At 27.4% G+C, this 115,343-nt stretch carries 120 protein-coding genes, 5 tRNA genes, 1 rRNA gene and 1 pseudogene; 41 read left to right on the forward strand and 86 right to left on the reverse strand.

Translation table 11 applies throughout. The features are described from left to right. Positions 1–73, reverse strand: a tRNA-Ile gene (locus tag H0H47_RS01685). A 113-nt stretch (positions 74–186) separates the two neighbouring features. After that, positions 187–1,726, reverse strand: a 16S ribosomal RNA gene (locus H0H47_RS01690). A 208-nt stretch (positions 1,727–1,934) separates the two neighbouring features. Between H0H47_RS01690 and queA the strand changes: the two genes are divergently transcribed. The 4 genes from queA to H0H47_RS01705 are packed head-to-tail and all read left to right on the forward strand — an operon-like array spanning position 1,935 to position 6,118. After that, a complete protein-coding gene (gene queA / locus H0H47_RS01695; RefSeq protein ID WP_185865774.1) occupies positions 1,935–2,978 on the forward strand; it encodes a tRNA preQ1(34) S-adenosylmethionine ribosyltransferase-isomerase QueA in 1,044 nt (347 codons plus the stop codon). Positions 2,979–3,018: 40 nt separating this feature from the next. Beyond that, complete coding sequence (locus H0H47_RS01700; RefSeq protein WP_185865775.1) at positions 3,019–3,996, forward strand: polyprenyl synthetase family protein; 978 nt, start codon at positions 3,019–3,021, stop codon at positions 3,994–3,996. 11 nt (positions 3,997–4,007) lie between these two features. Continuing rightward, a complete protein-coding gene (locus H0H47_RS03220) occupies positions 4,008–4,196 on the forward strand; it encodes a toprim domain-containing protein (protein ID WP_394366922.1) in 189 nt (62 codons plus the stop codon). A gap of 38 nt (positions 4,197–4,234) precedes the next feature. Next, positions 4,235–6,118: a type IA DNA topoisomerase gene (locus tag H0H47_RS01705; RefSeq protein WP_394366932.1), complete on the forward strand. Its 1,884-nt coding sequence runs from the start codon at positions 4,235–4,237 to the stop codon at positions 6,116–6,118. 16 nt (positions 6,119–6,134) lie between these two features. Here H0H47_RS01705 and H0H47_RS01710 read toward each other — a convergent pair whose 3' ends face one another. Continuing rightward, positions 6,135–6,557: a hypothetical protein gene (locus tag H0H47_RS01710; protein ID WP_185865776.1), complete on the reverse strand. Its 423-nt coding sequence runs from the start codon at positions 6,555–6,557 to the stop codon at positions 6,135–6,137. Positions 6,558–6,828: 271 nt separating this feature from the next. Between H0H47_RS01710 and rsmI the strand changes: the two genes are divergently transcribed. Then, complete coding sequence (gene rsmI, locus H0H47_RS01715) at positions 6,829–7,494, forward strand: 16S rRNA (cytidine(1402)-2'-O)-methyltransferase (protein WP_185865777.1); 666 nt, start codon at positions 6,829–6,831, stop codon at positions 7,492–7,494. On the opposite strand, the gene H0H47_RS01720 is transcribed toward rsmI, so the two are convergent. After that, a complete protein-coding gene (locus H0H47_RS01720; protein WP_185865778.1) occupies positions 7,491–8,483 on the reverse strand; it encodes an aspartate-semialdehyde dehydrogenase in 993 nt (330 codons plus the stop codon). The two genes, rsmI and H0H47_RS01720, sit on opposite strands and share 4 nt — an antisense overlap. Before the next feature lie 65 nt (positions 8,484–8,548). Here H0H47_RS01720 and gmk point away from each other — a divergent pair, with 65 nt between their 5' ends. Beyond that, complete coding sequence (gene gmk / locus H0H47_RS01725) at positions 8,549–9,121, forward strand: guanylate kinase (RefSeq protein ID WP_185865779.1); 573 nt, start codon at positions 8,549–8,551, stop codon at positions 9,119–9,121. A gap of 6 nt (positions 9,122–9,127) precedes the next feature. On the opposite strand, the gene H0H47_RS01730 is transcribed toward gmk, so the two are convergent. The 3 genes from H0H47_RS01730 to H0H47_RS01740 form a co-directional block, all read right to left on the reverse strand. After that, positions 9,128–9,202 (reverse strand) — tRNA-Pro (locus tag H0H47_RS01730). 5 nt (positions 9,203–9,207) lie between these two features. Next, positions 9,208–9,282, reverse strand: a tRNA-Asn gene (locus tag H0H47_RS01735). Beyond that, the gene (locus tag H0H47_RS01740) at positions 9,273–9,719 is read right to left on the reverse strand and encodes an RpiB/LacA/LacB family sugar-phosphate isomerase (protein ID WP_185865780.1); all 447 of its coding nucleotides are present in this window, start codon (positions 9,717–9,719) and stop codon (positions 9,273–9,275) included. Before H0H47_RS01740 ends, H0H47_RS01735 begins: the two co-directional genes overlap by 10 nt. 90 nt (positions 9,720–9,809) lie before the next feature. Between H0H47_RS01740 and H0H47_RS01745 the strand changes: the two genes are divergently transcribed. The 5 genes from H0H47_RS01745 (at position 9,810) to H0H47_RS01765 (ending at position 13,015) form a co-directional block, all read left to right on the forward strand. Further along, a complete protein-coding gene (locus tag H0H47_RS01745) occupies positions 9,810–11,030 on the forward strand; it encodes a phosphoglycerate kinase (RefSeq protein ID WP_185865781.1) in 1,221 nt (406 codons plus the stop codon). A 56-nt stretch (positions 11,031–11,086) separates the two neighbouring features. Next, on the forward strand, positions 11,087–11,710 hold the full coding sequence (locus H0H47_RS01750; RefSeq protein ID WP_238785075.1) for a superoxide dismutase: 624 nt from the start codon (positions 11,087–11,089) through the stop codon (positions 11,708–11,710). Next, the gene (gene folB, locus H0H47_RS01755; protein ID WP_185865782.1) at positions 11,703–12,059 is read left to right on the forward strand and encodes a dihydroneopterin aldolase; all 357 of its coding nucleotides are present in this window, start codon (positions 11,703–11,705) and stop codon (positions 12,057–12,059) included. The genes H0H47_RS01750 and folB overlap by 8 nt, the downstream gene beginning before the upstream one ends. A gap of 15 nt (positions 12,060–12,074) precedes the next feature. After that, a tRNA-Cys gene (locus tag H0H47_RS01760) sits at positions 12,075–12,145 on the forward strand. Positions 12,146–12,262: 117 nt separating this feature from the next. Then, positions 12,263–13,015 carry a uroporphyrinogen-III synthase gene (locus tag H0H47_RS01765; RefSeq protein WP_185865783.1) on the forward strand — a complete coding sequence of 251 codons (753 nt, stop codon included), beginning with the start codon at positions 12,263–12,265 and terminating at the stop codon, positions 13,013–13,015. Between the two features lie 121 nt (positions 13,016–13,136). On the opposite strand, the gene glmS is transcribed toward H0H47_RS01765, so the two are convergent. Next, on the reverse strand, positions 13,137–14,987 hold the full coding sequence (gene glmS / locus H0H47_RS01770; RefSeq protein ID WP_185865784.1) for a glutamine--fructose-6-phosphate transaminase (isomerizing): 1,851 nt from the start codon (positions 14,985–14,987) through the stop codon (positions 13,137–13,139). A 40-nt stretch (positions 14,988–15,027) separates the two neighbouring features. Further along, a complete protein-coding gene (locus H0H47_RS01775; RefSeq protein ID WP_185865785.1) occupies positions 15,028–15,846 on the reverse strand; it encodes a glycogen/starch synthase in 819 nt (272 codons plus the stop codon). Positions 15,847–16,015: 169 nt separating this feature from the next. Here H0H47_RS01775 and rnr point away from each other — a divergent pair, with 169 nt between their 5' ends. Continuing rightward, positions 16,016–18,001, forward strand: coding sequence for a ribonuclease R (gene rnr, locus H0H47_RS01780; protein ID WP_185865786.1), 1,986 nt, complete (start codon positions 16,016–16,018; stop codon positions 17,999–18,001). Between the two features lie 20 nt (positions 18,002–18,021). Here the strand turns inward: rnr and coaD are convergent, their stop codons facing one another. Then, positions 18,022–18,504: a pantetheine-phosphate adenylyltransferase gene (gene coaD, locus H0H47_RS01785; protein ID WP_185865787.1), complete on the reverse strand. Its 483-nt coding sequence runs from the start codon at positions 18,502–18,504 to the stop codon at positions 18,022–18,024. Between the two features lie 69 nt (positions 18,505–18,573). On the opposite strand from coaD, the gene H0H47_RS01790 reads away from it, so the two are divergent. The 3 genes from H0H47_RS01790 to H0H47_RS01800 are packed head-to-tail and all read left to right on the forward strand — an operon-like array spanning position 18,574 to position 22,924. Further along, positions 18,574–19,641 (forward strand): PSP1 domain-containing protein, encoded by a 1,068-nt coding sequence (locus tag H0H47_RS01790; RefSeq protein WP_185865788.1) that lies wholly within the window; start codon positions 18,574–18,576, stop codon positions 19,639–19,641. 38 nt (positions 19,642–19,679) lie between these two features. After that, complete coding sequence (locus H0H47_RS01795; protein ID WP_185865789.1) at positions 19,680–21,974, forward strand: transglycosylase domain-containing protein; 2,295 nt, start codon at positions 19,680–19,682, stop codon at positions 21,972–21,974. Then, entirely contained in the window at positions 21,971–22,924 is a 954-nt protein-coding gene (locus H0H47_RS01800) for an NAD(P)-dependent oxidoreductase (protein WP_185865790.1), read from the forward strand. Before H0H47_RS01795 ends, H0H47_RS01800 begins: the two co-directional genes overlap by 4 nt. Here the strand turns inward: H0H47_RS01800 and H0H47_RS03150 are convergent. The 9 genes from H0H47_RS03150 to H0H47_RS01845 are packed head-to-tail and all read right to left on the reverse strand — an operon-like array spanning position 22,921 to position 33,314. After that, entirely contained in the window at positions 22,921–24,393 is a 1,473-nt protein-coding gene (locus tag H0H47_RS03150; protein ID WP_185865791.1) for a TSUP family transporter, read from the reverse strand. The two genes, H0H47_RS01800 and H0H47_RS03150, sit on opposite strands and share 4 nt — an antisense overlap. Before the next feature lie 6 nt (positions 24,394–24,399). Then, on the reverse strand, positions 24,400–26,073 hold the full coding sequence (locus tag H0H47_RS01810; RefSeq protein WP_185865792.1) for an NADPH-dependent assimilatory sulfite reductase hemoprotein subunit: 1,674 nt from the start codon (positions 26,071–26,073) through the stop codon (positions 24,400–24,402). 31 nt (positions 26,074–26,104) lie between these two features. After that, positions 26,105–27,808, reverse strand: a complete 1,704-nt coding sequence (locus H0H47_RS01815; RefSeq protein ID WP_238785076.1) for a diflavin oxidoreductase — start codon at positions 27,806–27,808, stop codon at positions 26,105–26,107. Between the two features lie 9 nt (positions 27,809–27,817). Further along, positions 27,818–28,609, reverse strand: coding sequence for a uroporphyrinogen-III C-methyltransferase (gene cobA / locus H0H47_RS01820; protein WP_185865794.1), 792 nt, complete (start codon positions 28,607–28,609; stop codon positions 27,818–27,820). Further along, positions 28,606–29,517, reverse strand: coding sequence for a cysteine synthase A (gene cysK, locus H0H47_RS01825; RefSeq protein ID WP_185865795.1), 912 nt, complete (start codon positions 29,515–29,517; stop codon positions 28,606–28,608). Before cysK ends, cobA begins: the two co-directional genes overlap by 4 nt. A 17-nt stretch (positions 29,518–29,534) precedes the next feature. Beyond that, on the reverse strand, positions 29,535–30,359 hold the full coding sequence (locus H0H47_RS01830; protein ID WP_185865796.1) for a serine O-acetyltransferase: 825 nt from the start codon (positions 30,357–30,359) through the stop codon (positions 29,535–29,537). Positions 30,360–30,373: 14 nt separating this feature from the next. Then, positions 30,374–31,627, reverse strand: a complete 1,254-nt coding sequence (locus H0H47_RS01835) for a sulfate adenylyltransferase subunit 1 (protein WP_185865797.1) — start codon at positions 31,625–31,627, stop codon at positions 30,374–30,376. Between the two features lie 10 nt (positions 31,628–31,637). Continuing rightward, positions 31,638–32,546, reverse strand: coding sequence for a sulfate adenylyltransferase subunit CysD (cysD, locus tag H0H47_RS01840; RefSeq protein WP_185865798.1), 909 nt, complete (start codon positions 32,544–32,546; stop codon positions 31,638–31,640). 33 nt (positions 32,547–32,579) lie between these two features. Next, positions 32,580–33,314: a phosphoadenylyl-sulfate reductase gene (locus tag H0H47_RS01845; RefSeq protein ID WP_185865799.1), complete on the reverse strand. Its 735-nt coding sequence runs from the start codon at positions 33,312–33,314 to the stop codon at positions 32,580–32,582. A 154-nt stretch (positions 33,315–33,468) separates the two neighbouring features. Between H0H47_RS01845 and H0H47_RS01850 the strand changes: the two genes are divergently transcribed. Then, positions 33,469–34,698 carry an NADP-dependent isocitrate dehydrogenase gene (locus H0H47_RS01850; protein ID WP_185865800.1) on the forward strand — a complete coding sequence of 410 codons (1,230 nt, stop codon included), beginning with the start codon at positions 33,469–33,471 and terminating at the stop codon, positions 34,696–34,698. Here the strand turns inward: H0H47_RS01850 and H0H47_RS01855 are convergent. The 5 genes from H0H47_RS01855 to menB all read right to left on the reverse strand — a co-directional run bounded on the left by H0H47_RS01855 (position 34,669) and on the right by menB (position 39,309). Beyond that, positions 34,669–35,754, reverse strand: coding sequence for an AMP-binding protein (locus H0H47_RS01855; RefSeq protein WP_185865801.1), 1,086 nt, complete (start codon positions 35,752–35,754; stop codon positions 34,669–34,671). The genes H0H47_RS01850 and H0H47_RS01855 overlap by 30 nt on opposite strands. 4 nt (positions 35,755–35,758) lie before the next feature. Then, the gene (locus H0H47_RS01860) at positions 35,759–36,769 is read right to left on the reverse strand and encodes an enolase C-terminal domain-like protein (RefSeq protein ID WP_238785077.1); all 1,011 of its coding nucleotides are present in this window, start codon (positions 36,767–36,769) and stop codon (positions 35,759–35,761) included. 106 nt (positions 36,770–36,875) lie between these two features. Further along, the gene (locus H0H47_RS01865) at positions 36,876–37,571 is read right to left on the reverse strand and encodes a metal-dependent hydrolase (protein ID WP_185865802.1); all 696 of its coding nucleotides are present in this window, start codon (positions 37,569–37,571) and stop codon (positions 36,876–36,878) included. A gap of 5 nt (positions 37,572–37,576) precedes the next feature. Next, on the reverse strand, positions 37,577–38,482 hold the full coding sequence (menA, locus tag H0H47_RS01870; protein WP_185865803.1) for a 1,4-dihydroxy-2-naphthoate octaprenyltransferase: 906 nt from the start codon (positions 38,480–38,482) through the stop codon (positions 37,577–37,579). Beyond that, positions 38,479–39,309 carry a 1,4-dihydroxy-2-naphthoyl-CoA synthase gene (menB, locus tag H0H47_RS01875; RefSeq protein WP_185865804.1) on the reverse strand — a complete coding sequence of 277 codons (831 nt, stop codon included), beginning with the start codon at positions 39,307–39,309 and terminating at the stop codon, positions 38,479–38,481. Before menB ends, menA begins: the two co-directional genes overlap by 4 nt. 63 nt (positions 39,310–39,372) lie before the next feature. Here menB and H0H47_RS01880 point away from each other — a divergent pair, with 63 nt between their 5' ends. After that, entirely contained in the window at positions 39,373–39,786 is a 414-nt protein-coding gene (locus H0H47_RS01880; protein ID WP_185865805.1) for a hypothetical protein, read from the forward strand. Here H0H47_RS01880 and nhaD read toward each other — a convergent pair. From nhaD to rplM, 39 genes are all read right to left on the reverse strand, one after another. Beyond that, complete coding sequence (gene nhaD / locus H0H47_RS01885; RefSeq protein WP_185865806.1) at positions 39,757–41,022, reverse strand: sodium:proton antiporter NhaD; 1,266 nt, start codon at positions 41,020–41,022, stop codon at positions 39,757–39,759. The two genes, H0H47_RS01880 and nhaD, sit on opposite strands and share 30 nt — an antisense overlap. Positions 41,023–41,052: 30 nt before the next feature. Next, complete coding sequence (gene eno, locus H0H47_RS01890; protein WP_185865807.1) at positions 41,053–42,339, reverse strand: phosphopyruvate hydratase; 1,287 nt, start codon at positions 42,337–42,339, stop codon at positions 41,053–41,055. 3 nt (positions 42,340–42,342) lie between these two features. Continuing rightward, a complete protein-coding gene (gene rplQ / locus H0H47_RS01895; RefSeq protein ID WP_185865808.1) occupies positions 42,343–42,783 on the reverse strand; it encodes a 50S ribosomal protein L17 in 441 nt (146 codons plus the stop codon). A gap of 6 nt (positions 42,784–42,789) precedes the next feature. Continuing rightward, on the reverse strand, positions 42,790–43,791 hold the full coding sequence (locus H0H47_RS01900) for a DNA-directed RNA polymerase subunit alpha (RefSeq protein WP_185865809.1): 1,002 nt from the start codon (positions 43,789–43,791) through the stop codon (positions 42,790–42,792). A 24-nt stretch (positions 43,792–43,815) separates the two neighbouring features. Continuing rightward, a complete protein-coding gene (gene rpsD, locus H0H47_RS01905) occupies positions 43,816–44,424 on the reverse strand; it encodes a 30S ribosomal protein S4 (protein WP_185865810.1) in 609 nt (202 codons plus the stop codon). 16 nt (positions 44,425–44,440) lie between these two features. Beyond that, positions 44,441–44,827, reverse strand: coding sequence for a 30S ribosomal protein S11 (gene rpsK, locus H0H47_RS01910; RefSeq protein WP_185865811.1), 387 nt, complete (start codon positions 44,825–44,827; stop codon positions 44,441–44,443). 12 nt (positions 44,828–44,839) lie between these two features. Beyond that, positions 44,840–45,220, reverse strand: coding sequence for a 30S ribosomal protein S13 (gene rpsM, locus H0H47_RS01915; RefSeq protein ID WP_185865812.1), 381 nt, complete (start codon positions 45,218–45,220; stop codon positions 44,840–44,842). A gap of 6 nt (positions 45,221–45,226) precedes the next feature. Then, positions 45,227–45,343: a 50S ribosomal protein L36 gene (rpmJ, locus tag H0H47_RS01920; protein ID WP_012840794.1), complete on the reverse strand. Its 117-nt coding sequence runs from the start codon at positions 45,341–45,343 to the stop codon at positions 45,227–45,229. A gap of 23 nt (positions 45,344–45,366) precedes the next feature. Continuing rightward, entirely contained in the window at positions 45,367–45,582 is a 216-nt protein-coding gene (gene infA / locus H0H47_RS01925; RefSeq protein ID WP_185865813.1) for a translation initiation factor IF-1, read from the reverse strand. Between the two features lie 48 nt (positions 45,583–45,630). Continuing rightward, on the reverse strand, positions 45,631–47,022 hold the full coding sequence (gene secY / locus H0H47_RS01930; protein ID WP_185865814.1) for a preprotein translocase subunit SecY: 1,392 nt from the start codon (positions 47,020–47,022) through the stop codon (positions 45,631–45,633). A gap of 9 nt (positions 47,023–47,031) precedes the next feature. After that, positions 47,032–47,481: a 50S ribosomal protein L15 gene (gene rplO / locus H0H47_RS01935; RefSeq protein ID WP_185866308.1), complete on the reverse strand. Its 450-nt coding sequence runs from the start codon at positions 47,479–47,481 to the stop codon at positions 47,032–47,034. Positions 47,482–47,491: 10 nt separating this feature from the next. Then, complete coding sequence (gene rpsE / locus H0H47_RS01940) at positions 47,492–48,004, reverse strand: 30S ribosomal protein S5 (protein WP_185865815.1); 513 nt, start codon at positions 48,002–48,004, stop codon at positions 47,492–47,494. 18 nt (positions 48,005–48,022) lie between these two features. Beyond that, positions 48,023–48,346, reverse strand: a complete 324-nt coding sequence (gene rplR / locus H0H47_RS01945) for a 50S ribosomal protein L18 (protein ID WP_185865816.1) — start codon at positions 48,344–48,346, stop codon at positions 48,023–48,025. A gap of 13 nt (positions 48,347–48,359) precedes the next feature. Continuing rightward, positions 48,360–48,905 (reverse strand): 50S ribosomal protein L6, encoded by a 546-nt coding sequence (rplF, locus tag H0H47_RS01950; protein ID WP_185865817.1) that lies wholly within the window; start codon positions 48,903–48,905, stop codon positions 48,360–48,362. Between the two features lie 15 nt (positions 48,906–48,920). After that, on the reverse strand, positions 48,921–49,310 hold the full coding sequence (gene rpsH / locus H0H47_RS01955; RefSeq protein WP_317168682.1) for a 30S ribosomal protein S8: 390 nt from the start codon (positions 49,308–49,310) through the stop codon (positions 48,921–48,923). 13 nt (positions 49,311–49,323) lie between these two features. Continuing rightward, positions 49,324–49,593, reverse strand: coding sequence for a 30S ribosomal protein S14 (gene rpsN / locus H0H47_RS01960; protein WP_185865819.1), 270 nt, complete (start codon positions 49,591–49,593; stop codon positions 49,324–49,326). 2 nt (positions 49,594–49,595) lie between these two features. Next, on the reverse strand, positions 49,596–50,147 hold the full coding sequence (gene rplE, locus H0H47_RS01965) for a 50S ribosomal protein L5 (protein WP_185865820.1): 552 nt from the start codon (positions 50,145–50,147) through the stop codon (positions 49,596–49,598). After that, positions 50,144–50,374 (reverse strand): 50S ribosomal protein L24, encoded by a 231-nt coding sequence (gene rplX / locus H0H47_RS01970; RefSeq protein WP_185865821.1) that lies wholly within the window; start codon positions 50,372–50,374, stop codon positions 50,144–50,146. Before rplX ends, rplE begins: the two co-directional genes overlap by 4 nt. A gap of 6 nt (positions 50,375–50,380) precedes the next feature. Continuing rightward, entirely contained in the window at positions 50,381–50,752 is a 372-nt protein-coding gene (gene rplN / locus H0H47_RS01975) for a 50S ribosomal protein L14 (protein WP_185865822.1), read from the reverse strand. Between the two features lie 7 nt (positions 50,753–50,759). Next, positions 50,760–51,038, reverse strand: coding sequence for a 30S ribosomal protein S17 (gene rpsQ, locus H0H47_RS01980; protein ID WP_185865823.1), 279 nt, complete (start codon positions 51,036–51,038; stop codon positions 50,760–50,762). Beyond that, positions 51,022–51,222 (reverse strand): 50S ribosomal protein L29, encoded by a 201-nt coding sequence (gene rpmC / locus H0H47_RS01985; RefSeq protein WP_185865824.1) that lies wholly within the window; start codon positions 51,220–51,222, stop codon positions 51,022–51,024. The genes rpsQ and rpmC overlap by 17 nt, the downstream gene beginning before the upstream one ends. Continuing rightward, positions 51,219–51,638: a 50S ribosomal protein L16 gene (gene rplP / locus H0H47_RS01990; protein ID WP_185865825.1), complete on the reverse strand. Its 420-nt coding sequence runs from the start codon at positions 51,636–51,638 to the stop codon at positions 51,219–51,221. Before rplP ends, rpmC begins: the two co-directional genes overlap by 4 nt. Before the next feature lie 14 nt (positions 51,639–51,652). Continuing rightward, positions 51,653–52,351 (reverse strand): 30S ribosomal protein S3, encoded by a 699-nt coding sequence (rpsC, locus tag H0H47_RS01995; RefSeq protein ID WP_185865826.1) that lies wholly within the window; start codon positions 52,349–52,351, stop codon positions 51,653–51,655. A gap of 3 nt (positions 52,352–52,354) precedes the next feature. Beyond that, positions 52,355–52,726 carry a large ribosomal subunit protein uL22 gene (locus H0H47_RS02000; RefSeq protein WP_185865827.1) on the reverse strand — a complete coding sequence of 124 codons (372 nt, stop codon included), beginning with the start codon at positions 52,724–52,726 and terminating at the stop codon, positions 52,355–52,357. Between the two features lie 7 nt (positions 52,727–52,733). Continuing rightward, positions 52,734–53,018 (reverse strand): 30S ribosomal protein S19, encoded by a 285-nt coding sequence (gene rpsS / locus H0H47_RS02005; protein WP_185865828.1) that lies wholly within the window; start codon positions 53,016–53,018, stop codon positions 52,734–52,736. 9 nt (positions 53,019–53,027) lie between these two features. Beyond that, positions 53,028–53,852, reverse strand: a complete 825-nt coding sequence (gene rplB, locus H0H47_RS02010; protein ID WP_185865829.1) for a 50S ribosomal protein L2 — start codon at positions 53,850–53,852, stop codon at positions 53,028–53,030. Beyond that, positions 53,852–54,136: a 50S ribosomal protein L23 gene (gene rplW / locus H0H47_RS02015; RefSeq protein WP_185865830.1), complete on the reverse strand. Its 285-nt coding sequence runs from the start codon at positions 54,134–54,136 to the stop codon at positions 53,852–53,854. The genes rplB and rplW overlap by 1 nt, the downstream gene beginning before the upstream one ends. Positions 54,137–54,147: 11 nt before the next feature. Further along, positions 54,148–54,777 (reverse strand): 50S ribosomal protein L4, encoded by a 630-nt coding sequence (gene rplD, locus H0H47_RS02020; RefSeq protein ID WP_185865831.1) that lies wholly within the window; start codon positions 54,775–54,777, stop codon positions 54,148–54,150. Next, on the reverse strand, positions 54,768–55,400 hold the full coding sequence (gene rplC / locus H0H47_RS02025; RefSeq protein ID WP_185865832.1) for a 50S ribosomal protein L3: 633 nt from the start codon (positions 55,398–55,400) through the stop codon (positions 54,768–54,770). Before rplC ends, rplD begins: the two co-directional genes overlap by 10 nt. Before the next feature lie 3 nt (positions 55,401–55,403). Next, positions 55,404–55,709: a 30S ribosomal protein S10 gene (rpsJ, locus tag H0H47_RS02030; protein WP_012840772.1), complete on the reverse strand. Its 306-nt coding sequence runs from the start codon at positions 55,707–55,709 to the stop codon at positions 55,404–55,406. Between the two features lie 5 nt (positions 55,710–55,714). Beyond that, positions 55,715–57,820: an elongation factor G gene (gene fusA, locus H0H47_RS02035; RefSeq protein WP_185865833.1), complete on the reverse strand. Its 2,106-nt coding sequence runs from the start codon at positions 57,818–57,820 to the stop codon at positions 55,715–55,717. 9 nt (positions 57,821–57,829) lie between these two features. Further along, a complete protein-coding gene (gene rpsG / locus H0H47_RS02040) occupies positions 57,830–58,306 on the reverse strand; it encodes a 30S ribosomal protein S7 (protein WP_185865834.1) in 477 nt (158 codons plus the stop codon). Positions 58,307–58,310: 4 nt separating this feature from the next. Next, complete coding sequence (gene rpsL, locus H0H47_RS02045) at positions 58,311–58,688, reverse strand: 30S ribosomal protein S12 (RefSeq protein ID WP_185865835.1); 378 nt, start codon at positions 58,686–58,688, stop codon at positions 58,311–58,313. A gap of 66 nt (positions 58,689–58,754) precedes the next feature. Beyond that, a complete protein-coding gene (map, locus tag H0H47_RS02050) occupies positions 58,755–59,582 on the reverse strand; it encodes a type I methionyl aminopeptidase (RefSeq protein ID WP_185865836.1) in 828 nt (275 codons plus the stop codon). 7 nt (positions 59,583–59,589) lie between these two features. Next, positions 59,590–61,131 (reverse strand): 2,3-bisphosphoglycerate-independent phosphoglycerate mutase, encoded by a 1,542-nt coding sequence (gene gpmI / locus H0H47_RS02055; protein ID WP_185865837.1) that lies wholly within the window; start codon positions 61,129–61,131, stop codon positions 59,590–59,592. 16 nt (positions 61,132–61,147) lie between these two features. Next, a complete protein-coding gene (gene tsf / locus H0H47_RS02060) occupies positions 61,148–61,969 on the reverse strand; it encodes a translation elongation factor Ts (protein ID WP_185865838.1) in 822 nt (273 codons plus the stop codon). Beyond that, on the reverse strand, positions 61,966–62,691 hold the full coding sequence (gene rpsB, locus H0H47_RS02065) for a 30S ribosomal protein S2 (RefSeq protein ID WP_185865839.1): 726 nt from the start codon (positions 62,689–62,691) through the stop codon (positions 61,966–61,968). Before rpsB ends, tsf begins: the two co-directional genes overlap by 4 nt. A 33-nt stretch (positions 62,692–62,724) precedes the next feature. Further along, the gene (gene rpsI, locus H0H47_RS02070; RefSeq protein WP_185865840.1) at positions 62,725–63,102 is read right to left on the reverse strand and encodes a 30S ribosomal protein S9; all 378 of its coding nucleotides are present in this window, start codon (positions 63,100–63,102) and stop codon (positions 62,725–62,727) included. Between the two features lie 6 nt (positions 63,103–63,108). Beyond that, on the reverse strand, positions 63,109–63,555 hold the full coding sequence (gene rplM / locus H0H47_RS02075) for a 50S ribosomal protein L13 (RefSeq protein ID WP_185865841.1): 447 nt from the start codon (positions 63,553–63,555) through the stop codon (positions 63,109–63,111). A 196-nt stretch (positions 63,556–63,751) separates the two neighbouring features. On the opposite strand from rplM, the gene dnaK reads away from it, so the two are divergent. Continuing rightward, positions 63,752–65,647: a molecular chaperone DnaK gene (gene dnaK, locus H0H47_RS02080; RefSeq protein WP_185865842.1), complete on the forward strand. Its 1,896-nt coding sequence runs from the start codon at positions 63,752–63,754 to the stop codon at positions 65,645–65,647. Positions 65,648–65,668: 21 nt separating this feature from the next. Here dnaK and H0H47_RS02085 read toward each other — a convergent pair whose 3' ends face one another. The 4 genes from H0H47_RS02085 to rsfS are packed head-to-tail and all read right to left on the reverse strand — an operon-like array spanning position 65,669 to position 69,530. Then, on the reverse strand, positions 65,669–66,337 hold the full coding sequence (locus tag H0H47_RS02085) for a phosphatidylserine decarboxylase family protein (RefSeq protein WP_185865843.1): 669 nt from the start codon (positions 66,335–66,337) through the stop codon (positions 65,669–65,671). 13 nt (positions 66,338–66,350) lie between these two features. Continuing rightward, the gene (locus H0H47_RS02090; protein ID WP_185865844.1) at positions 66,351–67,169 is read right to left on the reverse strand and encodes a phosphatidate cytidylyltransferase; all 819 of its coding nucleotides are present in this window, start codon (positions 67,167–67,169) and stop codon (positions 66,351–66,353) included. 35 nt (positions 67,170–67,204) lie between these two features. Further along, on the reverse strand, positions 67,205–69,163 hold the full coding sequence (ftsH, locus tag H0H47_RS02095) for an ATP-dependent zinc metalloprotease FtsH (RefSeq protein ID WP_185865845.1): 1,959 nt from the start codon (positions 69,161–69,163) through the stop codon (positions 67,205–67,207). A gap of 55 nt (positions 69,164–69,218) precedes the next feature. Beyond that, a complete protein-coding gene (rsfS, locus tag H0H47_RS02100; protein WP_185865846.1) occupies positions 69,219–69,530 on the reverse strand; it encodes a ribosome silencing factor in 312 nt (103 codons plus the stop codon). 433 nt (positions 69,531–69,963) lie between these two features. Between rsfS and H0H47_RS03155 the strand changes: the two genes are divergently transcribed. Then, complete coding sequence (locus H0H47_RS03155) at positions 69,964–70,392, forward strand: biotin--[acetyl-CoA-carboxylase] ligase (RefSeq protein ID WP_238785078.1); 429 nt, start codon at positions 69,964–69,966, stop codon at positions 70,390–70,392. 15 nt (positions 70,393–70,407) lie between these two features. Here H0H47_RS03155 and yidC read toward each other — a convergent pair whose 3' ends face one another. After that, entirely contained in the window at positions 70,408–72,144 is a 1,737-nt protein-coding gene (gene yidC / locus H0H47_RS02110; protein WP_185865847.1) for a membrane protein insertase YidC, read from the reverse strand. After that, positions 72,141–73,778 carry a CTP synthase gene (locus H0H47_RS02115; RefSeq protein WP_185866309.1) on the reverse strand — a complete coding sequence of 546 codons (1,638 nt, stop codon included), beginning with the start codon at positions 73,776–73,778 and terminating at the stop codon, positions 72,141–72,143. The genes yidC and H0H47_RS02115 overlap by 4 nt, the downstream gene beginning before the upstream one ends. 288 nt (positions 73,779–74,066) lie before the next feature. Between H0H47_RS02115 and clpX the strand changes: the two are divergent. Beyond that, positions 74,067–75,271 (forward strand): annotated as a pseudogene (clpX, locus tag H0H47_RS02125) (ATP-dependent Clp protease ATP-binding subunit ClpX). Positions 75,272–75,274: 3 nt separating this feature from the next. Here clpX and obgE read toward each other — a convergent pair. From obgE to lpdA, 3 genes are all read right to left on the reverse strand, one after another. Continuing rightward, positions 75,275–76,261: a GTPase ObgE gene (gene obgE / locus H0H47_RS02130; RefSeq protein WP_185865848.1), complete on the reverse strand. Its 987-nt coding sequence runs from the start codon at positions 76,259–76,261 to the stop codon at positions 75,275–75,277. 4 nt (positions 76,262–76,265) lie between these two features. Continuing rightward, on the reverse strand, positions 76,266–76,856 hold the full coding sequence (locus tag H0H47_RS02135; RefSeq protein ID WP_185865849.1) for an adenylate kinase family protein: 591 nt from the start codon (positions 76,854–76,856) through the stop codon (positions 76,266–76,268). 132 nt (positions 76,857–76,988) lie between these two features. Then, on the reverse strand, positions 76,989–78,386 hold the full coding sequence (lpdA, locus tag H0H47_RS02140; protein ID WP_185865850.1) for a dihydrolipoyl dehydrogenase: 1,398 nt from the start codon (positions 78,384–78,386) through the stop codon (positions 76,989–76,991). Positions 78,387–78,539: 153 nt separating this feature from the next. Between lpdA and fsa the strand changes: the two genes are divergently transcribed. After that, a complete protein-coding gene (gene fsa, locus H0H47_RS02145) occupies positions 78,540–79,202 on the forward strand; it encodes a fructose-6-phosphate aldolase (protein WP_185865851.1) in 663 nt (220 codons plus the stop codon). Here fsa and H0H47_RS02150 read toward each other — a convergent pair. The 4 genes from H0H47_RS02150 to H0H47_RS02165 all read right to left on the reverse strand — a co-directional run bounded on the left by H0H47_RS02150 (position 79,199) and on the right by H0H47_RS02165 (position 81,557). Continuing rightward, a complete protein-coding gene (locus H0H47_RS02150) occupies positions 79,199–79,513 on the reverse strand; it encodes a hypothetical protein (RefSeq protein WP_185865852.1) in 315 nt (104 codons plus the stop codon). The genes fsa and H0H47_RS02150 overlap by 4 nt on opposite strands. 265 nt (positions 79,514–79,778) lie before the next feature. Further along, positions 79,779–80,273, reverse strand: a complete 495-nt coding sequence (locus H0H47_RS02155; RefSeq protein WP_185865853.1) for a ferritin — start codon at positions 80,271–80,273, stop codon at positions 79,779–79,781. 11 nt (positions 80,274–80,284) lie between these two features. After that, positions 80,285–81,169 (reverse strand): 4-hydroxy-tetrahydrodipicolinate synthase, encoded by an 885-nt coding sequence (gene dapA, locus H0H47_RS02160; RefSeq protein ID WP_185865854.1) that lies wholly within the window; start codon positions 81,167–81,169, stop codon positions 80,285–80,287. Between the two features lie 115 nt (positions 81,170–81,284). Then, on the reverse strand, positions 81,285–81,557 hold the full coding sequence (locus tag H0H47_RS02165) for an RNA recognition motif domain-containing protein (protein ID WP_185865855.1): 273 nt from the start codon (positions 81,555–81,557) through the stop codon (positions 81,285–81,287). A 138-nt stretch (positions 81,558–81,695) separates the two neighbouring features. Between H0H47_RS02165 and pncB the strand changes: the two genes are divergently transcribed. The 7 genes from pncB to groL all read left to right on the forward strand — a co-directional run bounded on the left by pncB (position 81,696) and on the right by groL (position 88,338). Further along, positions 81,696–82,895, forward strand: coding sequence for a nicotinate phosphoribosyltransferase (gene pncB / locus H0H47_RS02170; protein WP_238785079.1), 1,200 nt, complete (start codon positions 81,696–81,698; stop codon positions 82,893–82,895). Positions 82,896–82,945: 50 nt separating this feature from the next. Beyond that, positions 82,946–84,319 (forward strand): tRNA (N6-isopentenyl adenosine(37)-C2)-methylthiotransferase MiaB, encoded by a 1,374-nt coding sequence (gene miaB, locus H0H47_RS02175; RefSeq protein ID WP_185865856.1) that lies wholly within the window; start codon positions 82,946–82,948, stop codon positions 84,317–84,319. Continuing rightward, on the forward strand, positions 84,298–85,539 hold the full coding sequence (locus H0H47_RS02180) for a sigma 54-interacting transcriptional regulator (protein WP_185865857.1): 1,242 nt from the start codon (positions 84,298–84,300) through the stop codon (positions 85,537–85,539). Before miaB ends, H0H47_RS02180 begins: the two co-directional genes overlap by 22 nt. Beyond that, positions 85,529–86,011, forward strand: a complete 483-nt coding sequence (locus tag H0H47_RS02185; RefSeq protein WP_185865858.1) for a hypothetical protein — start codon at positions 85,529–85,531, stop codon at positions 86,009–86,011. The genes H0H47_RS02180 and H0H47_RS02185 overlap by 11 nt, the downstream gene beginning before the upstream one ends. Beyond that, the gene (gene secG / locus H0H47_RS02190; protein WP_185865859.1) at positions 86,012–86,257 is read left to right on the forward strand and encodes a preprotein translocase subunit SecG; all 246 of its coding nucleotides are present in this window, start codon (positions 86,012–86,014) and stop codon (positions 86,255–86,257) included. A 119-nt stretch (positions 86,258–86,376) separates the two neighbouring features. Further along, positions 86,377–86,655: a co-chaperone GroES gene (locus tag H0H47_RS02195; protein WP_185865860.1), complete on the forward strand. Its 279-nt coding sequence runs from the start codon at positions 86,377–86,379 to the stop codon at positions 86,653–86,655. Positions 86,656–86,694: 39 nt separating this feature from the next. After that, positions 86,695–88,338, forward strand: a complete 1,644-nt coding sequence (gene groL / locus H0H47_RS02200) for a chaperonin GroEL (RefSeq protein ID WP_185865861.1) — start codon at positions 86,695–86,697, stop codon at positions 88,336–88,338. A gap of 53 nt (positions 88,339–88,391) precedes the next feature. Here groL and H0H47_RS02205 read toward each other — a convergent pair whose 3' ends face one another. The 3 genes from H0H47_RS02205 to H0H47_RS02215 all read right to left on the reverse strand — a co-directional run bounded on the left by H0H47_RS02205 (position 88,392) and on the right by H0H47_RS02215 (position 91,204). Further along, entirely contained in the window at positions 88,392–88,880 is a 489-nt protein-coding gene (locus H0H47_RS02205; protein WP_238785102.1) for a KdsC family phosphatase, read from the reverse strand. Positions 88,881–88,982: 102 nt separating this feature from the next. Then, on the reverse strand, positions 88,983–89,387 hold the full coding sequence (locus H0H47_RS02210) for a DUF3276 family protein (protein ID WP_185865863.1): 405 nt from the start codon (positions 89,385–89,387) through the stop codon (positions 88,983–88,985). A gap of 86 nt (positions 89,388–89,473) precedes the next feature. Continuing rightward, positions 89,474–91,204 carry an ABC transporter ATP-binding protein gene (locus tag H0H47_RS02215; RefSeq protein WP_185865864.1) on the reverse strand — a complete coding sequence of 577 codons (1,731 nt, stop codon included), beginning with the start codon at positions 91,202–91,204 and terminating at the stop codon, positions 89,474–89,476. A gap of 190 nt (positions 91,205–91,394) precedes the next feature. On the opposite strand from H0H47_RS02215, the gene nusB reads away from it, so the two are divergent. Genes nusB through H0H47_RS02235 form a run of 4 tightly spaced genes read left to right on the forward strand, consistent with a single transcriptional unit; the run spans position 91,395 to position 93,314 of the window. Then, the gene (nusB, locus tag H0H47_RS02220) at positions 91,395–92,231 is read left to right on the forward strand and encodes a transcription antitermination factor NusB (RefSeq protein ID WP_238785080.1); all 837 of its coding nucleotides are present in this window, start codon (positions 91,395–91,397) and stop codon (positions 92,229–92,231) included. Between the two features lie 42 nt (positions 92,232–92,273). Next, positions 92,274–92,603 (forward strand): preprotein translocase subunit YajC, encoded by a 330-nt coding sequence (yajC, locus tag H0H47_RS02225; protein ID WP_185865866.1) that lies wholly within the window; start codon positions 92,274–92,276, stop codon positions 92,601–92,603. Beyond that, the gene (gene coaE, locus H0H47_RS02230; RefSeq protein ID WP_185865867.1) at positions 92,600–93,223 is read left to right on the forward strand and encodes a dephospho-CoA kinase; all 624 of its coding nucleotides are present in this window, start codon (positions 92,600–92,602) and stop codon (positions 93,221–93,223) included. Before yajC ends, coaE begins: the two co-directional genes overlap by 4 nt. Then, the gene (locus H0H47_RS02235; protein WP_185865868.1) at positions 93,207–93,314 is read left to right on the forward strand and encodes a 30S ribosomal protein THX; all 108 of its coding nucleotides are present in this window, start codon (positions 93,207–93,209) and stop codon (positions 93,312–93,314) included. Before coaE ends, H0H47_RS02235 begins: the two co-directional genes overlap by 17 nt. On the opposite strand, the gene H0H47_RS02240 is transcribed toward H0H47_RS02235, so the two are convergent. Beyond that, a complete protein-coding gene (locus H0H47_RS02240) occupies positions 93,311–94,015 on the reverse strand; it encodes a zinc metallopeptidase (RefSeq protein ID WP_185865869.1) in 705 nt (234 codons plus the stop codon). The genes H0H47_RS02235 and H0H47_RS02240 overlap by 4 nt on opposite strands. 86 nt (positions 94,016–94,101) lie before the next feature. On the opposite strand from H0H47_RS02240, the gene H0H47_RS02245 reads away from it, so the two are divergent. Next, positions 94,102–95,379: an NAD(P)/FAD-dependent oxidoreductase gene (locus H0H47_RS02245; protein WP_185865870.1), complete on the forward strand. Its 1,278-nt coding sequence runs from the start codon at positions 94,102–94,104 to the stop codon at positions 95,377–95,379. On the opposite strand, the gene H0H47_RS02250 is transcribed toward H0H47_RS02245, so the two are convergent. Together H0H47_RS02250 and H0H47_RS02255 are read right to left on the reverse strand one after the other, a co-directional pair. Beyond that, a complete protein-coding gene (locus H0H47_RS02250; RefSeq protein ID WP_185865871.1) occupies positions 95,372–96,406 on the reverse strand; it encodes a chorismate-binding protein in 1,035 nt (344 codons plus the stop codon). The genes H0H47_RS02245 and H0H47_RS02250 overlap by 8 nt on opposite strands. 2 nt (positions 96,407–96,408) lie before the next feature. Next, positions 96,409–96,858, reverse strand: a complete 450-nt coding sequence (locus tag H0H47_RS02255) for a hotdog fold thioesterase (protein WP_185865872.1) — start codon at positions 96,856–96,858, stop codon at positions 96,409–96,411. A gap of 85 nt (positions 96,859–96,943) precedes the next feature. Between H0H47_RS02255 and H0H47_RS02260 the strand changes: the two genes are divergently transcribed. From H0H47_RS02260 to miaA, 7 genes are all read left to right on the forward strand, one after another. Further along, positions 96,944–97,486: an isopentenyl-diphosphate Delta-isomerase gene (locus H0H47_RS02260; protein ID WP_185865873.1), complete on the forward strand. Its 543-nt coding sequence runs from the start codon at positions 96,944–96,946 to the stop codon at positions 97,484–97,486. A 3-nt stretch (positions 97,487–97,489) separates the two neighbouring features. Continuing rightward, the gene (locus H0H47_RS02265) at positions 97,490–97,900 is read left to right on the forward strand and encodes a 6-pyruvoyl trahydropterin synthase family protein (protein WP_185865874.1); all 411 of its coding nucleotides are present in this window, start codon (positions 97,490–97,492) and stop codon (positions 97,898–97,900) included. Further along, positions 97,887–98,999, forward strand: coding sequence for a glycine cleavage system aminomethyltransferase GcvT (gene gcvT / locus H0H47_RS02270; protein WP_185865875.1), 1,113 nt, complete (start codon positions 97,887–97,889; stop codon positions 98,997–98,999). Before H0H47_RS02265 ends, gcvT begins: the two co-directional genes overlap by 14 nt. A 111-nt stretch (positions 99,000–99,110) precedes the next feature. Then, a complete protein-coding gene (locus tag H0H47_RS02275; RefSeq protein ID WP_185865876.1) occupies positions 99,111–100,424 on the forward strand; it encodes an MATE family efflux transporter in 1,314 nt (437 codons plus the stop codon). A 103-nt stretch (positions 100,425–100,527) separates the two neighbouring features. After that, positions 100,528–102,159 carry a DEAD/DEAH box helicase gene (locus tag H0H47_RS02280; protein WP_185865877.1) on the forward strand — a complete coding sequence of 544 codons (1,632 nt, stop codon included), beginning with the start codon at positions 100,528–100,530 and terminating at the stop codon, positions 102,157–102,159. A gap of 11 nt (positions 102,160–102,170) precedes the next feature. Beyond that, complete coding sequence (gene aroC, locus H0H47_RS02285; protein WP_185865878.1) at positions 102,171–103,256, forward strand: chorismate synthase; 1,086 nt, start codon at positions 102,171–102,173, stop codon at positions 103,254–103,256. Between the two features lie 65 nt (positions 103,257–103,321). Then, positions 103,322–104,194, forward strand: a complete 873-nt coding sequence (gene miaA / locus H0H47_RS02290) for a tRNA (adenosine(37)-N6)-dimethylallyltransferase MiaA (protein ID WP_394366933.1) — start codon at positions 103,322–103,324, stop codon at positions 104,192–104,194. Here the strand turns inward: miaA and H0H47_RS02295 are convergent. Together H0H47_RS02295 and H0H47_RS02300 are read right to left on the reverse strand one after the other, a co-directional pair. After that, positions 104,154–104,229: transfer RNA gene (locus H0H47_RS02295), tRNA-Val, on the reverse strand. The two genes, miaA and H0H47_RS02295, sit on opposite strands and share 41 nt — an antisense overlap. A gap of 10 nt (positions 104,230–104,239) precedes the next feature. Further along, the gene (locus H0H47_RS02300; RefSeq protein ID WP_185865879.1) at positions 104,240–105,511 is read right to left on the reverse strand and encodes a bifunctional folylpolyglutamate synthase/dihydrofolate synthase; all 1,272 of its coding nucleotides are present in this window, start codon (positions 105,509–105,511) and stop codon (positions 104,240–104,242) included. An 86-nt stretch (positions 105,512–105,597) separates the two neighbouring features. On the opposite strand from H0H47_RS02300, the gene glnS reads away from it, so the two are divergent. Then, complete coding sequence (gene glnS, locus H0H47_RS02305; RefSeq protein WP_238785104.1) at positions 105,598–107,253, forward strand: glutamine--tRNA ligase; 1,656 nt, start codon at positions 105,598–105,600, stop codon at positions 107,251–107,253. A 7-nt stretch (positions 107,254–107,260) separates the two neighbouring features. Here the strand turns inward: glnS and rpoC are convergent, their stop codons facing one another. Both rpoC and rpoB read right to left on the reverse strand, forming a co-directional pair. Next, complete coding sequence (gene rpoC, locus H0H47_RS02310) at positions 107,261–111,493, reverse strand: DNA-directed RNA polymerase subunit beta' (protein WP_185865880.1); 4,233 nt, start codon at positions 111,491–111,493, stop codon at positions 107,261–107,263. A gap of 35 nt (positions 111,494–111,528) precedes the next feature. Continuing rightward, positions 111,529–115,341: a DNA-directed RNA polymerase subunit beta gene (gene rpoB, locus H0H47_RS02315; protein ID WP_394366923.1), complete on the reverse strand. Its 3,813-nt coding sequence runs from the start codon at positions 115,339–115,341 to the stop codon at positions 111,529–111,531. Positions 115,342–115,343: the final 2 nt, after the last annotated feature.

Here is a 115,343-nt window from a genome sequence, read left to right on the forward strand (position 1 = left end):
AGTCTCGCGCGGAATTGAACCGCGGACCTCTACATTATCAGTGTAGCGCTCTAACCGTCTGAGCTACGAGACTGATATATAATTTATATAAATACCAATCTCTCTCCTCTAACTTTATTTTTGTTGAATATATAAATATACTTCTAGACTAATTCACAGAATTTAACAAGATTAAAATACTCTGAAAAAAGAGATGTTCCAGCCGCACCTTCCGGTACGGCTACCTTGTTACGACTTAGCCCCAGTTATCGATTTTACCTTAAGCAGCTCCTTTTACGGTCACCGATTTCAGGTCCCCCCGACTTCCATGGCTTGACGGGCGGTGTGTACAAGGCCCGGGAACGTATTCACCGCATCATGGCTGATATGCGATTACTAGCGATTCCAACTTCATAGAGTCGAGTTGCAGACTCTAATCCGAACTGAGATCGGCTTTTAGAGATTAGCTTCTGATTGCTCAGTAGCGACCCTTTGTACCGACCATTGTAGCACGTGTGTAGCCCAAGGTATAAGAGCCGTGATGATTTGACGTCATCCCCACCTTCCTCTCGACTTACGTCGGCAGTCTTGCTAGAGTCCCCGACATTACTCGCTGGCAACTAACAATAAGGGTTGCGCTCGTTGAGGGACTTAACCCAACACCTCACGGCACGAGCTGACGACAACCATGCAGCATCTTGTACTCCGTCCGAAGACTAAACTATTTCTAGCTTATTCGTAGTACATTTAAACCTTGGTAAGGTTCCTCGCGTATCATCGAATTAAACCACATGCTCCACCGCTTGTGCGGGCCCCCGTCAATTCCTTTGAGTTTCAGTCTTGCGACCGTACTCCCCAGGTGGATCACTTATCACTTTCGCTTAGTCACTGAAAAAAAATCCAACAACTAGTGATCATCGTTTACGGCGTGGACTACCAGGGTATCTAATCCTGTTTGCTCCCCACGCTTTCGTGCCTCAGCGTCAGTATAGATTTAGTAACCTGCTTTCGCGATCGGTGTTCTGTGTGATATCTATGCATTTCACCGCTACACCACACATTCCAGCTACTCCAATCTCACTCAAGTCTACCAGTATCAATAGCAATTTTAACAGTTGAGCTGCAACATTTCACTACTGACTTAATAAACCGCCTACGCACCCTTTAAACCCAATAAATCCGGATAACGCTTGTGTCCTCCGTATTACCGCGGCTGCTGGCACGGAGTTTGCCGACACTTATTCGTATAGTACATTCATAATTCTTATCACGTAAGAATTTTTATTCCTAAACAAAAGCAGTTTACAACCCGTAAGGCATTCTTCCTGCACGCGACGTGGCTGGTTCAGAGTTTCCTCCATTGACCAATATTCCTCACTGCTGCCTCCCGTAGGAGTCTGGTCCGTATCTCAGTACCAGTGTGGGGGATCACCCTCTCAGGCCCCCTACCGATCATGGTCTTGGTAAGCCATTACCCCACCAACTAACTAATCGGACGCACGCCCATCTTTTGCCGCATTTCTGCTTTAATAATAAAATCATGCGATTTCATTATATTATAGAATATTAATCCGAGTTTCCTCAGGCTATCTTCTAGCAAAAGGTAGGTTACATACGTGTTACGCACCCGTACGCCGGTCGCCATCAAAATCTACATAGTAACATAGATTTCATGTTGCCCCTCGACTTGCATGTGTTAAGCCCGTCGCTAGCGTTCATCCTGAGCCAGGATCAAACTCTCCGTTGTAAAAATTAATATCAAAGACGCAAAACCTTATTAAAAATCCTAAAATATCAGGTCTAGAAGCTTTCTTATACAAAGAACAATAAATGTTATTATCAATAAATACAAGTATACGTTTTTTTTGAAAAAAAAAGAATATATATATTTTTTATTGAAAAAAAAAATAATCTAATTTTATACAAGCATAAAATTACTTATCTATTAAATTAATATGAGAACCTCAGATTTTGATTTTGGATATCCTTTGAATCTTCTTGCAAAATACCCTTCTCAAGAAAGAGATGAATCCAAATTAATGGTTATTCACAGAAAAAACAAAAAAATAGAACATAAATTTTTTAAAGATTTGTATCAGTATTTTGAAGAAGGAGATTCTCTTATTCTTAATAATACTAAAGTTTTTCCTGCAAGATTATTTGGAAATAAAGAAAAAACAGAGGCTAAAATAGAAGTTTTTTTACTTAGAGAATTAGATTCCAAAGATAGAACTTGGGACGTTTTGGTCGATCCTGCAAGAAAGGTAAGAGTGGGAAATAAATTAAATTTTGGATATGGACTAACAGGAGAAGTTATAGATAATACAACTTCCAGAGGAAGGATTTTACAACTTCATTTTAACGGAACTCATGAGGAGATTATAAAAAAAATAAAAGAATTAGGAAAAACTCCTCTTCCAAAATATATTGATAGACAACCAGAAAAAAATGATGAAGAACGTTATCAAACTGTATATGCAAAAAAAGAAGGTTCTGTAGCTGCCCCTACAGCAGGATTACATTTTTCCAAACATTTATTAAAAAAATTAGAAATAAAAGGAGTAAATTTAGTAGAAATAACTCTCCATTTAGGATTGGGAAGTTTTCTACCTGTGGAAGTAGAAGACATATCAAAACACAAAATGGACTCTGAAAAATGTTTTATAAACGAGGAAACATGTAACGTTATAAATCATACTATACAAAAAAAAAAACGAGTTTGTGCTGTGGGAACTTCTTCTATGCGAGCTATAGAAAGTTCTGTTTCTTCTAATAAAAATCTAAATCCTTTTTCTGGATGGACTAATAAATTTATTTTTCCTCCTTATAATTTTAGTATAGCTAATTCTATGATTACAAATTTTCATATGCCGAAATCTACATTACTTATGATGACAGCTGCTTTTTCAGGATTTGATTTGATAATGAAAGCATATCAAATAGCAATTCAAGAAAAATATAGATTCTATTCTTATGGAGACGCTATGTTAATTTTATAGATTATGAAAATCAAAAATCATAATATTTCATTATGAAATTATGAAAATAGTTCTGGAAAAAATAAAAGATCCTATAAAAAAAGAAATAAAAGAATTCGAAAAACAATTTTTCAACATACTCAAAAGCAATGTAACTATCATAGAACAAATAACTCATTATATTATTCATAGAAAAGGAAAACTAATTCGCCCCATATTTGTTTTCTTAATAGCTAAAATGTTGGGAACAATACGAAAAAAAACATATCATACTGCTTGTTTAATAGAATTAATACACACTGCTACACTTGTTCATGATGATGTCATAGATAATAGTTCTCTTCGTCGTGGTTCTTTTTCTATTAATGCTATATGGAAAAATAAAATAGCTGTTTTAATAGGAGATTACTTTCTTTCTAAAAGTCTTTTGTTAGCAACAGAAAACAATTATTATGATCTTCTTAAAATAATTTGTAAGACTATTAAGGATATGAGTGAAGGAGAACTATTACAAATAGAAAAATCTAAAAATTTAAATATTACCGAAGAAATTTACAATCAAATTATTTATCACAAAACAGCAAGTCTAATATCTGCTTCTTGTGAATGTGGAGCACTTTCAGTAAATGCAGATAAAAAAACAGCATTGAAAATGAGAGAATTTGGGATCTTTACCGGAATCGCTTTTCAAATAAAAGATGATTTATTTGACTATGAAGAAAAAAGTAATAATTTTACAGGAAAACCTATAGGAATTGATTTAAGAGAAAAAAAAATAACACTTCCACTTATTTACACTATCAAAAAAGCTTCTAAAGAAGATCAAAAATGTATATTAAATTCCATAAAAAATTATGACGAAAATAAAAGACACAAAATAATTTATTACGTCAAAAAATATGGAGGATTAGAATATGCTACTCAAAAAATGATAAAATTCCGTAACGAAGCTCTAAAAATTTTAGAAATTTATCCAGAAGGAACCATTAAAGAATCATTGAAAATAATGGTTAATTTTATTATTGAAAGAAATCAATAAAAATTTTTTAAATGAAAGAAAACTTAGTTATTGTAGAATCTCCAACTAAAGCTCATACCATACAAATGTTCTTGGGAGAAAATTATCATGTAGTATCTAGTTATGGACATCTTATAGATCTTCCAGAAAAGGAAATAGGAATTCAAATAAAAGAGAATTTTAAACCTAATTACGTTTTTTTATATAAAAAAAAAAAGTAGTTAAAAATCTTAAAATATTAATAAAAGAACACAAAATAATTTGGCTCGCTTCAGATGAAGATCGTGAAGGAGAAGCTATTGCTTATCAAATTTATAAAATATTTAATATTCCTGATAAAAAGTACAGAAGAATAGTTTTTCACGAAATTACGAAAAAAGCAATTTTTCATGCTATAGAAAATCCCAGATCTATTAACTATAATTTAGTTTATGCTCAACAAGCAAGAAGGATTTTAGATAGAATAGTGGGATTTCAATTATCCCCTATCTTATGGAAAAAAGTAAAAAAAGGGCTTTCAGCAGGTAGAGTTCAATCTGCAGCTGTCAAACTTATAGTAGAGCGAGAACAAAAAATTCAAAATTCCATTCCCATACCTACTTATCAAATATATGGAGTTTTTACAAACGTAAAAAATATAGTTTTTAATGCAAAATTAGAGAAGAAAATTGAAAATAAAAAACAAATAATAAACATGATGACATCATGTATCAATAGCTCTTTTCTAATAAAAAAAATTATTCTCAAAAATGAGAGAAAGTGTCCTCCTGCTCCATTTACAACTTCTTCTTTACAACAAGAATCTTATAAAAGATTAAATTTTTCTATATCAAAAACTATGTTTTTAGCACAAAAATTGTATGAAAAAGGATTTATTACGTATATCCGTACAGATAGTACAAATTTATCAAATAATATTTTATCAGAAATAAAAAATTTCATACTTTCCTCATATGGAGAAAAGTATTTATCCATAAAAGAATTCTCCAAAAAGAAAAAATTTTCTCAAGAAGCTCACGAATCTATTCATCCTACTATTATCAACTATGATAATGAAAAAAATTATCTAGAAAACCTAGATGTCTTCCAAAAACGTCTTTATAAACTTATATGGGAACGTACCATCATGGGGCAAATGAGTGATTCTATTATTGAAAAGAAAGATTTTTATATTCAATCTTCTCATTTAAAACATTTTTTTATTTGTACAAAAAAAACTATTTTGTTTGATGGATTTATGAAAATGATAAATCAAGATAAAAAAGAAAAATCTAATATTTTAGAAATTGAACAAGGTTCTTCTTTACAGAGAAAGGAAATTATAGCAAAACAAATTGTTTCAACTTCTCTGTACAGATATAATGAAGCCTCTTTAGTGAAAAATTTAGAAAAACTAGGAATAGGAAGACCTTCCACTTATGTTCCTATTATATCTACAATTCAGAAAAGAAATTATGTAAACATACAAAAAATTCTGAAAAAAATAGAAACACGTAAAAGTTTCCTTTTAAAAGAGAATTCTATCATTGAAAATGATGAAGAAATCACTGAAATAGAAAAAAATAAATTTATCCCTACAGAAATAGGTATTTTAACCACTAATTTTTTGAAAAAAAACTTTGATAATATAGTAGATTATGATTTTACAGCAAATTTAGAAAAAAACTTTGATGATATAGCACAAGGAAGAAAATCTTGGATTGATATTCTTAAAAATTTTTACGATGGATTCCATAAAAAAATACAATATGTAAAAAAGTATGTGGATAAAATTCATAAAGAACGTTTTCTTGGAATAGATCCTAAATCAAATAGGAAAGTTTTTGCAAGAATAGCTAAATTTGGACCAGTTGTTCAAATGGGAGAATTTAAAGATAAAGATAAACCTAAATTTTCTCCTTTATTAAATAACCAAAAAATAAGTTTGATTTCACTTTCAGAGGCTTTAAAAATTCTTGAATTACCTAAATTTTTGGGTTTTTTTGAAGAAGAAGAGGTTTTATTGAAAATAAATAAATACAACATTTATATTAAACATAAAAAAAAATCTATTCCAATTGAAGAAAAAACATTTTTTAATTCATTAAATCTAGAATTAGAACAAGCTATTAAAATTATAATTGAAAACAGAAAATTTAATTGATCTTAATCTTGAAACTTTAGCTATCAAAATATCTTTGATTTAAATAAGTAGTAGGATAAGCTTGATCATGTCCTGTCCGTTTAACATGATCTAAATATTTGGGAATATAAGATAAAGCTTTAACTCTATCAGATAATGACATTCTATTCCATATATTTTCAGCCATTCTTTTTTTTCCTACTTTATATTTATAATCTGTCCAAAAACGATTAAAAGATAAATCTGTAGGAACTTCTTCAATAGAAAAAGCAGCTTTTGAATTTCTCATTTTATTAATTATAGATTCATTATAAGGTAAATATTTACCAATCCATACATAATGAGATAAAGAAAGTCTTTCAGGAAAAATAACTTCTCTTAAAAACCCATTTAAATCATATTTAAATATGATATCTCCAGATACTAAACGGCTTCTAAATATATATTGTTTACCTCTCATTTTTATTTATTTCATCAGCATTAATTAATTTTTTAATGCATAAAACTATTATTACGAATACAAATTATTAACTATTTTATTTGATGATGAAATCTTAAAACAGATGTTTTACATAATTTTATTTATTGATTCGAAATCTTTATCAACTTAATGCAGGTGTAATGTAATAAATTTGAGAATTTTATAACTGCATAGAAGAAGTTATGGTTTTTTATCTTATAAAAAATGAATTTACAATATCTTTTTTTTCACAATTTTTTTAAATTTGACTATGTTATATATAGTTCCTACTCCTATAGGAAATTTAGAAGATTTTACTTTCAGAGGATTACGAATCTTGAAAGAAGTGGATGTTATTTTAGTAGAAAATTATAAAGTTTCCAAAAAATTGTTTGATTTCTATAATATTAAAAATCAAATAAATAAATATCATATTCGAAATGAACATAAAATAATTCCTCATCTTGTAAAGGAAATTAAGAAAGGAAAAAAATTAGCATTAATATCCAATGCAGGAACTCCAAGCATATCCGATCCAGGTTTTTTATTAATCAAATCTTGTATAAAAGCTTCTATTTCTGTAGAATGTTTACCTGGACCTACAGCTTTAATTCCAGCGTTAGTTAATTCAGGACTATCTATTAATGAATTCACTTTTATTGGTTTTTTACCTAAGAAAAAAAGAAAAATTAAATTAGAATATCTTTCTAAAGAAAATAGAACTATTGTACTTTATGAATCTCCTCATAGACTGTTACGAACATTGAATGATATAAAATATTTTTTCGGATTAAAAAGAAATATTGTGGTATGCAAAGAAATTTCCAAATTTTTTCAAGATATATTAAGAGGAAATATAGAAAAAATGATTTTACATTATGAAAATGTAAAAAAAATATTAGGAGAATACACTATTATCATTGAAAAAAATTGCTAAACATATTTTTTATTTATCAAATATTCTGCAATTTGAACAGCATTTGTTGCAGCTCCTTTACGAAGATTATCAGATACTATCCATATATTTATAGAATTTTGAAATGAAAAATCTTCTCGTATTCTACCTACAAATACTTCATCTTTTCCGTGTGCATATAATGGCATAGGATAAATATTTTTTTGGGGATCATCTTGAACAACTATTCCTTTTGTTTTAGATAAAATTTCAGAAATACGATCTACACTAGGTTTTTTTTGAAATGTAATATTTACACTTTCTGAGTGCCCTCCTATAACGGGAACACGGACAGCTGTTGCTGTAATAGCTATGTTCTGATCATTGATTATTTTTTTTGTTTCTTTGATAAGTTTCATTTCCTCTATTGTATAATTATTTTCTGTAAAAGAATCACAATGAGGTAAAACATTTTGATAAATAGAATACGGATATATTTTATGGATATTAGAAGCTCCTTCTTTTTCTTGATTTAATTGATTCAAAGCTTTTTTTCCTGTACCTGTTACTGACTGATAAGTAGAGATAACCACTCTCTGAATTTTGTATTCTATATGCAATGGAAATAAAACCATTACCAGTTGTATTGTAGAACAGTTAGGGTTAGCAATAATGTTGTCTTTTTTTTCTAAAGAAGAAGCGTTAATTTCAGGGACAATCAATTTTTTTTCAGGATCCATTCTCCACGCAGAAGAATTATCTATAATTTTTGATCCTACTTTTTCAAATCTTGGAGCCCATTCTCTTGATATACTTGAACCTGCTGAAAATAAAACAATATTCGGTTTTTTTAAAAATAAATCATGTAAACTAATAATCTTATATGTTCTTTTCTTGAAAAAGAATTCTTTCCCTATAGATTTTTCAGAAGCAGAAAAATATAATTTTTTAATTGGAAAATTTGTTTTTTCTAAAACATCTACCATTACACGTCCAACCAATCCTGTAACACCAACTATTCCTAGTTTCATATGAATTTCTATAAAAATTTAATTTTCCATTATCATAAAAACAAAGTTAGTAAATTAATCAGATAATGAAAAAAAGAAAAATGATCATTTTATCAGGTTCCTCTGGATCTGGAAAAACTACTATTTCACATTATTTACTTTCAAAATTTCCAGATTTAAAATTTTCTGTATCATGTACCACACGATCAATTCGAAAGAATGAAAAAAATAGAAAAGATTATTATTTTATATCCGTGAATAGTTTCATTTATAAAGTCAAAAAAAATCAATTTGCAGAGTGGGAAGAAGTTTATCCTAAATTATTTTATGGAACCTTAAAGAACGAAATTTCAAAAATTTTTAGATCAAACAAACATGTTTTGTTTGACGTAGATGTAAAAGGAGGGTTAAATTTAAAAAAACAATATCCCAATAATTCTCTATCTATATTTATTATGGTCAATTCAATAAAAATTCTAAAAGAAAGACTTATAATGAGAAATTCTGATCTATCGGATAAACAAATAAACACACGTTTAAACAAAGTAGAAAAAGAAAATAGTTATGCAAAATTATTTGATTTTGTTCTGTTTAACATAGATTTATTTCAAACAAAGAAAAAAGCAATTCAACTAGTTTCTAATTTTATCTACGGATAAATAAAATCGGGGTGACTGGACTTGAACCAGCGACCACACGCCCCCCAGACGTGGACTCTAACCAATCTGAGCTACACCCCGAAAAACTCCTCAGGCTGGACTCGAACCAGCGACTCCCTGATTAACAGTCAGGTGCTCTAAACCAACTGAGCTACTGAGGATTATAAATTATTGGTATTTTATTTATTCTGATTCTATGTCTTCCTCCTTCAAAATCGGTTCTTAAAAATGTTTCTATAATTTCCAAAACCTCATTTTCATCTAAAAAACGTGCAGGGAGACTGATAACATTAGCGTTATTATGTTTTCTTGCTAAAAAAGCAACTTCTTTTTTCCATACCAAAGCAGCACGAATTTTTTTATATTTATTAGCAGTCATAGCCGCCCCATTTCCACTTCCACATATAATAATCCCAAAATTCGCCTTTCCATTTTCTACAAATTCAGCTGTAGGATGAATAAAATCAGGATAATCAACTTTTTCTCCATATTTGGAAAATCCAAAATCTTTAATTTCGTATCCTATTTCTGTTAAAAAATTGTTTATCAAGGATTTGTAATACACGCCTGTATGGTCAGATCCTATTGCTATTCTCATAAAATTTTTGCGAAAAAAGATACAAATAAATATACGTTTAAAAATTTTAAATTGAAATATTAACTTTGTAAATAAAACTTTTTACATAAAATGTTAGAGGATATAAAAACTATTGATGATTTTGATTTCAAAGATCAAATAGTATTAATTAGAGTAGATTTTAATGTTCCTGTAGATAAATATCATCAAATAACAGATGACACTCGTATTCAATCTAGTCTTCCTACTATTCAAAATATTATTTCTAGAAAAGGAAGAATAGTCCTTATTTCTCATTTTGGAAGACCTAAAGGGATCCCTTCTCAAATTTATTCCTTAAAATTTTTAACTTCTTTTTTATCCAAAAAATTGAAATTTCCTGTAAAATTTTATGAGGATTGCATAGGAGAAAAAGTTGAAAAAAAAGTTAGTGAATTAAAAAATGGTGAAATTTTATTATTGGAAAATCTTCGTTTTCACAAAGAAGAAGAAGAGGAAAATGAAAATTTTGCTTTTCAATTATCAAAATTAGGAAATATTTATGTAAATGATGCTTTTGGAGTTTCTCATCGTTTACATACTTCTATTACTGTTCTTCCTAAATTTTTTGGAGAAAAAAAATGTATAGGACTTCTTATGCAAAAAGAATTTCAATTTTTGAAGAAATTTTTTTCAGGAAAAGGAGAAAAACCAATTACAGTTTTATTGGGAGGATCAAAAATTTCTTCAAAAATTGAAATTATTGAAAATCTCATTGATTTCGCAGATCATATATTAATAGGAGGAGCAATGTCTTATCCTTTTATCAAAATGAAGGGGGGGGAAATAGGAAACTCTTTTCTTGAAAAAGATAAAAAAATTGAAAAAATATTAAAAAATATTCTTGATAAGTGTAAAGAAAAAAACAAAGAAAATATTTTGTCTTTTCCAAAAGATGTTGTTATTTCTGATTCATTCGAAAACACATCGAATACTAAAATTTCTCCTATTGATTCTATTCCAAATGGATGGATGGGGTTAGATATAGGCCCTTCTTCTATAAAAAACTTTTGCAATATTATAGAAAAATCAAAAACCATTTTATGGAATGGACCAGTAGGAGTTTTCGAATTAGCTAATTTTTCTTTAGGAACCAAATCTATAGCAAAAAAAATTGCAAAAGTAACTGAAAAAGGAGCTTTTTCTTTAGTGGGAGGCGGCGATTCTATTTCCTCACTAAAAATGGAAAAATGTGATAAAAAAATCAGTTATTTATCTACCGGAGGAGGAGCTTTGTTAGAGAGTTTGAAAAATAAAATACTTCCTGGAATAAAAGCTATTATAAACACATAATAAAAATAAAGTTTTTAATTATATTTGTGTTTCTCATATTAATAAAAGAAAAAATTATGTCATTTAAACTTCCAAAATTATCTTATTCATATAAGGATTTTGAACCTTATATAGATCGAAAAACTATGGAAATTCATTATAATAAACATCATGCCTCTTATACAAACAATTTGAATCAATCTATTTCTGGAACAGAAATGATGAATATTACTATAGAAGAAATTCTAAGAAGAGCATGTATGGAAACTCCAGCAGTACGTAATAATAGTGGAGGTTTTTATAATCATAATCTTTTTTGGGAGATATTAATTCCTCATTCAGAGTATACAGACCCTAGTACATTTCTAAATGAAGTTTTTTTAAAAAATTTCAATTCTTTTGAATCTTTTAAAAATCAATTTTCTACTGCCGCATCTAATCGTTTTGGTTCAGGATGGGCTTGGTTATGTGTAAAAGGAAACAAATTGTCAATTTGTTCTACAGCAAATCAAGATAATCCTATTATGTCTGGAATAGGCTGTGAAGGAACTCCTATATTAGGATTAGATGTTTGGGAACATGCTTATTATTTACAATATCAAAATCGTCGTTTAGACTACATTTCTTCTTTTTGGAATATTATTAATTGGAAAAAAGTAGAAGAAAATTATAATAAAATTGTAAATAATTTTCATGGGTAAAATAATCCTAGAAAATATCAGATTATTTGGATATCATGGATGTATGCCTGAAGAAAAATGTGTTGGTTCTCATTATACTACTAACATAGAAATCGAATTAAATCTTAATCAAGCTTCCATTCATGACGATTTATCAAAAACTGTTGATTATGTTCATTTATATTATCTTGTGGAAGAGGAAATGAAGATTAATTCTAAACTAATAGAACATTTAGCACAAAGAATAATTCAAAGAATTAGAAAAAAATATAAAGAATTTATAATAAAACATATAAAAGTAAAAATTTGTAAAGAAAATCCTCCACTACAAGGAGACGTAGATAGAGTTTGTGTTATTTTAGATGACTAAAATTTTTATATCTTAGGCACTGTGGCCGAGTGGTGAGGCAGGGGTCTGCAAAACCTTTTATAGCGGTTCGATTCCGCTCTGTGCCTTTTTTTTTCATAAAAATCTAATCCTTATTTCACACGAAATATATCACTACTTTTTTTATATTAATTTTCTGTATAAATTTGCGAATTTAAATCATAAAACTTACTGAAAAAATAGAGATGAAGATAAATAACATTCTTATTTCACAACCTCTCACAGGGGGCTCTGATTCCCCATACTTAGAACTCAGTAAAAACAAAAATGTAAAAATCGATTTTAGATCTTTTATAGAAGTCAAAGGAGCATCGTCTAGTGATGTAAGAAAACAAAAAATAAATTTTTCTGATTTTACTGTAGTTCTTTTTATAAGTAAAAAATCTGTAGATCATTATTTCAGATTAGCGGAATCTATGCGTTTTAAAGTTCCAATCTCTATGAGATACGTCTGTCAGACAAAAACAATTGCTTATTACTTACAAAAGTACATTGTCTATAGAAAAAGGAAAATTCATATTGGAAATAAATCATTTCAAGATATAATACCCTATATAAAGAAACATCCAAAAGAAAAATTTCTTTTACCTTCTTCAGATATTTTAAAACCGGAAATTCCAAACATGTTAAATAAACTAAATCTTTTTTGGAAAAGAGCTATATTATATAAAACCAATTCCAGTGATTTATCTGATTTAAAACACATATGCTATGATATTTTGGTCTTTTTCAGTCCAGCAGAAATCAAATCTTTGTTTGAAAATTTTCCTAAATTTGATCAAAAAGGTATAAAAATTGCGACTTTTGGAAAAAACACTTTAGATGCTGCCGCTAAAGCAGGATTAAAAATAGATATAAAAGTACCAACGCCAGAATTTCCTTCTATGTCCATGGCTTTAGAAAAATATATCAAAAAACTAAACACACTAAAATATTGAATATTTTTTCTTTCGCTAATTATAAATTACTCATTAGTAGAAAAATGGACATATCTTATTTAAACTTCTTGCGTTCTATTCCTAAAAATTTCTTTACTCATGTTAAAAAACCTTCTTACTTTTACTCTACTGTTACTGATTTCGCCAAATTTCTTGGTTGATCAACATTTTCTCCTCGGATATAAGCTATTTGATAAGCTAATAATTGAAGAGGAATAACAGTTACTAAGGGACTTAGTTCTTCCGATATTTCTGGAACTTTAATAACATAATCAGCTAACATACTTACTTGAATATCTCCTTCATTAACTATAGCTATTATCTTCCCTTTTCTAGCTTTAATTTCTTGAATATTCCCTACTATTTTTTCATAACATCCTTTTTTTGTCGCAATAATAACTACTGGCATATTTTCATCAATCAAGGCTATAGGACCATGTTTCATTTCTGCTGCAGGATAACCTTCTGCATGAATATAGGATATTTCTTTTAATTTTAAAGCCCCCTCTAAAGCGACTGGAAAATTAATTCCTCTACCTAAATAAAGAAAATTATTTACATTCTGATAGACTTCGGAAATTTTTCTTATAGAATTATCTATTTTCAAAGTATGATTAACTTTTTCTGGAATTAATCCAAGTTCATGACACAAACATTTATAACGATTATCATTTATAGATGATCTGTATTTTCCTATTTTTAAAGCTAATAAAACAAGAACCGTAATTTGTGCAGTAAAAGATTTTGTAGACGCAACTCCAATTTCAGGTCCTGCATGAGTATAAGCACCAGCATCTACATTTCTTGCAATGGACGATCCTACTACATTACAAATACCAAAAACAAAAGCCCCTTTACTTTTTGCCAACTTTAAAGCAGCTAAAGTATCGGCTGTTTCTCCTGATTGAGAAATCACAATAATCACATCTTTTTTTTCTATAATAGGATTCCTATATCTAAATTCTGAAGCATATTCTACTTCCACTGGAATACGAGCAAGTTCCTCTAATAGATATTCCCCTATTAAACCAGCATGCCATGAAGTCCCACACGCTACTATAGTTATAGATTTAGCATTAATAAAAATATCTTTATTAGATTCAATTCCATCAATACAAATTATTTTTTCTGAAATTAATAATCTTCCACGTAAGGTATCCAAAATTGTTTTTGGTTGCTCATATATTTCTTTTAGCATGAAATATTTATATTCTCCTTTTTCTATTTTTTTCAAATTTATTTGAAGTCTTTTAATAATTGGATATAATCTATGATTATCTAAAATTTTTCTCAAATCTAATTCTTTTCCTTTTCTAAGAATAGCCATTTCTCCATCTTTCAAATAAATAGCATTTTTTGTGTAATCTATGAAAGGAATAGGGTCAGATGCAATAAAAAATTCCTTATCATTAATTCCTAACGCAAGAGGACTTCCTAATTTTGCAATAATAATTGTTTCCGGATGAGATTTATCCACAATAGCAATGGAATAAGCTCCCACTATCTCATTTAAAGAAATTCTTACAGCTTCTTCTAAAGATAATTTATTTTCTTTCTTAATATATTCAATCAAATTTAAAAGAACTTCTGTATCTGTTTCACTTTTAAAAGTAAAACCATTTTTTAATAAAATGATTTTAATTGCATGATAATTTTCTATGATTCCGTTGTGAATCATAATCAAATCATTGGAATTAGAAACATGAGGATGAGCATTCAAATCATCTGGAATTCCATGTGTAGCCCATCTTGTATGACCTATTCCAGTTGTTCCACTTGTTTTTATCTTGTAAGAGGATATTTTTTTCTCCAATTCACAAACTCTCCCTTTTGTTTTACATAAACTATATCCATTTTCATAAAAAATAGCAATACCAGAACTGTCATATCCTCGGTATTCCAATTTCTTTAATCCTTTAATGAGAATAGGATAAGCTTCTCTATAACCCAAATAACCAATTATACCACACATTCTAACTGATAAAATTAGAAGTTTTTATCTATAAAAAATATTAATTAATCTGTTCTAAAACAGTTTCTTTATAAAATTGTTGATAAACGGTTTCTATTTTTTCTACAGGGTAATATTTTAACACTAACAATTTATTTATTTTTATATAATCTTCTATTTCTTGAGGAAAATAAAGATCTCCTTTTATTATAGCGTCTGAAAAATACATACATAATTTTGTCAAATTAAAGTAATTCGGATTTTCTAACAATTTTAATTTTCTAGATTTAATACCATCAAATTTTACTTTCTTAAGAATGTCTTTATTTAAATCGCCTTGAAAAGGCTTATTATAGATAGATACAACTATTTTTGTATTTTGGTATACAGGATCATTTTTATAAAAATTTTTAATGTACAAAGGAATAAAAGAACTAATCCATCCATATATATGGATTATATCAGGTTTCCAATTTAATTTTTTTACAGTCTCTAAAATTCCTTTTGTAAAAAACAAAGCTCTTTCGTCATTATCTTGAAAAAAAATTCCTTTTTCATCTTCATATATAGCTTTTCTTTTAAAATATTCTTCATTATCTATAAAATAAACTTGCAATCTTGCATCAGGAATAGAGGCTACTTTTATCAATAAAGGTTGATCTATATCATTAATAACTAAATTCATTCCTGACAAACGAATGACTTCATGTAATTGATGTCTTCTTTCATTTATCACTCCAAAACGAGGCATAAATAAACGTACATCGTTTCCTATTGATTGCATAAATTTAGAGGCTTTTAAAACCGATAAAGATATTGGATTTTCTGAAGAAAAAGGAAATAAGTCTGAAGAAACATATAATATACGTTTACCTGTCATCTTAGAGTTATTTATTTTATTATTTATATAAGTAAAAAAACGGATCATTGCAAATATAATAAATAATATCCAATTTCTAAATTTCATAAAAAAAATGAAAAACAATTTTTTAGATAAAATCTTGTAGATTGTAAGTTTTTTAGCTTTATTTATAGATAGACATGTTATCATGAAATCAGAAAAAAAAATAAAAAAAAAACATTGTAAAAATTTTTCTACTGGATCCATTAATATCACTAGCCATGGATATGCTTTTGTTAATGTGGAAGGATTTCAGAAAGATATTTTTATTCCAAAAAATAAAACAAACCGAGCCTTAGAAGGAGATTTTGTTAAAATCAGATTAAATAAAAAAAAAGGAATAAAAATAGAAGGAGAAGTATTAAAAATCATAAAAAGAAAAACCCAAAAATTTATTGGAATATTAAAAATAAATCTTCAATCTAACTCTAAATATGGATCTGTCATAGTTTACAATAACAGTATTCATGTAGATATCTTTATTCCAATAAATGATGAAAAATTGAAAAAATATCATCACAATGATAAAGTATTAGTTCAAATCGTATCATGGCCCAAAAAGCTCAAAAATCCTTTGGGTAAAATTATAAAAATATTCGGGAAATCCGGAGAATATAAAACTGAAGTTTTTTCATTATTGGAAGAATATGGAATCCAATATGAATTTTCCAAAGAAGTGGAAAATGAAGCTAAAAAAATTTCTTCAAAAAGAATTTCAGATAGAGAAACTAGAAAAGATCTGAGAAATATTAATACTTTCACTATAGATCCTTTAGATGCAAAGGATTTTGATGACGCACTATCAATTAGAAAGTTAAATGATAATACTTGGGAAATTGGGGTACATATATCCGATGTCTCTCATTATATAAAAGAAGGAAGTTTATTAGATAAAGAAGCATATTCACGTGCTACATCTATTTATTTTATAGGAAAAGTCATTCCTATGCTTCCAAAAATATTATCAAATGATCTTTGTTCTTTACAGCCTATGGAAGAAAAATTAAGTTTTTCCTATATTTTTAATATGGACAATCAAGGAAAAATATTAAAAAGTTGGTTGGGAAAAACCATTATACGGTCTGATAGAAGGTTTACATATGAAGAGGTTCAACAAATTATAGATAAAAAAAAAGGAGATTTTCACGAAGAGATTTATACTTTATTTTTATTCTCTAAAATATTAACAAAAAAAAGATTAAAAAATGGATCTATTTATCTTGAAAAAGTTGAGGTTAAATTTCATTTAGATGAAAAAAAGAATCCAATTTCTTTACATTTAGAAAAAAACAATGACGCACACCGTTTAATAGAAGAATTTATGTTGTTAACCAATCAAAAAATTTCAGAATTTGTTACATCTAATAAACTTTTTATTTACAGAATTCACGATGAACCAGATTTTCAAAAAATTTTTTTTCTAAAAAAAATTATAGAACCTTTAGGTTACTTTTTAGATTTTAAAAATTTAAAAACTTCCATTAATTGTTTATTAAAAAAAATAAAAGGAAAACCAGAACAAAATATGATTGAAAATTTGATTCTTCGTGCTATGAGTAAAGCCAAATATTCTACTAAAAATATAGGACATTATGGATTATCTTTTCTTCATTATACTCATTTTACTTCTCCTATAAGAAGATATTCAGATATAATAGCACACCGATTACTGCATTGTTATCTAACAATAAATCAAAAAAATCATAATAATGAAAATGCATACAAACTAAAAAAAATGGAATTTTATGAAAAACAATCTCAACATTGCAGTAATAAAGAACGTTTAGCTATAGATGTAGAAAGAGAATTTCTAAAATATATACAAGTAAAATATATCAAAAAATTTTTAGGAAAAGAATTTTATGGAATAATTACTGGATTCACTGATTGGAGTGTTTATATTGATCTCCTATTATTTCAAACAGAGGGAATGGTCAGATTATGTGATATTAAAGAAGATACTTATATTTTGAATTCAAATAATTATAGCATAATTGGGAAAAAAAAAAGAAAAGTTTATCATTTAGGAGATAAAGTCAAAGTCAAACTCATAGATATCAATATGGAAAAAAAACAAATAATCCTTGATTGGATCGATAATAAATATTTTGAAGAAAGCATTAAAATAAAATAAAAAAAATTCTTATTTGTTCTTTATATTCTCACAGAAGAAGGAACAAATATGGAATAGTCCCCTCCATTTTTCATAACGTCTCTCACAATGTAAGAACAAATATGAGAATTTTCATAAGAAGAAATGAGATAAACAGTTTCAATAAGATCTGTTTTTTCTAGTTTTTTATTAGTAAACAATATATCTTTTTCGAATTCAAAATCAAATTGATTTCGAATTCCTCTTAACAAAAATTTAGCTTTTTTTTTTATACAAAAAGAAATGGTTAATCCATTAAATGATTCTATTTCTATTTTATGTTTATGAGAAAAATTCAAAAAAGTTTTTCGAATCCATTCTTTTCTCTTTTGAAGAGAAAACATATTTTTTTTTTCAAAATTATTTCCAACAGCTATAATTATTTTATCAAATAAATTTAAAGATCTAATAATAATATCATAATGACCTAAAGTTATGGGATCAAATGATCCAGGAAATATAGCTATTTTTTCTTTGTTATTCATAATAATTTTTTTAGATCATATATATTTATATATAATTTAATTTTTTATTAATAAAAAGTTATTAGGATAATGAACAAATCATGTTCTAATTGTTTAAAAAATAAATGTGAAAAGAAGGATCAATCTTTTTTTCAAAATAATTATCAAAAAAAACAATGCAAAAAACTGAATGTATTTGATTGGTTATCTAATATTCAATCTCCTTTTGAATATCAGAAACATGATTTTGTAGAAGTACAATTTAAAAATGATAGAAAAGAATTTTTTATAAATCAAGAAAAAATATTTCTTTGTAAAGGAGACATTGTTACTGTAGAATCTAAATCAGGAATGGGATATGATATAGGAACAGTGATTTTAACTGGAGAATTGGTAAAATTACAAGTAAGAAATAAAAATATAGACATTCTAAAAAAAATATACAGAAAATCAACACATAAAGAAATCAATATTTGGAAATCTTTCAGGAGAAAGGAATTTTCAACTCTTTCAAAAGCTAAAAAAATTGTAAAAACTTTAAATCTTTCTATGAAACTTAGCGAAGTAGAGTATCAAGGAGATGGAGAAAAAGCTATTTTCTATTATACAGCAGAAAATAGAGTTGATTTTAGAAAATTAATTAAAGAATTAGCTTTTCATTTTCGCACACGTATAGAAATGCGTCAAATAGGATATAGACAAGAAGCAGCAAAAATTGGAGGCATAGGTTCTTGTGGTCGAGAACTTTGTTGTTCTACTTGGTTAAAAAATTTTAAAATAGTCACTACTAATTCTGCAAGATATCAACAACTTTCCATAAATATTCAAAAATTAAATGGTCAATGTAGTAAGCTAAAATGTTGTCTTAACTATGAATTAGATGCCTATTTAACTTCTTTAAAAGATTTTCCGGATTTTAACAAAAAAATTCACACAGAAAAGGGAATTGCTCAATGTATGAAAATTGATGTTTTCAAAAAGAAAATGTGGTTTTCTTATATTAATAATCCAAATACTTGGTTTAGAATAGGAGTAAAAAAAATTAAAGAAATTTTAGAAAATAATAAAAAGAATCAAATAGCTCCTCCTTTAGAGGAGTTATCAACAATTAATCCCATTCAGAAAACCGAATTAACATTTAGAGATTTGTCTATATAATTTTCACATTGTTTATTATATGCTAATAAATTTTTTACGTGTATAAAAAGAGTATAAAATCTTATTTTTATGTATTTATTTTTTATTTTTGGTTTTTATTTTTTATAGGAATAAGTACTATTTTTTTGATTTTTTATGCAGCTTCTAAAGGTTATTTGGGAGCTTTGCCTAGTACTAAAGATATAGAGAATCCTGCTATGGAAATAGGATCGGAAGTATATGACTCTAATGGGATACTTTTGGGAAGATTTTTTTCTGAAAATAGAACTTTAATTACTTATAAACAACTTCCTAAAGATCTTGTTAATGCTTTAATAGCAAAAGAAGATATTCGTTTTAAATATCATTCTGGGATTGACGCTAAATCTCTTCTTAGAGCGATTCTTTCACTAGGAAAAAAGGGAGGCGGGAGTACCATCTCTCAGCAACTAGCAAAACTTCTTTTTACAGGACCGTCTGCAAAAAATAAATTACAAAGAATTCATCAGAAACTTTTAGAATGGGTTATGGCTATTGAATTGGAGAAACGTTATACTAAAGAAGAAATTATTACGATGTATTATAATAAATTTGATTTTTTATATAATGCAAAAGGAATAGAAACAGCAGCTCACACTTATTTTAATAAAAAAGTTTCTGAACTTAATTTAGGAGAATGTGCTACATTGGTTGGGATGTTAGAAAATCCTTCTTTATATAATCCTAAAAATTATCCTAAAAGAGCAAAAAAACAAAGAAATTTAGTTTTATCTCAAATGAGGAAATACAATCTTTTAAATCCATTTAAATATAAAAAAGAGTTGGAAAAACCTGTAAAAATTAATTTTAAAATACAAAAAAAAGATTTTGAATTGCTTACTTATTATGGTGAATTTTTAAAAAAAGAAATTCAAGAAACTTTAGATGAACATGAAAATAAAACTGGACAAAAACTGAATCTTTATTCTAGTGGATTAAAAATATATACATCTATTGATGCAAGAATGCAAGATTATGCAGAAAAAGCAGTCAAAAAACACCTCAGTAAATTGCAGATTTTATTCAATCATTTTCAAAAAAAAAATAAAAATGCTCCATTTTTGAATATATCTCAAGAAAAAACAAAAAGAATATTAATGTCTGCTATGCATAGGACTTCTCTTTACCAAGATTTGAAACAAAAAGGATTAGCAGAAGAAGAAATTTTAGAAAGATTTCAAAAACCACAATCAATAAAATTGTTTACTTGGAATGGCCCAAAAAAAGTATTAATGTCTCCATGGGATTTTGTTCGCTATCAAAAAAGTATTATTCAAGCAGGTTTGTTATCTATAGAACCATCTACTGGATTTATAAAAGCATGGGTAGGGGGAATAGATTTCAATTATTTTCAATATGATCATGTGGCACAAACACAACGTCAAGTTGGTTCTGTTTTCAAACCTATTTTATATGCTACTGCCATTAATGAATTGCATTATAATCCTTGTACAAAAATTTCAAATGAAAAATTCCATTTAGGAAAATGGAGTCCGAGGAATTCTAATGGAAAATATGGAGGAGTACTCACGTTAAAAGATGGGTTAGCATTATCTGTGAATACAATTTCAGCCAGATTGATATCAAAAATCACTCCAGGTCCAGTAATTAGTTTAGCAAAACAAATGGGAATAAAATCTATAATTCCTGAACATCCATCTATAGCGCTTGGTTCTGCAGATCTAACATTGTATGAAATGACAGGAGCATTCAACACATTTACTAATTTTGGTTTTTACGTAAAGCCCAGTATTTTAGTTAAAATAGAGGATGAAAATGGAAATTTAATCAAAGAGAATATAGATCTTAGTAGAAAACAAGTTTTTAGCGAAGAAGTTGCATATATTATGTTAAAAATAATGCAAGGAGTTATTAAATATGGAACCGCTAAGAGATTACAAAAATATAATTTTATAGGAGAAATAGCAGGAAAAACTGGGACAACTAATGAAAACTCAGATGGATGGTTCATAGGGATGGTTCCAAATTTAACTACTGGAGTTTGGGTTGGTTGGGAAGATAGATTTTCCCATTTCGAAAATATTAAATTGGGTCAGGGGGCGAATATGGCGTTGCCTATATGGGCCTATTATATGAAAAGTTTATATGAAGATATTAATCTGATTTATAATGATCAATTATTTTTTCATAAACCTAAAAATTATCAATATAATTGGGATCAATGTGAGGAAAATCATGTGTTCAAAGAAGAAGAAAATATTATTGAAGAAAAAGAAAATAAAAATTCTTTGAAAGAAATTATAAATATTAATGAAAATTTAAATAATGAAAATAATAAAGATTACGATAAATGATCAAAAGAATATTAATTTTAGAAAAAAATCATCCTTTTATTATATACAAACTAAAAAAAGAAGGATTTATTTGTGATGAAAATTATTATGATTCAACCGATAAAATTGATATATCTGTGTATGACGGAGTCATTTTAAGAAGCAGATTAAAAATAGATAAAAAATTTATTAAAAAAGCTAAAAAACTAAAATTTATAGCTAGGATTGGATCTGGAATAGAAAATATAGACAAAGATTATGCTTTAAAAAGAGGGATTTCTTTGATTTCTTCTCCAGAAGGAAATAAAGATGCTGTAGCAGAACATGCTATAGGAATGCTTTTATGCATCATGAACCATATTATTCCTTCTCATCAACAAATTATTAAAAAAGGAAAATGGGAGAGAGAAAATAATAGAGGAATGGAAATCATGGGAAAAACAATAGGAATTATTGGATATGGAAATACTGGAAAATCTTTTGCAAAAAAACTTTCAGGATTTGATGCTAGAATATTATGTTATGATATATTACCAAGAATAGGAGATAGTTATGCAATGCAAGTTGATATGAGTACAATTTTTAAAAAATCAGATATAATCAGTTTACATGTTCCTTATACAAAGGAAACAAAAGGAATGATTAATTATGATTTTATAAAAAAATTTTACAAACCTATTTATTTAATAAATACTTCTCGTGGAGGATGTGTTTTAACAAATCATTTAGTCAGAGGATTAAAAAACGGAAAAATATATGGAGCCTGTTTAGATGTATTAGAGTATGAAAATTCTTCTTTTGAAAATATTTTTCATAATCATAAACTTCCTAAAAGTTTTTTTGATCTCATTCATTCTAATAAAGTTGTATTAACTCCACATGTTTCTGGATGGACTAAAGAATCTAAATCAAAAATGGATAAAAAAATTGTCGAAAAAATTATTTTATTAAACAATGAAATTTACTCTTAATTGAAAAAACAATTATACAAAATCCTCACACTCCATATAATCACCAAAATTCCTATAGAATGACACATAATTTTTATAGGAAGCTTACCGGATATCTTTGCTGCTAAAGGAGCAGCAAATAACCCTCCAAAAACTAATCCAAAAACTATTTTCCAGTAGTTTATTCCTAATAAAGAAAGAAAAGTCAAAGTACTCGAAAGAGTTACAAAAAATTCAGATAAACTTACCGATCCTATAACATATTTTGGAGTTCTTCCCTTTGATATTAAAGTGCTAGTAACAAAAGGACCCCATCCTCCTCCTACAAAAGAATCTAAAAAACCTCCACATCCTGCAAGCAATCCTATATTACTAGTTTTTTTGTGATCCTTTTTCCATGTTTTTAACAAAATTTTAACTCCAAAGAAAAAAGTATAAGAAGCTAACATGGGTTTAATATAAGTTGCGTAACTTTCTCCAAATTTAGCAAGAAAAAAAGCTCCAACAATAGAACCAATAACTCCTGGGATAAGTAATATTTTAAATAACTTTTTATTTACATTTCCCATTTTATAATGACTCAATCCAGATATTCCGCTGGAAAATATCTCTGCAGTATGTATACTAGCGCTGATTGAAGGAAGTGGTATCCCAAAAGAAAGCAATATGGTCGTACAAGTTAGACCATACCCCATTCCTATGGCTCCATCAACAAGTTGTGCAAAAAAACCAGTAAACATTAAATATAAAAAACTTTGATTAAAATGATCCAATATTTTTTGAAAAAAAAAACTTTTTGTTAAGATCTGTAGAAAAAAACTTATGATAATAATAAATCCTATTATAAGAAATAAATATTTTATTAAATTTTTTTGTGATTTCTTTTTTTTCAATGATGTTTTTTTAATAACCCATTTTTCAGTTATTGAATTGAGAATTTTCACTTTATATTCAAAATTTCCTTTTAATTTTTTTCGTATTTCACACATATTTATCAAGACGTCATCTAATTCATGTGGTAACACATCTATAAAAATTTCTTTTAAACGTTTAGCTATTGTAGGAGATTTTCCATTAGTAGAAATAGCTATCTTTAAATTTCCTTTTTGGACGATAGATCCCATATAAAAATCACAAAGATCAGGTTTATCAGGAACATTAACTAACTTATGCATTCTTTTTGCATCTTTTTTTATTTTTTCACTTAAGATAGGATCATTTACAGCAACAATAATAATATCCATATTTTCCAAATCAGAAGAAACATAAAATTTTTTATTTAATTTTATAAAACTGAATAATTTAGCTGTTTGATAAATCTTTTGATTTATTTGATCAGCTATTAAATTAATTTTTGTATCAGGGCTATTTCTTAATATGGTATTTAATTTTTCTAAAGCCGTTTTTCCTCCACCAACAATCAAAAGAGAAAGTTTATCTAAATGTAAAAAAATAGGAAACAATTTATTCTTCTCTTTATTTATCATCATAAATTATTAAACTACCCATTTTTTTCTGATAGAAAAATTTCCAAATTTTTCTCCTGAAAACTTTTCTTTTTGAAAACAATCAAAAATTTGATCAAGTTCTTTTAAAATAGAAGATTCATCCATATTCTTTTTATAAAGTTTATTCAGACGAGTTCCCTCATGATTAGCTCCCAAATAAAGATTGTATTTTCCATAAGAAACTCCTATAAATCCTATTTCAGCTAAATAGGGACGAGAACAGCCATTAGGGCATCCGGTCATACGAATAATTATATCTTCTTTTTCCAATCTATATTTATTCAAAATAATTTCTATTTTAGATATCAAACTAGGAAAATAACGTTGTCCTTCTGCTAAAGCTAAAGGACATGTGTTGAACGCTACACAAGCCATAGAATTTTTTCTTATAGAAGACAATCCATTCATATAATCATGAATTCCATATTTTCGAAAAATAGATTGTATTTTATTTTTATTTTTTTCGTCAATATGAGTTAATGTCAAATTTTGATTGCAAGTAAATGAAAAATTACATATTTCATATTCCGCTATCTTTAACAAAGCAGATTTCAATTTCAAGTTTTCATTATCAAAAATTAATCCATTTTCTATAAAAAATGTATAATTCCACAATTTTTGATAATCTTGAATCCACCCAAAATAATCACGTCTTTCTGTAAAAAGAAAATATTTTTTTTCTTGCAAAGAAAATCCAATTCTATTTTCTAATTCTTTTTTAAACCAATTTATTCCATAATTATCTATAGTATATTTTAAACGGGATAATTTACGATCGCTTCTGTTTCCATAATCACGTTGGATAGTCAAAATTTCATATACTATTTTTAGTATTTGATCTTCAGAATCAGAAAAACCAATAACAGTTCCTAACCTAGAATAGGTTTTAGAATTCCCATGAGTAGTAGATAATCCGCCTCCAACAGATATGTTAAAACCTTTTAATATTTTAGATTTTTTATCAAGGATAGCAATTAAACCTATATCATTAGCAAAAACGTCAACGTCATTATTAGGAGGAATAGCTATAGCTATTTTGAATTTTCTAGGCAAATAAGTTTCTTTATAAAGAGGGTCTTTATCTTCTTTTTTTTCATATATCTTATTTTTATCTAACCAAATATCATAGTAAGCATTCGTTTTAGGAAGTAACATATTGCTAATTTTAGTAGCATAGTTCAAAATTTTTTCACGAGAGTATTTTTTATCTATATAGGTACTGCATACCACATTTCTATTAACATCTCCACATGTAGCAATAGAATCCAATTTATGAATATTAAAAAATTGAATAGTTGGTCTTATTTTAGATTTTATCAATCCGTGTAATTGAATTGTTTGTCTAGTCGTTATTTTAATAACTCCAGTTGAATTTTTTTCTGAAATATTATGAATAGCTATCCATTTTTTATGATTGATAAGCCCCCCTGGAATTCTAAGACGTATCATAAAAGAATATAATCTTTCCAATTTTTTTTTAGATCTTTCTTCTCTTATATCTCTATCATCTTGTTGATACAATCCATGAAATTTAATAACAACCTGATCTTCATTATAAATACCTCCAGATAATTCATCCTGTAAACTCTCTAAAATAGTTCCTCTAAGTCCTAAGCTTTCTTTTTTTATTTTTTCTTCTTTTGTTATCCGAGATGTCTTCATGTCTACAAAATTTAATTTTTCATCAACTTTTTTAGTATACGTCTTTTAAATATCTTCCATCTTTTTTCATTTCTTTTATAAAATATTCTGGATCTTTTCCTCCTTCTTTCTCTATTACACGAAATATCATTTTTTCAACATCTATGCTCATAGGAGTTTTTTTTCCACAAACATAGATGTATGCTCCATTTTTTATCCATGAAAAAAATTCTGTTCTATTTTCCCATATTTTATCTTGTACATATATTCTTTTTCCTTGATCTCTCGAAAAAGAGAGATTTACACGATTAATAATTCCTTTTCTTTTCCAATTTTGTATTTCTGTTTGATACAAAAAATCTGCATAAAAATGTTGATCTCCAAAAAATAACCAATTTCTTCCCGTTGCTTCCATCGCTTCTCTTTCATATAAAAAAGAACGAAAAGGAGCTATTCCTGTTCCGGGACCAATAAGAATTATGTCTATTTCAGGATTTTTTGGTAATCTAAACAATTGATTCCTATGAATAAAAAAAGAGAATTTTTCTCCTTCTTTTAACTTAGATAAAAAATCAGAGCAATGACCATATACAGTTTCTCCATTCAATTGAAATCGATGACGAGATACAGTAATATGTATTTCATTATGATGAGCTTTAGGAGAAGAAGAAATGGAATAAAATCTTGGTTTTATAGGGTCCATTATTTTTATTAAATCTCTTAATGAAAATTCCTTTTTTATAGGAAATTCTTTCAAAAGATCAATTAGTTTCCATTTTTGATTATAAGGAATATTTTTTTTTTCAGATAAAAAAGAATATTTTCTTAAAAAATTATCTGATAAATGAAAAATATTCAATTCTTTTTTGATAATATTAAATATATTTTTTTCATATTCTTCATTTTTTCTATCTTTTGATAGATACTCTATAATATTATATGTTTCATTCGAAGGGTTTTCAGGAAAAATGCCTATAGAATCACCCGGAAGATATTTAATTTCATTTTGAACAGAAATTTCAATATGATAAATTTCTTTATTAGACCCTCTTTTTTTATCACTTAAAAGTATATTATTCAAAACTTTTCCACATACTTTTTTTCTTCTATCTTTTGTATTTTGTTCATATTTTTTTTTTTGAAAAAAATTCAAAATTTCGAAAAACCATTTATCGGATTCTTCTTCATAATCTACATCACATTTATGCAATGGAATGATTCTGATTGCTCCTATGTTATGCAAACGTTTATCTACATCAACTCCTGCTTTACAAAAATAAGAATAAGATTTATCTCCTAAAGCTAACACACTATATTTCAATTTATTTATACTAAGATTTTGATTTTTATGAATAAAATCAAAAAAAGATCTTGCGGAAGAAGGAGGCTCTCCTTCTCCATGTGTACTAATTATTACGAATAAATAATCTTCTTTTTCTAAATCTTGCAAACGATATTGATCTAAGCTTATCAATTTCATTTGCAACTTTTTATTTTTGGCTTTTTGATAAATGTCAAAAGCTAAATTTTTGGCATTTCCTGTTTCCGTTCCATAAACTAACGTTATTTTTTTCTCCGTTATTTTTTCCTCTTTATTTAATTTATTATAAGATTTTTTAGTATTAGAAGATAATAATCCAGACATATATCCACACATCCAAATAATCTCTTCTATAGAGGACTCTTTGATTAACTTAAAAAATGTTTTGTTATTTGATTCAGATAACATTTTATTTAATTTTATAAAAGAAAACATTAATAAATATCACTCAAAATAATTTTTTTTATCCAAAACATCAGAATTAAAAAACCATTTGAAATAATGATGCAGCCCCACAATTTTACCTAAAATGACTAAAGAAGGAGACATAAAATGATTTTTTTCTTTTATTAATTTTTTACAATTATAAAGATGACTTGTATACACTTTTTGCATAGGGGTAGTGGCTTGTTCTATTATAGCTACTAATTTATTCATACAAAAAAAATCTTTGTTTTTTGTCAATTTATCAAAGACTTCATATAATTTCTGAATGCACATATAAAAAACTAAAGTGTCTTTAGTTTTGATAAAATCTATCCACTGATTGGAATTGATAGAATCTGGATTATGAAGAGTTATAAAACGGACAGAAGAAGCATACCCTCTTGCTGTAAGAGGTATTCCAGCATAAGCAGCAGCACCTAAAGCAGATGTTACTCCAGGAATAATTTCATAAGGAATATCATATTTTTTTAATTCCATTAATTCGTCCATAATATTGGAAAAAATAGAAACATCTCCTCCTTTTAATCTAACTACATATTTTCCTTTCAAAGCATAGTGAATTAATATCTTGTTGATTTTTTTTTGAGAAAAATCAGTTTTTTGTATGGAATTTTTTCCCACAAAAACGAATTTTCTTTTATAGTTAGAATATTTTTTAATAATTTCAGGACTCACAAGACGATCAACCAAAACTATTTCTGATTTTTTCAAATGATTCATAGCTTTTACAGTAATCAAATCAGGATCTCCTGGTCCTGCTGAAATAAAAATTACTTTTTTTGTTGTCATAAAAAAAGATTATCAACTGACAGATATCTTTCTCCAGTATCATAATTAAACGTCAATATTATAGATTTTTCGGAAAAATTAGATAATTGTTGATCTATAGCAGACAGGACTGCTCCTGTAGAGATTCCAACAAGAATTCCTTCTTTTTTTGCTATTTTACGAACAAAAATAAAAGCATCTTCTTTTGAGACTAAAAAAGATCCATCTAATATTTTGACATTCAAAATGGAAGGAATAAAACCAGCACCTAATCCTTGTAAAAAATGTGAATTTGCCTCTCCTCCAAATATCACTGAAGACTCCACAGGTTCCACTGAAAAAATTTTTAGATTCGGATATTTTTTTTTTAATACTTCTCCTATCCCAGTAATATGTCCACCAGTTCCAACTCCTGTAATAAAATAATCTATTCCTTCAGGAAAATCATCTATGATTTCTTTTGCTGTTGTCTCTCTATGAATATTGGGATTAGATATATTATCAAATTGTTTCGGCATCCATGAATTAGGAATTGTATCAATTAGTTCTTCTGCTTTTTTAATAGACCCCTTCATTCCATCTTCTCTTGGAGTCAAGATAAATTTTGCTCCGAAAATGGAAAATAATTTTCTTCTTTCAACACTCATAGATTCTGGCATTACTAAAATAAGACTATAACCTTTAACAGAACAAACCATAGCTAATCCTATCCCTGTATTTCCAGAAGTAGGTTCTATAATAAGATCTCCTTTATGAAGCGCTCCTTTTTTTTCAGCATCTTCTATCATCGATAAAGCTATTCTATCTTTTATACTTCCTCCTGGATTATTTTTTTCTAATTTCATCCAGACTTGGTGGTTCGGATATAATTTATTCAGACGAACATGAGGTGTATTTCCAATAGTTTTTAAAATACTATCAACTTTCATTTATTTTATTTTTTTTATTATATCATAAAATTAATAGGATCAGGAAAAGGACTATTATTTCTCATTTTTATTTCGCTTTTTTGATATACTATAGAAAAAGGAGGAACACTTCGTGTTAACCAAACATTTCCTCCAATTACACTATCATGACCTATTATGGTTTCTCCTCCTAAAATCGTAGCTCCTGCATAAATAGTAACTTGATCTTCTATAGTAGGATGACGTTTTTTATTAGATAACTTTTTATCCACATGAATTGCTCCTAAAGTAACTCCTTGATATATTTTAACTTTATTTCCTATTTTTGTACTGGAACCTATAACTATTCCTGTTCCATGATCAATTGCAAAAGATTTCCCTATTTCTGCAGAAGCATGAATATCTACTCCAGTTTTACTGTGTGCATATTCTGTAATCAATCTTGGAATAATTGGAATTTTCTGAATCCAAAATTGATGAGCTATTCTGTATAATGCAGTGGCAAAAAAGCCAGGATAAGAAATAAAAATTTCTTCTACAATTGTTGCTGCAGGATCAGATTCCAAGATAGCATAAGCGTCTATTATCAATGTTTGATAAATATTGGGAAGTTCTTCAAAAAATTTTTTAGAAAGATTATTAGAATCTTTTTGATTGATATTTAATTCAAGAAAAATTTCATATAAAAGATTAAAGAGTTTTTTATAATTTTCTTTGATAAGAATTGTATTTTGTAAAATATATCGATCGGAAGTAAATAGAAAATTAAATAAAGCTTCTATAAAATCCTCAGATTTTTTTTTATTAGGAAAAGGATTTCTTTTTTTCTTATCTTCAAATATAATATTTAAAAAATCTAACATTTATTTAATTTAATTTATTGAATCATACAAGCCGCCACTGTAGAATAATTTGTTTCATCTATTAAAATGCAAGATCCATTTTCTTTTATTTTTTTATAAGGATCATGTGGAACAGGGACAGATGTTTTCACTTTTACTTTGACTAAATCATTCAATCCAGCATGATCTGGTGTATTTTCTTTTTTTAGAGTATTCACATCTATACGATAAGAAATATTTTTGATAAGAACTGAAACTTGAAAACTGTGAATTTGAAATAAATACTTATTTCCATTTTTTAATATTTTATTTGACATCCAGCAAATAATCATATCAAATTCTTGAGAAAAAATAGGGAGGTCTTCATTTTTTTTCACTATAAGATCTCCGCGAGAAACGTCTATTTCATCTTCTAAATACATAACTATACTCTGTGGAGAAAATCCTTCTTCTATTCTTAATCCACTTTTTTCTATTCTTTTTATAAATGTTCTATTTTTAGAGGGATAAATGATTACTTCATCCCCAATTTTATATATTCCACTAATAATTTTACCAGCATATCCACGAGATAGATCCTCCTTATTATTGGAACGAATGACATATTGAATAGGATATCTAGAAGCTTTTAAATAAGTTTTTTTTTGAATAACAACATTTTCTAATAAAGAAAGAAGACTCGGTCCAGTATACCATTTCATATGATATGATTTATCCACTACATTATCTCCGTTTTTTGCACTAATAGGAATCATGTCTACGTCCTTTAACCCGACTCTTCTAGCAGTAACTTGATACTTATTAATAATCGATTTATAAATACGATCATCATAATTAATTAAATCCATTTTGTTAATAGCAAGTATAATTTTTGGAATATTGAGCAACCCAAGAATTAAAGAATGTCTTTGTGTTTGTTCTACAATTCCATGACATGCATCAATCAAAACAATAGCCAAATCTATATGAGAGGCCCCTGTTACCATATTTCTAGTGTATTGAATATGTCCTGGAACATCAGCTATAATAAATTTTCTTTTAGATGTAGAAAAATATTTATAGGCAACATCAATAGTTATACCTTGTTCTCTCTCGGCTCTTAATCCATCAGTAAACAGAGATAAATCGATTTTCTTTTTTTGATTATTTCCATGTTTTTTTATACTTTTTTCTGTGACTATAGATAATTGGTCCATAAGTATAGAATGACTATCGTACAATAATCGTCCAATAAGAGTACTTTTCCCATTATCTACGCTACCTGATGTCATAAATCTTAAAGTGTCCATTATGAATTTTTTAAAAGTATCCTTGTTTTTTTCTATCTTCCATAGCTGTTTCAGAAAAAGAATCGTCTATTCTGGTTTGACCTCTTTCACTTATTTTTGTATTTAAAAGTTCTTGAATTATTTGTTCAACATTAGTAGCCATTGATTCTATAGCTGCTGTGCAAGTCATATCTCCTATAGTACGATAACGTAATTTTTTGATGTGGACAACCTCATCAGGATTGGGTTTAATCAAATCAGATATTGCCATCCATTTTCCTCGAATATTAATAGCTCTTCTTTCATGCGAAAAATAAATGGAAGGCAATAAAATATTTTCTTTTTTTATATAATTCCATACATCTATTTCTGTCCAATTACTAATTGGAAAAACTCTCACATTTTCTCCTTTATATATTTTTCCATTATAAATATTCCATAATTCAGGTCTTTGCAGTTTAGGATCCCAGAATCCAAATTCATTTCTAATAGAAAAAATTCTTTCTTTGGATCTTGCTTTTTCTTCATCTCTACGTCCTCCTCCAATACATGCATCAAATTGAAATTCTTCAATAGTATCTATCAACGTATAAGATTGTAAAACATTCCTATTGGGAAATCTTCCTTTAGGCTCAGATAAATTTCTTTGAACTATAGTTTTTTCTACTTTTCGTATAATAATTTCTTCTTTAATTTCTTTTACTAGCCAATTTCTAAATTCCAATGTTTCAGGAAAATTATATCCAGTATCAATATGAACTAAAGGAAATGGTATTTTTCCAGGTTTAAAAGCTTTTAAGGCTAAATGAACTAATAAAATAGAGTCTTTTCCTCCAGAAAATAACAAACACGGTTTATCAAACTGTCCTGCTACTTCCCTATAAATATGAATAGATTCTGATTCTAATTCTTCTAAATAATTTAAATAATAAGTTTTCATGTTTCTCCATTTTGTGTAATTTTTTTTGAATTTTTACTTTTTAGTGTGTAACCCACATTCTTTTTTTATAGTGTCATCCTCCCACCACCAACGCCCACTTCGATAGCTCTCCCCAAATTTAACTGAACGAGTACATGGAGAACATCCTATGCTTAAAAAACCTTTGTCGTATAAAGGATTATAAGGAATTTTGTATTTTTTTACCATTTTCTCTATACTTTCTAATTTCCAATCATAAAGAGGATGATATTTAATCAAATGATATTTTGAATCCCATTCCAAATAATTTAGTTTTTTTCTCTCTACAGAATGTTCTGCTCGCAATCCGGTGACCCATACAAAGTTTCCTTTTAAAGCTCTTTTTAGTGGTTCTACTTTACGTAAAAAACAACATTTTACTCTATTTTTTACATTATCATAAAATGAATTTGGTCCATTTTCTGACAAAAATTTCTCCAAACTATCTTGATTAGGAGAATAAGCAGAAATAGAATATCCATAAAATTTATTTGTATCTTTCCAAACTTTATAAGTTTCTTCAAACAATCTTCCTGTATCTAAAGTGAATATTTTTATGGGAATTTTATTTGATAAAATAAAATGAGAAATTAATTGATCTTCAATGTTAAAACTTGTAGAAAAAACTATTTTTCCTGGAAAAAAATTTGAAAGAGTTCTTAATTTATCCTCTACAGAAGTGGACTTAATTTCTTTTGAAAGATCAGATAAACATTCTTGTGATGAAACTTTCCATTTCATATTTTTCATTCATTACCATAAAAACAAAAAACCCTTCGAATCATTCAAAGGGATGTCAGATAGATACAAAATCTATTCTTTTCACACAAATATAAGAATTTTATTATTAAATATTTTGATAAAAATATGTAATATTATTTTGTTTAAAAAATTTTGTAATCCCATGAAAAAAATTAAAGTAAATAATCCTATAGTAGAAATAGATGGAGATGAGATGGCCAGAATTATATGGAAATATATTAAAAAGTATTTTATTCTTCCTTACTTAGATATGGAGATCATTTATTTCGATCTAGAAATAAAAAATAGAAATCTTACCAATGATCAAATAACCATAAACGCTGCTTATGCCATAAAAAAATATAATGTTGGAATTAAATGTGCAACAATAACGCCAGATGAAGATAGGATGAAGGAATTTCATTTGAAAAAAATGTGGAAATCTCCAAATGGAACTATACGAAACATTATTAATGGAACTGTTTTCAGAGAACCTATCATAGTTAATAATATCCCTCGTTTAATACCAAATTGGAAAAATCCTATATGTATAGCCCGTCATGCTTATGCAGACCAATATAAAGCAACAGATTTTACAACTGAGGAAAAAGGAAAACTGTATATTTATTTTATTCCAGATAACAAAAAAAATAAATCAAAAAAATTTGAAATACATCATTTTATGGGCCCTGGAATTGCTATGGGAATGTACAATACGGATCAATCCATATGTGGATTTGCTCGTTCTTGTTTTAATTATTCCATATATAAAAAAATGCCTCTGTTTCTTTCTACCAAGAATACCATTATGAAATCATATGATGGAAAATATAAAAAAATTTTCCAAGATCTATATAACACTGAATTTAAATCAAAATTTGAAGAATTAAAAATTACTTATGAACATCGTTTAATAGATGATATGATAGCAAAAGCAATCAAATCAAATGGAGGATTCATATGGGCTTGTAAAAATTATGATGGGGATGTACAATCTGATTGCATTGCTCAAGGATTTGGATCATTAGGGATGATGACTTCAGTCTTACTTACTCCAGATGGAAAAACCTTAGAATCTGAAGCGGCTCATGGGACTATAACCCGACATTATCGATTATATCAGAAAGGGCAAAAGACCTCTACCAATCCTATTGCTTCTATTTTTTCCTGGACTAGAGGACTTAAACATCGTGCTTTTTTAGATAAAAATATGGATTTGAAATATTTTTCTGAAAAAATGGAAAAAACATGTATAGATTTTATAGAATCCGGAAAAATGACTAAAGATTTGTTTCAATTAGCTTATGGAAATAAATATAACAATGAAAAAAATTATTTAGACACCAAAACCTTTCTTAAAGAATTAAAAATTCTTTTCGATAAAAAAATATAATACAAATATAAAAATTTGTATTTTTTGAATTAATTTATTCATAATCTCTTTTCTTCTCACTTTTCCAAGTGAATTTTCTATAAAATTAGAAAAAAAGAAAATTTTTTTTGGTTTGTGAAATTTATTTTTTCCATTGAAAATAATTTCTGGAAATTTGAGTGGAAAAGGATCTCCCTCAATAACTAATACTATTTCTTCTCCCAAAATTTTATTTGGAATTGAAGATATAAAAAATCGTTTATGAAAAGGAATAAAAGAACTTATTTTTTTTTCTATTAATTCAGGAATAATTTTTATTCCTCCACTATTGATTACATTATCATATCTTCCTTTCCAGTAAAATGTATCATTAGATCTCATATGAACTATATCATTTGTTTGTAAAAAATTCCTAGAACATGGTGATAAAATTTTCAAGCAATTTCTTTTATCTACACTCAAATGTATATCTTGAAATGATTTATAAAAAGTAAATTTATTTGATCCACTAATTTTTCTTAGAGCTACATGACCCAATGTTTCTGTCATTCCATAAGTAGCATAACAAATAGTTGAAATATTTTTTAATTTCCTTTCCAAAAAATTGGAAATGGGACATCCTCCTATTAAAAGAATTTTAATATATTTTAAATATTTTAAACTAAAAAAAACTTGCATGGGAACCATTGATGTAATATCGAAATGTTCTTTGATATTTATTAAAGGATTAGACGATGGAGGAACACAATAAATTTTCCACTTAAAAATCATAGCACGAACTAAAAACATTTTAGCTGCTATAAAATCTGGAGATAAACATAATAAACCTCTTACTCCCCTTTTTTTTAGTTTTAAAAATTCGACAGTTTTTATAGCTCTTTCAAAAAAATGCTTTTTTTTAAAATATATTATTTTTGGAGAACCTGTAGTTCCAGAAGTTGAAACAGATAATATAGATTCATTATTATACCATTTTTTTAAAAATGAAAAAATAGCATTTTTCCAATGAAAATTTCCTTTGAAAAAATTGGAATAAGAATCATTCAATGTTTTTTTAGAAGAAAAATCAATCCACATTTTTTCATTTATTAAAAAAGGAAACTTCCCATTTCATAGATGGATTATACCAAATAGAACCTTTTTTAATTTCTAAAGGAGAACTCCAATTATTCACATACAAAACTCCTGTATTTAATCCATAGACATGAGAATAAATATTTTGATCTTCATATTTTTTTTTCATCATAAAAGCCCATTGAGCAATAGCATTAATACCAATGTTACTTTCTAAAGAAGAACTAATCCACCATTTAATTTTCCTTTTGTTAGCTTCTAATATCCATTCTTTAGTTCCATAAAAACCTCCATTTATACTAGGCTTCAATACCACATATTTAGGAAATATAACATCCAATAATCTTTTTTTATCTTTTAATTTATGAATACCTCCTAATTCTTCGTCTAATGCTATAGGTAATTTTGATTTTTTACAAATTTCTGACATATTTTTCCAATTCCCAGATAATATAGGCTGTTCCATTGAATGAACTATACTTAAATCATAAAGTTTATTTAAACAATACAAAGCTTTTTTAGAATTTTCAAAACAACCATTTGCATCTACACGTATTTTTATAGATGGATATTTTTTTTGAATTATTTTTAATATTAAATACTGATCTTCGAAAGAATCCACGCTAATTTTCATTTTTATAAATGAAAACCCCTTAATAATTTTTCTTTCTATTTCTTTTATTAGATTATCTATATCATTTGTTCTTTCCTTATTTTTTTTAAAGGATTTAAGCCACATCAAAGCATTTACAGATATCCCTTTTTTTCCATGAGTAAATTCTGAGTCATATAATATAGGAAACTTGTTTTTTAAGCTTAAAAAAGCTTGTTCTAATCCAAAAAAAATGGATGAATATGAGATATATTTACGATAATAATGTATTTCTGTTTTTTTTAAAGAAATTACTTTTTTGGAAAGATTTTCTAATTCATTTTTAAAGTGATTTAAATTTTTTGAAACTGATATTTCCAATATTGGATTACATTCTCCTATTCCTATTTTATTATTTTTTTTCAATATAATAAACCAAATAGTATTATAATCAAATATTCTTTTGGAATTAAATATTTTCTTTATAAAAAAAAACTTTTTTTTTTATAAAGAAATTTATTTTATCCATATATTAAATAAATATAGATTCTCCAATTTCTAATAGAATTAGTTCTTTTCCATTTTTATGGAACCTTTTTTTAGCTTCATCTTTATCAATTAGAATTTCTTCAAAAGTATTATAATGAACTCCTAATATTTTCTTGCACTTCAGAAAATCTGAAGCAAGAATTGCTTCTTCTATATCCATCGTATATCTTCCTCCTATTGGTAGGATAGAAAGTTTCAGTTTTCCAAAACTAGGAATAATATGCATTTCACTCGTCAAAGATGTATCTCCCGATATATATAAATTTCCTTCATCTGTATGTAAGAGAAATCCTCCAGGGTTTCCACCATAAGTTCCATCATTAAAAACACTAGAATGAGCTGCCCAAACATATTTTAATTTTCCAAAAGAAAAAGAAATGAAAGATCCATAATTCATTCCACATGTTTTGATTCCTTTTTTTTCAAAATAATTGGAGATCTCATAATTAGAAATAACTAAAGCATTATTAAATTTTTGTGAAAAAAATTCTACATCACATACGTGATCATAATGAGCATGAGTTAACAATATATAATCTACTTTTTTTAAAAGATCAACATATTTCAAGAAATTTTTATTTTGAAAAAGAGGATTTCCAGAAAAAAAAGGATCTATTAATAAATATTTGTCATGTATTTCCAATACACATGTGCTATGAGAAAAAAAAGTGATTTTCATAATTTTTATAAAAAATTGCTGCCCCCTATACTTAATCCATACAAAAAAACAATCAAAACTAGTCTTTTTAACTCCAAGTTAAACAACTTATCATCCTTTAAAAAAAGGATTATTTTAACATGATAAATTAAAAACATGACGACTAATATAAAGAAAATCCATTGGTAAATGGTTTTTTGATTCAAAAAAATAAAAAAAGCTCCTAAAAAAATTGAAATAAATATGGAAATAGCATGATATAATTTTGCACGTTTCATCCCCAACCATCCTGCTATAGTATATTTTCCGTTTTCATAATCATTATTTAAATCTCTCATATTATTTATGTTTAAAACAGCTACATTTAACAACCCCATAGATAATGATAATAAAAACATATCCATATGTAAGGTCTGTGTATATAAAAAATAACTTCCTTCTACTGAAATAAGTCCAAAGAAAATGAAAACAAATAAATCCCCCATTCCTATTATATATCCATAAGGAGAAGATCCAATAGAGTACTTTATAGAACTATAAATACAAACAAAAACTCCTATAAAATAAAATAAAAAAACAAAAATTTTTTTGTATGAAATGCTTTGATAAAGCAATAAAAATCCTGATAAAAAAGATAATATAGAAAACAAATAAATAGCTTTCTTCATTTTCGATAAAGAAATAAGCCCACATTGAATTGTTCTTTTTGGACCTATACGTTTAAAATTATCAACTCCTGTTATGCTATCTCCATAATCATTTGAAAAATTAGCCAATATTTGCAATAATAAAGCTGTAAGGACACAAAAAATGTATATTTTTAAATTGACATGAACTCTAGACTTAGAAACAAGAAAACTTAAAGTTATTCCAGAAAAAGATAAAGGTAAAGTATGTAAACGAGCTGCATAGATCCAATACTTTAATCTCATAAAAACTTTGTAAACTTTTTAAAATCAGGATTTCTTTTTTCTAAAAAAGCTTTCTTTCCTTCTTGAGACTCTTCCATTAAATAAAACATTAAAGTAGCATCTCCTGCTAACTGCATCAATCCATGTTGTCCGTCTAATTCTGCATTTAAACAACGTTTGATCATCCTTATACACATGGAACTTTTTTCCTGTATTATTTTACACCATTTTATGGTTTCTGATTCTAATTTCTTTTGACTGACAACCTTATTGATCAAACCCATTTTCAATGCTTCCTCAGCCGTATATTCTTTACATAAGAACCACATTTCTCGTGTCTTCTTTTGACCTATATTACGAGCTAAATAAGAACATCCAAATCCTCCATCAAAAGAACCTACTTTTGGTCCTACTTGACTAAAAATAGCATTATCAGATGCAATAGTCAAATCGCAAACTACATGTAATACGTTCCCTCCTCCCACAGCATAACCATTTACCATAGCTATAACAGGCTTAGGGAGTTCTCTTATTCTCTTATAGAAATCCAAAATATTCAATCTTATAGTTCCATCTACCCCCAAATAACCACCTAATCCCCTTGTAGTTTGATCCCCTCCAGAACAAAAAGATTTATTTCCAGATCCCGTTACAATTAATATATCAATATCTGTTCTATTTTTGCATATATCCGCAGCATCTATCATTTCATTTACTGTTTCTACACGAAATGCATTATGACACCATGGTCTATTTATTTCTATTTTAGAAATTCCTTTATAAAAAAGAAATAAAATATCTTCATATTTCTTGATTGGAGTCCAATCCATCTCCAAAGTAGAATTCATAACAAATTGATGTTTATTTTTATACTTTTACAAATTAACAAAAAAAAAGATTTTAATTATGCTATGTTTCGAAATATATTATCAGTATTCATAGGAGTTATAATAAGTATTATAGAAATACTATTTGCTATCAGATTTATAAAAGAATGGTTTATCGAAATCCAATATATACCGATAAAGAAATTAAAAAAGATTTTTTTTGAAGCTCCTACTGAATTTTTTTTAGTTCTAATTTTTTTTTATGCTTTTAGTGCCTTATTAGGAGGAACTATAACTGCCCTTTTTGCACAAAACGCAAAAAAAGCTTATGCTATGTTAACTGGATTTATTTTGTTTTTTATAGCATTATTTCATATATTTTTCTATCCATTTCCCTTATGGTTTAAAATAATAATACTTCCACTTTTTTTTCCTTTTTCGTATTTAGGAGGAAACTTTATAGAATTCTTACAAAGAAAAAAATGGATAAATCAATAAATAAACAAATCCGGAAATGTAGCCAATCAAGGCGATCCAACTGATTTTTTTCAAGTACCAAAAAAAATCTATTTTTTCCATTCCCATAGCAGCTACTCCTGCAGCAGATCCTATAAGAAAAATGCTTCCACCTGTTCCAGAAACATAAGCTATAAAATGCCATAAATCATGATCCATTGGATAAGAAAACATGGCTATAGTAGCAGCGACCAAAGGGACATTATCTATAATAGAAGAAATCAATCCAAATATAAAAGTTGTTATTTTCCATGTATAAACAGTCTCATTGATCCAATGAGATAAACTATATAATTTTCCCAATGATTCCAAAGAAGAAACTGAAAGCAAAATACCTAAAAAAAACAAAATACTAGAAAAATCTATCTTTCTGAAAAGATCATCTATAGATAAAACAGTCCCTGAATATTTTCTCACGATACAAAGAAGAATGCCAAGAGAAAACATCATTCCCATGTATGGAGGGACTCCCGTTATAGTTTTGAAAATAGGAACAAGTAACATTAAAAGAAGACCCGATTTCAAAATAAAAAAACCTCTATTGAGATTTTCTTCTGATAATTTAGTTTTTTTAACTTGGAAAGTTCCATTAAAAACGGGCATAAAAGACACTATAAAAGTGGAAACAAACATGCATAATATAGATGGAATAAGTATTTTTTTAACAAGATATATAGTCGTTACTTTATTAGAAATCCACAACATTGTTGTAGTTATATCTCCTATTGGAGACCAAACTCCTCCTGCATTAGCAGATATCACTACTAATCCCAAATAACATAAACGTTCTTTATAATTAGAAACTGTTTTTCTGAGAATAGAAATTAAAACTATAGTTGCTGTTAGATTATCTATTATTGCAGATAATAAAAAAGAAACTAAACTTATTATCCACAAAAATCTACGTTTAGTTTTCGTGTAGAATAATTCTCTTAAAGCTTCAAAACCAGAATACTTTTCAATAACAGCAATAATAGACATAGCCCCAATAAGGAAAAAAACAATTTCGGAAGCTTTTCCTAAATGAAACAATAATAAATCTTTGGGATCTTTTTTAATTATTAAATGTTGATCAAATTCATAAACAGGAAGATTAAAAAACATAATTAATGACCAACAAATGGTAGCCATCAGAATGGCTGGAATAACTTTATTTAAAGAAAATAAGTTTTCAAGAGTAATAAATAAATATCCAAGTATAAAAATTAAAATTACCATTGATTCTTAATTCATCATTAATGGAATATTTTATGTTTGATTCCATCCTGAATAAAAAGAATATTGACCAATATTTTCTTCAATTCGTAATAATTGATTATATTTTGAAATTCTCTCAGAACGACAAATAGAACCGGTTTTGATTTGTTCAATATTTAATGCAACAGAAAAATCTGCTATAAAAGAATCTTCTGTTTCTCCAGAACGATGAGATATAATGTTTTTATACTTGTTCTTTTTAGCCAAATTAATTGTTTCAATTGTTTCTGTTAATGTTCCCACTTGATTAACTTTTATAAGGATAGAATTTGCTATTTTATTTTTGATTCCTTCATTTAGTTTACTAACTCTAGTAACAAAAAGATCATCTCCTACCAGTTGAATCTTATCACCCATTTCATCCGTTAATAATTTCCATCCTTCCCAATCATTTTGATCCATTCCATCTTCAATAGATATAATTGGATACCTTTTAATTAAATAGGATAAATAACGAATATGTTCTTCTTTAGACTTTTTTGAAGATTCTGTTTTTTTTTCAAATTTAGAATAGTCGTATTGGTTATCTTTATAAAATTCAGAAGCAGCACAATCTATAGCTATTCCTATTTGATCATAAGGTTCATAATTTGACATATGTATAGCTTCTAATATATGATCCAAAACATCTTCTATTCCATCAAAATTAGGAGAAAAACCTCCTTCATCTCCAACACTTGTTGAAAACCCTTTTTTATTCAAAATATTTTTTAATTGATAAAAAACCTTATGTCCCATTTGAAGAGCTTCTATAAAAGTATTAGATTGAACAGGTACTATCATAAATTCTTGAAAAGCTATAGGAGCATTGGAATGTCTTCCTCCGTTTACAATATTAATCAAAGGAGTCGGTAAAGTATTTGTATAAACCCCTCCTATATATTTATAAAGAGGAACTTGAAGTTCATTAGAGGCCGCTCTGGAGACTGCTAATGAAATAGGTAAAATTGAATTAGACCCCAATCTTTTTTTATTATCTGTTCCATCTAATTCTAACATCAATTTATCAATATAAACTTGATCAAAAATAGATTTTCCAATTAATTCAGGAGAAATAATACTATTGACATTCTGAACAGCTTTCAATACTCCTTTTCCAAAAAATATATTTTCTTGATTATCACGTAATTCAAAAGCTTCATATTCTCCTTTTGAAGCACCGGAAGGAATAGAAGCACGTCCAAGTACATTTTTTTCTGTAAGAACATCCACTTCCACAGTAGGATTTCCTCTTGAATCTAATATTTGTCTTGCCTGAATACTTTTTATTTTACTCATTACTCATTTTTTATTCTCTTTTTTTTCTACTACTTTTTTTCTACTACGTCTTACAGATTTTATTATTTTCTTAGATCTATAAATTTCATTAAAATCTACTAATTCAATAAAAGAAATAGTTGCTTGATCTCCAAGACGAACCCCTGTCTTTATAACTCTAGTATATCCACCTGGACGGACACGAACTTTATCAAAAACATTTTTAAACAGCTCTGAAACGGCGGTCTTATCTCTTAAATGAGAAAAAACATTTCTTTTAGAATGAGTTGTGTGAATTTTGGATTTTCTAATAATAGGTTCAACATATTTTTTTAAAGCTTTAGCTTTGGCTAAAGTTGTAAATATTCTTTTTTCCTTAATCAAAGAAGAAGCTAGATTAGAAAGAACAGATTTTCGATGACCATATTTTCTTCCTAAATGATTATTCTTTTTTCTATGATTCATCTATTTTTATTCTTTATTATTTAATCTATACTCTAAGATGTTCATTCCAAAATATAATCCTTTTTCTTTCATTTTACTTTCCAATTCATCTAATGATTTCTTTCCGAAGTTTCTCATTTTCAACATATTACTTCTATTACAACTGACCAAATCTGCTATAGATTCTATAGATGCAGATTTTAAACAATTTTTTGTTCGAACAGATAGATCCATATCATTTAACCTAGATTTTAACAAAGTACGCATTCGTAAAAATTCTTCATCATATTTTTTATCTTTTTTAATTTCTTCTTGTTTCTTTTTTCCTATTTTATCATAAGAGAAAATAGAAAAATATTGAATTAATATTTTAGAGGCTTCCATTAAAGCTGATTTTGGACAAATAGAACCATCTGTTTTAATTTCTAATGAAAGATTTTCAAAATCAATTTTTTGACCAACTCTACAATTTTCTATTGTATATTTTACATTTCTAATAGGAGTATAAATAGAATCTATAGGAATTGTTCCAATCAAATCTTCATTATTACTTTTATTTTCTTCTGCAGGAACATAACCTCTTCCTTCTTCAATAGTAAAACTAATTTCTAATGGAACCGATTCTTCTTTATTACAAATAATCAAATTTTCATTTAAAATTTGAAATCCAGAAATAAATTTATTCAAAATCCTTCCCGTTATCTGTTTTCCTTCATGAATAGAAGCATTAACTACTTCTTTATGTAGTCCTGTTACTTTTCTTTTTAAACGAATTTTTTTAAAATTTAAAACTATTTCAGTTACATCTTCAACTACGCCTTTTATAGTAGAAAATTCATATTTAACTCCTTCAATCCGAATAGAAGTTACTGCAAAACCTTTTAAAGATCCTAATAAAACTCTTCTTAATGCATTTCCTAAAGTAATTCCATATCCAGGTTCTAACGGTTTTAAATGAAAAATACCTTTATTATCTGAAAATTCAGACATTGCAATTCTATCAGGTTTAACAAAATCTAGAATAGCCATATGATAATGTATGATTAACTTCTATTATTTTGAATATAATTCAACAATAAGTTGTTCTTTAATATTTTCAGGAATTTGTGATCTCTTCGGCATAACTCTAAATATACCAAACATATTTTTTTCATCCAAAATTAGCCATTCAACTAAAGCCCCTATTTTTTTTTGTAGACAGTCCAATATAACTGGATGTTTTTTAGATTTTTCTTTTACTTCTATTTTATCTCCTGGTTTTAATCTAAAAGACGGTATATTAACTATGTGATTATTCACAGAAATATGCCTATGAGAAACAATTTGACGAGCAGAAGATCGAGAAGGCGCAAGTTTAAGTCTAAATACTATATTGTCAAGACGACTTTCACATGCTTGCAATAATAATTCTCCAGTAATTCCTTTTTTTCTTGCAGATTCAAAAAATAATTTTTCAAACTGATGTTCTAATATCCCATAAATATATTTTGCTTTTTGTTTTTCTATAAACTGTATAAAATACTCTGAACGTTTTCCTCTACGACGATTGTTTCCGTGTTGTCCAGATGGATACTTTCTTCTTTCAAAATATTTATCTTCACCATAAATACATTCTCCAAATCTTCTAGAAATTTTAGTTTTAGGTCCTATGTATTTTGCCATAATTTCTAAATAAATATTAAACTCTTCTCCTTTTAGGTGGACGACAACCATTATGCGGCAATGGAGTTATGTCTTTTATCATTGTTACCACAATTCCAGAATTACTTAAAGCTCGTATAGCTGCATCCCTTCCTGCTCCAGGTCCCTTAACTTTTACTTCTACTTTTTTAATACCAGCATTTATAGCCTCTTTTGCTACATTTTCTGCGGCCATTTGAGCGGCATATGGTGTGTTTTTTTTAGACCCTTTAAAATTCATTTTTCCAGCAGAAGACCATGCTATTACTTCCCCTTTTTTATTTGTTAACGTTATAATAATATTATTAAAAGTAGATTGAATATGAGCCTCTCCTAAAGAATCAACAACTACCGATCTTTTTTTTCCCAATGATGATTTTGCCATAATGATTTATTATCACTTTGTGACCTTCTTTTTATTTGCTACAGTTTTTTTTCTTCCCTTTCTGGTCCTGCAATTGTTTTTTGTTTTTTGACCTCTTAACGGCAAACCTTTTCTATGTCTTGTTCCTATATAACAACCTATATCCATTAATCGTTTTATATTAAGTTGTGTATCAGACCTTAATTCTCCTTCAATTTTTATGTTGTTAGATATATATTTTCTTATTTTACTAATATCATCATCAGACCAATTTTCCACTTTCTTATTTTCATTTATTCCAACAGAATCCAAAATTATTTTGGACATACTCCTTCCTATTCCATACAAATAAGTAAGACCTATAACACCTCTTTTAGACCTAGGAATATCTACTCCTGAAATTCGAACTCCCATATTTATTTATCCCTGTTTCTGTTTAAATCTAGGGTTTTTTTTGTTAATAATTCGCAAACGTCCTTTTCGACTAACAATCTTACAATTCTCAGTTCTTTTTTTTAAAGAAGCTCTAACTTTCATAATATAATTTTTTTATTAAAATCTTAATATCTATAAGTAATTCTTCCTCTTTCTAAATCATAAGAAGACATTTCTAACCTCACTTTATCTCCAGGCAATATTTTTATATAATGCATTCTCATCTTTCCGGATATATGAGCTTTAACAATACATCCATTTTCCAATTCAACACGAAACATCGCATTTGGAGACGATTCTACAATAGTTCCATCAACTTCAATATGTTTTTGTTTAGTCATAAACAATTAAATATAATTAATATATAACAAATTAATATACAAAAAAAATTATAATCTAGTATATCTTTCACTACGATTTTTCATCATCATCAACCCATCATAATGATAATTCAGTAAATAAATATTTACTTGTTGAGAAATATCTAAAATAACTCCTACTACAATTAATAATGAAGTGCCTCCGTAAAACAATGCAAAATTTTGAGTTACTCCTATACGAAAAACTATAGCTGGAAAAATAGCTATTATAGCTAGTAAAACAGCCCCTGGTAACGTAATTTTAGATAAAATATTATCTATATATTCAGCAGTTTCTTTTCCAGGTTTAATTTTTGGGATGTGTCCTCCATTTCTTTTTAAATCATCAGCCATTTGATTTACTGGAATTGTAATAGCTGTATAAAAAAAAGTAAATGCTATTACCAATACAGAAATAGTCAAATTGTACCATAATCCATAAATATCTTGAAAAAGATGAAAAAAATTCCTAATATTAACATTTTTTACATAATCAGAAAAAGTTAAGGGGAAAAGCATTATGGCTTGAGAAAATATAATAGGCATTACTCCAGCAGCAGTCATCTTAAGCGGAAGGTACTGATGTTTTTTATGAATTAATTGAGATCCTACTTCCAAAGATTTATAGTGAGAAACATATTGAACCGGAATTTTTCTAATAGCTTGAATAATTACAATAGAAAATAAAATGACTAGTAACCATAATAAAAATTCAAGAAATAATACTATTAATCCTCCATTTCCAATTTCCATTTTTCTAAAAATTTCTTTAGCTATAGCATCTGGAAAACGCGCTATTATCCCGGACATAATTATTAAGGATATTCCGTTCCCTATTCCTTTATCTGTAATTTTGTCTCCTAACCACATAGTAAATAAAGTTCCAGATGTCAAAATTATTATTCCTATTATCCAAAATATACTTTTTCCATAAAAAGTATTTATATCAATTAAATAAGTATTATCAGAATAATTTGATGAAAAAGGAATTAATTTTTGAGTTAAAGAAATGAGGTACACAGGTGCTTGTATTAAACATATTCCTACTGTTAACCATCTTGTAATAAAACTAATTTGTTTTCTCCCACTTTCTCCATCTCTTTGCAATTTTTGCAAATAAGGAATAATGATACACATTAATTGAATAATAATAGAAGCAGATATATAAGGCATAATTCCTAAAGCTAGAACTGAAGCTCGGTTAAAAGCCCCTCCAGTAAAAGAAGATAAAATTTGCATCAATCCTTTAGATCCTGAATTAAATTTTTCCATTAAATCGCTAATACCCAAAGGATTAATTCCTGGAAGAGGAACATAAGCACCGAAACGATATACCAACAAAAAACTCAGAGTTATTATTATTTTTTTTCGTAATTCTTTAATATTCCAAATATTATGAAAATATGTTAAAAAATTATCCATAATAATTTTTCATGATAAAGCTTCTCCTCCTATTTTTTTTATGGATAACAAAGCTTTTTTGCTAAATTTAGATGCATATATTCTTAATGAAGAACGCAGCTCTCCCCTTCCCAATATCTTGACTGGATTATTTTTTTTTACCAAATTTTTTTCTAGTAAAATTTTTTGATCAAGAAAATTTTTAATTTTTCCTTGATCCACAAAGTTTTGAATTGTGTCTAAATTAATCAAAGAAAATTTTTTTCTCAAAAAATGTCTTTTAAATCCAAATTTAGGAATTCTTCTTTGAAGAGGCATTTGTCCTCCTTCAAAACCTCTTTTCTTGGAAAATCCAGATCTAGATTTTGCTCCTTTATGTCCTCTTCCACAAGTTCCTCCTTTTCCAGATCCCTGTCCTCTTCCCAATCTTAACTTTTTTTTATTAGATCCATTTTTTGGAGATAGTTGATTAATATTTATGAAAATATTTTCATCCATTATATACTTTTTTGATGGAAATTCCTCTCTGTTTTGCAATAACATTAACATCTCTCATTTTACTCAACGCTTTAATAGTAGCTTTAATAACATTATGATGATTAGAAGATCCTTTAGATTTTGACAAAACATTTCTCAATCCTGCAGCTTCAAGGACAGCCCTCAAAGGACCTCCTGCTATAATTCCAGTTCCATTAGAAGCTGGTCTAATAAGAATATGAGCCCCTCCATATTTAGCTTCTTGCTCATGAGGAATAGTCCCATTAGATATGCAAACTTTACAAAGATTTCTTTTAGCTTGTTCTCCAGCTTTGTGAATTGCATCAGGAGCTTCCTTAGATTTTCCAAAACCATAACCTACTACTCCATTTTCATTTCCTTTAACAACAATAGCGCTAAAACTAAAATATCTTCTTCCTTTAGTAACCTTGCAAACCCTCGTTACTCCAACTAACTTTTCCCTTAATTCTAATCCCGCATATTTTATTTTTTTATCCGATCCCATTACTATATGATTTTTTATCTAAAATTTTAGTCCAGATTTTCTAATTCCTTCAGCTAAAGATTTCACTCTTCCATGATATAAATATCTTCCTCTGTCGAACACTAATTTTTTTATTTTCAATTTTACAGCTCGACCTCCTAGCAATTTACCTACTTCGCTAGATAATTCCATTTTTGTTTTTTTAGAATGATGGAATATTTTTTCTCTTGATGATGATGAAACCAAAGTTCTTCCAGTTTCATCATTTATAATCTGAGCATATATTCCTTTGTTACTTCTAAAAACAGAAATTCTAGGTCTTTCTGATTTTCCAAAAATTTTTTTCGATTTTTCTTTTCTCATTTTTGTTAAAAAATTAAGCTGATTTTCCTGCTTTTCTACGAACTTCTTCTTTCAAATATCTTATTCCTTTCCCTTTATAAGGTTCAGGAACTCTGAAAGATCTAATTTTAGCAGCTATCATTCCCAAAAGTTGTTTATCATGAGATTTCAAAATTATAATAGTATTTTTTCCTTTTTCCGTTTTGATCTCTATATGAACTTCTTCAGGGATCTGCATCATAATATTATGAGAAAAACCTAAATTCAAATTCAAAATTTTTTCTTTATAAGTAGCTCTATATCCAATCCCTACTAATTCTAATCCTTTCATAAATCCTTTTGTAACTCCTATAATCATATTGTGGATTAATACACGATACAATCCATGCAAAGATTTAGATTCCTTATTTTTATGAATTTTGGTAATTATTAATTGATTTTCATGCAAACGAAATTGCAATTTTTTAGAAATTCTTTGAATTAAAGATCCTAAAGTCCCTTCCACTAATATTTTATTATCAAATATTTTTACATTCACATTTTCAGGAATAAAAATAGGTTTTTTTCCAATTCTAGACATTTCAAAAATTATTTATCAATACACATAACACAAAATTTCTCCCCCTATTCTTTTTTTTCTTGCTTGTTTATCTGTTATGACTCCATTAGAAGTGGAAATTATTGCAATTCCTAACCCATTTAACACACGAGGTAATTTTTTATATTTGCAATATTTTCTAAGACCTGGTTTACTTATTCTAACTATTTTTTGAATAACAGAAGTTTCCTCTTGAGAATATTTTAAAGCTATTTTAATAGTTTTTTTATCCTTTTCTATTTTATAACTCAAAATATACCCATCCTTTAATAAAACATTAGCAATTTCTTTTTTTATTTTAGAAGAAGGAACTTCTAAAAATCTATGTTTTGCTAAACTAGCATTTCTAATTCTAGTTAAAAAATCAGCAATTGGATCCATACAAATATATATTTTTAATCTACCAACTAGCTTTCTTGACTCCAGGGATTAGTCCCTGAGAAACTAAATTCCTAAAAACAATACGAGAAACACCAAACAAACGCATATAACCTCTGCTTCTTCCAGTAATAGAACATCTATTTCTTAAACGAACAGGAGAAGCATCTTTAGGTAACTTTTGCAAAAGTTCATAATTTTTTGATTTTTTTAGAATTTTTCTTTTATTTGCGTATTTCATTACCATTTTTTCTCTTTTCCTTTGTCTTGCTTTGACTGATTCTTTAGACATTTTTATTTGTTATTAAAAGGGATTCCAAAAAAAGATAAAAGACTTTTAGCTCCTGCATCATTTTTAGAAGAAGTTACAAATGTAATATTCATTCCCATATTTTTTTTAATTTTATCAATATTTATTTCAGGATAAATCACTTGTTCTGTAATTCCCATATTATAATTTCCATGACCATCGAAACTACTCTTTTTTACCCCATTAAAATCTCTTACTCTAGGTAAATAAACAACAATAAGTCTTTCTAAAAATTCAAACATTTTTACTTTTCGTAAAGTAACTTTTACTCCTATAGGCATTCCCTTTCTGAGCTTAAAGCCAGATTCATCATGTTTAGAATAACAAAAAATAGCTTTTTGTCCTGTTATATCTGTTATCTCTTTTATAGAAAAATCTATTATTTTTTTATCTACAACAGATAAACCAATTCCTTGATGAACCACTATTTTTTTTAATTTAGGAACCTCCATAATAGATTTGTATCCAAACTTTTTGATTAACTTCGAAAGTATTTCTTTTTTATACAATTCTTGCAACCTAGATTGATAAATCATTCTTTTTCTTTAACTTTTTGTAAGTTGGATATATGAATTGGAGCTTCTTTCTTTTTAATTTCTCCTTTAGGGTTTTTCAAACTAGGTTTTGAGTGTCTCTTTACCATATTTAAATTATGTACAATAGCTTTATTTTTTTTGGGAAAAACTCTTAAAACAACACCTTGACTACCTTTATAATTTCCTGATAAAACCAAGACTTTGTCTTCTTTTTTTATTTTTTTCATAATATATTACAAAACTTCTTGTGCTAAAGATATTATTTTCATATATTCTTTTTCTCTAAGTTCTCTTGCTACAGGACCAAAAACCCTTGTTCCTATCATTTCTCCAGAAGCATTAATTAATACACAAGCATTATCATCAAAACTTATGTAAGATCCATCTTTTCTCCTTGTTTTATTTTTTGTTCTAATAACCACAGCCTTAGATACTTGACCTTTTTTTACTGTACTTCCTCCGGAAACAGATGCTTTTATAGTAACAACTATAGAATCTCCTAGAGAAGCATATCTTTTTTTTGTTCCTCCTAGTACTCTAATAATCAAAGCTTCTTTAGCCCCTGTATTATCCGATACTTTACAAATAGACTCTTGTTGTAACATACAAATATTATTTGGATTTCTCCAATATGGATACTAATCTCCAACATTTTTTTCTACTTATAGGACGAATTTCCATAATACTAACTTTGTCTCCATTTTTAGAAACATTTTTCTCATCATGAACCATATATTTTTTTTTCTTTATAATACTTTTACCATAATATCTGTGTTTCATTTTTTTTACTTCAGAGACTACAATAGTTTTATCCATATTATCACTTATAACAGTTCCTTGTCTTTGTTTCCTTTTATTACGAATAATGGATTTTTTATGCTCTATTATCATTTATTTTCTTGTTTAATTCTGTTTTCAATCTAGCAATTTTTTTCCTAATAATTCTAATAATCATAGGATTTTTATTCATTTCTACAGAATTGTAAAATTTTATATTTTGATAATTATTTTTATGAACTTCAATTTTTTGAATTAAATCATCAATTGATAAAGTTTTTATATCTAAATCTTTCATAATTTAATTTCATTAGAAAAAATAAATTTCATTTTAATAGGAAGCTTTTGAGAAGCTAATCTTAAAGCTTCTTTAGCCTCATTCATTTCCACCCCATCGATTTCGAACAAAATTCTTCCAGGTTTCACTACAGAGACCCAATATTCAACAGGTCCTTTTCCTTTTCCCATACGTACTTCTTGAGGTTTCTTAGTAGCAGGTTTGTCTGGAAATATATTAATCCATAATTTTCCTTCTCTTTTCATATGTCTAGTAGCAGCTACTCGTGCAGCTTCTAACTGTTTCGAAGTGATCCAGCCTCCTTCTAAAGCTTTTATTCCATATAACCCTCTAGAAAGAAAAATCCCTTTCTTGGAATTTCCACGAATCCTTCCTTTTTGTTTTTTTTTGTATTTTGTTTTTTTTGGTTGTAACATGGTAAAAATATGTCCTATTTTTTTTTCCTGTGAAAGGTTTTATTTGCTCTTTGTTTTTTTTGTATTCCTCCTAATAAAGGAGATAATTCTCTTTTTCCATAGACCTCTCCTTTCATAATCCATACTTTAATCCCTATACTTCCATAAACAGTATGAGCTACTGCCATATGATAATCTACATCAGCACGAAAAGTTCCGAGAGAAATTCTCCCTTCTTTATAGATTTCACATCTAGCCATTTCTGATCCATTAAGTCTACCTGAAATCTGAATTCTTATTCCTTGAGCATTCATTCTCATAGCAGAAAAAATAGATAACTTAATTACTTTTTTATAAGAAATTCTATTTTCTAATTGTCTAACTAAACCTTTAGATACTAATGGAGCATCTAATTCAGGACGTTTAACTTCAGATATATTAATTTGAACTTCTTTTTTAGTAAGTTTTTTTAATTCTTTCCTAATTGTATCTACTTCATCTCCTCCTTTTCCTATAACAAGAGCTGGTCGTGATGTACGAATAGTGATAGTAATAAATTTCAAAGTTCTTTCAATGAAAATACGAGAAACTATACCTTTTGGTAATCTAGCTTCTATATATCTTCTTACTTTAAAATCCTCCTGTATTCTATCTTTATAATTATTACACCAGCTAGATTGCCAGCCCATAATGATTCCAAGACGGTTAACTATTGGATTTGTTTTTTGTCCCATATATTACATTTCTTTTTTTTTTTCTAAAAAAACGAGAACGTTACTTGACCTTTTTCTAATTCTATGACCTCTTCCTTGAGGAACAGGACGTATCCTTTTTAAGGTTTTTCCTTGATTGACTCTAATTTCCTTTATATATAACAAATACTCTTTTTCAGAATAAGATTCATCATATTTTTTTTTCCAATTAGATAATAAAGAAAGAAGTAATTTCTTAAAAAGAAGAGATATTCTTCTTTTATGACTATATGTTAATATATCCAAAGCTATTTGGATTTCTTTATTTCGAATTAAATTTGCTATTAATCTCATTTTTCTTGGAGATGTCCTAACTCCATTCAAAGAAGCTGAAACTACACTAGTTTCTTGTTTCATTGTGGTTTTAATTTTTTCCTTTCAATTTATTCTTGGAACCAGAATGCCCTCTAAAAGTGCGAGTAGGAGCAAATTCACCCAATTTATGTCCAATCATATTTTCAGTAACATATACATTTACAAATTGTTTTCCATTATGAACAGCGAATGTTTGTCCAACGAAATCTGGTAAAATAGTCGATGGTCTAGACCAAGTTTTAATAATAGTTTTTTTTTCTAACTTCAGATTTTTTAATACTTTTTTTTGCAATTTTATTGATACATACGGGCCTTTTTTTAAAGATCTTGCCATGATAAAAATTTATTTTTTTCTCCTTTGTAAAATATATTTGTTAGAATATTTTTTTTTAGAACGAGTTCTAAATCCTTTAGAAGGTAATCCTTTTCTGCTTCTAGGGATTCCTCCAGAGGATTTTCCTTCTCCACCTCCCATTGGATGATCTACAGGATTCATTGCCACTCCTCTAGTTCTAGGTCTTTTTCCAAAATGTCTTTTTTTTCCTGCTTTTCCATATGTTTCTAACTGATGATCCGTGTTAGAGACAACTCCAATGGTTGCCATGCAAGTCTTCATAATCATTCTCATTTCTCCAGAAGGAAGTTTAATTGTAACATATTTTTCATCTTTTGCAAATAATTGAGCAAAAGAACCTGCACTTCTTGCTATTTTTGCTCCCTGACCAGGTCTAAGTTCTATACAAGAGACATTAGTTCCTAACGGGATCTCACTCAAAAAAGTAGAATTCCCCATATGAAAAGGGATTTTTTTTCCAGAAATAACTTCTTGACCTATTTTTAATCCATCTATAGCTACAATGTATCTTTTTTCTCCATCTTTGTAATGAAGTAAAGCAATTAAAGAAGATCTATTCGGATCATATTCTATAGATTTTATTACCGCAGGTATTCCAAATTTTCTTCTTTTAAAATCTATTATTCTATACTTTTTTTTATGCCCACCTCCAATATAACGCATGGTCATTCTTCCAGTATTATTTCTTCCTCCAGATTTGCATTTTCCTTTAACTAAGGTTTTTTCAGGATTATTATTTGTTACTTGATCAAAACGATTTTTTATTCTGAAACGTTGACCAGGTGTAATAGGTTTTAACTTTCTAATTGACACTAGACTTCTTTTTTATTAAAAAAATCAATTTTTTGATTTTCTTTAAGTTGAATAACAGCTTTTTTTATTCTATTGGTTTTTCCATAAAGAAATCCTTTTTTAGTATATTTAGATTTATCCTTTCTAGGATAGATCATAGTTCTAACATTTTTTACAGAAACCCCAAATTTTTTTTGAATTTTTTTCTTGATTTGAATTTTATTACAATTAATATCTACAGATAAAATATAACTATTATTGTTTTTAGTAAACTTTTCTGTAAAAAAAGGCTTAATCAAAATCATAATCCATAAATTTATATAGATAAAAACTCGTGAATTTTTTTTATTGAATTCTCAGAGAGAATGACATTTGGAAAATTTAATAGGGAAAAACAATCCAGTTCATTCACATTTAATAATTTAAAATTATCTAAATTCCGAGAAGACAAATATAAATTTTTATTTTTTTCTCCAAGAACCATTAATAATTTTTTATCTTTTAACTGTAGTGATTTTAATAATTCTAAAACAAATTTAGTTTTTGGAATATTCAGTTTAATATTTTCTATAATTTTGATTTTGTTTTGTATTAATTTTTGTTCAATAATGAACTTTTTTACCTTATTTTTGGTGCTTTTATTTAATTTAATTAAATATTTTCTGGGTTTTGGACCAAATACTCTTCCTCCTCCTCTAAAAATAGGATTCTTAATGTTTCCTTTTCTAGAACCACCGGTCCCTTTTTGTCTATGTAATTTTCTATTACTACCAGATAACTCTCCTCTTTCTTTAGATTTATGTGTCCCTTGACGTTGGGATGACAAATATCTTTTTACTTCTAAATATATAGAATGATCGTAAGATTTTTTTGAAAAAATTTTTTCATTAAATTCCACTTTTTTATCAGTGAAATTTCCCTTTATATCTAGAATTTTTAATTCCATTTTTTTTTATTAATCATCAAATATGAATTTTTATTTCCTGGAACTGATCCTTTCAAAATTATCAAATTTTGATGGGTATCTATTTTTAATATTTTTAGGTTTTTAATAGTTACATTTCTTTTTCCCATTTTTCCGGCCATTTTTTTACCTTTAAAAACACGAGAAGGGTCAGATCCCGCTCCTATTGATCCAGGAGACCTTAATCTATTGTGTTGCCCATGAGTTCTTTCTCCTACTCCTGAAAAATTATGTCTTTTAACCACTCCTTGAAATCCCTTTCCTTTAGAAATTCCTTTTATACTAACTAATTCTCCTTCTTTAAAAAGGTCTATGCTTATTTTGCTTCCTAAATTAAAATGAGAAACTGAATTCTCTTTAAATTCTAATAGTTTTTTTTTCGGAGATAATCCAGCTTTTTTAAAATGACCGAATAAAGGTTTATTAGTTTTTTTCATTTTTTTTTCATCAATTCCAAGTTGAACAGAAAAATAGCCATCATTTTCTATTGTTTTTATTTGAACAACATAACAAGGGTCTGCTTTTACAACAGTACAAGGAACTCTTTTCCCATCTTCCAAGAAGATGCTTGTCATTCCTATATTTTTTACTATTAATCCAGACATTTCTTACACTTTTATTTCCGCTTCAACTCCACTAGGCAACTCTAATTTCATTAATGCATCTACTGTTTTGGATGAGGCATTATGAATTTGTAAAAGTCTTTTATGAGTAGGAAGAAAGAATTGTTCTCTTGATTTTTTATTTACATGTGGAGAACGTAATACTGTAAATATTTTTTTTTCAGTAGGTAAAGGAACGGGTCCATTCAATACAACTCCCGTAGGAAGGACTGAATTAACAATTCTTTCAGCTGATTTATCTAACAAATTATAATCATAAGATTTTAATTTAATTTTTATATCATGCCCCATATCTCTTATTTTTTTTCTTTTTTATTACGGGTTTCTATAATAATACCATTGATTACATTGGAAGGAACCGTATCATAGTGAGAAAATTCCATTACAGAAGTTCCTCTTCCGGAAGAAAGTGTTCGTAAAACTGTTACATATCCAAACATTTCAGATAATGGAACCAAAGATTGAATTATCTTTACATTATTTTTTGTACTCATATTTTGAACTATTCCTCTTCTACGATTTAAATCTCCTATTACTTCACCCATGTTTTCTTCTGGAACAATTACTTCTAATTTCATAATTGGTTCTAATAAAACAGGATTAGATTTTTTAGCGGCTTCTTTAAAACCTAATTTTCCTGCTATTTCAAAAGAAAGTTGATCAGAATCAACAGAATGATAAGAACCATCCAGAATAGTTACTTTAGCGCTATCTATTTCATATCCAGATAAAGGCCCATTTTTCATCATTTCTTTACATCCTTTTTCTATGGAAGGGATGTATTCTTTTGGAATGCTTCCTCCTTTTATTTTATTGATAAATATCAATCCAGATTTTCCTATATCTCCAGGTTCTAATTTAAATAATATATCTGCATACTTTCCCCTACCACCTGTTTGTTTCTTATAAATTTCTCTATGTTCTACCAAATTTGTTAAAGCTTCTTTATACTCTACTTTAGGTTTTCCTTGATTCACTTCAACTTTGAATTCTCTCTTCATACGATCTACAATAATTTCCAAATGGAGTTCTCCCATTCCAGAAATAATAGTTTGACCTGTATAATCATCCGTCCTAACTTGAAAAGTAGGATCTTCCTCCATTAATTTAGATAAAGCTAAAGTCATTTTATCAATATCAGATTTAAATTTAGGTTCAATAGCTAAACCTATAACTGGATCAGGAAACAATATATTTTCTAATAAAATTGGATGTTTTTCATCACATAAAGTATCACCTGTTTTAATATCTTTAAAACCAACTACCGCTGCTATATCCCCAGCTCCAATTTTTTCTATTGGATTTTGTTTGTTTGCATGCATTTGATATATTCTAGAAATACGTTCTTTATTTCCAGATCTTGCATTAAAACTGTAAGATCCAGATTTAATTTTTCCAGAATAAACTCTGAAAAAAGCTAAACGGCCTACAAAAGGATCACTTGCTATTTTGAAAGCTAAAGCAGAAAAAGGTTCATTTTCATTGGGTTTTCTTATCTCTTTTTTTTCACTGATAGGGTGTATGCCCACTATATCTTTAACTTCTAAAGGAGAAGGCAAATATCTGCATATAGCATCTAATATAGCTTGGACTCCTTTGTTTTTAAAAGAAGAACCACATAGAATAGGAATTACTTTCATTTTTATTGTATTCTTCTGCAAAGAATGAATAATATCGTCCTCTGATATAGGATAATTATTGTACAAAAACTTTTCCATTATAACATCATCATGTTCGGATAAAGTTTCAATAAGTTGATTATGGTAATCATTGACTATATTTTTCATTTCTTCTGGAATAGGATGATTTTTATACGTCATTCCATAATTTTTTTCATCCCATATTATAGCCTTATTCGTTATTAAATCTACCACTCCTATAAAATTATCTCCACTTCCAATAGGAAGTTGCAATGGGACTGAACTGGCTCCTAAAATTTTTTTTATTTGAGAACAAACATTAAAAAAATCAGCACCTTGTCTATCCATTTTATTAACAAAAGCTATCCTAGGGATTCCGTATTTATCTGCTTGTCTCCATACAGTTTCAGATTGAGGTTCAACACCATCAACTGCACTAAATAAAACTACCATTCCATCTAAAACTCTCATTGATCGTTCTACTTCTACAGTAAAATCTACATGACCTGGGGTATCTATAATATTAATCTGATATTTTTTATTATTATATATCCATTCGCAACATGTAGCTGCAGAAGTTATAGTTATTCCACGTTCTTGTTCTTGCTGCATCCAATCCATAGTGGCTGCTCCATCATGAACTTCTCCTATTTTATGATTTATTCCTGTATAAAATAAAATTCTTTCTGTGGTAGTTGTTTTTCCTGCATCAATATGTGCTGCAATTCCTATATTTCTTGTGTATTTTAAGTCTTTTTCCATAATAAAAAACTAAAATCTAAAATGCGAAAAAGCTTTATTGGATTCAGCCATTTTGTGAATGTTTTCTTTTCTTTTAATAGCTTCTCCTTGTTCTTGAAAAGCATCCCATATTTCAGAAGCTAACTTATTTGCCATAGTCTTTTCGTTTCTAATAGAAGCGCAAGATATCAACAATTTTATTGCTTTTGTCATTTTACTATTAGAAGAAATAGGAACAGGAATCTGAATATTAGACCCCCCCATGCGACGAGTTCTTACTTCAACATGAGGCATTACATTTTTTAATCCATTTTTACATATTTCTAATGCTGATTTTTCTTCTTTTTCTTTTATTAAATCTATTTTTTTCATAGCATTATAAAATATTCTATATGCCACGTTTTTTTTTCCATTTTTCATTAAATGATTGACAAAACGTGTAACAAGTGGATCGTTGAATTTTGGATCTGGAAAATATACTTTCTCTTTCTTTTTTACTTTTCTCATTAACTCAATCTTTTTTAGCTAATTTAGCTCCATATTTACTTCTACTTTTTTTTCTTCCACTCACTCCAGCTGTATCACGAGCACCTCGAACGATTTTGTACTTTACTCCTGGTAAATCTTTCACTCTCCCCCCTTTAACTAATACGATTGAATGTTCTTGAAGATTATGGCCTTCTCCTGTTATATAACTAATAACTTCTCTTCCATTTGTAAAACGAACACGAGCCACTTTTCGCATAGCTGAATTTGGTTTTTTTGGAGTTGTAGTGTAAACCCTAGTACAAACTCCTCTTTTTTGAGGACAAAATTCCAATGCAATTGATTTCCTTTTTTTGGAAACAGAAGTACGACCTTTTCTAATTAATTGTTGTATAGTAGGCATATTCTATATTTAGAACGCAAATTATGCTATTTAATAAAAAAATACAACTAAATCAATAAATTAACATTAAAAATTATCAATATTAATTTTTTTGTTTTGAAAAGGGGTTTCTTCAAATGATTGAACATTAAGTTCTTTGTAAATATAACGAAAAGTAGAAAGTAAACAAGGAGATCCATCTACAATAGCGATGTTATGTTCATAATGAGAAGATATTTTTTCATCTAAAGTAGTAATAGTCCATTGATCTTTATGAAAAAAAATTTCGGAAGAGCCTAAATTAACCATAGGTTCTACAGAAAGTACCAATCCATTTTTTAATGGAAAACCTTTTCCTTTTTTTCCAAAATTAGGAACTTGAGGATCTTCATGCATTTTTTTCCCGATACCATGACCTACAAGATCCTTTACAACATTGTATCCACATTTTTCAATGTAAGATTGTATAGAAAAACCTATATCCCCAATATGATTTCCGGTTAAACATTTGGAGATTCCAATATAAAGAGATTTTTTAGAACAATCAAGAAATTTTTTTATGTCGGCAGAAACATTTCCAACTTCAAAAGTATAAGCATGTTCTCCATAGAATCCATTCATATAAACGCCACAATCTATAGATAGAATATCTCCTTCAGACAAAGGTTCTCTATTAGGGATTCCATGAACTACTTGATGATTTGGAGAAACACATAAAGTATTTGGAAAGTCATACAATCCTAAAAAAGCTGGTTTGCCACCGTGATCTCGAATAAAATTTTCTGCAAGTTTATCTAAATAAAGAGTATTTACACCAGGTTTAACTTCTTTAGCTAACATTCCCAATGTTTTAGAAGCCAAAAAGGCACTCTTTTTGATTAATATTATTTCTTCTATCGTTTTTAAACGTATCAAAACACAATTATTTTTTTCTACATTTTCTAATAATAGAAGTTCCACTCATTACATGAGGGATAGGTAATTTCATTAATTGAAGTATAGTAGGAGCTACATCTGATAAGGATCCTCTATCTTTCAATAAAGAATTTTGTTTTTTAATGTCTTGATCTAAAAGAATAAAGGGGACTAAAGATGTAGTATGAGCTGTATTAGGACTTCCATCGGGGTTAATCATGTAATCTGCATTTCCATGATCTCCTACTATAACAACTGTATATGAATTTTTTATTGCTTCTTCAGAACAAAGTTTTGTGCATTTATCAACATATTCACAAGCTTTTATTGTCTCTTTCATTTTCCCAGTATGCCCCACCATATCTGGATTTGCAAAATTTAAGCAAATAAAATCTGAATTTTTTTTTTTTAATTCAGGAATAATTTTCTTCACAATATTCTTTGCGCTCATCTCAGGTTTTAAATCATAAGTAGAGACTTTAGGGGATTCACATAGAATTCTAGTTTCTTTATCAAAAGGGACTTCTCTCCCTCCCGAGAAAAAGAAAGTAACATGCGGATATTTTTCTGTTTCAGCTATACGAATCTGTTTTTTCCCTTCTTTTTCCAAAATTTCACCTAATGTTTCTGATAAACAATCTTTTTCAAAAAGAACATGAATATCTTTATATTTAGAATTAAAACAAGTCATAGATATATAATTAGATAAATTTATCTTTCTTATATCTAAAAAAGAATTATATCCAATAAAAAGTTCTGTTATTTGTCTAGAACGGTCTGGTCGAAAGTTGAAACAAAAAACAACATCTCCATCTTCTATTTTTGAAATAGGGGATCCTTCATTGTCAGTAATTATTAAAGGAGGGAGAAACTCATCGGTCACTCCATTTTTATATGATTCTTCTATAGAAGAAAAAATATTTTTAGTATAAATTCCTTTTGAATAAACCATTGCATTATATGCTTTTTTAGTTCTTTCCCATCTATGATCACGATCCATTGAATAATATCTTCCAATAACAGAAGATAATTTACCAACGTATTTTTTAGTTTTTTTTATTAGTTCATTGATATAAAAAATACTCTTTTTTGGTGAAGAGTCCCTACCATCTGTAAAAACATGTATAAAAACATCTTTTATTTTTTTTTCACAAGCTACTTTAAGTAAAATAAAAAGATGATTCATGTGGGAATGCACCCCTCCATCAGATAATAATCCAATGAAATGAATTCTTTTTTTTGATAGACAAATTTTATCAAAAATAGCGCTGACTTTTTTTCTGAAAAAACCACTTTCAATAGATATATTTATTTTTTCTAAACTTTGAATAACTTTTCGTCCAGATCCTAAACTTATGTGACCTACTTCAGAATTTCCCATTTGTCCTTTAGGTAATCCTACATAAGATCCTGAAGCTTCCAATTTGCTAAAAGGAAAGTGATTTGAGCAATAATTAATAAACGGAGTATTAGCTTGTTCTATAGCAGAAGAATTTATGGAAGAAGAAATTCCCCAACCATCCAAAATTATTAACATTAGTTTTTTCATCCAATTATTATTATTATTAAATACTCACTCTTCTGAAAAGATTTATTTTTATATTATTGTGAAATTCATTCAAATATTCCTGAATATTTATTTTATTGTTCTTTATAAATTTCTGATTCAGTAATGTATTATTTAAAACAAATTTTTTAATTTTTCCTTGGATGATTTTTTCCATTATTTCCGTATTTTTTAATTTTATTTCTTTTTTAACTTGATTTTTAATAATATCTATTTCTCTTTCCATGAGTATATTTGGAATTTCTTCCTCATTTACAGCTATAGGATTCATGGCTGTAATATGCATTGCTATATTTCTAGCTACAGATATATTTATTTTAGAAGAAAATCCAACTAATGTTGCAATTTTATGATTGTTGTGAGTATAATCTGCGACAAATGGAGAATCTATTTTTTCAAAAATTTTTAATTCTAATTTTTCACCTACGAGCCCCATATGATTGACGATCATCTCTTGAACACTGTTATCTTCATGAAAAAAACTGGATAAAAAATCTTCTTTAGTATGACATGATAAAGATTTTTTAGATAACATAGATAAAAAACTTAAAAATTCGTGACTCTTAGATAGAAAATCTGTTTCACAACTAAGACCTATAATTGTTCCAGAAGAATAATCAGAACTTATAGAAGAAACAACAGCGCCTTCTTTCATTTGAAAGGATGATCGATTGACTGCTACTTTTTCTCCCTTTTTTCTTAAAAGAAGAGTAGCTTCGTCTATATTTCCGTTGGAATCAACTAACGCTTTTTTGCAATCCATTATTCCAACACCTGTCAACTTTCTAAGTTTATTAATTTGAGATACAGAAATATTCATGGTTTTTTATTTGTATAATTTTTTTCTTCACGTTCATTTCTGTTGATTAAAATTCCATTTTTTATGGCTTCTGTCACAAATTTCAAAATAATATTTATAGATTTGGATGAATCATCATTAGAAGGAATAGGATAATGAATTCCATTAGGATCCGTGTTTGTATCTACCATAGCAAATATGGGAATACTCAATTTTTTAGCTTCTGTCAATGCTATTTTTTCTTTATTTGGATCTACTAAAAAAATACCACCTGGTATATGACTCATGTTTGAAATACTCCCTAAATTTTTATGTAATTTTTCATGCAATCGATTAATTAATAGTCTTTCTTTTTTGGACAAAGTGTTAAAAGTTCCATTCTTTTTCATTTTTTCTATACCATTCATCTTTTTAACAGATTTCCGAATGGTTGTGAAATTCGTCAACAATCCACCTAACCATCTTTCTGTTACACAAGGCATATTTATACTTTTCGCATAAGAAGAAACTTTTTCTTTAGCCTGAGCTTTAGTTCCTACCAACAATATTTTTTTTCCAGTTGTTGCTATTTTTTTTAATCCATTACAAGCTTCTTCCAATTTAGAAATTGTTTTTGATAAATCAATAATATGAATTCCCCTTTTTTTCATAAAAATAAAAGGACGCATATTTGGATTCCACTTTCGTGCAATATGTCCAAAATGAACACCAGCTTTCAACAAATCTTGAGTATTAATTTTCATTTTTATTTTTCAGTTTTTTCTATTTATAATGTTTTAACGTTTTGAAAATTGGTATTTTTTTCTAGCTTTTTTTTGACCAAATTTTTTTCTCTCAACTTCTCTAGAATCGCGAGTTAATAATCCTTTATCTTTTAATTTACTTCTATGTTTTAGATCAAATTGACAAAGGGCACGAGATATCGCAAGGCAAATTGCTTCTGCTTGTCCATTAAACCCTCCACCAATAACTTTTATATTCATATCAAATTGATCCAACTTATCAATAATCTTAATAGGATATAAAACTTTTTGGTGAACATATTTTGGAAAATACTGATCCAATTTTTTGGAATTAATAGTTATTAATCCATTCCCTATTTTCAAATAAACACGAGCAAGAGATCTTTTTCTTCTTCCTATAGTATGTATCATAAATTTTTAATTATCTTTAAATAAGATAGGTTTTTGAGCTTCATGTTTGTGAATGGATTTCTGATATACATGAAGATTTTTCAAAATTGAACGACCTAAACGATTTTTAGGAAGCATTCCTTTTACTGCTTTGTATATCAAATTCCTTGAATCTTTATTAAACAAATTCTTAACAAGAGTTACTTTTTTTCCTCCAGGATATCCAGTATAACGGATATATTTTTTCTGATCCCATTTTTTTCCAGTGAGTCTAATATTATTAGAATTGATAACAACTACATGATCTCCGCACTCTACATGTGGAGAAAAAAAAGGTTTATGTTTTCCTATTATAATAGAAGCTATTCTAGAAGAAAACCTCCCAAGAATTTGATTGGTCGCGTCCATTATTACCCATGACTTTACTATCGATTTTTTTTTGGACGAAGTAGTTTTTAAACTTAACGGATCCATATTTTTTATTTTCTGTAATATAAGAAATTTTAAAAATATTCATAAAATGACTTTTTGTCATAAAAAGAATTTTTTTGAAAAGCTTTTTATTGTCATACATTCTTCTCCCTTTATTTGTAAAGGGTTTTATTTTCATTGTGGCATAATGATTGGAGAGCTATTGGTTGATTAATTAATATGAAAAAACGTAATAAAAATGAGTAAAATTATAGGAATAGATTTAGGAACAACAAATTCTTGTGTTGCGGTCATGGAAATTAATGATCCTATTGTTATACCTAATTCAGAAGGAAAAAGAACTACTCCATCTATAGTTGCTTTTGTAGATGGAGGAGAAAGAAAAATAGGAGATCCAGCAAAAAGACAAGCGGTTACTAATCCACAAAAAACTATTTTTTCAATTAAACGATTTATGGGAAGAATGTATTCCGAAGTTACAGAAGAATTAAAACATATCCCATACAAAGTCATAAAAGGAGGAAATAATACGCCTCGTGTAGATATAGAAAAAAGATTGTATGCTCCTCAGGAAATATCAGCAATGATTTTACAAAAAATGAAAAAAACAGCTGAAGATTATCTTGGAGAAGAAGTTAATAGAGCAGTAATCACTGTTCCAGCTTATTTCAACGATGCGCAAAGACAAGCTACTAAAGAAGCAGGAGAAATAGCAGGATTAAAAGTAGAACGAATTATCAATGAACCTACTGCAGCGGCATTGGCTTATGGGTTAGACAAAACCAATCAAAATAAAAAAATAGTCGTATATGATTTAGGAGGAGGAACTTTTGATGTTTCTATTTTGGAATTAGGAGATGGAGTTTTTGAAGTTCTTTCTACAAACGGGGACACTCACTTAGGTGGAGATGATTTCGATCAAGTAATAATTGATCATCTTGCAAATGAATTTAAATCTAAAGAAGGGTTGGATCTTAGAAAAGATCCTATGGCTTTACAACGTTTAAAAGAAGCTTCTGAAAAAGCAAAAATAGAATTATCTTCTTCTAATCAAACAGAAATCAATCTTCCATATATCACAGCAACTGGATCTGGTCCTAAGCATCTAGTTATTCCCTTAACTAGAGCAAAATTTGAGCAACTATCAGAAAAATTAATACAACGTTCTATAAATCCTTGTTCTAAAGCTTTAAAAGATGCAAATTTAAGTACTAAAGATATAGACGAAGTTATTTTAGTAGGTGGGTCTACTCGCATTCCTAAAGTACAAGAAGAAGTAGAAAGATTTTTCAAAAAAAAACCGTCTAAAGGAGTAAATCCAGATGAAGTCGTTGCTATTGGAGCTGCTATACAAGGAGGTGTTTTAACTGGAGATGTACAAAATGTATTGTTATTAGATGTAACTCCTTTATCTTTAGGAATTGAAACCTTAGGAGGTGTCTTTACGAAACTTATTGAATCTAATACAACGATTCCTACTAAAAAATCTGAAACTTTTTCTACAGCTTCTGACAATCAATCAGCAGTCACTATACGTGTTGGACAAGGAGAAAGACCAATGTTTAATGATAATAAAGAGATAGGTCGATTTGATTTAGTTGATATTCCACCAGCTCCTAGAGGAATCCCTCAAATAGAAGTAACTTTTGATATAGACGCTAACGGCATACTTAATGTATCTGCAAAAGATAAAGGGACAGGGAAAGAACAATCTATACGTATTGAAACTTCTTCAGGGTTGAATCAAGAAGAAATAGAAAAAATGAAAAGAGAAGCGGAAGAAAATTCTCAAAAAGATGATAAAATAAAAAAAGAAATAGAAAAATTAAATTCTGCTGATAATCAAATATTCCAATCTGAAAAACAGTTGAAAGACTATGGAGATAAATTATCAGAAGATAATAGAAAGAATATAGAAATTTCGTTAGAAGAATTAAAAAAAGCTCATTCTAAAAAAGATTTTGTTTCTATTGATAAATACATGAAAAAACTGAATGAAGCTTGGACTAATGCTTCTCAAGAACTTTATACAAAAAAAAATAATAGTGAATCAGACAAAAAAGAAAATGATAAAAAAAGTAACAATAAAGGAAATGAAAATGTACAAGATGTAGATTATGAAGAAGTAAAATAAAAAATTAATAAAGGGAGTTGATTATAACGGGATAATGGAAATTATAGTTTCCCCTCCAGAAACTTTTTCTCCCTTTTTCACTAAAATTACAGAATTTAAAGGGAGAAAAACATCAATTCTAGATCCAAATTTTATAAATCCAAATTCTTCTCCCTTTTTTGCTATAGAATTTTTTCTTGCATAAAGAATAATACGTCTAGCTAAAAATCCAGCTATTTGCCTAAATAATATTTTTTTCCCTTTATTTGTTTTTATAACAATGGTTGTACGCTCATTGTTCAATGATGACTTTTTAAACCATGCTATCAAGTATTTTCCTGGATGATATTTGGTATAAATCACCCTTCCAGAAACAGGAAATCTATTAACATGCACATTAAAAGGAGACATAAAAATAGAAATACATATACAATTTTTCTTTAAAAACTCAGTTTCAAAAATATTTTTTATTTCCACAATTTTTCCATCAGCGGGAGAAATAACTATTTCTTTTTCTTTATCACAATTTTTTTCATGAAAAAACTTTTTTGGATTTCTAAAAAAAAAGATCAGAAAAACATAAAAAATTATTAAAAAAATAGAAGTGAAAAAAGAAATGAGATTAGAAAATAAAAAAAAAGAAACAAATATTAATAATAATATTATTATAAAAGCATAAACTAAAAATAAAACTCCTTCTCTATGAATCACTTTGAATATTATTTTAAAGTAGATAACTAATACTAGTTACTATTGTAGCTATAATTGGAATTACAAAAATAAAACTGTCTAACCTATCTAAAAATCCACCATGTCCGGGAAACCAAATTCCAGAATTTTTTACGTTGTAAGATCTTTTAATAGTAGATTCAAAAAGATCTCCAATAGTAGAAAATATAGGAACCATAAAAGATAGAATAAACCAATATTTTTTCCCCCATATTTTATATAGAAAAAACCCCAATATTAAACAAAAGAAGAAACCTCCAATAAAACCTTCTACAGATTTTTTTGGAGAAATAGAAATAGCTATTTTTATTTTTCCCCATTTTTTTCCAATTAAATAGGATAAAGAATCATTTGTCCATATTAAAATAAAAATACCTAAAATTAATTCTTTTCCATGATGGATTGTGGTATATATATAAGAAGCTAAAAAAAAAGGAATTATAATGTAGACTAACCCAAAAGTTAAATGACTAACTTGTGTGATTTTTTCTTGATGAGAATACTTTTTAGAAAACAGTTGAATAATAAAAAAAATTATAGAATAAGGAATTAAACAGATGATATATGGAATAAGCCCTTTTTTTATGAAAATATCCATTAAAATAGAAAATAAAAAAAACAAAGAAGCTACTTTAATTAAAATTATATCAGTCCCTGACATAATCAAAAATTCAAATAGACAAAGAAAGGACAACATCATCATTACGATTCTGAATATTTTTTCTCCTTTCTCAATAGAAAAAATAATCAAAAAAACATAAATAAAACCAGTAAAAAATCTTATTAGAAAGTTTAAATCTTTCTTTTTTTTCATCTATTGTAAGTTTTTTTAAAATGAAAAAAAATTAATTAAGAAGAGGATATGTTTCCTAACATATCTCCAATCTCATCAGGATAAGGTCTCTCTCCAAATATTTTTTTCAAGTCTTCTCTAAAGATAACTTCTTTTTCCAAGAGTTCATTAGCTAACATAGATAATTTCTTTTCATTGTTTTTCAATATTTTTTTAGCTCTTTGATATTGTTCCGTAATAATTTTCGATATTTCTTCATCTATAATCTGAGCTGTTTTTTCACTATAAGGTTTTGAAAAAGAAAATTCATTCTGCCCTGAAGAATCATAATAAGAAACATTTCCAATTCTTTCATTTAAACCGAAAATAGCCACCATAGATTGTGCTTGTTTAGTCACTCTTTCTAAATCATTCAACGCACCGGTAGAAATACTACTAAAAATAATTTCCTCTGCTGATCTCCCTGCTAATAATGCGCAAATTTCATCTTTCATTTGTTCTGGAGTAGTTAATTGTCTTTCTTCTGGAAGATACCATGCAGACCCCAAAGATCTTCCTCTTGGAACTATAGTCACCTTAACTAAAGGAGATGCGTGTTCTAGCAACCAACTTATTGTAGCATGTCCAGCTTCATGATAGGCTATTCGTTTCTTTTCATTTGGTTTTATAATCTTGTTCTTTTTTTCTAACCCTCCTATAATACGATCTATTGCATCCAGAAAATCTTGGTTCTCTATCATAGATCTATCTTTTCTTGCTGCAATAAGAGCAGATTCATTACAAACATTTGCTATATCTGCACCACTAAAACCTGGAGTTTGCCTAGCTAAAAAATCTATATCTACATTACTAGATAACACCAATCTTTGAAGATGAACTTTAAATATTTCTTTTCTTTCATTTAATTCAGGAGGATCAACTAATATAGTGCGATCAAAACGTCCAGGACGAAGTAATGCTTTATCCAAAATATCTGATCTATTTGTTGCTGCTAATACAATCACATTTGTGTGAGTTCCAAATCCATCCATTTCTGTTAATAATTGATTCAAAGTATTTTCTCTTTCATCATTTGATCCAGCTATACTACTTTTTCCTCTAGCTCTTCCTATAGCATCTATTTCATCAATAAATATTATACATGGAGATTTTTCTTTAGCTTTTTCAAACAGATCTCTTACTCGGGAAGCCCCTACTCCTACAAACATTTCCACAAAATCTGAACCAGACAAAGAAAAAAATGGAACTCTAGCTTCTCCTGCTACCGCTTTTGCTAGCAAAGTTTTTCCTGTTCCTGGAGGTCCTATTAATAAGGCCCCTTTAGGTATTTTTCCCCCAAGTTTAGTATATTTTTGGGGGCTTTTTAAAAATTCTACTATTTCTTGAACTTCTTCTTTTGCACCTTCTAATCCAGCTACATCTTTAAATGTAACTTTTACATTATCATTTTCATCAAATAATTTTGCTCTAGATTTTCCTATATTAAATATCTGTCCTCCTGGACCTCCTCCTGTAGTCCCTATTTTTCTAAAAAGAAAAATCCAAAAAATTATTAATAATATAAAAAATATACCATAATCAAAGAAAAATTTAGTTATTGTATATTCTGGTTGATTCTTAAAATCAATAATGGTATTCAGATTATACTTTTTTTTATATTCTTCAAATTTTTTCTGAAAAAATTGCAAATCTCCTATTTCAAATTCGTACTGTAATGGTAATGGTTGCGTAAGAAATCTTTTATCATTATCATTTTTAGGAGAAATTGTAGTATTTGTATTGATTTCATCAGGAAATAAGAATTTTTTCTTTAAATAAACATGAACTATTTCTCTATGTTTGACTATAATTTTTTGAACTTCTCCTTTTAACAGGATATCAAAAAAAGTATCCTGATCTATTTTTCTAGGGTTAGAAAAAGAAGATTTAAAAAAAAATATCCCTATCAATATAGCAAATATAACTGCATATACCCAAAAAAAATTATTTTTGCTTTTGGATTTTTTATCTATCATATTAGGTTTCTTCATTATCGAATTTAAATAAAAACCAAATTTCCTGTTATAAATTTTAATTCCAAAGAATTTCTATATTATAATGCGATCTCACCTCTTTTTGAAAAATATGGACAACAATTGAAACATAATCTACTAATATCCATTCTCTCTTTTTTAATCCTTCTATATGCCAAGGTTTTTTCTTTAATTGTTTGATTGTAGTTCTTTCTATAGACTGGGAAATGGCATAAACTTGATTATGAGAATCTCCATTACAAATAACAAAATAATCACAAATAAAATTTTCTCTATTTTTTAAGTTTATAACAGATATATCTTTTCCTTTAACCATTTGAATCCCTTCTATGATTTTTTTTAGTAACAAAACGAAAGTTATTTTTAATATTGTTAAATAAGTATTTTTTTTTAAATTTCAAAAAAAACAAAAATAAGATTTTCGCTTTAAAGGAAGTTAAATTACCCAATATAAAACATTTTGAAAAAACTTATTTGGCCTATAGATTTAGTTCTATTAAAAAAAGTAAATTCCACAAACCAATATGCAAGGAAATATACTTATAAAAAAAAAATTGGATAGTTATTTGGGCTCTGAATCAAACTCAAGGTATAGGATTTGAGAATAATTTATGGCATTCAGAAAAAGAAAAGAACTTAACTTTCAGTATCATTTTTAAACCTATAAATCCTTTTCCTATAAATAAAAAATATTTGATAAACATTATCACAAGTAATGGAATTCATAAAGCTTTATTAAACTATAATAAAAAAAAAAAATTTGGATTAAATGGCCTAACGATATGATTTCATATAGTAAGAAAATAGGAGGAATTTTAATAGAAAATAGTATTTTTCTAAAAAAAATTCATTCTTCTATTATTGGAATCGGTTTGAATGTACATCAAACTAAATTTGAAAAGGAATGGAATGCTACTTCTTTGAAAAAAATTTTCAATCTAAATTTTGAATTAGATAATCTATTTTATAACATTATATATTCTATTCAAAAAGAATATTTTCTTTTCACAATTCATGGGGAAAATTTTTCACGAAAATATTATATTAATCATCTTTATTTGAAAGATAAAATTTCTCTTTTTTATATTCACAAAATAAATGATTTTGTTAAAGGAATAATACGATCTATAACAGATCAAGGGTTTCTAATAATTGAATTTAATAAGAAATTCTATTCTTTCTATCAAAAAGAAATCAAATTTATTGAATAATTTTTTTTACATCTATTATTGAATCTTTTTTTGATTATGTTTTATCAGTTTTTTTTCTTGAATTTTCATAAGAATTTTTTTCTCATCCAACATAAATTCTTTGATAAAAAATAAAAAACCAATATTGATCATATTAGAAGTAAAATAATATAGAGATAAAGCAGAAGCATAACTATTTATAAATAATAACATAATAATAGGCATCAAATATAATATGAAATTCATATCTGGAATAGAGCTATTTTCATCTTGAGAAAATTCCTTTTTTCCATTGTTACTTAATTTCGTGTAACCCAACAAAGCAAATGAATACAATAAAGTAAGTAAACTCACATGATTTCCGTAAAAAGGAATAAAAAAAGGCAATTCTAGAATTGAATCATATGAAGTGAGATCTTCTACCCATAAAAAAGATTTTCCTCTCAAATTGATTATAGTAGGAAAAAATTTAAATAATGAGTAAAAAATAGGAACTTGAAATAGTGTAGAAATACATCCGGACATTGGATTTACTCCTACTTTACGATATAATTCCATCATAACTCTTTGTTTTTTTAAAGCATCTTCATTCTTTTTATATTTGTTATTTAATTCTTCTATTTCCGGACGAATTAATTTCATTATAGCACTTAATTTATATTGTTTATAAGTAATTGGAGATAATAGAAGTTTCACCACTATGGTCATCAAAATAATAATAACTCCATAATTTAAATTTGTTTTTTCCAGAAATTGAAAAATTATCAGAAAAAAATATTTATTAATCCATTTTAAGAAACCCCATCCAAATGGAATAATATTTTCAAATCCATTTTTATATTCTTTTAATAAATTAAAATCTAAAGGCCCAAAATAAAAACGAAAAGAAAAATGAAATTCTTCATTTTTTTTCGTTTTTACAAACGTTTTGAATTGAATTTTCTTCAGAAAACTTCCTGAAGAAAAATTTTCTGATTGAACAAAAGTATTTCTTAATATTTTTTCCGGAATAAATATAGAAGCAAAAAATTGTTGTTTATAAGCTATCCAATTTATGTTGGATATATTTTTTTCTTCTGTTTTTCTTTCGGATAAATATTTTACAGATGCAGAATTTTTATTAAAAATAGAATAATACGCTTGAGTATAAGAATTTTCCCAATTTCTATCCTTTTCCATGGATAAAATTTTTTGCTCCAGATTGATGGAAACTAATTTTCTAAAAGGATAAAAATTTATTGTTTTTACGGAAAAACCAATATCATATTGATTTTCTTTTCCAATTGTATATATATAATCCAAAAACCCTTTTCCATAAGGATTTTTAGCTCTCATTATAAGGATTTTAATTCCTTTTTTTTTGTTCTCCAATGAAAAAGGTTGAAAAAGCAAATTTTTTGTATCAATATTTAACCCTTTTTCATTAGAAAAGGACATTTTGTATAAAAAACTAGAATTTTTTACTAAATAAAGATTTTTCGCATGATATGATAATGAAGGATCATATGCTTTATATTTTTTTAAAAAAACTTCACTTATTATTCCTCCTACATTAGATATTTTTAATCTTAAAACATTATTTTCCAATAAAAAGAAATTATTTTTTTCTTTTTGGCTTTTTTCAAAAAGAGGAACTTTTTTTTTATCAAAAAATTCTTTATTTATCTTGAATTTTTTCTCTTTTTCATTATTCAAATACGTAAAAATCGTTAAAATTAACAATATAAGAAATAGTCCTATCATAGAACTATAATCTAAATTTTTATCCTTCATATATAAGAAGAATTCTGATAATTAAAAGATTTGTAATTTTTGGTTACTTTTACAAAGTAAGTGAATAAAGGATGTGGATTAGTTACCGTACTTTGATATTCTGGATGATATTGAACTCCCAAGAAAAAAACATGATTTTCTAATTCAAAAGCTTCTACTAATCCTGTCTCTGGATTAATTCCAACGGCTTTCATTCCAGCATTAGAAAAATGTTCTAGATAATTATTATTAAATTCATATCTATGACGATGTCTTTCTAAAACTTCTTTTTTTCCTCCATAAATAGAAAATATTTTTGATCCTTCTGAAAAAGAACATTTCCAATTTCCTAAACGCATAGTTCCTCCTTTGTTAGTTAATTTTTTTTGTTTTTCCATTAAACAGATTACTGGATGAAAAGTATATGGATTTGTTTCATAACTTTCTGCTTTTTTTAATCCCAAAACGTTTCTAGCAAATTCTATTACGGCAATTTGCATTCCTAAACAGATACCAAAAAATGGAATTTTTTTCTCTCTTGCATACTTTGCTGCAAGAATTTTTCCTTCTATTCCTCTATTTCCAAATCCTGGTGCGACTAAAATTCCTGAAATTCCTTCAAAATATTCCTTTATATTTTTTTCTTTTATCATTTCCGAATAAATCCATTTTATATTAACGTAAGTTTCATTTTCAGTCCCTGCATGAATTAACGCTTCAGTAATTGATTTATAAGAATCATGTAAAGAAACATATTTTCCAACTAATGCTATTTTAGTTTCATATTTTGGTTTTTTATATTTTTTTATAAAAAACTTCCATTTTTTTAAATCAGGAGAAATAATAGTGGATAAATTTAAATGATTTAATACTACTTTATCAAAATTTTGCAAATGCAACAAACAAGGAATTTCATATATAATTTTAGTATCAATCGATTCTATAACATGTTTAGGTTTTACATTGCAAAACAAAGCTAATTTTTCTCTAATTTTTTTAGAAATATGTTTTTCTGTTCGACATACAATAATATCTGCTTGTATTCCATTTTCCATTAAATTACGAACAGAATGTTGTGTTGGTTTTGTTTTTATTTCTCCAGTAACTGTAATATATGGGAGCAATGTTAAGTGAATTACTAATCCATTGAATTTTCCTAATTCCCACTTTAATTGACGTACTGATTCAATATATGGCAAACTTTCTATATCTCCCACTGTTCCTCCTATTTCAGTAATAATAATATCGTAATTTTTTGATTCTCCGAGTATTTTAATGCGTCTTTTAATTTCATTAGTAATGTGAGGGATGACCTGTACCGTTTTTCCTAAGTAATTTCCTTTTCTTTCGTTATCTATAACTGTTTTATATATTAATCCAGATGTCACATTATTCTCTTTAGCAGTGGGTTGGTTTAAAAATCGTTCATAATGTCCTAAATCTAAATCTGTTTCTGCTCCATCTTTAGTAACAAAGCACTCTCCATGTTCATAAGGATTTAAAGTTCCTGGATCTATATTAAAATAAGGGTCTAGCTTCAAAATTGAAACTTTATACCCTCTAGCTTTCAATAACATGCCTAATGAAGCTGAAACTATTCCTTTTCCCAAAGAAGAGGTCACTCCTCCTGTAACAAAAATATATTTTATTTCCATCACAAAATCAAACAAAAATTAAAATGAAATAATACGAAGAAATAAACAATTAAAATTATGATAATACAAAAATTTTTTATTTCACAGAATGTGAATTTTTATTTAGAAAAAATGAGAATTTATGATTTTTTTTTTATATTTACCAACCTATGGAGCAAGTTCTACACAATCAGCTCCCTAAGAATCCTCCAGGGTGGGAACACAGCAAAGGTAATAAGGTTGTAGCGATGTGATGTAGTTTCAGCTTGCTCCTATATATATGTGAAAGATGGAATAGGAAAAAAATTTATGGAAGACTTATTGAAATGTAATTTTTGTGGAAGAAAAAAAAATGATATTACTTTTCTTATATCGGGAATCAGCGGACACATATGTAATTTTTGTATAGAAAAAACTTATTCCATAATTCATAGAGATTTTTTGTCTAAAAAAATAGAAAAAAAAAAAATGAGTTTATACAAATAAAAAAACCTAAAGAGATCAAGTTTTTTTTAGATAAATATGTTGTGGGACAAAATGAAGCAAAAAAAATCATTTCCGTTGCTGTATATAATCATTATAAAAGAATACATCATAATTTTTACAAATCAGAAAATCAAGATGTAGAAATAGAAAAATCTAACATATTATTAATTGGAAAAACAGGAACAGGAAAAACTTTATTAGCGAAAACCATATCAAAACTTTTAAAAGTTCCTTTTGCTATAGCTGACGCTACTACTTTAACTGAAGCTGGATATGTAGGAGAGGATGTTGAATCAATATTGTCTAGACTTTTACAATCAGTAAATTATGATATAAATTCTGCTGAAAAAGGAATTATTTTTCTAGATGAAATTGATAAAATATCTAGAAAAAGTAATAATCCTTCTATTACTAGAGATGTTTCTGGAGAAGGAGTGCAACAAGCGTTGCTTAAAATATTAGAAGGATCAGTCATCAATGTCCCTCCACAAGGAGGAAGAAAACATCCAGATCAAAAAATGATACAAATTAATACTGAAAACATATTATTTATAGCTGGAGGAACATTTGATGGAATAGAAAAAATTGTTTCTGATAGAATAGAACAAATTTCAATAGGTTTTTTAACTCAAGAGAAAAGAGAAAAAAATACCTATAAAAATTATTTAAAAAATATTATTTCTACAGATTTAAAAAGTTTTGGATTAATACCTGAATTGATAGGGAGGTTTCCTGTTACCACTTATTTAAATCCATTGAATAAAAAAATGTTGAAAAAAATTTTGTTGGACCCCAAAAATTCCTTAATCAAGCAATATCAAAAATTATTTGATATGGATAATATATCTATGAATATAACAGATGAAGCTTTAGATATCATAGTAGATAAAACTTTTCAAGTAGGTATTGGAGCTAGAGGCTTACGAACTTTTTGTGAAAAAATATTTTTGGATTATATGTATGATGTAGAAAACACTCATTCCGTTTTGAATATAGATAAAGATATTGTAATGAATAAGCTAATATAAATCTTAAATTTTAATTAATTTCCACAACTTTATTTTTAATTCCATTAATCCTTCTTTAGTGAAAGAAGAAATAAAAAGAATATTTTCTTTTAAACTTAAAAATATTTCTCTTATTTTTTCTTTTTTTTTATCATTAATCAAATCTGATTTGGAAATCGCCAACAAACGTTTTTTATTTAAAAAATTTGAGTTAAATTTATTGAGTTCTTTTAACAAGATTAAATACTCTTTTATTTTATTTTTTGTTTCTGAAGAAATTAAAAATAATAAAACAGAATTTCGTTCTGCATGTCTAAGAAAATGATGTCCTAACCCTTTTCCTTCAGATGCTTTTTCAATAATCCCAGGAATATCTGCAACTAAAAAAGAATCAAAATTCATCTTGACAACGCCCAAATTTGGAGTCTTGGTTGTAAAAGAAAAATTAGCTATCTTAGGTTTTGCTCTTGTGATCACAGAAAGTAAAGTTGATTTTCCAGTATTTGGAAATCCTATTAATCCTACATCTGCCAAAATTTTCAATTCTAAAAAAATCCAATAACCTTTTGTTTTTATCCCTTTTTGTGCATGAATAGGAGATTGATATATTGAATTTTTAAAAAAAGCATTTCCTTTTCCACCCTTTCCTCCTTCAAATAAAATTTTTTTTTCATGGTTTTTAGTAATTTCTGTTATTGCATTTTTTTTTTCATCTTTTACCACAGTTCCGATAGGAACTTCTATTAATAGATCTTTTCCACTGGATCCAGTAATATTATTCTCTTTTCCAGAAGATCCTGATTCTGCAATCCAATGTTTATTATATCTTAAATGAAGAAAAGTATGAATATGAGAATTTCCTTGAATAATAATATCCCCTCCTTTCCCCCCTGATCCTCCATCTGGACCTCCTCTAGTTATATATTTATCTCTATAAAAATGAATGCATCCAGCTCCTCCATTACCACTTTTGCAGTAAATTTTTATAAAATCAACAAAACAATTTTCCATGAGGTTAATTTTTGTTTAAAAAATTTTTTATTTTTTCTTCTATGAGAAGAGAAATACTATTTACAGATAAAGAAGCATTTAATTTGATTATATTATTTTTCCATTTAGGATCGCTATTCCAAATCGAAGAAGTTTCTTTGTTATATTCTTCTATTCTTCTTTGAACCGTTATGATATTTGTATCATCGTTACGATGACTTTTTTTTCCTCTTTTTAATAATCTATCTATTATTAAATTTTTTTGAATATAAAAATAGAAAATTATATTTATTGTTCCCAAACAAAATTTTTTTAAAGCTTTTTCTAAAGAAAAAATTTGATTTCTGGTTCTGGGATATCCATCATAAATAATTCCTTTTTCATAAAAATGTTTTTGAATTTCTATGTTTAACATATTTGTGGTAATCATATCAGGAACTAATATTCCTTTATTAATATAAAAACTAGCAGTTTTTCCTAAATCCGTTTTTCTTTTCATATGATTTCTGAATATCATTCCAGTAGATAAGTGGGAAAAACCAAACTTAGTTGCAATAATTTTAGCCTGAGTTCCTTTTCCACATCCAGGTGGTCCAAACAATATAATATGTATCATAAAATAATAAAATAATGAATCTTATGCAAAGAGTAGATGTAAAAAGGTAATTTATTAGTATACAATTAAATATATATAAAATAAATATGCGTTTTTGGATAAAAAATACAGAAGATATGTAAAAAAAGTAGTTTACAAATGAATAGATCTCCCATAAGCGTTAGATACAGATTCTAAAATAGCTTCACTCAATGAAGGATGAGGGTGTATAGTTCCTATAATTTCGTAACTGGTCGCTTCCAGTTTTCTTGCAACTACTACTTCTGAAATTAGGTCTGTTACATTGTTTCCAATCATATGACACCCTAACCATTCATCATATTTAGCATCAAAAATTACTTTAACAAAACCGTTAGTATTTTCATCGGAAATAGCTCTTCCAAGAGCACTAAATGGAAACTTAGCTACTTTAATCTGAAATCCTTTTTCTTTGGATTCTTTTTCAGTATATCCTACTGAAGCTATCTCAGGAGAAGAATATACACATTTTGGAACATTGTTATAATCTATTTTTTGACAATTTAATCCTTTTATATTTTCAATACAGTTAATTGCCTCATGAGAGGCAACATGAGCCAAAGAAGGAGTCTGAATTACATCTCCAATAGCATAATATCCATCTATGTTTGTACGATAATTTTCATCTACAAGAATAAATCCTTTCTCTATTTGAATTCCTATCTCTTCCAATCCAATATGTCTGATATTAGGAATAATTCCAATAGCGTAAAGAACTATATCTGTTTCTAAAACAACATTTCCTACAGAAGATTTCATTTCCACAATTATTCCATTATTAGAATTTTTTTTCCTTATAGAAGAAATAGAAGAAGATGTATAGATTTTAATTCCCATTCTTTCAAAAGAGGATTTCAAATAATCAGATATTTCATCATCTCCATTTGGAAAAAGTTTTGTACAAATTTCTATAATGGTAATATCTGTTCCCATAGAATGATAAAAATAAGCAAATTCTAATCCTATAGAACCAGACCCTATAATAATCATTTTTTTTGGTAAAGAGGATAAAGAAAGAGCTTCTTTATATGTTATAACTTTTTTCCCATCATATTGAAATTTATCTTCAATTTTAGGAAAAGCTCCAGTAGAAATAACAATATGTGAAGCAGAATATTCTCCTAAATTTTTTTCCTCTTGAAAAATTTCAATTTTTTTTTCCTTTTTTAATATTGCATTTCCATGAATGACATGGATTCCATTTTTTTTCATTAAAAATGAAATCCCTTTTCTCATTTTTTCTACCACATTTCTACTTTTATTAACTATTTGAGAATAATCTATTTTAATTTGATCTTTTTTTATTCCAAAAAGTTTTCCATTTTTTTTTATGGATTGCAGAATTTTGGCACTGTTTAAAAGAGATTTAGTAGGAATACATCCCCAATTTAAACAAACACCACCAAGAGATTCTTTTTCAATCAGAGCTGTTTTCATTCCAAGTTGTGATGATCGTATGGAAGCTACATAACCCCCTGGTCCACTTCCCAAAATAATAACATCAAAATGCATAGCCTAATATGTATGTTGGTTGTATGTGTAAAACGTATTTTTATTTTATAAATTTACAGATTTTTCTACTCAAAAATTTATTTATAAAAGAAAAACAATAAAATTCGTTCTCAAAAAATATTTTAAATTTGCATTCAAAATGATATATGGATTATGAAATTTTTTGTAGATACAGCAAATTTGAAAGAGATTAATGAAGCAAGATCACTCGGGATATTAGATGGAGTTACAACAAATCCGTCTTTAATTTCCAAGGAATCTCTTTCTAGTCAGAAAGAAATTCAGGATCATTATATGTCTATATGCAGTCTTCTAAGAAATGAAGAAGATGTTAGTGCAGAGGTAATTAGTACTAATTATAGAGATATGATTAAAGAAGGAGAAAAACTTTCTTTTATACATCCAAGAATTGTTGTAAAAATTCCAATGACTCAAGATGGAATCAAAGCAATTAAATATCTTTCTAATAAAAAAATTAAAACAAATTGTACTCTCGTTTTTTCTACAGGTCAAGCCATTTTAGCAGCTAAAGTTGGATCTAATTATGTTTCTCCTTTCATAGGAAGAGTAGATGATGTTTCTTACGATGGCTTGGATTTGATACGAGAAATCAAAAATATATATAATAACTATCATTTTAGAACCAAAATTTTGGGGGCATCCATACGTCATTCTTTACATATTATAGAATGTTCAAAAATAGGAATATACGCAGTGACTTCTCCTATGAAAGTTATTTATTCTCTACTGAATCATCCATTAACAAATATAGGTTTGGAAAAATTTTTAACGGATTATAAAAATAAAATGAATTAAGTTTTTATTTTTTCATCCAGTAAATATTGAATGGATATAGATGTAGATTTTGGAAGATTTTCATAAAACCTTGATAGCTCTATTTGTTCTTTGTTCTCAAAAATTTCTTCTAAATTATTTTTGTTCATAAAATTAAATTCTTCTAATTTTTTATCCAAATCAACTTTAATATCGTTGCTAATTTTATGACTTATTTTTTCCAAAATACATATAGTTTCATATATGTTTTTTCCTGATTTTTCTTCTAATTTTACACGATCTATAGTTTCAGTGTTTATTGGAACATGATTAATTTCTCTCAAAAAATTCATAACTTTATAAGTTTTTTATGACAGAATTTTTATGCATTATAATAGAGTGGAAAACATTTCATATAATTTGAAAAAATCTTCCTTATCAACTTTTCTAGAAAGTTGATATAGAGATACACAAATTTTGTACAAAACTTTTTCCTTGATAAGAATCAGCTATGCAATAATTTTTATTTTCTATTGTTAATTAACAAATTGTTAAACAATTTTCAAAAAAAAGTTATGAATATTACCATCAAAAAAATAGATTTGATATTCATAATTTTTATTGTTTATGAAAATTTTTTATGTCTTTATCAAATAAATACAATCCTACTTTGTCTTCTCCTACTAGTTCAATCTTATCTAAAATCATTTTACTTAAAGTTTCTTCTTCCATCTGTTCTTCAACATACCATTGCAAAAAATTATATGTAAAATAATCTTTTTCTTGTAAAGATAATTCTACTAAAATATTAATTTCATTAGAAATTTTCTTTTCATGTTCAAATAATATTTGAAATAATTCTTTCAAAGATCCATATGTTTTTTTTCTAATAAAAATGTTATCCAAAATAGCGGAACCTCCTCTCTTGTTAATATACCTTATTAACTTTAACATATGCATCCTTTCTTCATGTGAATGATCATATAAAAATTCGGATATTCCTTCAAAACCTTTCTTTTCTACCCAAGAAGCCATAGACAAATACAATTGAGAGGATTCTGATTCTCTATTTAATTGTTTCGTTAATCCTATTTGTATTTTTTCGCTAAACATAATATCAATTTCTATGAGTTGATTTGCTTCAATAAATTTATCATTTTATTTTTTAAATAGGGACTTCCAATTATCAGAGGTAATCTGACATATGGATTACATATTCCTATTATATTTAGGAAAGTTTTAATCCCTGTAGGATTTCCTTCTTCATAAATGAGATCTATCATTTGAATAATTTTATAAAAAATAGAAAAAGATTTTTCTACTTGATTCTTCCTAGCTAAAGAAACCATCTTAGAAACCTTATCAGGAAATCCTTGAGCGATTACAGAAATAACACTTTCTCCACCTCCTAATATAACAGGCAAAGTGATAAAATCATCTCCTGATATCACGCTAAAATTTTTTGGTTTTTTTTCAAGAACTTTATAAGTTTGTAAAACATCTCCAGATGCTTCTTTTATTCCTATTATATTCTTAAAATTATTAGCTAAACGTAAAATAGTATCTGGCATAACATTAGAACCTGTTCTCTTAGGTACATTATAAACAATTATGTTGGCTTCAGTACAATTCACAATAGATTTAAAATGTTCATATATTCCTTCTTGAGAAGGTCTATTATAATAAGGAGAAACTGAAAGAATAGCATAAAAAATTGATAAATTTTTTATGCTATTGATTTGATCAACAATATCTCTTGTATTGTTTCCTCCCACTCCTAGTATTAAAGGAAGTTTTTTATAATTTGCACTTTGAATACATTCAACAATATCTTGTTTTTCTTCTTTTTTTAAAGTAGCTGTTTCAGCTGTAGTTCCCAATGCTACCAAATAATCAACTTCATTATCTAAAACATATTTTACGAGTTTTTCAAGTCCATTAAAGTCGATTTTTTCATCCTTTTTAAAAGGAGTAACTAACGCTACACCTGTTCCATATAATTTTTTCATAGATATGTGATATTAAATATCGTTGTTATTTCATATATAGATATCATTAATCGTTATTTTTTTCAAAAAAACAAAAAAACAGATGTAGGCGTGCATAAATAATGAAAAATAAAGACTAATAATCTTTTCTTGTTCTTGGTCTAGCTGCAGATACAATAATGTTTCTCCCCATAAATTCTGTTCCATTTAATTTTTCTATAGCTTGTTTTGCATATTCTTCATTAGACATCTCTATAAATCCGAAGCCTTTACTTCTTTTGTTAGATGTAGATTCGTCAAAAATTATCTTAGCATGAGTTACTTCCCCTATAGATTCAAAATATTTCTTTAATTCTTGTTCTGTCATATCATAAGATAAGTTACCTACGTATAATTTCGTATTGTCCATATTAAAAATAAATTGTTTTAAAAGCAAATTTAGAGAAATATTTTTTCTAAAAAAGAAAAATATACTACATAACAAGTTATGACTTATTTATCAAAATGGAAATTTTCCATTTTTTTATTTTAAATTAGGAATTTTTTTATGAAAAGATTGATTTCAATGAATAAATTGAATAATTTTTCTATTATATCATCATTATTAGACAATGATTTTTATAAATTTACTATGCAAAATGCTGTTATTAAATTATTCCCATTCGCAAAAGCTGAATATGAATTTATTAATAGAGGGAAACATTCTTTTCCAAAAAATTTTGATAAAATATTGAAAGAAAATCTAAATAGAATGGCATATTTAAAACTTTCAAGTGAAGAAAGAATTTATTTGGAAAAATATTGCCCTTATTTAGATTCTTCTTATTTAGATTTTTTAAATAAGTATCAATACAATCCAAAGGAAGTGAATATATATCAAAACGGAAAAAATATAAAAATGAATATAGAAGGATTATGGAGCAGTACTATCTTATGGGAAGTTCCTTTAATGGCAATTATATCTGAGTTATACTACAAATTAACAGGAGCAAAACGGATTTCTGATAAAAAAATTGTAATCCTAACTAAAGAAAAATTGAAAAAATATAAAAAACTAAAAGTTAAAATTGGAGAATATGGGACGAGAAGAAGATATTCTTATCAAGTTCATAAATTAGTTTTAAAAATACTCATAGAAGAAGGTTCTCCATTTTTTATAGGAAGTAGTAATGTCCATCTATCTCATTTTTTCTCAATTAAACCGATAGGAACCCAAGGACATGAATGGATAATGTTTCATGCAGCAAAACATGGATTCAAAAAAGCAGATCGTATAGCTATGGAAAATTGGTTGAATATTTACAAAGGTAAATTAGGAATTGCTTTATCTGATACATATACATCTTCAGTTTTTTTCAAGAACTTTAATAAAAAACTTTCTGAAACTTTTAAGGGAGTTAGACATGATAGTGGAAATCCTCTTTTTTTTACTCAGGAAACTATAAAACATTATAAAAAGTTTCAAATAAATCCTATCAAAAAAAAAATTATATTTTCGGATAATCTGGATCCATGTAAAGTGTCTTACATTTCTTCTTTTTGCCAAAAAAAAATTAATCCTTTTTTTGGGATAGGAACCAATTTTACTAATGATGTAGGAGTTCCTTCTATGAATATAGTAATAAAAATGGTTAAAGCTATTCCAGAAAAAAATTGGATTTCAGTAGTAAAACTTTCTAATGTAGAGGAAAAATCAACTGGAAAAAAAAACATGATTTTTTTAGCAAAAAAAATTCTTCATTTATGACATAATGTCATTTTGTTTTTACCTTTATTCACTAATAAATTCTATTTTAGATGGAAAAAAATCAAAAAAAATTAAATAAAAGTTTTTATATAGAAACCTATGGTTGTCAAATGAACGTTGCTGATAGCGAGATAGTTACTTCTATTTTGTGTAATGATGGTTTTTTTTTATCTGAATATTTAGAGGAAGCGAATATAATATTATTCAATTCTTGTTCTGTTAGAGAAAAAGCAGAATTAACCTTAAAAAAAAGATTAGAACAATTACAATTTGTCAAAAAAAAGAAAAAAATTTTATTTGGCGTTATAGGGTGTCTGTCAAAAAAAGTAAGAGATCTTCTTTTAAAGGAAAAAAAAATAGATTTTTTTGTAAATCAAAATTCTTACAAAGAATTGTCGAATTTTATTCGTTATGCTTCAATTGGGAAAAAATACTTGTACTTTAATCCTCAAGTTAATCATCAAAAAAAAGAAACATATGCAGATATAAGTCCATTTATCAAAAAAAAGAAAATAACAACTTTTTTAAGTATAACCAGAGGATGTGATAATATGTGTACATTTTGTATTGTTCCTTTTACCAGAGGAAGAGAAATAAGCAGTAACCCATATTACATCATTGATGAATGTAAACGTTTGTATAAAAATGGATATAAAGAAATTACTCTTTTAGGACAAAATGTTGATTCTTATAAATGGAATAAAGGATTAATTACTATAGACTTTTCAGATCTTTTGAGTCTTTTAGCTATAGAAATACCCTTAATGAGAATAAGGTTTTCTACATCTAATCCTCATGATATGTCTGATAAAGTTCTAAAAATTATTTCTAAACATTCAAATATTTGTAAGCATATTCATTTACCCGTTCAATCTGGAAGTAACAAAATACTGAAACTAATGAATAGAAAATACACACGTGAAAAATATCTTTCTTTAGTTAAGAAGATTAGAACCATAATTCCTGAATGTTCTATCTCACATGATATCATGACTGGATTCTGTAATGAAGAAGAAAAAGATCATCAAGATACTATTGATTTAATGAATCAAATTCAATATAATTACGGTTATATGTTTTCTTATTCTCCTAGACCTGGTACTTATGCATATAGAAAATTAGAAGATAATGTTCCTAAAAATGTGAAAAAAGAACGATTAAAAGAGATTATTGATTTACAAAAAAAACATTCATTATTTAGATTGAAAGAATATTTGGGAAAAGTTCAAGAAGTTTTGATAGAAGGGGAATCAAAAAGAAACAATCAATATTGGTATGGAAGAAATACACAAAATTTAGTTGTAGTATTTCCTAAAGAATCCTATAAAATGGGAAATATCGTTTCTGTGAAAATTACAGATTCTACATCTGCAACTTTGATAGGAAAAATTTATAAAAAAACATGGAATCTATCCAAAATATAAAACAAAAATTTGGAATCATTGGATATGATTATGCTTTACATCGAGCTTTAGAAAAAACAGTGCAAGTGGCTCCTACTGATATTTCTGTATTAGTTCTTGGAGAAAGTGGTGTAGGAAAAGAGTTTATTCCAAAAATTATTCATCAATTCTCTTCCAGAAAACATAATTCTTATATTGCAGTAAATTGTGGGGCTATTCCAGAAGGAACTATTGATAGTGAACTTTTTGGACATGAAAAAGGATCTTTCACAGGGGCTACAAGTATGCGAAAGGGTTATTTTGAAGGAGCTAATGGAGGGACTATATTTTTAGATGAAGTAGGAGAGCTTCCTCTGACTACACAAGTACGTCTTCTTAGGATTTTAGAATCAGGAGAATTCATTAAAGTTGGTTCTTCTAAGATTCAAAAAACCGATATACGAATTGTTGCTGCTACTAATTTAAATATGATAGAATCTATACAAAGAGGAAAATTCAGAGAGGATTTATATTATCGTCTTAATACAGTACAAATTAATGTTCCTCCTTTGCGATTTCGTAAAAATGATATCAAATTTTTGTTCAAAAAATTCTCTAATGATTTTTCTGAAAAGTATCATATGCCTCCGATTTTTCTTACTGAAGAATCTTTGAAATACTTAGAAAATTATTCTTGGCCAGGGAATATCAGACAATTAAAAAATATTACAGAACAAATTTCTGTCGTGGAAAAAAAACGTGAAATTTCTATAGAAAAATTAAAAGAATATATTCCAGAAAATATTCCTTCAATATCATTTTCTCACAATGAAACTTTCTTTCAAGGATTTTCTAGGGAAAGAGATTTACTGTATAAAATTTTGTTTGATATAAAGAAAAATTTAAATGATTTGAAAAATATTACTTTTCAATTGGTTAAAAATCATCCAAATCCAAGATTTATTAAAGATAATCAACAAATTATGGAAAAAGTTTTTGGAAAAATGATTTATAAGAGAGATGATTCAATTTTTCAATTGGAAGATTCATCTAAACCTTCTTCTGAGGAAGATTTTGATTATGAAGAAATAGAAGAAGATTCATCAAAAAATGAATTTTCTTCTTTTTCTTTACAAAAAAAGGAAATAGAATTTATTAGAAAAACTTTAAAAAAAAATAATGGAAGAAGAAGGAAAACAGCAACGGAATTAGGAATTTCCGAAAGGACACTATATAGAAAAATTAAACAATATGGCTTGTAATAAAATTATTTTTACTTTTATGTTTTTTGTTTTTACTAGTTGCTACCATCCTTCTATTTCTTCATTTTTTGATATAAAGAAAACGATAGAAATAGGAGAATTTTCAGAAAAAATAGATCTACCTAGAAGATCTATTGCTTTTGATTTTAGAAAAAATCTTGAAGAATATATTATGACACACAATCCTTCTAATTTAGTATTGAAAGATGGAGATGTTATTTTAGAAGGAAAATTTTTGGATTATATAATTATCTCAAATATAAATAATCCAATAAGAAAAATTCAAGTAACGGCTCAAATATCTTATAAAGATAATTTTGAACCAGAGAAAAATTGGGAAAAATGTTTTATAATATCAGAAGATTTTTATTATAAAAAAGAACTTTTTTTAGAAAAACCCATTGATAAGATCATAGAAAAACTTACTATTCAAGTGTATCAAAAAATTTTTAATGAAAATAATGATTGGTAAATGGAAACAACACCTATAACCATATTTGGATTTCTTATTATTATAATGTGTCTTCTTCTTATATTGGTTATACTAATACAAAATCCTAAAAAAGAAAGTATTAATCAAACTTTTATGGAAAAAAATTTTAGATTTTTTGGAGTAAAAAGAACAAATACATTTCTAGAAAATTTTACTTGGTTTTTATCCATTATTATATTCTTTTTAACTTTATTTTTCAATTTTTTCCTAAAATCAAAACATTAAAAATGTATGTCATAATGACATTTAATATTGCTTAAATGAAAAAAATTCAAACATTTTTCATTTGGCATGTTTTTGGCTTTGGACGTTTAGTATCGTAAACTTTAAAAATTATTTAAAATATGGTGGAAGTAAAGATTAAACCTTTAGCAGATCGCGTTCTCGTACAGCCTGATCCTGCTGAAACAAAAACAGCTTCAGGTATAATTATTCCTGATACAGCAAAAGAGAAACCACAAAAAGGAACCATAATAGCAGTAGGAAGAGGAAAAAAGGATGATCCTATGATTTTAAAAAAAGGAGATAGAGTTTTGTACGGAAAATATTCTGGAACAGAATTAAAATGGGAAGGAGAAGAATATCTTATTATGCGAGAATCTGATGTAATAGCTATTATATGATCATATAACTTGTTTATTCATTAAAAAAATTAAAAAATTATGGCAAAAGATATAAAATTTGATATTGAAGCAAGAGATAAACTAAAAAAAGGAGTAGATGCATTAGCTAATGCAGTCAAGGTCACTTTAGGACCAAAAGGTCGTAATGTTGTATTGCAAAAATCGTTTGGAGGCCCTCAAGTGACAAAAGATGGTGTAACTGTAGCTAAAGAAATTGAATTAGAAGATCCTATAGAGAATCTTGGAGCTCAAATGGTGAAAGAAGTCGCTTCTAAAACAAATGATGTTGCAGGAGATGGAACTACAACTGCAACTGTTTTGGCACAAGCTATTGTTAGAGAAGGATTAAAAAACGTAGCGGCTGGAGCGAATCCTATGGATTTAAAAAGAGGAATAGATAAAGCTTTAGAAGCTGTAATTCTGGATTTAAGAAAACAGTCTAGAGAAGTTGGAGGAAATACAGATAAGATAAAACAAGTAGCTTCTATTTCTGCAAATAACGACGAAAAAACTGGTTCTTTAATAGCTGATGCTTTTGAAAAAGTAGGAAAAGAAGGAGTTATTACTGTGGAAGAAGCAAAAGGAACAGATACATCAGTTGATGTTGTTGAAGGAATGCAATTTGATAGAGGTTATCAGTCTCCATATTTTGTAACAAATACCGAAAAGATGATCACTGAGTTTGATCAACCTCAAATTTTATTATCTGATAAAAAAATAGCAGCAATGAAAGATTTGTTGCCTATATTGGAACCTGTAGCACAATCTGGTAGACCATTGCTTATTATTTCTGAAGAAGTTGAAGGAGAGGCTTTAGCTACATTAGTAGTAAATAAAATACGCGGAACTCTAAAAGTTGCTGCTATTAAAGCTCCTGGATTTGGAGATAGAAGGAAATCCATGTTAGAAGATATAGCTATTTTAACAGGAGGGACTGTTATTTCTGAAGAAACAGGAAGCAAGTTAGAAGATGTAAAATTAAATATGCTAGGAAAAGCAGAAAGAGTTATCATAGATAAAGATAATACTACTATTGTTAATGGAGGAGGGAACAAAAGAGACATAAGAGCACGTGTTGATCAAATCAAAGCACAAATAGAATCAACTACATCAGATTACGATAAGGAAAAATTGCAGGAACGTCTGGCAAAATTAGCAGGAGGAGTTGCAGTTCTTTATGTTGGAGCAGCATCTGAAGTCGAAATGAAAGAAAAAAAAGATCGTGTAGATGACGCTTTAAATGCTACAAGAGCTGCAGTAGAAGAGGGTATTGTAGCAGGAGGGGGAGTGGCTTTAGTTAGAGCTATTAATTCTTTAGATAATCTAAAAGGAGAAAATGTAGATCAAGATACAGGAATTCAAATAGTTAGAAGATCTTTAGAAGAGCCTTTACGTCAAATTGTAGCTAATGCAGGAGGAGAAGGATCTGTTGTTGTTGCTAAAGTAGCTGAAGGGAAGGGAGATTATGGATATGATGCTAAAATTGGAGAATATAAAAATATGATTGTAGAAGGAATCATAGATCCTACTAAGGTTGCTAGAGTAGCATTAGAAAATGCAGCGTCAGTATCCGGTATGTTGTTGACAACTGAATGCGTTGTAACAGAAATTAAAAAAGACGAGGGAAATGTAGCACCTCCAATGCCTGGATCTGGAGGAGGAGGAATGGGAGGAATGATGTAAAGAAATGAATTGAAAAAAAAATAGTGTCCTTAAAAAGACACTATTTTTTTGGTTTAAAACCAATTCTTTTGAATTTTCAAAGTTTGTTCAATTACATCTCTCACGCACCCTCTTCCTCCTTTTCTCGGAGAAACATATTTAGATATGTTTTTAACTTCTTGAACTGCATCTATTGGAGAACAAGGTAAAGCTACAGATTTCATAATTTCAATATCTGGAATATCATCTCCCATGTAAAGAACTTTCCTTTTTGCAATATTAAATATATTACAATACTCATCCAGATATTTCTTTTTGTCATCAACTCCTTGGTAAATATAACGGATATTCAAACCTCTTAAACGTCTAAAAACCATTAAATCAGAACCACTTGTAATAATACACAAATTATAACCTTTTTTTTTTGCTAACTGCATAGCATATCCATCCTTAGCAAACATTTGACGAACCATATTTCCATCTGGAAATAAATTCAAGGTACAATTTGTTAATACTCCATCTACATCAAATATAAAAGTATTAATATCATTCATTATATTCATATAGTTCTCCATTTCTGTTATCTTCTTAAAAAAAACAACTTTAACCTTAAACTTTAACAAAATAAACAGTTGTCACTCCACTCCACTATCAATCCATTCCACTTAAATATCCTCAAAATTAATATTTGTGAAATCCTTTATTTCTGACGTTTTTTTTTGACTCTCTTTTGCCTCTTGACCCTGATTTTGATTATATGTTGTATGATTCTTAAAATCTTTCTGATGACGTTCCGAAATTACTTCTCTTCCTTTCTCATTAATAATAAATCGAATCATATCATCAAGTATACTTTGGAATTTTGAAAAATCCTCTTTATACAAATAGATTTTGTGTTTTTTATAAGTAACTTCTCCTGTTTCAGAAAAGCTTTTCTTACTTTCAGTGATGGTCAAGTAATAATCTCCTGCTCTTGTTTCTCTCGCATCAAAAAAATACGTGCGACTACCAGTTTTTAGAGTCCGTGAACAAATTTCATTTCTCTCTTTGATATTTTCTTTTTCGTCCATTTCAAAAAATATTATAATCCTAATAAAGCAAATCTAAATAAAAAAAATGTAGGATGATTATTCAAAATCAATTTTTTTAAAAAATTCTATAACAAAATATTTTGACTTTCTATTCTTGATATTTTTCCATCTTTTAAAACAATAAATAAATCAAAATCAGAAACATATGAAGTATCATGAGTGATAATAATAATGGTACTATTTCTCATTCCTTTTTTTATATAATTAATAATTAACTTTCTAGTTTTCTGGTCTATAGCGGAAAAACTATCATCAAATATAAGAATTTTTGGATTTCTTATAAGAGCTCTTGCTATGCATATTCTTTGTTTTTGTCCTCCAGATAAAGTAATACCTCTCTCTCCTATAACTGTTTCGTATCCATTTTTAAAATTTAAGATTTCATCTTCTATCATAGCTTTCCTTGCCGCTTCATATACTTTACATTGAGTTACTTTTTTTCTGCTTCCCAAAGCAATATTATTGTAAATTGAATCTGAAAAAAGAAAAGATTCTTGAGGAACATAACCTATATTGTTTCTGAAATCAGATAAATTATGATTTTTCAAAGATAAATTATCTATTAATATTTCTCCTTTATGAGGATCATATAAACGTGATATTAATCTTCCTATAGTTGTCTTTCCTGATCCTGTTTCTCCCGTTAAAATCAAAGTTCCTCCTTTCATGAGACTAAAAGAGATTTTACTAATTGTATGATTTTGATTTTTTGTATCATTTTTATTTTTATAATAAATGAAGCTAACATCTTTAAACTGAACTTTTCCAAAAATTTTTGTTTTTATCAAGTTATTATTGAAAATTTCTGGTTTTTCTTTTAAAAATTCACTTATGCGAATTTGTGATACTTTAGCCCTTTCTACAATAGAAACGACCCATCCCAACATAATGAAAGGAAAAATCAATACATTAATGTATGTAAAAAATTCAGCAATGGTTCCTATCTCTCTTATCTCTCCTTCAAAATATTTTTTTCCTCCAAAAAAAAGAATTAACAAATGACTGGTTCCTATGAAAAATATTATAACAGAAGATAAAATAGTATTTATTTTTGCTAATTCTATATTTCTTTTTTTATATTCAGATATAATTCTCTTATGTTTATTTTGAAAAAAAGATTCTGCTACAAATGATTTAACAACATGAATTCCAGAAAAAGTATCTTGAATAAAAGAACATATAAGTGATTGATATCTTTGAACTTTTTCACTTTTTTTAGTAATATAAACACTTATATAATAAATAGAAACAAAAAGAACAGGAATCGGCAAAATCACATAAAAAGTGATGATTTTGTTAATTCGTAACATTTGTACAAAAACCATGAAAAAAAGAACAAAAAGGTTTACAAAATACATTATTCCAGGACCTATGTATTGTCTTATAAAAGAAACATCTTCCGTAAGTCTGTTCATTAAATCTCCTGTTGAATTTTTCTTATAAAAAGACAAACTCAATCTTTGATAATGTGAAAAAATTTCATTCTTTATATCAAATTCTATCATTCTAGATGTTGTTATAATACATTGTCGCATATGATATTTAACAAAACCTCCTATGATTGGAACTATTAGTATAATGCTAGTATAAATACAGATCTCTTTTTTTAAATAGAAAGAATTTGATGCATTTGAAAAACTGATAAATAAATTTTTAATTGTGTTAATAGATTTTCCGATATAAGGAATAGGGAGAAGAGTTAAAATATTTGATATTAGAATCAATAAAAAACCTATACACAAACGTAATTTGTATCTTTGACAATATTTTTTGCTAAAAGCAAATAAACCACTCATATAACATGCAAAAATACAAACTTTTTAAGTTTGATTTTTATTTATATAATTGTACAAAAATCTCCTCCTGTATAAAAATTAACACCATGAATAAAAAATGTCAATAAGACGACACTTCAGAATAAGAAGTTTGCAATTTTTATATGCTCAACATTTATCTAAAATGGATTCAAATAAAGTTGAAAAAAACATGCTTCAAAGCATTGAAGAATTGCATAATTTATATATCTCTCTTCTTTTTTTAATCTTGAAAATTAGAGAAAATGCTCTGAAAATAAATCTATACAATGGAAAAAACACAGATCCAATAAAAAAATTTGCATATAACTCCGTAATTAAAATACTGTCTAATAATAAATATTTGATCGAAGAATATAGTTCTACAGAAAATTCAGGAAAAATTTTATGGAAAAAACAAGACGAATATATTTTTATTTTATTACAAGAGATGCAAAAATCAATTGTCTGCAAAAAATATTTTGATAAACCTTGTACTTCTTTTGAAGAAGAAAAAAAATTTCTTATAAAGTATTATAAAAACATCGTGATTCCCAATAAAAAACTGATAGGATACATAGAAGATCTATATATTAATGGAAAAGAAAATTTATGTATAGCTCATACCATGGTTTGCAAAACTTTACGGTTTATAAAACATTCTACTCCTCAAAATTTTAAATTATATAACATTTACAAAAATAATGAAAATAAAAAATTCATTATTGATTTATATAGAAATACTATTTTTCACAAAAATGAATTTAATAATTTAATTAATGATATATCAAATAACTGGGATATAAAAAGAATAGCTATTATAGATTTAATTATATTGCAAATGGCTATTTGTGAGTTCTTATATTTTCCAAATATACCTCCGAAAGCCACTATGAATGAATATATAGAAATAACAAAAATATTTTGTATGGAAAAAAGTAAAATTTTTATTAATGGGATATTAGATCAAATATTTAAACTTTTACATAAAAAAAATAAAATATTCAAAATAGGAAAAGGACTTATGTAAATAAGTCTGACAATCTCATTTCTAAACTTTAAATGTTATTTTATGTTTTTTTTATTGCAACAAAATTCTATTGCAAATACTATTTGGATGTTTGCATTGATTTTTATTATATTCTATTTTTTTATGATACGCCCTCAAATACGAAAACAAAAAATTGAAAGAAAATTTCAGGACAATCTAAAAAAAGGAAATTATATAGTAACCAATTCGGGAATGCACGGAAAAATCATAGAAATTGCAGATAACTTTTGTATCCTAGAAACTGTTACAGGAAAAATAAAACTTGAAAAAAATACAGTTTCAAAGGAACTTACTCAATTACGTTATAATGAAACTTTGAATAAACAAGATGAAAAACAGGAAAAAAAATGAAATTTTTTTTGATAGGAATAACGGGAAAAATGGGATCTGGAAAAAGTTTATTTTCTTCTTTCTTCAAAAAAAAAGGAATCCCTGTTTACTGTTCAGATAAAAGGGGGAAAATATTAATGAATCAAACAAAAATTATCAAAAAAAATGTTATTAAACATTTTGGAAAAGACTCTTATAAAAAAGAAAAAATTAATACAACCTACTTATCTAAAATTGTTTTCAACAATTCTTCTGCATTAAAATTACTATGTTCTATCGTCCATCCATGGATTTCAATTGATTTTAAAAATTGGATTTCTTCTGTACAGAAAAAAACTCTATATGTTATAAAAGAATCTGCTATATTATTTGAAAGTGGAAGTTATAAAGAATGTGATATTATTATCACTGTAACTTCATCCGTAGAAAATATGATTGAAAGAATCATAAAAAGAGATAATTTAAATGAAAATCAAATTATAAATCGTCTAAAAAATCAAATTTCTAACAAGAAAAGAGAAAAAAAATCTCATTTTATTATTAATAACTATTCATCTGCAACTTTTTTACAAAAAAAAGCAGATATAATACATAAATTACTCGAAAATTTATACAAAAATCAATATGGGAAAAGGAGATAAAAAAACTAAAAAAGGAAAAATAAGAAACAAAACTTATGGAAAACTTCGTCCAAATCCAAGAAACGCTAGAAAAAAGAAAAAAAACAATTAGATCTGTTCATCTTTTCTACTTGTATTTGTGAAAAAAGATAAAAAATATATCAGTTGAGCTAAACTGCCTAAAGCAGAAACCACATAAGTCATAGCAGCCCAATTTAAAGATTCCTTTGCCTTATTATATTCTTGATAATTAACTATATTTTTGTTTCTCATCCAAGTCAAGGCTCTATTGCTTGCATCAAATTCTATTGGTAAAGTTATAAAAGAAAAAAGAATTACGAATAAAAACAATCCTATTCCTAATTTAAGAATAAAAGAATCTTTTCCTCCTGAACTGTAAAAAATAGTTAAACCCGACATTATGGCTAAATTAGTGAATTTAGAACTAAAATTCAGAATAGACACTAAATGATTCCGTATCTTTAATAAATTATAACCTAACTTGTGTTGTATCGCGTGCCCACATTCATGAGCTGCTACAGCCGCGCAAGCTGCTGATCTTCCATTGTAAACTTTTTCACTTAAATTTATTGTTTTGTTTAGAGGATTATAATGATCAGTCAGATCTTCTTCGACTGAAAGAACATGAACATCAGTAATTCCATTGTCTGTTAACATTTTTTTCGCTACTTCTTTTCCACTCATACAAGAATGCAAATGAATTTTAGAATATTCTTTGAATTTCTTTTTTAAAATTGCATTAACAATAACACTTACTAAAAAAGTAGTGCCAATAATTAAATAGTAAGTCATTAGAATCTTTTTTTTAACAAAATTATTAATCCATCAATTAAAATGAAAATATATATAAATTTAGCTTATGTGTCAAATTTTTGACTATGAATATTCCAAAAATAAATAATCTAAAAAGAGTCGTGATTATTGGAGCCGGATTTTCTGGTTTGCAAGTCGCAAAAAAACTAAGAAGAGATAAATTTCAGGTTATTCTTATAGATAAGAATAATTATCATACTTTTCAGCCATTGCTATATCAAGTAGCTACAGCAGGGTTAGAACCGGATTCTATAGCACATTCTATCAGAAATATTATCAAAAAGACAAAAAACTTTTTTTTCAGATTAGCTTATGTTCATTATATCAATACAGAAAAGCAGAAAATCTATACCAACGTAGGCGATTTGTCTTATGATTATTTAATTATGTCTACAGGATCTGTTACCAATTACTTTGGGAATAAAAACATTGAATCTTTCTCTTTGCCAATGAAATCAATTCCAGAAGCTCTAGATCTTAGAAGTCTCATTTTGCAAGATTTTGAATCTGCTCTGCTAACAAAAGATGATAAAGAAAAAGAAAGACTTATGACTTTTGTTATTGTAGGAGGAGGCCCTACAGGTGTAGAACTTGCTGGAGCTTTAGCTGAAATGAAAAAATATGTACTTCCACATGATTATCCTGATTTAAATATTCAATCTATGAATATTCACTTGTTGCAAGCTTCTCCCAGGCTTTTAGATGGAATGTCTGAAAAATCAGCAAAACAAGCTTATAAAAATTTAAAAGAATTAGGGGTAATCATTTGGTTAAATTGTTTAGTTAAAGATTATGATGGAAAAGTAGTTTTTATAGAAAAAAATAAAAGAATAGAATCTTCTAACGTTATATGGGCTGCAGGGGTCAAAGGAGCTATAATAAAAGGATTTTTAAAAGAAGACATAAAAGGACATAGGATATTGGTCGACAACTACCTTAAAACTATAAAATACAAAAATATTTTTGCTATTGGAGACGTTGCTTATATGAAGTCATATCCTAACGGTCATCCTATGACCGCTCAACCTGCTATTCAACAAGGGAATTATTTATCTGAATATTTTAATCATTTTTCAGATCAAAAAAACATTCCTCCTTTTATTTACAAAAATTTAGGATCTATGGCCACTATTGGGAGAAATAAAGCTGTATGTGATTTTCCCTATTTTAAATTAAAAGGTTTTTTAGCATGGATTGTATGGATGTTTATTCATCTAGTCAGTTTAGTTGGTTTTAGAAATAGAACAATAGCCTTAACAAATTGGATTATTCAATATTTCCATTATAATAAAAGCGTACGTTTAATTATAAGGCCTTTTCATAGAAAGAAAAAAATTATTTAAAAATAAGTTGAGATAAAATATTTTTGACTTTTTTTTCTGTTTCTATATATTCTTGATCTATATTACTATCCATAGTGATTCCGCTTCCAGCATACAAAGTTATTTCTTTTTTATCTTCTTTAATTCTTGCACATCTCAAATTAAGATATAACTCCATGTTCTCTTTATTTACGGGACCAATGTATCCTGTATAAAAATTTCTTTTATATCCTTCATATTTTTGAATAAAATCTAAAGATTCTTTTTTAGGGAATCCACATATAGAAGGAGTAGGATGTAGTCTATCTAATATTTCATAATAATCAGGTTCTTCCAAAAAAGAAAAAAAAATTGGAGTTTCCAAATGTTTTAAACGACCCATTTCTACTGTTTTAGTTTTTTCTAATAAAATGGATCCTTTATAAAACTTTAATAAATGAGTAATATATTTTATTACAATTTTATGCTCTTCTATTTCTTTTTTAGTCCATTTTTTTTGATCCCAAACAGTACCTGCTAAAGGAACTGTTTTAAATTTATTTTTATGAGATTTCATTAGCAATTCTGGAGAACATCCTATCCAAAATCCATGATGAACATTATACCAAAGACTGATTAAAGCATTTGGATAAGAAAAAATTAACTTTTGAAAAGTTTTCTTAAAATAAAAATTGTGAAAAGAAATTTTTATAGATCTGGATAAAACCACTTTTTTAAAGTGCCCTTTTCTAATTTCTTCTACTGCTTTTTGAATTAAATTTTTATACTCTGAAGAGTAAGTTAAAAGGAAATAATTATCTTTATAAGTTTCTTTTACAGAAGAGGGACTCTGTATATCTGCATAATAAACTTTTTTTGGAACGATTTTGATTGTGCAATTATGATCAAAATCTTGAATTAGGAAAAATATTTTTCCTTTAGAATTATAATGAGAATAAAAAAAAACTTTCCTTTCGTAAGGCTTTCTAAATAGAACAAATTGATTTTGGTCCCAATAATTTTTTATAACTTTTTTATATAAAGAAAAAAGACTGATTTTTTGAAACATATTTATTTCTTTTTAATTATAATATTAGTCATTTTACAAAAACTAATGAGATTTTTTTTTTCATTATAAACATCAATTTTAATAACATGTAAAGTTTTTCCTTTATGAAAAATTTTAGCTTTAGCAAGTAAAATTCCTTTTTTTATACATAGAATATGATTGGCAGCAATTTCAATGTTAAAAACATTAAAATTGTTTTTTTCTGCATTTTTTGTTGCATTTTTAAGATTGATAAAAGATAAAGAACACCCTACACTTTCAGCCAAAGTGATTGTAGCTCCTCCATGCAAAAAACCAAAAGGTTGTAGAATTTTATTATTTATTGGCATTTTTGCTATTAAAAAATCTAACTCTGTAGATAAAAAAATAAACTGAATGCGCATTTCACTTATCAATGTTTTTTTTTTTAAATTATTTAATTCATTTAATAATTCTTTAATTCTTTTTTTCATCGTCGAAAATAAATTAAAGATAATCTTTTGGTCTAATTTTCCACATTACATTATTTTGTTTAAATAAGAATTAAAATTAATGAATATGAAGGATAAAAATAAAATACTAGATGAAGACTTTATTCCTTTGATAGGAAAAGAAAATCAGATTATTGGATTTGAAAAAAAAGAAAAAATTCACTCAGAAGGACTTTTTCATAGTGCTGTTTCTGTATTTATTTTTAATCCAAAAAATGATTTAATGTTACAAAAAAGATCTTCAATAAAATATCATTCTTCTTTACTTTGGACTAATACATGTTGTAGCCATCCTAGAAAGAATGAATCGGTCTTAACAGCAGCTCATCGTTGTTTAATAGAAGAAATGGGTTTTGATTGTTTTTTAGAACAAAAATTTTGTTTTACTTATTATGAATATTTTAGTAATGGTTTGATAGAAAACGAATTAGATCATGTTTTTGTTGGTTGTTATGAAAAATCTCCAATTATAAATTGGAAAGAAGTTGATAATTGGAAATGGACTTCTTTAAATGAATTAATTAAAAATGTTCATATTTATCCAGATTCTTATACAATTTGGTTAAAAATTATTCTGAAAAATTATATAAATCAGTTAAATATTCATTAAATCATGAAAGCAACCATAAGCAGAAAAGGATATTTTAGTGCGGCACACAGACTTTACAATAAACATTGGGATTATCAAAAAAATATAGAAATATTTGGAAAATGTGCATATTTAAATTATCATGGACACAATTATGAATATATAGCCAGTGTCACAGGAGAAGTTGATATAGAAACAGGATTCGTTCTTAATCTGCATAAATTAAGGGATATTCTTCGTGATGAAATAGAAGAACTTTTTGATCATAAAAATATCAATTTAGATTTGAAAGAATTTTCTTCTGTAAATCCAACTGCAGAAAATATTGTTATTTTCATGTGGAATAAAATAAATAAAAGAATATCTTCTAATTTTGATTTGAAAATCACTTTATACGAAACGGAAAATAATTTTGTAGAATATGATGGAAAATAATTTGAAAAAAACAGTTTTGTATGAAAATCACATACGTTTAGGCGCTAAAATGATTGATTACTCTGGATTTTGCATGCCTCTTCAATATACTTCTTCTTTAATAGAGCATATGGCTGTAAGAAATACTTCTGGAGTTTTTGATGTTAGTCATATGGGAAAGTTCATTTTGAATGGAAAAAATTCCATGGATCTAGTTCAATATTTAACCACAAATGATTTGTCCAAAATAAAAATAGGACAAGCTCAATATAGTTGTTTCACTAATAATCATGGAGGAATTATAGATGATTTAGTGATTTATAAGATTTCTGAAAAAAAATTATTACTTATAGTTAATGCAGTTAATATCGAAAAAAATAAAAAATGGATAAGTCATCATATAAAAAAAAATGCTTATAACATAGAATTCATAGATTCTTCTCAAGATTATTCACTGTTGGCTGTTCAAGGGCCACTATCATTAGTTTATATTCAAAAATTAACTAATATACCATTGAAAATGATTCCTTTTTATAATTTCGAAATAGGAGAATTTTCAGGAATTCAAAACGTATTGATTTCTTGTACTGGATATACAGGATCTAAAGGTGTGGAAATTTATATTCCTAATGAATATGCGGAAAAAATATGGAATGATATTCTAGAAATCGAAAAAAATAAAATAATTCCTTGCGGAATAGCAAGCAGAAACTCTTTAAGATTAGAAATGGGATATCGTTTATATGGACAAGATATTTCTGAAGAAATAACTCCTATAGAAGCCGGTTTATCTTGGATCATAAAATTTGAAAAAGAATTTCTTTCAAGAGAAATACTACAAAAACAAAAAAAGAAAGGAGAACATAAAAAATTTATATCTTTTGTTGTAGAAGAAAAAGGAAAAATTCCAAGACAAGGATACTCGTTAATAGATAAAGATGATAATATTATTGGAAATGTAACTTCTGGAATTTTTTCTCCAGTTTTAAAAAAAGGTATTGGATTAGGATATTTGTGGAATCAAACACCAAAAACTGGTTCTATTTTTCTTTCAATAAGAAAAAAGAAGATTCCTATTAAAATAGTAAAATCCCCCTTTATAAATATTAAAAATAATTAATTTTTATTCAATTCATAATCAACATTTCTAAGAATTCAAAAATGAATCATTTCAAATATTAGTTTTATCAAAAAAAACGAAACATATTCAATACATATTAAAAAAAATTTTTTGTTAGCAACTCCTGTGTTTTTTACACAATTAGGAGTTATATGTGTAGGTTTATCTGATAATATTATGGTTGGGTTTTTGGGGAAAAAAGCTTTATCTTCAGTTTCATTAGCCAATGCTGTTTTTTTTATTACAGTCATTTTTGGATTGGGAATATCTACTGCTATTTCTTCTCTAATAGCATCCATAGATGCTAAACAAGAATATAAAAAAGGTGCTATTATTTTTTATCATGGATTAATTATCAATTTTTTTTTATCCATATTTATGTATGGGATAATACACGTTTTTTCTTGTATTCTCCCTTATTTAGGACAACCTAAAGAAATATTGAGTGAAACTATATCTTTTTTAAAAATAATAGCTGTTTCTTTTATTCCATGGATGATATTTGAAGTTTTTAGAAAATTTTCGGAAGGTTTATCCTTAGTATTTCCAGGTCTTTTCGTTACTTGGGGCGCAGCTTTTATTAACATTATATTAAATTATGCATTTCTTAACGGTTTCTATGGTTTTCCTAAATTAGGAACTGTAGGAGTAGCTTATTCAACCTTAATATCTCGTATAATTATGTTAATAGGAATTCTGGTTTTATTATATAGACATAGAAAAGTCCATAATTACTATAATCATTTTAAATATTTTTTTTTGAAAAAAAAATATTTAAAAAGAATACTCAAAATAGGGATTCCTTCTGGATTGCATATGTTATTTGAAATGAGCGCTTTTTCTGTTTCTTCTTTTATATCAGGAAAATATGGAATTAAAGTCTTGGCGGCGCATCAAATTGTTGTCAGTTTAGTATCGTCTACCTTTCTTCTAAATACAGGTCTTTCTGTAGCTGCCACAGTAAGAATAGGAAATCAGTTTGCTTTAAAAAATTATTCTGAGTTAAGAAGAATAGGAAAATCTATTCTTTTCATGGGAGTTGTTTTTATGTTAATTTGCAGTTTTTTCTTTTTTTTATTTCGGGAATATATTCCTTATATCTATATAAAAAATGATTACGAGGTAATTCAAATTGCAGAAAAAATGATTGTTATTGCTAGTTTTTTTCAATTGTCTGATGGATTACAAGGAATCATTACTGGTGCTTTAAGAGGGTTACAAGATGTTCATATTCCTATGTGGATTAGTTTTTTTTCCTATTGGATTATAGCTTTGCCTACAGCTTGGTTTTTATCTGTTCGAATAGGAGGGATCGGAATATGGATTGGATTAGGATTAGGACTTACTGTATCAGCTATATTACTTTTTATAAGGTATGAAACTATAACTAAAAAACTCGCGAGAGAAAATATAATAAACAACTAATATTCAATTAAATAATCATAGTTAATAATAATTATCTATATTTGTTGATATAATAAGTGAAAAATTAAAAAATATCATTTTTTAATTTTTTAACCATTCTTTTATGAAAAAAACATTTAAAGAATACAATTTTTTTAACAACAATATTCTTAAAGCTTTAGAAGATATTGGCTTTAAATATCCTACACCTGTACAAGAAAAAGTTATTCCATTCTTACTTTCTTCAGAAAGAGATATCATAGCATTAGCTCAAACAGGAACTGGAAAAACAGCCGCTTTCGGATTACCAATCATTCAAAATGTAAATTTTGATCAGAGTATCCCTCAAGCTTTTATTTTATGTCCTACAAGAGAGCTTTGTATACAAATTACTCGTGATCTCTGTCGTTTTTCTAAGTTTTTATCGTTAATTAAAATTATTCCTTTGTATGGAGGAGCAAATATCGATTATCAAATTAAATCCTTGCAAAATAAAACACACATTATAATAGGAACTCCTGGTAGAATTATTGATTTAATAAAAAGAAAGAAATTGCATCTTGAAAAAATTAAATATTTGATTCTTGATGAAGCGGATGAAATGCTAAATATGGGGTTTAAAGAAGAGTTAGATTACATAATAAATATGTTACCAAAAAAAAGACAAAGTCTTCTTTTTTCAGCAACAATGTCCAAATATATGAATGTCATTGCTCATACTTATTTAACGGATCCCGTGGAAATAATTACAGGTCAAAAAAATATTGGATCTGATGATGTAAAGCATATTTATTATGTAGTAGGTCATTTAAACAAAAAATATTTAGCTTTAAAAAGAATTGTAGACATTAATCCTGATATTTATGGAATTATATTTTGTAGTACAAAAAAAGAAACTAAAGAAATAGCTGAACTACTCATAAAAGATGGTTATAATGCTGACGCTTTATATGGAGATCTCTCACAAACACAACGTGAATCTGTAATGAATAGATTTAGAAACAAAAATTTGCAATTTCTCGTTGCTACGGATGTAGCGGCACGTGGATTAGACATTCATAATATAACTCACGTAATAAATTATAACATTCCAAAAGAAAGTGAGATTTATCTACATAGAAGTGGTCGTACTGGAAGGGCTGGAAACTCTGGAATTTCTGTTTGTATTATACACACCAAAGAAACTAGAAATTTAAAAGAGTTTGAAAGAAAAATTGGAAAAACTTTTGAACGAGTTATGGTTCCTAATGGAAAAGAGATTTGCGAAAAACAACTTCTTTATTTTATAGAAAAAGTCAAAAAAGTAGTTGTAGACGAACAATTAATAAAAAGATTTCTTCCTGAAATACAAAAAAATTTAGAGTTTTTTGACAAAGAAGAGTTGATAAAACGTTTTTCTTGGATTGAATTTAATCGTTTTATAAATTATTATAAAAATTCTAAGGATATAAATCCTAATAATAATATTACTGTTAATTACAAAAAAAAACTTTTTTCAAGGTCAAAAAAATCAAGAAAAGAATCTTTTTCCAAACTATTTTTGAATAGAGGCTCTAAAGACAATTTAACAAAATTAGGATTAATCAATCTAATTAATCAAGCAGTTAAGAATTCACGTATTCATATTGGACATATAGAAATTTTATCAAATTCTTCATTGTTTGAAGTAGAAAAACGTTATAGAAATAAAATATTAATAGGAATGAGTAGAATCAATCATTTAGGAAGACCTATTTCTATAGAGATTAAAAACTAAAATTGTGATATATGGCAGGAAACATTTTTGGTAAATTATTTAGAATTAGTACTTTTGGAGAAAGTCATGGGTCGGCTTTAGGAGGTGTTATTGATGGATGTCCAGCTGGTTTGGAATTAAATTTTGATGAAATTCAATATGAATTAAATCGGAGAAAACCGGGGCAATCATCTATAGTGACTCAAAGGAATGAACCTGATCAAGTAAATTTTTTATCTGGAATTTTTGAGAATAAAACAACAGGGACTCCTATTGGTTTTATTATTTATAATAAAGATCATAAATCTGATGATTATAAACATATTCAGAATATTTATCGTCCATCTCATTCAGATTTTACATATGAAAATAAATATGGAATCAGAGATTATAGAGGAGGAGGACGTTCTTCTGCCAGAGAAACAATATGTAGAGTGGTGGCTGGAGCTATAGCAAAACAATTAATAAAAGATATAAAAATTACATCTTATGTTTCTTCTGTAGGAGATATTTCCATTAATAAATCTTATAAAGAATTAGATTTATCCAGAAAATCCATAGAAAGACATCCTATAAGATGTCCTGATCCATCTATTGCGGAAAAAATGATATATAAAATTCAAAAGATAAAAAATAAAGGAGATACAATAGGTGGAACTATTACTTCTGTGATTCAAAATGTCCCAATAGGGATAGGAGAACCAGTTTTTGATAAATTACATGCTGAATTGGGAAAAGCGATGCTTTCAATTAATGCAGTGAAAGGGTTTGAATATGGAAGTGGATTTTATGGAACTAAATTAACCGGTTCTCAACATAATGATCTATTTTATAAAAATGGAAAAACTAAAACAAACTTATCAGGAGGAATACAAGGTGGAATATCAAATGGAATGGATATTTATTTTAGAGTAGCTTTTAAACCTGTAGCGACAATAATGCAAAAACAAAAAACTATAGATAGGAATGGTAATTTTGTCCTTATGGAAGGAAAGGGGAGACATGATCCTTGTGTTTTACCAAGAGCCATTCCCATTGTTGAATCTATGATTGCTTTAGTTTTAGCAGATTATTGGATGTATACTAAATTATCTAAATTAAATACACCTCAATATTGAATAAAAAATTTGTTATTTTTATTTTAGGGCCAACATGTGTTGGAAAAACTTTTATTTCATTATTTTTGGCTGAAAAATTAAAAACTGAAATTTTATCTTGTGATTCTAGACAATTTTATAAAGAACTCAGGATAGGGACTTCAATGCCTACAGAAAAAGAACTTTCTAAAGTTCCTCATCATTTTATAGGACATTTAAATATTCATCAAATTTATAATGCAAAACTTTTTGAAATAGACTGTTTAGAAAAAATTTATAAATTATTTGAAAAATATTCTATTTTGATTCTGGTAGGAGGTTCTGGATTGTATGAAAAAGCTATAACAGAAGGTTTATCTTATTTACCTGAAATAAACTTAAATATTAGAAATGATTTGATTTTTCATTTTAAAAAAAAGGGAATATCTTTTTTGCAAAATGAATTGAAAAAATTTAAAAAACAAGATAAATTAATAATAGATATTCATAACCCCAGACGTATAATACGATATTTGGAAATAGTAAAGTCTACAGGTTTTTCTCCTTCCTTTTTTTTGAAAAAAAGACTAAAAAAAAGAAATTTTTTGATTATTAAAATAGGATTGATCATGTCTAGATATGAAATCTATTCTAGAATAAATGATAGAGTAGAAAATATGATTAAAAAAGGTCTTTTAGATGAAGCAAAACGCTATTACTGTTATAGAAATTTAAATAGTTTACAAACTATAGGTTATAGAGAAATTTTTGAATTTTTTTATAAAGAAAAAAATTGTTTAAATGAAACCATAGAGAAAATAAAAATAAATACTAGGAGATATGCAAAAAGACAATTAACTTGGTATAGGAAAGATTCTTCTGTTACATGGTTTCATCCAAAAGAAAAACAAAAAATTTTTAATTTTATTTTAAAAAGAGTGGGCAATACTGGATTTGAACCAGTGACCCCCTGCTTGTAAAACAGATGCTCTAAACCAAACTGAGCTAATTGCCCTTCTATTCACTTACTCAAATGTAAGAAAAAAATTTTTATAATATAATAAAACTTCAGATACAATAAACGTACTTCCACTTATTAGGATTAGATCATTTTTATTAGCTTTTCTTTTAGCAGATAAAAAAGCTTTTTCTACAGAATCATAAAAATTTATTTTTCTGCGATCTTGGAACATTTGATATACCAATATTTTTAGATCATAAATAGGAAATTTTCTATCAATTTTAGGTTGACAAAAATAATAGAAAGATTCAATTGGAAAATGTTTTAATAATTTTCCTACTTTTTTCTCTCTCACAAAACCTAAAACCAAATGCAATTTATCATAAGATTCTTTTTTTAATTGATGATTGATCATATATATCCCTTTTTCATTATGAGCTATATCACAAATAATCTTTGGATAGTCTTTCTGTAAAATATGCCAACGTCCTTTAAAATTTGTATTTTTTATTACATTTTTTAATCCTTTTTTTATAGATTGATCAGATACAAATATATTTTTCCTACTATTTAGAATAGTCACAATTTTTAATACAATACTTCTATTTAAATCCTGATAATCTGCTTCAAAAGGCATTTCATACTTAAAATCCTCCTTTTTTTTTACAGAAAAATAAATGGGAGCGTTCTTTTTTAAAGCTTCTTTAATAAAAAGGAATTGTATATTTTTTGATATTTGACTTCCTATTATTACTGGGACATTTTTCTTAATGATTCCTGCTTTTTCCAAAGCAATTTTTAATTTGCTATTTCCTAGAGTTTCTGTATGGTCTATGCTAATATTGGTGATGACAGATATTTCGGGAATTATAAGATTAGTGGAATCTAAGCGCCCCCCCATACCTACCTCAATAATTGCTATATTTACTTTTTTTTCTTTAAAATATTGAAAAGCCAAAGCTGTATTCATTTCAAAAAATGAAATTTTTTCTTTTTCTATAAATTTTTGATTTTTTCTAACGAAATCAATAATAAAATCTTTTTCTATTAAAACTCCATTACAGGTAATTCTCTCTCTAAAGTCTATTAAATGAGGAGAAGTAAATAACCCAATTCTATATTCTTCTTCTTGAAGAATAGAAGATAACATGTGTACTGTAGAGCCTTTTCCATTTGTTCCGCCTACATGTATGCTTTTAAAAAAATTTTGAGGATTTCCTAAATGAGAACAAAAATTTTGTATTCTTTTCAAACCTGGTTTGTATGATTTCAATCCTGATGTTTGATAAATTGGAAGACGTTTAAAAATCCATTGAACAGTTTCTAAATAATTCAAGTTCCAACTATTAAAATAACACGACAAAAATATATCTTTTTCAAAAAATTAATTATATTCGCATTAGAATTGATTTCTAATTATTTATTGGGATAGAATTACATCTACATTTTATTGAAAGAATTATAGAGGAAGATATAAAAAAAGGGTTTCCTATTGAGAAAATTAGATTTCGTTTTCCTCCTGAACCAAATGGATATCTTCATATTGGACATGTGAAAGCTATATGTCTCAATTTTGAGTTGGGGAAAAAATATAAATCACCAGTTAACTTAAGATTTGATGATACTAATCCGATTGTAGAAAATCGGAATTTTATAGAATCTATAAAAAGAGACATTCTTTTTTTAGGATTTAAATGGGATATGGAAAGTTATGCTTCAGATTATTTTTATCAACTTTATAAATGGGCAGTGATCTTAATTAAGAGAAATCAAGCTTATGTGGATGATCAATCTCAAAAAATCATCCAATTTCAAAGAAAAAGTCCTTTTGAGACTGGAATCAATAGTAATTATAGAAATAGATCTACAGATGAAAATTTGTATTTGTTCGAAAGAATGAAAAACGGCTTTTTTAAGGAAGGATCTTGTGTTTTAAGAGCTAAAATTAATATGGATTCTCAAAATATGAATATGAGAGATCCGATTATGTATAGAATTTTGCAAAAAAAACATCACAGAACTGGATATCAATGGTGTATTTATCCTACTTACGATTGGACTCATGGTCAATGTGATTATATTGAACAAATATCACATTCTTTATGCTCATTAGAATTTGAAAATAGACGTCCATTATATAATTGGTATTTAGATCAAATTTATGATAATGAGAAAATAAGACCTAAACAAATAGAATTTTCAAGATTAAATTTAAGTCATACTATAACTAGCAAGAGAAAAATTCAATATTTAATTGAAAAAAAAATAATTCAATCTTGGGATGATCCACGTATATTAACAATATCTGGATTACGTCGGAAAGGATATACTTCAACATCTTTAAAAAATTTTGTTCATAAAGTAGGAATTACAAAAAGAAATAATATCATTGATATATCTCTTTTAGAATTTTGGATTAGAGAACATTTAAATAAAATAGCTCCTAGAGTGATGGTAGTTTTTCATCCAATTAAATTAATTATTGATAATTATTCCATGAATACTACCGAATGGATAGAATCAGAAAATAATCCGGAAAATCCTAATTTCGGAAATAGAAAAGTCCCTTTTTCTAAATTTTTATATATTGAAAAAGACGATTTTTTAGAGAAACAAAGGAAAAATTTTTTTCGTCTTAGTATTGGAAAAGAAGTAAGACTTAAAAATGCTTACATTATAAAGGCTAATTCAATAATCAAAAATTATAAAGGAGAAATCAAAGAAATACACTGCTCTTATGATCCAAAAAGCAAATCTGGAAAAAAAGAAAAAACAAAAGAAAGAGGAAGAACAAAAAGCACTTTACACTGGGTTTCTATAAAACATTCTTTCCCTATAGAAATTAATTTGTATAATCCTCTTTTTTTGAAAAGAAATCCGGATATAGATTTTGATACATGTATCAACCCAAAATCAAAAGATAAAATCATAGGATATGCAGAACCTTATTTAAAAAAGGCGAAAAAAGGAGACCATTTTCAGTTTCAAAGAATTGGTTATTTTTATGTAGAAGATTCAACCATTAATAAAATTATTTTCAATAAAACAGCATATATAAAAAATCAATGGAAAAAATAAATGAATTTTATAAAATCTCTGTCGAAATATTTTCATATTCTCTTAATCCAGTTCCTGCAGGGATTTTATGTCCCACTATAACATTTTCCTTTAATCCATATAAATAATCTGTTTTACTACTTATAGCTGCTTCACTTAGAACTTTTGTTGTTTCCTGAAATGAAGCTGCAGATATAAAAGATTTAGTCTGTAAAGCCGCTCTTGTTATTCCTTGTAATATTGGTCTAGCTGTAGCAGAAGTAGCATTTCTAGTTTTTATCAATTTTTTATTTTTATATTTTAAAACGGAGTTTTCATTTCTTAAATCTCTATAATTAATAATATCTCCATTTTTAAAAATTTTTGAATCTCCATAATCTTCAACTACTTTCATACGAGAGATTCTATCATTTTCTTCTATAAAATCATCTTTATATTCAATATTTCCTTCTAAAAACTTAGTATCACCCACATCTATAACCTCTACCTTTCTCATCATTTGTAAAACAATAACTTCAAAATGTTTATCATTAATTTTCACTCCTTGCAAACGATATACTTCCTGTATTTCTTTAACTAAATATTCTTGAACAGCTCTAGGTCCTCTTATATTTAAAATATCATTAGGAGTTACAGCACCATCGGATAAAGGCATTCCTGCTTTTACATAATCATTTTCTTGAACAAGTATTTGATTAGATAATTTGACAAGATATTTCCTGACTTCACCTGTTTTAGATTCTACAATAATTTCTCTATTTCCTCTTTTAATTTTTCCGTGGCTTACTATTCCATCCATTTCTGAAACTACAGCTGGATTAGAAGGATTACGTGCTTCAAATAATTCAGATAAACGAGGTAATCCACCTGTAATATCTCCAGATTTTGCTGATTTTCTGGGAACTTTAACCAAAATTTTACCTACATCTATTTTTTCTTCGTCTTCTACCATTAAATGAGCTCCTACCGGAAGATTATACACTTTCAATTCTTCGTTTTTATCATTCAATATTTTTAATGTTGGAACTAAATTTTTATTTCTTACCTCTGTGATTACTTTTTCTTGAAAACCAGTTTGTTCATCTATTTCTACTTGAAAAGTAACACCTTGTTCTAAATGCTGATAAGATATAATTCCAGAAAATTCTGCAACAATAACTGCATTGTATAAATCCCATTTACAAATTATATCTCCTGTCTTTAATTGATCTCCATGCTTTACATATAAAGAAGCTCCATAAGGAATATTGTTAACCATTAAAATAGATGATTTTTTTTGATTAAAAAGCTTCATTTCTGTAGATCTAGAAACAACTATTCTTATTTTTTTAGAATTTTTTTTTGTTCTTACAAATTTTAAGTCTTCAAATTCTATAATTCCATCATATTTAGCTCTTATTTGTGAAGATTCCGTTATATTTCCTGCTGTTCCTCCAACATGAAAAGTACGCAATGTTAACTGAGTCCCTGGTTCTCCAATAGATTGTGCTGCTATAACACCTACAGCTTCTCCCTTTTGAATTATTTTTCCTGTTGATAAATTACGACCGTAACATTTAGAACAAATCCCCATTTTTGCTTCACAAGTTAAAGGAGATCGGACTTCCACCATTTCAATTCCAGATTTATCAATTGTTCTCGCTATTTTTTCATCAATCATATCCCCAGAAGAGACTATCAATAGATCATCTTTTGGATGATAAACATCATTTAAAGATATACGACCTAAAATTCTATCAAACAAAGTTTCTACTATTTCTTCATTTTTTTTCAATGCAGATATTTCTAATCCACGTAAAGTGTTACAATCTTCCATTTTAATAATTACATCTTGCGCAGCATCAACTAAACGTCTTGTAAGATACCCAGCGTCTGCTGTTTTTAATGCTGTATCAGCTAATCCTTTTCGAGCACCATGAGTGGATATAAAATATTCCAAGATAGAAAGACCTTCCCTAAAATTGGATAAAATAGGGTTCTCAATAATTTCTCCTCCAGAAGATCCCGCTTTTTGAGGTTTTGCCATTAATCCACGCATTCCAGAAAGCTGACGTATTTGTTCTTTAGAACCTCTTGCTCCAGAATCTAACATCATATATACAGGATTAAATCCTTGTCTATCTTCCCGCATATATTTCATTACTTTTTCTGTAAGCATAGCATTAGTATTTGTCCATATATCAATAACTTGATTATAACGCTCATTATTTGTTATCAATCCCATATTGTAATTCATTTTTACATTATCTACCTGTTTGATTGCATGATATACCATATCTTTTTTATTATCAGGAATAATAATATCACCCAATCCAAAAGAAAGACCTCCTTTGAATGCGTTATAAAAACCTAACTCTTTAATATCATCTAGAAAATTGGCAGTAGTAGGAACGTCTGTAAGATGCAATATTTTTCCTATGATTTCTCTTAATGATTTTTTTGTAAGAGATTCATTGATAAAACCTACCTGACTGGGAACGACTTGGTTAAATAAAATTCTACCGACAGTAGTTTCTATTAATTTGTTAGAAAATTTATCTTCTTCACGAATATTGACTTTTACTTTAACCAAAGCATGCAAATCAACTACTCCTTGATTATATGCAATTTCAACTTCTTCTGGTGAATAAAAAACAAGTCCTTCTCCTTTGACTTTATTTTTAGAATCTGATAATAAAGGTTTCGTCATATAATATAATCCTAATACCATATCCTGAGAAGGAACTGTAATTGGAGAGCCATTAGCAGGATTTAATATGTTTTGAGAAGCTAACATTAAAAGTTGAGCTTCCAAAATTGCTCCATATGACAAAGGCAAATGAACTGCCATTTGATCTCCATCAAAATCTGCATTAAAAGCAGCACAAACTAAAGGATGCAATTGAATAGCTTTTCCTTCTATTAATTTTGGTTGAAAAGCTTGAATACCCAATCTATGTAAAGTAGGAGCTCTATTCAATAATATGGGATGTCCTCTTAAAACATTTTCCAAAATATCCCATATCATAGGATCTCTTTTATCAATAATTTTTTTAGAAGATTTTACTGTTTTCACTATTCCTCTTTCAATTAATTTACGTATAATGAAAGGTTTATAAAGTTCCGCAGCCATATCTTTAGGAAGACCACATTCATGCAACTTCAAATGTGGTCCAACTACAATAACAGATCTCGCAGAATAATCTACCCTTTTTCCAAGAAGATTTTGTCTAAAACGACCTTGTTTTCCTTTTAAAGAATCTGATAAAGATTTTAAAGGACGATTAGCTTCCGATTTTACGGCAGAAACTTTTCTTGAATTATCAAAAAGAGAATCTACTGCTTCCTGAAGCATTCTTTTTTCATTCCTCAAAATAACTTCTGGTGCTTTAATTTCTATAAGTCTTTTTAAACGATTATTTCTTATAAGTACACGACGATATAAATCCGTCATATCAGAAGCAGCATAACGTCCTCCATCTAAAGGGACCAAAGGTCTTAATTCAGGAGGAATTACGGATAATACATGAATAATCATCCAAGATGGATTTCCTCCATTTTTTTTACCTTCCCGAAAAGACTCCACTACTTGTAAACGTTTTAATGCTTCAATACGTCTTTGTTTAGAAGTTTCGTTATGAGCTTGATTTCTTAATTCAAGTGATAATAGATTCAAATCAATACGATTTAAAAGATCTTCTATACACTCTGCTCCCATTTTAGCAATAAACTTGTTCGGATCTAAATCTTCCAATTGTTGATTTCCTTTTGGAAGTTTATTTAAAACATGTAAATATTCTTCCTCAGTTAGAAAATCGCCTTTTTGAAAAGAAGATCCATCTGAACGAAATGCTAATCCTCCTTGAATAACAACATATCGTTCATAATAAATAATCATTTCAAGTTTTTTAGAAGGTAATCCCAATAAATACCCAATTTTATTGGGAGAAGAACGAAAACACCAAATATGAACAACAGGAACAACAAGACTAATGTGCCCCATACGTCCTCTTCTGACCTTTTTTTCAGTTACTTCTACTCCACATCTATCACAAACAATTCCTTTATAACGAATTCTTTTATATTTTCCACATGCACATTCATAATCTTTAACCGGTCCAAAAATACGTTCGCAAAAAAGTCCATCTCTTTCTGGTTTATGAGTTCTATAATTTATAGTCTCCGGTTTCAATACTTCACCATGAGATTCTTTCAATATTATTTCTGGAGAAGCCAACCTAATAGTTACTTTATTAAATTTGTTATTTTTATTTCTATTCATTGTTTTTAAATAAATAAAACATATAATGACAAAAATTACTCTTCTAGACGGACATCCAATCCCAATCCTTTTAATTCATAACAAAGAACATTAAAAGATTCAGGGTTATTAGGTTCAGGCATTGGTTCTCCCTTCACTATGGATTCATAAGTTTTAGCTCTTCCCACTACATCATCAGATTTAACGGTTAATATTTCACGTAAAATATTGGATGCTCCAAAAGCCTCCAAAGCCCATACTTCCATTTCTCCAAAACGTTGACCTCCAAATTGAGCTTTCCCACCTAAAGGTTGTTGAGTGATTAAAGAATAAGGTCCTATTGAACGAGCGTGCATTTTGTCATCTACCATATGTCCCAATTTTAACATATATATAACTCCAACAGTAGCAGGTTGATCAAATCTTTCTCCTGTTCCTCCATCAAACAAATAGGTAGTTCCAAAACGAGGAATTTCAGCTTTATCTGTATACTCACATATTTGTTCTATAGTAGCTCCATCAAATATAGGTGTTGAAAATTTCATATTTAATTTTTGTCCAGCCCATCCTAGTACCGTTTCATAAATTTGTCCTATATTCATTCTGGAAGGAACACCTAATGGATTTAAAACAATATCAACAGGACTTCCATCCTCTAAAAAAGGCATGTCTTCTTCTCTAAGTATACGAGCTACAACCCCCTTATTTCCATGTCTTCCTGCCATTTTATCTCCTACTTTTAATTTTCTTTTTTTCGCAATATATACTTTTGCCATTTTAATAATGCCCGAAGGTAGTTCATCTCCAACTGTAATAGAAAATTTTTTATGTTTTAAAGAACTAATCAAATCACAAACTGCTATTTTATAATTATGTAAAATTTCAGAAACTAAACGATTGATTTCAGGATCATCAGTCCAATTATCAGAATGAATTCCTATATAATCCGATATTTTATCAAGTATTTTTATGTTAAATTTACTTCCTTCATTTATTATTTCCTTCTCTTTTTCATTAAAAACGGAATTATAACATGATTTTCCATTCAAAACAGATAACAATTTTTCTAACAAAATATTTCTAAGATCTAAAAATCTTTTTTCATATTCTTTTTCCAAAGACTCTATTTTAATTTTATCCTGAATTCTAGTTTTCTTATCTTTTATGCTTCTGGTAAAAAGTTTTGTATCTATAACTACTCCAAATAAAGAAGGTTCTGCTCTTAAAGACGCATCTTTTACATTTCCTGCTTTATCTCCAAAAATAGCTCTTAATAATTTTTCTTCTGGAGTTGGATCAGACTCTCCCTTCGGTGTTATTTTTCCAATAAGAATATCACCAGGTTTTACTTCTGCTCCAACTCTTATAATCCCATTTTCATCTAAATCTTTAGTAGCTTCTTCACTAACATTAGGGATATCATTGGTTAATTCTTCCATTCCTAATTTTGTATCACGCACATCTAAAGAATATTCATCTATATGTATAGAGGTAAACCAATCCTCACTAACTACTTTTTCAGAAATTAAAACAGCATCTTCAAAATTATACCCATTACACGGAATAAAAGCTGCTTTCAAATTTCTTCCTAAAGCTAACTCCCCATTCTCTGTAGCATAACCTTCACATAAAATTTGTCCTTTCACAACCCTCATTCCTTTTTTGACAATAGGTTTTAAATTAATGCATGTATTTTGATTAGTTTTTCTAAATTTAATCAAATCGTAAATCTGAAGATTAGATTCAAAACTGACTAAAGATTCTTTATCAGTTTGATCATAACTAATAATAATCTTTCTTGAATCAAGATATTCTACTACTCCATTTTTTTTTGCATTAATTAAAATACGAGAATCCCTTGCTACTTGTTGTTCCAATCCAGTTCCTACAATAGGAGATTCAGGTTTTAATAATGGAACAGCTTGACGCATCATATTAGAACCCATAAGCGCTCTATTAGCATCATCGTGTTCCAAAAAAGGAATTAAGGAAGCAGAAATAGAAGCTATTTGATTTGGAGCTACATCTATATAATCCACTTGATTTGCTTTTACTATCGGAAAATCTCCATCTTCACGAACTATAATTCTGTCAGACAAAAAGTTCCCATTTTGATCAATAGCATTAGCTTGTGCAATAATTCTCCCTTCTTCTTCTTCTGCACTTAAATATTTTACTTTAGATTTCAAATCTACTTTTTTATGACGAACTATTCTGTAAGGTGTCTCTACAAATCCCATATTGTTTATTTTTGCAAATACAGAAAGAGAAGAAATTAATCCTATGTTAGGACCTTCCGGAGTTTCAATTGGGCACAATCTCCCATAATGAGAATAATTAACATCTCTAACTTCAAAACCAGCTCTTTCCCTAGATAGACCTCCAGGACCTAAAGCTGAAAGTCTTCTCTTATGAGTAATTTCAGATAAAGGATTTGTCTGATCCATAAATTGAGATAACTGATTTGTTCCAAAAAAAGTATTTATCACTGATGATAAAGTTTTAGCATTAATAAGATCTACAGGCATAAAAACTTCATTATCACGAACATTCATTCTTTCTCTTATAGTTCTAGACATTCTTGCTAAACCAATACTAAATTGAGTATAAAGTTGTTCTCCTACAGTTCTAACACGTCTGTTCGACAAATGATCAATATCATCAACTTCTCTTTTCGAATTAAACAAAGCGTTCAAATGTTCTACAATAGAAATAATGTCTTCTTTTGTTAAAACTAAATGATTTGGATCTATATTTAACCCAAGACGTTTATTTAACCGATATCTTCCTACAGGACCTAAACTATATCTGGTATCAGAAAAAAAAAGTTTATCAATAACACTTCTGGCTGTTTCCTCATCTGGAGGCTCAGTGTTTCTGAGTTGTCTGTAAATATATTCGACAGCTTCTTTCTCTGAATTCGTTGGATCCTTGTGTAAGGTATTATAAATGATTGAATAATCTTTTTTTCTTCCTCCTTCTTTATGCAACAAAATAGTTTTTATTTCATGATGAATCATAAGATCAATATGTTCTTCTTTTAAAAAAACATCTCTGTCTATAAGTATTTCATTCTTCTCTATAGAAACTACTTCTCCTGTATCTTCATCCACAAAATCTTCATGCCAAATTTTTAAAATTCTAGCTGCTAAAGTTCTATTCAAAATGTTTTTTACATTATCTGTAATCTTGATTTCTTCAGCTAAATCAAAAATTTCCAATATATCTTTATCTCTTTCGTATCCTATAGCACGCAATAAAGTTGTCATCGGTAATTTTTTCTTTCTATCGATATATGCATACATAACATTATTAATATCCGTAGCAAACTCTATCCATGACCCCTTAAATGGAATAATTCTAGCAGAATAAAGTTTAGTTCCATTAGCGTGATAAGATTGACCAAAAAAAACGCCTGGAGAACGATGTAATTGAGAAACAATAACCCTTTCAGATCCATTAAAAATGAAAGATCCAGAAGGGGTCATATAAGGACATGTTCCTAAATAAACATCTTGATACACTGTTTCAAAATCTTCATGTTCAGGATCTGTACAATACAATTTTAATTTAGCTTTCAAAGGAACACTATAAGTTAATCCTCTTTCAATACATTCTTCTATAGAATATCTAGGAGAATCTATAGAATAGCCTTTAAATTCTAAAACAAAAGAATTCCTCGCATCAGAAATTGGAAAATTTTCTGTAAAAGCTTTGAATAAACCCTCGTTTTTTCTATTTTCAGGTTTTGTATCTAATTGAAAAAATTCTTTAAATGATTTTATTTGAATATCCAAAAAATCAGGATACTCGACTTGTTTTGCTACTGAAGCAAAAGTAATTCTTTCTGATATTTTTTCCGTATTCACCA

The organism is Blattabacterium cuenoti, assembly GCF_014252075.1.
Lineage (GTDB): Bacteria > Bacteroidota > Bacteroidia > Flavobacteriales > Blattabacteriaceae > Blattabacterium > Blattabacterium cuenoti_AC.

Bases quoted from the DNA above. Each gene is read 5' to 3' on its own strand.
- queA (WP_185865774.1), top strand. From the start codon at position 1,935: ATGAGAACCTCAGATTTTGATTTTGGATATCCTTTGAATCTTCTTGCA.
- H0H47_RS01700 (WP_185865775.1), top strand. From the start codon at position 3,019: ATGAAAATAGTTCTGGAAAAAATAAAAGATCCTATAAAAAAAGAAATA.
- H0H47_RS03220 (WP_394366922.1), top strand. From the start codon at position 4,008: ATGAAAGAAAACTTAGTTATTGTAGAATCTCCAACTAAAGCTCATACC.
- H0H47_RS01710 (WP_185865776.1), bottom strand. From the start codon at position 6,557: ATGAGAGGTAAACAATATATATTTAGAAGCCGTTTAGTATCTGGAGAT.
- rsmI (WP_185865777.1), top strand. From the start codon at position 6,829: ATGTTATATATAGTTCCTACTCCTATAGGAAATTTAGAAGATTTTACT.
- H0H47_RS01720 (WP_185865778.1), bottom strand. From the start codon at position 8,483: ATGAAACTAGGAATAGTTGGTGTTACAGGATTGGTTGGACGTGTAATG.
- gmk (WP_185865779.1), top strand. From the start codon at position 8,549: ATGAAAAAAAGAAAAATGATCATTTTATCAGGTTCCTCTGGATCTGGA.
- H0H47_RS01740 (WP_185865780.1), bottom strand. From the start codon at position 9,719: ATGAGAATAGCAATAGGATCTGACCATACAGGCGTGTATTACAAATCC.
- H0H47_RS01745 (WP_185865781.1), top strand. From the start codon at position 9,810: ATGTTAGAGGATATAAAAACTATTGATGATTTTGATTTCAAAGATCAA.
- H0H47_RS01750 (WP_238785075.1), top strand. From the start codon at position 11,087: ATGTCATTTAAACTTCCAAAATTATCTTATTCATATAAGGATTTTGAA.
- folB (WP_185865782.1), top strand. From the start codon at position 11,703: ATGGGTAAAATAATCCTAGAAAATATCAGATTATTTGGATATCATGGA.
- H0H47_RS01765 (WP_185865783.1), top strand. From the start codon at position 12,263: ATGAAGATAAATAACATTCTTATTTCACAACCTCTCACAGGGGGCTCT.
- glmS (WP_185865784.1), bottom strand. From the start codon at position 14,987: ATGTGTGGTATAATTGGTTATTTGGGTTATAGAGAAGCTTATCCTATT.
- H0H47_RS01775 (WP_185865785.1), bottom strand. From the start codon at position 15,846: ATGACAGGTAAACGTATATTATATGTTTCTTCAGACTTATTTCCTTTT.
- rnr (WP_185865786.1), top strand. From the start codon at position 16,016: ATGAAATCAGAAAAAAAAATAAAAAAAAAACATTGTAAAAATTTTTCT.
- coaD (WP_185865787.1), bottom strand. From the start codon at position 18,504: ATGAATAACAAAGAAAAAATAGCTATATTTCCTGGATCATTTGATCCC.
- H0H47_RS01790 (WP_185865788.1), top strand. From the start codon at position 18,574: ATGAACAAATCATGTTCTAATTGTTTAAAAAATAAATGTGAAAAGAAG.
- H0H47_RS01800 (WP_185865790.1), top strand. From the start codon at position 21,971: ATGATCAAAAGAATATTAATTTTAGAAAAAAATCATCCTTTTATTATA.
- H0H47_RS03150 (WP_185865791.1), bottom strand. From the start codon at position 24,393: ATGATGATAAATAAAGAGAAGAATAAATTGTTTCCTATTTTTTTACAT.
- H0H47_RS01810 (WP_185865792.1), bottom strand. From the start codon at position 26,073: ATGAAGACATCTCGGATAACAAAAGAAGAAAAAATAAAAAAAGAAAGC.
- H0H47_RS01815 (WP_238785076.1), bottom strand. From the start codon at position 27,808: ATGTTTTCTTTTATAAAATTAAATAAAATGTTATCTGAATCAAATAAC.
- cobA (WP_185865794.1), bottom strand. From the start codon at position 28,609: ATGACAACAAAAAAAGTAATTTTTATTTCAGCAGGACCAGGAGATCCT.
- cysK (WP_185865795.1), bottom strand. From the start codon at position 29,517: ATGAAAGTTGATAGTATTTTAAAAACTATTGGAAATACACCTCATGTT.
- H0H47_RS01830 (WP_185865796.1), bottom strand. From the start codon at position 30,359: ATGTTAGATTTTTTAAATATTATATTTGAAGATAAGAAAAAAAGAAAT.
- H0H47_RS01835 (WP_185865797.1), bottom strand. From the start codon at position 31,627: ATGGACACTTTAAGATTTATGACATCAGGTAGCGTAGATAATGGGAAA.
- cysD (WP_185865798.1), bottom strand. From the start codon at position 32,546: ATGAAAACTTATTATTTAAATTATTTAGAAGAATTAGAATCAGAATCT.
- H0H47_RS01845 (WP_185865799.1), bottom strand. From the start codon at position 33,314: ATGAAAAATATGAAATGGAAAGTTTCATCACAAGAATGTTTATCTGAT.
- H0H47_RS01850 (WP_185865800.1), top strand. From the start codon at position 33,469: ATGAAAAAAATTAAAGTAAATAATCCTATAGTAGAAATAGATGGAGAT.
- H0H47_RS01855 (WP_185865801.1), bottom strand. From the start codon at position 35,754: ATGTGGATTGATTTTTCTTCTAAAAAAACATTGAATGATTCTTATTCC.
- H0H47_RS01865 (WP_185865802.1), bottom strand. From the start codon at position 37,571: ATGAAAATCACTTTTTTTTCTCATAGCACATGTGTATTGGAAATACAT.
- menA (WP_185865803.1), bottom strand. From the start codon at position 38,482: ATGAGATTAAAGTATTGGATCTATGCAGCTCGTTTACATACTTTACCT.
- menB (WP_185865804.1), bottom strand. From the start codon at position 39,309: ATGAATTCTACTTTGGAGATGGATTGGACTCCAATCAAGAAATATGAA.
- H0H47_RS01880 (WP_185865805.1), top strand. From the start codon at position 39,373: ATGTTTCGAAATATATTATCAGTATTCATAGGAGTTATAATAAGTATT.
- nhaD (WP_185865806.1), bottom strand. From the start codon at position 41,022: ATGGTAATTTTAATTTTTATACTTGGATATTTATTTATTACTCTTGAA.
- eno (WP_185865807.1), bottom strand. From the start codon at position 42,339: ATGAGTAAAATAAAAAGTATTCAGGCAAGACAAATATTAGATTCAAGA.
- rplQ (WP_185865808.1), bottom strand. From the start codon at position 42,783: ATGAATCATAGAAAAAAGAATAATCATTTAGGAAGAAAATATGGTCAT.
- H0H47_RS01900 (WP_185865809.1), bottom strand. From the start codon at position 43,791: ATGGCTATTCTAGATTTTGTTAAACCTGATAGAATTGCAATGTCTGAA.
- rpsD (WP_185865810.1), bottom strand. From the start codon at position 44,424: ATGGCAAAATACATAGGACCTAAAACTAAAATTTCTAGAAGATTTGGA.
- rpsK (WP_185865811.1), bottom strand. From the start codon at position 44,827: ATGGCAAAATCATCATTGGGAAAAAAAAGATCGGTAGTTGTTGATTCT.
- rpsM (WP_185865812.1), bottom strand. From the start codon at position 45,220: ATGGGAGTTCGAATTTCAGGAGTAGATATTCCTAGGTCTAAAAGAGGT.
- rpmJ (WP_012840794.1), bottom strand. From the start codon at position 45,343: ATGAAAGTTAGAGCTTCTTTAAAAAAAAGAACTGAGAATTGTAAGATT.
- infA (WP_185865813.1), bottom strand. From the start codon at position 45,582: ATGACTAAACAAAAACATATTGAAGTTGATGGAACTATTGTAGAATCG.
- secY (WP_185865814.1), bottom strand. From the start codon at position 47,022: ATGGATAATTTTTTAACATATTTTCATAATATTTGGAATATTAAAGAA.
- rpsE (WP_185865815.1), bottom strand. From the start codon at position 48,004: ATGGGATCGGATAAAAAAATAAAATATGCGGGATTAGAATTAAGGGAA.
- rplR (WP_185865816.1), bottom strand. From the start codon at position 48,346: ATGAGAAAAGAAAAATCGAAAAAAATTTTTGGAAAATCAGAAAGACCT.
- rplF (WP_185865817.1), bottom strand. From the start codon at position 48,905: ATGTCTAGAATTGGAAAAAAACCTATTTTTATTCCTGAAAATGTGAAT.
- rpsN (WP_185865819.1), bottom strand. From the start codon at position 49,593: ATGTCTAAAGAATCAGTCAAAGCAAGACAAAGGAAAAGAGAAAAAATG.
- rplE (WP_185865820.1), bottom strand. From the start codon at position 50,147: ATGATTTATCAATCTAGGTTGCAAGAATTGTATAAAAAAGAAATACTT.
- rplX (WP_185865821.1), bottom strand. From the start codon at position 50,374: ATGAAAAAAATAAAAAAAGAAGACAAAGTCTTGGTTTTATCAGGAAAT.
- rplN (WP_185865822.1), bottom strand. From the start codon at position 50,752: ATGTTACAACAAGAGTCTATTTGTAAAGTATCGGATAATACAGGGGCT.
- rpsQ (WP_185865823.1), bottom strand. From the start codon at position 51,038: ATGATAATAGAGCATAAAAAATCCATTATTCGTAATAAAAGGAAACAA.
- rpmC (WP_185865824.1), bottom strand. From the start codon at position 51,222: ATGAAAGATTTAGATATAAAAACTTTATCAATTGATGATTTAATTCAA.
- rplP (WP_185865825.1), bottom strand. From the start codon at position 51,638: ATGTTACAACCAAAAAAAACAAAATACAAAAAAAAACAAAAAGGAAGG.
- rpsC (WP_185865826.1), bottom strand. From the start codon at position 52,351: ATGGGACAAAAAACAAATCCAATAGTTAACCGTCTTGGAATCATTATG.
- H0H47_RS02000 (WP_185865827.1), bottom strand. From the start codon at position 52,726: ATGAAACAAGAAACTAGTGTAGTTTCAGCTTCTTTGAATGGAGTTAGG.
- rpsS (WP_185865828.1), bottom strand. From the start codon at position 53,018: ATGGCAAGATCTTTAAAAAAAGGCCCGTATGTATCAATAAAATTGCAA.
- rplW (WP_185865830.1), bottom strand. From the start codon at position 54,136: ATGATTTTGATTAAGCCTTTTTTTACAGAAAAGTTTACTAAAAACAAT.
- rplD (WP_185865831.1), bottom strand. From the start codon at position 54,777: ATGGAATTAAAAATTCTAGATATAAAGGGAAATTTCACTGATAAAAAA.
- rplC (WP_185865832.1), bottom strand. From the start codon at position 55,400: ATGTCTGGATTAATAGTAAAAAATATAGGAATGACAAGCATCTTCTTG.
- rpsJ (WP_012840772.1), bottom strand. From the start codon at position 55,709: ATGGGGCATGATATAAAAATTAAATTAAAATCTTATGATTATAATTTG.
- fusA (WP_185865833.1), bottom strand. From the start codon at position 57,820: ATGGAAAAAGACTTAAAATACACAAGAAATATAGGAATTGCAGCACAT.
- rpsG (WP_185865834.1), bottom strand. From the start codon at position 58,306: ATGAGAAAAGTAAAAAAGAAAGAGAAAGTATATTTTCCAGATCCAAAA.
- rpsL (WP_185865835.1), bottom strand. From the start codon at position 58,688: ATGCCTACTATACAACAATTAATTAGAAAAGGTCGTACTTCTGTTTCC.
- gpmI (WP_185865837.1), bottom strand. From the start codon at position 61,131: ATGAAAAAACTAATGTTAATAATTTTGGATGGTTGGGGAATTTCTTCT.
- tsf (WP_185865838.1), bottom strand. From the start codon at position 61,969: ATGAATATTTCTGTATCTCAAATTAATAAACTTAGAAAGTTGACAGGT.
- rpsB (WP_185865839.1), bottom strand. From the start codon at position 62,691: ATGAAAATTAATACTCAAGATTTGTTGAAAGCTGGTGTTCATTTTGGA.
- rpsI (WP_185865840.1), bottom strand. From the start codon at position 63,102: ATGATACATACTATAGGAAGAAGAAAAAGATCTCTTGCTCGTGTTTAT.
- rplM (WP_185865841.1), bottom strand. From the start codon at position 63,555: ATGGATCCGTTAAGTTTAAAAACTACTTCGTCCAAAAAAAAATCGATA.
- dnaK (WP_185865842.1), top strand. From the start codon at position 63,752: ATGAGTAAAATTATAGGAATAGATTTAGGAACAACAAATTCTTGTGTT.
- H0H47_RS02090 (WP_185865844.1), bottom strand. From the start codon at position 67,169: ATGAAAAAAAAGAAAGATTTAAACTTTCTAATAAGATTTTTTACTGGT.
- ftsH (WP_185865845.1), bottom strand. From the start codon at position 69,163: ATGATAGATAAAAAATCCAAAAGCAAAAATAATTTTTTTTGGGTATAT.
- H0H47_RS03155 (WP_238785078.1), top strand. From the start codon at position 69,964: ATGATTTCATATAGTAAGAAAATAGGAGGAATTTTAATAGAAAATAGT.
- yidC (WP_185865847.1), bottom strand. From the start codon at position 72,144: ATGAAGGATAAAAATTTAGATTATAGTTCTATGATAGGACTATTTCTT.
- H0H47_RS02115 (WP_185866309.1), bottom strand. From the start codon at position 73,778: ATGGAAATAAAATATATTTTTGTTACAGGAGGAGTGACCTCTTCTTTG.
- obgE (WP_185865848.1), bottom strand. From the start codon at position 76,261: ATGGAAAATTGTTTTGTTGATTTTATAAAAATTTACTGCAAAAGTGGT.
- H0H47_RS02135 (WP_185865849.1), bottom strand. From the start codon at position 76,856: ATGATACATATTATATTGTTTGGACCACCTGGATGTGGAAAAGGAACT.
- lpdA (WP_185865850.1), bottom strand. From the start codon at position 78,386: ATGCATTTTGATGTTATTATTTTGGGAAGTGGACCAGGGGGTTATGTA.
- fsa (WP_185865851.1), top strand. From the start codon at position 78,540: ATGAAATTTTTTGTAGATACAGCAAATTTGAAAGAGATTAATGAAGCA.
- H0H47_RS02150 (WP_185865852.1), bottom strand. From the start codon at position 79,513: ATGAATTTTTTGAGAGAAATTAATCATGTTCCAATAAACACTGAAACT.
- H0H47_RS02155 (WP_185865853.1), bottom strand. From the start codon at position 80,273: ATGTTTAGCGAAAAAATACAAATAGGATTAACGAAACAATTAAATAGA.
- dapA (WP_185865854.1), bottom strand. From the start codon at position 81,169: ATGAAAAAATTATATGGAACAGGTGTAGCGTTAGTTACTCCTTTTAAA.
- H0H47_RS02165 (WP_185865855.1), bottom strand. From the start codon at position 81,557: ATGGACAATACGAAATTATACGTAGGTAACTTATCTTATGATATGACA.
- pncB (WP_238785079.1), top strand. From the start codon at position 81,696: ATGAAAAGATTGATTTCAATGAATAAATTGAATAATTTTTCTATTATA.
- miaB (WP_185865856.1), top strand. From the start codon at position 82,946: ATGGAAAAAAATCAAAAAAAATTAAATAAAAGTTTTTATATAGAAACC.
- H0H47_RS02180 (WP_185865857.1), top strand. From the start codon at position 84,298: ATGGAATCTATCCAAAATATAAAACAAAAATTTGGAATCATTGGATAT.
- H0H47_RS02185 (WP_185865858.1), top strand. From the start codon at position 85,529: ATGGCTTGTAATAAAATTATTTTTACTTTTATGTTTTTTGTTTTTACT.
- secG (WP_185865859.1), top strand. From the start codon at position 86,012: ATGGAAACAACACCTATAACCATATTTGGATTTCTTATTATTATAATG.
- H0H47_RS02195 (WP_185865860.1), top strand. From the start codon at position 86,377: ATGGTGGAAGTAAAGATTAAACCTTTAGCAGATCGCGTTCTCGTACAG.
- groL (WP_185865861.1), top strand. From the start codon at position 86,695: ATGGCAAAAGATATAAAATTTGATATTGAAGCAAGAGATAAACTAAAA.
- H0H47_RS02205 (WP_238785102.1), bottom strand. From the start codon at position 88,880: ATGAATATAATGAATGATATTAATACTTTTATATTTGATGTAGATGGA.
- H0H47_RS02210 (WP_185865863.1), bottom strand. From the start codon at position 89,387: ATGGACGAAAAAGAAAATATCAAAGAGAGAAATGAAATTTGTTCACGG.
- H0H47_RS02215 (WP_185865864.1), bottom strand. From the start codon at position 91,204: ATGAGTGGTTTATTTGCTTTTAGCAAAAAATATTGTCAAAGATACAAA.
- nusB (WP_238785080.1), top strand. From the start codon at position 91,395: ATGCTTCAAAGCATTGAAGAATTGCATAATTTATATATCTCTCTTCTT.
- yajC (WP_185865866.1), top strand. From the start codon at position 92,274: ATGTTTTTTTTATTGCAACAAAATTCTATTGCAAATACTATTTGGATG.
- coaE (WP_185865867.1), top strand. From the start codon at position 92,600: ATGAAATTTTTTTTGATAGGAATAACGGGAAAAATGGGATCTGGAAAA.
- H0H47_RS02235 (WP_185865868.1), top strand. From the start codon at position 93,207: ATGGGAAAAGGAGATAAAAAAACTAAAAAAGGAAAAATAAGAAACAAA.
- H0H47_RS02240 (WP_185865869.1), bottom strand. From the start codon at position 94,015: ATGACTTACTATTTAATTATTGGCACTACTTTTTTAGTAAGTGTTATT.
- H0H47_RS02245 (WP_185865870.1), top strand. From the start codon at position 94,102: ATGAATATTCCAAAAATAAATAATCTAAAAAGAGTCGTGATTATTGGA.
- H0H47_RS02250 (WP_185865871.1), bottom strand. From the start codon at position 96,406: ATGTTTCAAAAAATCAGTCTTTTTTCTTTATATAAAAAAGTTATAAAA.
- H0H47_RS02255 (WP_185865872.1), bottom strand. From the start codon at position 96,858: ATGAAAAAAAGAATTAAAGAATTATTAAATGAATTAAATAATTTAAAA.
- H0H47_RS02260 (WP_185865873.1), top strand. From the start codon at position 96,944: ATGAAGGATAAAAATAAAATACTAGATGAAGACTTTATTCCTTTGATA.
- H0H47_RS02265 (WP_185865874.1), top strand. From the start codon at position 97,490: ATGAAAGCAACCATAAGCAGAAAAGGATATTTTAGTGCGGCACACAGA.
- gcvT (WP_185865875.1), top strand. From the start codon at position 97,887: ATGATGGAAAATAATTTGAAAAAAACAGTTTTGTATGAAAATCACATA.
- H0H47_RS02280 (WP_185865877.1), top strand. From the start codon at position 100,528: ATGAAAAAAACATTTAAAGAATACAATTTTTTTAACAACAATATTCTT.
- aroC (WP_185865878.1), top strand. From the start codon at position 102,171: ATGGCAGGAAACATTTTTGGTAAATTATTTAGAATTAGTACTTTTGGA.
- rpoC (WP_185865880.1), bottom strand. From the start codon at position 111,493: ATGAATAGAAATAAAAATAACAAATTTAATAAAGTAACTATTAGGTTG.